This is a genomic window from Phyllobacterium ifriqiyense, from assembly GCF_030817885.1.
Lineage (GTDB): Bacteria > Pseudomonadota > Alphaproteobacteria > Rhizobiales > Rhizobiaceae > Phyllobacterium > Phyllobacterium ifriqiyense.
Genome location: NZ_JAUSZT010000002.1, coordinates 660,001 through 775,343 on the forward strand (window position 1 = coordinate 660,001; position 115,343 = coordinate 775,343).

85 protein-coding genes, 2 tRNA genes, 2 rRNA genes, 10 pseudogenes and 1 riboswitch (2 of these 100 only partly in view) are annotated in these 115,343 nt (G+C 52.9%); of the genes and pseudogenes, 62 read left to right on the forward strand and 37 right to left on the reverse strand.

The genetic code is table 11. The features are described 5' to 3' along the window. From QFZ34_RS04745 to QFZ34_RS04770, 6 genes and pseudogenes are all read left to right on the forward strand, one after another. A tRNA-Ala gene (locus QFZ34_RS04745) sits at positions 1-20 on the forward strand (it extends 56 nt beyond the left edge of the window). 392 nt (positions 21-412) lie between these two features. Beyond that, positions 413-3,231: ribosomal RNA gene (locus QFZ34_RS04750) — 23S ribosomal RNA — on the forward strand. Between the two features lie 206 nt (positions 3,232-3,437). Beyond that, positions 3,438-3,552 (forward strand): 5S ribosomal RNA (rrf, locus tag QFZ34_RS04755). 390 nt (positions 3,553-3,942) lie between these two features. After that, positions 3,943-4,019 (forward strand) — tRNA-Met (locus tag QFZ34_RS04760). Between the two features lie 186 nt (positions 4,020-4,205). Then, positions 4,206-5,196: pseudogene (locus tag QFZ34_RS04765) on the forward strand (TAXI family TRAP transporter solute-binding subunit). 79 nt (positions 5,197-5,275) lie between these two features. Further along, on the forward strand, positions 5,276-7,345 hold the full coding sequence (locus QFZ34_RS04770) for a TRAP transporter permease (protein ID WP_307277598.1): 2,070 nt from the start codon (positions 5,276-5,278) through the stop codon (positions 7,343-7,345). Between the two features lie 36 nt (positions 7,346-7,381). On the opposite strand, the gene QFZ34_RS04775 is transcribed toward QFZ34_RS04770, so the two are convergent. The 6 genes and pseudogenes from QFZ34_RS04775 to mctS form a co-directional block, all read right to left on the reverse strand. Continuing rightward, positions 7,382-8,311, reverse strand: a complete 930-nt coding sequence (locus QFZ34_RS04775; RefSeq protein WP_307277601.1) for a bile acid:sodium symporter family protein — start codon at positions 8,309-8,311, stop codon at positions 7,382-7,384. 154 nt (positions 8,312-8,465) lie between these two features. Further along, the gene (locus tag QFZ34_RS04780; protein ID WP_307277603.1) at positions 8,466-9,581 is read right to left on the reverse strand and encodes a TRAP transporter substrate-binding protein; all 1,116 of its coding nucleotides are present in this window, start codon (positions 9,579-9,581) and stop codon (positions 8,466-8,468) included. A gap of 52 nt (positions 9,582-9,633) precedes the next feature. Further along, the gene (locus QFZ34_RS04785) at positions 9,634-11,223 is read right to left on the reverse strand and encodes a TRAP transporter large permease (RefSeq protein ID WP_307277607.1); all 1,590 of its coding nucleotides are present in this window, start codon (positions 11,221-11,223) and stop codon (positions 9,634-9,636) included. 13 nt (positions 11,224-11,236) lie between these two features. Continuing rightward, a complete protein-coding gene (locus QFZ34_RS04790) occupies positions 11,237-11,785 on the reverse strand; it encodes a TRAP transporter small permease subunit (protein WP_307277609.1) in 549 nt (182 codons plus the stop codon). A gap of 114 nt (positions 11,786-11,899) precedes the next feature. Next, a complete protein-coding gene (mctR, locus tag QFZ34_RS04795) occupies positions 11,900-12,556 on the reverse strand; it encodes a two-component system response regulator MctR (RefSeq protein WP_307277614.1) in 657 nt (218 codons plus the stop codon). Next, positions 12,553-13,945 (reverse strand): annotated as a pseudogene (gene mctS / locus QFZ34_RS04800) (two-component system sensor histidine kinase MctS). The gene mctR and the pseudogene mctS overlap by 4 nt, the downstream one beginning before the upstream one ends. Before the next feature lie 356 nt (positions 13,946-14,301). Here mctS and QFZ34_RS04805 point away from each other — a divergent pair. From QFZ34_RS04805 to QFZ34_RS04840, 8 genes are all read left to right on the forward strand, one after another. After that, positions 14,302-15,297: a substrate-binding domain-containing protein gene (locus QFZ34_RS04805; protein WP_307277617.1), complete on the forward strand. Its 996-nt coding sequence runs from the start codon at positions 14,302-14,304 to the stop codon at positions 15,295-15,297. Positions 15,298-15,371: 74 nt separating this feature from the next. Next, entirely contained in the window at positions 15,372-16,394 is a 1,023-nt protein-coding gene (locus QFZ34_RS04810; RefSeq protein ID WP_307277620.1) for a galactitol-1-phosphate 5-dehydrogenase, read from the forward strand. Between the two features lie 25 nt (positions 16,395-16,419). After that, positions 16,420-17,940: an FGGY-family carbohydrate kinase gene (locus QFZ34_RS04815; protein ID WP_307277624.1), complete on the forward strand. Its 1,521-nt coding sequence runs from the start codon at positions 16,420-16,422 to the stop codon at positions 17,938-17,940. Further along, the gene (locus tag QFZ34_RS04820) at positions 17,937-18,932 is read left to right on the forward strand and encodes a sugar-binding transcriptional regulator (RefSeq protein ID WP_115054074.1); all 996 of its coding nucleotides are present in this window, start codon (positions 17,937-17,939) and stop codon (positions 18,930-18,932) included. Before QFZ34_RS04815 ends, QFZ34_RS04820 begins: the two co-directional genes overlap by 4 nt. After that, positions 18,922-20,412 carry a sugar ABC transporter ATP-binding protein gene (locus tag QFZ34_RS04825; protein ID WP_307277628.1) on the forward strand — a complete coding sequence of 497 codons (1,491 nt, stop codon included), beginning with the start codon at positions 18,922-18,924 and terminating at the stop codon, positions 20,410-20,412. Before QFZ34_RS04820 ends, QFZ34_RS04825 begins: the two co-directional genes overlap by 11 nt. After that, positions 20,405-21,412 carry an ABC transporter permease gene (locus tag QFZ34_RS04830; protein ID WP_115054072.1) on the forward strand — a complete coding sequence of 336 codons (1,008 nt, stop codon included), beginning with the start codon at positions 20,405-20,407 and terminating at the stop codon, positions 21,410-21,412. Before QFZ34_RS04825 ends, QFZ34_RS04830 begins: the two co-directional genes overlap by 8 nt. Next, the gene (deoC, locus tag QFZ34_RS04835) at positions 21,409-22,413 is read left to right on the forward strand and encodes a deoxyribose-phosphate aldolase (RefSeq protein WP_370878687.1); all 1,005 of its coding nucleotides are present in this window, start codon (positions 21,409-21,411) and stop codon (positions 22,411-22,413) included. Before QFZ34_RS04830 ends, deoC begins: the two co-directional genes overlap by 4 nt. Positions 22,414-22,423: 10 nt before the next feature. After that, entirely contained in the window at positions 22,424-24,820 is a 2,397-nt protein-coding gene (locus QFZ34_RS04840; RefSeq protein WP_307277631.1) for an aldehyde dehydrogenase family protein, read from the forward strand. A gap of 102 nt (positions 24,821-24,922) precedes the next feature. On the opposite strand, the gene QFZ34_RS04845 is transcribed toward QFZ34_RS04840, so the two are convergent. From QFZ34_RS04845 to QFZ34_RS04855, 3 genes are read right to left on the reverse strand one after another with little or no spacing between them, the layout of a single operon-like run. After that, the gene (locus tag QFZ34_RS04845) at positions 24,923-25,729 is read right to left on the reverse strand and encodes an ABC transporter permease (RefSeq protein ID WP_307277633.1); all 807 of its coding nucleotides are present in this window, start codon (positions 25,727-25,729) and stop codon (positions 24,923-24,925) included. After that, positions 25,729-26,124: an ATP-binding protein DrrA1-3 family domain-containing protein gene (locus tag QFZ34_RS04850; RefSeq protein ID WP_307277636.1), complete on the reverse strand. Its 396-nt coding sequence runs from the start codon at positions 26,122-26,124 to the stop codon at positions 25,729-25,731. The genes QFZ34_RS04845 and QFZ34_RS04850 overlap by 1 nt, the downstream gene beginning before the upstream one ends. Then, positions 26,121-26,723, reverse strand: a complete 603-nt coding sequence (locus QFZ34_RS04855; protein ID WP_307277638.1) for an ABC transporter ATP-binding protein — start codon at positions 26,721-26,723, stop codon at positions 26,121-26,123. Before QFZ34_RS04855 ends, QFZ34_RS04850 begins: the two co-directional genes overlap by 4 nt. Positions 26,724-26,941: 218 nt before the next feature. Between QFZ34_RS04855 and QFZ34_RS04860 the strand changes: the two genes are divergently transcribed. From QFZ34_RS04860 to QFZ34_RS04875, 4 genes are read left to right on the forward strand one after another with little or no spacing between them, the layout of a single operon-like run. Then, entirely contained in the window at positions 26,942-27,862 is a 921-nt protein-coding gene (locus QFZ34_RS04860) for a metal ABC transporter substrate-binding protein (protein ID WP_307277641.1), read from the forward strand. Next, complete coding sequence (locus QFZ34_RS04865) at positions 27,859-28,758, forward strand: manganese/iron ABC transporter ATP-binding protein (protein WP_307277644.1); 900 nt, start codon at positions 27,859-27,861, stop codon at positions 28,756-28,758. The genes QFZ34_RS04860 and QFZ34_RS04865 overlap by 4 nt, the downstream gene beginning before the upstream one ends. After that, positions 28,759-29,616 carry a metal ABC transporter permease gene (locus QFZ34_RS04870; RefSeq protein ID WP_115054066.1) on the forward strand — a complete coding sequence of 286 codons (858 nt, stop codon included), beginning with the start codon at positions 28,759-28,761 and terminating at the stop codon, positions 29,614-29,616. It begins immediately after the preceding gene. Further along, complete coding sequence (locus QFZ34_RS04875; protein WP_307277647.1) at positions 29,613-30,455, forward strand: metal ABC transporter permease; 843 nt, start codon at positions 29,613-29,615, stop codon at positions 30,453-30,455. The genes QFZ34_RS04870 and QFZ34_RS04875 overlap by 4 nt, the downstream gene beginning before the upstream one ends. Position 30,456: 1 nt before the next feature. On the opposite strand, the pseudogene QFZ34_RS04880 reads toward QFZ34_RS04875, so the two are convergent. Together QFZ34_RS04880 and QFZ34_RS04885 are read right to left on the reverse strand one after the other, a co-directional pair. Further along, positions 30,457-31,363, reverse strand: a pseudogene (locus QFZ34_RS04880) (NAD(P)/FAD-dependent oxidoreductase). Next, positions 31,353-31,808 carry an Rrf2 family transcriptional regulator gene (locus tag QFZ34_RS04885; RefSeq protein WP_307277650.1) on the reverse strand — a complete coding sequence of 152 codons (456 nt, stop codon included), beginning with the start codon at positions 31,806-31,808 and terminating at the stop codon, positions 31,353-31,355. The pseudogene QFZ34_RS04880 and the gene QFZ34_RS04885 overlap by 11 nt, the downstream one beginning before the upstream one ends. Before the next feature lie 168 nt (positions 31,809-31,976). Between QFZ34_RS04885 and QFZ34_RS04890 the strand changes: the two genes are divergently transcribed. From QFZ34_RS04890 to gcvP, 4 genes are all read left to right on the forward strand, one after another. Continuing rightward, complete coding sequence (locus QFZ34_RS04890; protein ID WP_115054062.1) at positions 31,977-33,023, forward strand: adenylate/guanylate cyclase domain-containing protein; 1,047 nt, start codon at positions 31,977-31,979, stop codon at positions 33,021-33,023. 96 nt (positions 33,024-33,119) lie between these two features. Further along, positions 33,120-33,217: riboswitch (glycine riboswitch) on the forward strand. Between the two features lie 161 nt (positions 33,218-33,378). After that, positions 33,379-34,485, forward strand: coding sequence for a glycine cleavage system aminomethyltransferase GcvT (gene gcvT, locus QFZ34_RS04895; RefSeq protein WP_307277654.1), 1,107 nt, complete (start codon positions 33,379-33,381; stop codon positions 34,483-34,485). 5 nt (positions 34,486-34,490) lie between these two features. Next, positions 34,491-34,859, forward strand: coding sequence for a glycine cleavage system protein GcvH (gene gcvH / locus QFZ34_RS04900; protein ID WP_115054060.1), 369 nt, complete (start codon positions 34,491-34,493; stop codon positions 34,857-34,859). Between the two features lie 5 nt (positions 34,860-34,864). Continuing rightward, entirely contained in the window at positions 34,865-37,663 is a 2,799-nt protein-coding gene (gcvP, locus tag QFZ34_RS04905) for an aminomethyl-transferring glycine dehydrogenase (RefSeq protein ID WP_307277659.1), read from the forward strand. A 38-nt stretch (positions 37,664-37,701) separates the two neighbouring features. Here the strand turns inward: gcvP and QFZ34_RS04910 are convergent, their stop codons facing one another. From QFZ34_RS04910 to QFZ34_RS04925, 4 genes are all read right to left on the reverse strand, one after another. Then, positions 37,702-38,760: a GSU2403 family nucleotidyltransferase fold protein gene (locus QFZ34_RS04910; protein ID WP_307277661.1), complete on the reverse strand. Its 1,059-nt coding sequence runs from the start codon at positions 38,758-38,760 to the stop codon at positions 37,702-37,704. Between the two features lie 490 nt (positions 38,761-39,250). After that, the gene (locus tag QFZ34_RS04915; protein WP_307277664.1) at positions 39,251-40,474 is read right to left on the reverse strand and encodes an adenylate/guanylate cyclase domain-containing protein; all 1,224 of its coding nucleotides are present in this window, start codon (positions 40,472-40,474) and stop codon (positions 39,251-39,253) included. Positions 40,475-40,640: 166 nt separating this feature from the next. Then, the gene (locus QFZ34_RS04920; protein WP_307277667.1) at positions 40,641-41,861 is read right to left on the reverse strand and encodes a glycosyltransferase family 4 protein; all 1,221 of its coding nucleotides are present in this window, start codon (positions 41,859-41,861) and stop codon (positions 40,641-40,643) included. A gap of 42 nt (positions 41,862-41,903) precedes the next feature. Then, the gene (locus tag QFZ34_RS04925; protein WP_115054108.1) at positions 41,904-42,473 is read right to left on the reverse strand and encodes a MarR family transcriptional regulator; all 570 of its coding nucleotides are present in this window, start codon (positions 42,471-42,473) and stop codon (positions 41,904-41,906) included. Positions 42,474-42,729: 256 nt separating this feature from the next. Here QFZ34_RS04925 and QFZ34_RS04930 point away from each other — a divergent pair, with 256 nt between their 5' ends. The 16 genes and pseudogenes from QFZ34_RS04930 (at position 42,730) to QFZ34_RS05005 (ending at position 66,522) form a co-directional block, all read left to right on the forward strand. Next, a complete protein-coding gene (locus QFZ34_RS04930) occupies positions 42,730-44,439 on the forward strand; it encodes a type I secretion system permease/ATPase (protein ID WP_307278953.1) in 1,710 nt (569 codons plus the stop codon). Further along, a complete protein-coding gene (locus QFZ34_RS04935) occupies positions 44,436-45,854 on the forward strand; it encodes an HlyD family type I secretion periplasmic adaptor subunit (RefSeq protein ID WP_307277670.1) in 1,419 nt (472 codons plus the stop codon). Before QFZ34_RS04930 ends, QFZ34_RS04935 begins: the two co-directional genes overlap by 4 nt. 294 nt (positions 45,855-46,148) lie before the next feature. Further along, entirely contained in the window at positions 46,149-46,808 is a 660-nt protein-coding gene (locus QFZ34_RS04940) for a calcium-binding protein (protein WP_307277672.1), read from the forward strand. Between the two features lie 79 nt (positions 46,809-46,887). Beyond that, positions 46,888-49,146 (forward strand): glycosyltransferase family 2 protein, encoded by a 2,259-nt coding sequence (locus QFZ34_RS04945; protein WP_307277676.1) that lies wholly within the window; start codon positions 46,888-46,890, stop codon positions 49,144-49,146. After that, the gene (locus tag QFZ34_RS04950; protein ID WP_115054043.1) at positions 49,143-49,988 is read left to right on the forward strand and encodes a class I SAM-dependent methyltransferase; all 846 of its coding nucleotides are present in this window, start codon (positions 49,143-49,145) and stop codon (positions 49,986-49,988) included. Before QFZ34_RS04945 ends, QFZ34_RS04950 begins: the two co-directional genes overlap by 4 nt. Further along, on the forward strand, positions 49,985-51,238 hold the full coding sequence (locus QFZ34_RS04955; RefSeq protein ID WP_307277681.1) for a glycosyltransferase family 4 protein: 1,254 nt from the start codon (positions 49,985-49,987) through the stop codon (positions 51,236-51,238). Before QFZ34_RS04950 ends, QFZ34_RS04955 begins: the two co-directional genes overlap by 4 nt. A gap of 10 nt (positions 51,239-51,248) precedes the next feature. Next, complete coding sequence (locus tag QFZ34_RS04960; protein WP_307277685.1) at positions 51,249-52,022, forward strand: hypothetical protein; 774 nt, start codon at positions 51,249-51,251, stop codon at positions 52,020-52,022. An 11-nt stretch (positions 52,023-52,033) separates the two neighbouring features. Continuing rightward, the gene (locus QFZ34_RS04965; protein WP_307277688.1) at positions 52,034-54,280 is read left to right on the forward strand and encodes a hypothetical protein; all 2,247 of its coding nucleotides are present in this window, start codon (positions 52,034-52,036) and stop codon (positions 54,278-54,280) included. After that, positions 54,277-55,605, forward strand: a complete 1,329-nt coding sequence (locus QFZ34_RS04970) for a glycosyltransferase family 4 protein (protein ID WP_307277691.1) — start codon at positions 54,277-54,279, stop codon at positions 55,603-55,605. The genes QFZ34_RS04965 and QFZ34_RS04970 overlap by 4 nt, the downstream gene beginning before the upstream one ends. A 31-nt stretch (positions 55,606-55,636) precedes the next feature. Continuing rightward, positions 55,637-56,825, forward strand: a pseudogene (locus tag QFZ34_RS04975) (polysaccharide pyruvyl transferase family protein). A 69-nt stretch (positions 56,826-56,894) separates the two neighbouring features. After that, on the forward strand, positions 56,895-57,908 hold the full coding sequence (galE, locus tag QFZ34_RS04980) for a UDP-glucose 4-epimerase GalE (protein ID WP_307277694.1): 1,014 nt from the start codon (positions 56,895-56,897) through the stop codon (positions 57,906-57,908). Between the two features lie 276 nt (positions 57,909-58,184). Next, complete coding sequence (locus tag QFZ34_RS04985; protein WP_307277697.1) at positions 58,185-59,711, forward strand: DUF6212 domain-containing protein; 1,527 nt, start codon at positions 58,185-58,187, stop codon at positions 59,709-59,711. A 40-nt stretch (positions 59,712-59,751) separates the two neighbouring features. Then, complete coding sequence (locus QFZ34_RS04990) at positions 59,752-62,583, forward strand: glycosyltransferase (RefSeq protein WP_307277699.1); 2,832 nt, start codon at positions 59,752-59,754, stop codon at positions 62,581-62,583. Between the two features lie 2 nt (positions 62,584-62,585). Continuing rightward, positions 62,586-63,932 (forward strand): polysaccharide pyruvyl transferase family protein, encoded by a 1,347-nt coding sequence (locus QFZ34_RS04995; RefSeq protein ID WP_115054035.1) that lies wholly within the window; start codon positions 62,586-62,588, stop codon positions 63,930-63,932. Then, positions 63,929-64,768 (forward strand): glycoside hydrolase family 16 protein, encoded by an 840-nt coding sequence (locus tag QFZ34_RS05000; RefSeq protein WP_307277701.1) that lies wholly within the window; start codon positions 63,929-63,931, stop codon positions 64,766-64,768. The genes QFZ34_RS04995 and QFZ34_RS05000 overlap by 4 nt, the downstream gene beginning before the upstream one ends. Continuing rightward, the gene (locus tag QFZ34_RS05005; protein WP_307277704.1) at positions 64,765-66,522 is read left to right on the forward strand and encodes a tetratricopeptide repeat protein; all 1,758 of its coding nucleotides are present in this window, start codon (positions 64,765-64,767) and stop codon (positions 66,520-66,522) included. Before QFZ34_RS05000 ends, QFZ34_RS05005 begins: the two co-directional genes overlap by 4 nt. A 378-nt stretch (positions 66,523-66,900) precedes the next feature. Here QFZ34_RS05005 and QFZ34_RS05010 read toward each other — a convergent pair whose 3' ends face one another. From QFZ34_RS05010 to QFZ34_RS05020, 3 genes are all read right to left on the reverse strand, one after another. Continuing rightward, the gene (locus tag QFZ34_RS05010) at positions 66,901-67,305 is read right to left on the reverse strand and encodes a type II toxin-antitoxin system VapC family toxin (RefSeq protein ID WP_307278956.1); all 405 of its coding nucleotides are present in this window, start codon (positions 67,303-67,305) and stop codon (positions 66,901-66,903) included. Then, complete coding sequence (locus QFZ34_RS05015) at positions 67,305-67,535, reverse strand: AbrB/MazE/SpoVT family DNA-binding domain-containing protein (RefSeq protein WP_307277706.1); 231 nt, start codon at positions 67,533-67,535, stop codon at positions 67,305-67,307. Before QFZ34_RS05015 ends, QFZ34_RS05010 begins: the two co-directional genes overlap by 1 nt. 276 nt (positions 67,536-67,811) lie before the next feature. Continuing rightward, positions 67,812-68,159, reverse strand: coding sequence for a winged helix-turn-helix transcriptional regulator (locus QFZ34_RS05020; protein WP_307277709.1), 348 nt, complete (start codon positions 68,157-68,159; stop codon positions 67,812-67,814). 66 nt (positions 68,160-68,225) lie between these two features. Between QFZ34_RS05020 and QFZ34_RS05025 the strand changes: the two genes are divergently transcribed. From QFZ34_RS05025 to QFZ34_RS05035, 3 genes and pseudogenes are all read left to right on the forward strand, one after another. Beyond that, positions 68,226-68,852 (forward strand): DUF2867 domain-containing protein, encoded by a 627-nt coding sequence (locus QFZ34_RS05025; protein ID WP_307277713.1) that lies wholly within the window; start codon positions 68,226-68,228, stop codon positions 68,850-68,852. A gap of 473 nt (positions 68,853-69,325) precedes the next feature. Further along, positions 69,326-69,605: pseudogene (locus QFZ34_RS05030) on the forward strand (helix-turn-helix transcriptional regulator). A gap of 420 nt (positions 69,606-70,025) precedes the next feature. Beyond that, on the forward strand, positions 70,026-70,280 hold the full coding sequence (locus QFZ34_RS05035; protein WP_307277719.1) for a hypothetical protein: 255 nt from the start codon (positions 70,026-70,028) through the stop codon (positions 70,278-70,280). On the opposite strand, the gene QFZ34_RS05040 is transcribed toward QFZ34_RS05035, so the two are convergent. Next, positions 70,281-70,451: a hypothetical protein gene (locus QFZ34_RS05040; protein WP_307277722.1), complete on the reverse strand. Its 171-nt coding sequence runs from the start codon at positions 70,449-70,451 to the stop codon at positions 70,281-70,283. An 815-nt stretch (positions 70,452-71,266) separates the two neighbouring features. Next, the gene (locus QFZ34_RS05045; RefSeq protein WP_307278959.1) at positions 71,267-72,076 is read right to left on the reverse strand and encodes a cyclase family protein; all 810 of its coding nucleotides are present in this window, start codon (positions 72,074-72,076) and stop codon (positions 71,267-71,269) included. A 382-nt stretch (positions 72,077-72,458) separates the two neighbouring features. Between QFZ34_RS05045 and QFZ34_RS05050 the strand changes: the two genes are divergently transcribed. Both QFZ34_RS05050 and QFZ34_RS05055 read left to right on the forward strand, forming a co-directional pair. Continuing rightward, positions 72,459-72,659: a type II toxin-antitoxin system VapB family antitoxin gene (locus QFZ34_RS05050; RefSeq protein ID WP_106667672.1), complete on the forward strand. Its 201-nt coding sequence runs from the start codon at positions 72,459-72,461 to the stop codon at positions 72,657-72,659. Continuing rightward, complete coding sequence (locus QFZ34_RS05055; RefSeq protein ID WP_307277733.1) at positions 72,656-73,024, forward strand: type II toxin-antitoxin system VapC family toxin; 369 nt, start codon at positions 72,656-72,658, stop codon at positions 73,022-73,024. The genes QFZ34_RS05050 and QFZ34_RS05055 overlap by 4 nt, the downstream gene beginning before the upstream one ends. Before the next feature lie 335 nt (positions 73,025-73,359). On the opposite strand, the gene QFZ34_RS05060 is transcribed toward QFZ34_RS05055, so the two are convergent. Beyond that, entirely contained in the window at positions 73,360-74,253 is an 894-nt protein-coding gene (locus QFZ34_RS05060) for an SDR family oxidoreductase (RefSeq protein ID WP_307277736.1), read from the reverse strand. Here QFZ34_RS05060 and QFZ34_RS05065 point away from each other — a divergent pair. After that, positions 74,252-74,425, forward strand: a complete 174-nt coding sequence (locus QFZ34_RS05065; RefSeq protein ID WP_307277739.1) for a hypothetical protein — start codon at positions 74,252-74,254, stop codon at positions 74,423-74,425. The two genes, QFZ34_RS05060 and QFZ34_RS05065, sit on opposite strands and share 2 nt — an antisense overlap. A 281-nt stretch (positions 74,426-74,706) precedes the next feature. Here QFZ34_RS05065 and QFZ34_RS05070 read toward each other — a convergent pair whose 3' ends face one another. Beyond that, complete coding sequence (locus QFZ34_RS05070; RefSeq protein WP_307277741.1) at positions 74,707-75,249, reverse strand: DUF4142 domain-containing protein; 543 nt, start codon at positions 75,247-75,249, stop codon at positions 74,707-74,709. A 1,117-nt stretch (positions 75,250-76,366) separates the two neighbouring features. Here QFZ34_RS05070 and QFZ34_RS05075 point away from each other — a divergent pair. After that, positions 76,367-76,648 carry a hypothetical protein gene (locus QFZ34_RS05075; protein WP_307277743.1) on the forward strand — a complete coding sequence of 94 codons (282 nt, stop codon included), beginning with the start codon at positions 76,367-76,369 and terminating at the stop codon, positions 76,646-76,648. Between the two features lie 19 nt (positions 76,649-76,667). Here the strand turns inward: QFZ34_RS05075 and QFZ34_RS05080 are convergent, their stop codons facing one another. Beyond that, on the reverse strand, positions 76,668-77,909 hold the full coding sequence (locus QFZ34_RS05080) for a DUF763 domain-containing protein (RefSeq protein ID WP_307277745.1): 1,242 nt from the start codon (positions 77,907-77,909) through the stop codon (positions 76,668-76,670). A gap of 429 nt (positions 77,910-78,338) precedes the next feature. On the opposite strand from QFZ34_RS05080, the gene QFZ34_RS05085 reads away from it, so the two are divergent. The 3 genes from QFZ34_RS05085 (at position 78,339) to QFZ34_RS05095 (ending at position 83,053) form a co-directional block, all read left to right on the forward strand. Continuing rightward, positions 78,339-78,743 carry a host attachment family protein gene (locus QFZ34_RS05085; protein WP_307277748.1) on the forward strand — a complete coding sequence of 135 codons (405 nt, stop codon included), beginning with the start codon at positions 78,339-78,341 and terminating at the stop codon, positions 78,741-78,743. Between the two features lie 90 nt (positions 78,744-78,833). Then, the gene (locus QFZ34_RS05090; RefSeq protein WP_307278962.1) at positions 78,834-79,802 is read left to right on the forward strand and encodes a ketopantoate reductase family protein; all 969 of its coding nucleotides are present in this window, start codon (positions 78,834-78,836) and stop codon (positions 79,800-79,802) included. A 1,037-nt stretch (positions 79,803-80,839) separates the two neighbouring features. Next, positions 80,840-83,053 carry an adenylate/guanylate cyclase domain-containing protein gene (locus QFZ34_RS05095; protein WP_307277751.1) on the forward strand — a complete coding sequence of 738 codons (2,214 nt, stop codon included), beginning with the start codon at positions 80,840-80,842 and terminating at the stop codon, positions 83,051-83,053. Between the two features lie 21 nt (positions 83,054-83,074). Here QFZ34_RS05095 and QFZ34_RS05100 read toward each other — a convergent pair whose 3' ends face one another. The 3 genes and pseudogenes from QFZ34_RS05100 to QFZ34_RS05110 all read right to left on the reverse strand — a co-directional run. Further along, positions 83,075-83,599 carry a YHS domain-containing (seleno)protein gene (locus QFZ34_RS05100; RefSeq protein ID WP_307277754.1) on the reverse strand — a complete coding sequence of 175 codons (525 nt, stop codon included), beginning with the start codon at positions 83,597-83,599 and terminating at the stop codon, positions 83,075-83,077. 40 nt (positions 83,600-83,639) lie between these two features. After that, a complete protein-coding gene (locus tag QFZ34_RS05105) occupies positions 83,640-84,206 on the reverse strand; it encodes an ankyrin repeat domain-containing protein (RefSeq protein ID WP_307278965.1) in 567 nt (188 codons plus the stop codon). 240 nt (positions 84,207-84,446) lie between these two features. After that, positions 84,447-84,660, reverse strand: a pseudogene (locus QFZ34_RS05110) (hypothetical protein); the annotation flags it as partial. 740 nt (positions 84,661-85,400) lie between these two features. Here QFZ34_RS05110 and efeU point away from each other — a divergent pair. The 13 genes and pseudogenes from efeU to repC all read left to right on the forward strand — a co-directional run bounded on the left by efeU (position 85,401) and on the right by repC (position 100,607). Continuing rightward, positions 85,401-86,237, forward strand: a complete 837-nt coding sequence (gene efeU, locus QFZ34_RS05115; protein WP_307277757.1) for an iron uptake transporter permease EfeU — start codon at positions 85,401-85,403, stop codon at positions 86,235-86,237. Between the two features lie 16 nt (positions 86,238-86,253). Continuing rightward, positions 86,254-87,435: an iron uptake system protein EfeO gene (efeO, locus tag QFZ34_RS05120; protein ID WP_307277759.1), complete on the forward strand. Its 1,182-nt coding sequence runs from the start codon at positions 86,254-86,256 to the stop codon at positions 87,433-87,435. A 6-nt stretch (positions 87,436-87,441) separates the two neighbouring features. After that, positions 87,442-88,737 (forward strand): iron uptake transporter deferrochelatase/peroxidase subunit, encoded by a 1,296-nt coding sequence (gene efeB, locus QFZ34_RS05125; protein WP_307277761.1) that lies wholly within the window; start codon positions 87,442-87,444, stop codon positions 88,735-88,737. A 10-nt stretch (positions 88,738-88,747) separates the two neighbouring features. Beyond that, positions 88,748-89,575, forward strand: coding sequence for an iron uptake system protein EfeO (gene efeO, locus QFZ34_RS05130; protein WP_307277764.1), 828 nt, complete (start codon positions 88,748-88,750; stop codon positions 89,573-89,575). Between the two features lie 177 nt (positions 89,576-89,752). After that, positions 89,753-90,325, forward strand: coding sequence for a GbsR/MarR family transcriptional regulator (locus QFZ34_RS05135; RefSeq protein ID WP_115054105.1), 573 nt, complete (start codon positions 89,753-89,755; stop codon positions 90,323-90,325). 2 nt (positions 90,326-90,327) lie between these two features. After that, entirely contained in the window at positions 90,328-92,088 is a 1,761-nt protein-coding gene (cydD, locus tag QFZ34_RS05140) for a thiol reductant ABC exporter subunit CydD (protein ID WP_307277767.1), read from the forward strand. Beyond that, positions 92,085-93,773: an amino acid ABC transporter ATP-binding/permease protein gene (locus tag QFZ34_RS05145; RefSeq protein WP_307277770.1), complete on the forward strand. Its 1,689-nt coding sequence runs from the start codon at positions 92,085-92,087 to the stop codon at positions 93,771-93,773. The genes cydD and QFZ34_RS05145 overlap by 4 nt, the downstream gene beginning before the upstream one ends. A 69-nt stretch (positions 93,774-93,842) precedes the next feature. Further along, the gene (locus tag QFZ34_RS05150; protein WP_307277774.1) at positions 93,843-95,420 is read left to right on the forward strand and encodes a cytochrome ubiquinol oxidase subunit I; all 1,578 of its coding nucleotides are present in this window, start codon (positions 93,843-93,845) and stop codon (positions 95,418-95,420) included. Between the two features lie 6 nt (positions 95,421-95,426). Beyond that, positions 95,427-96,582, forward strand: a pseudogene (cydB, locus tag QFZ34_RS05155) (cytochrome d ubiquinol oxidase subunit II). Between the two features lie 14 nt (positions 96,583-96,596). Next, a pseudogene (gene cydX, locus QFZ34_RS05160) lies at positions 96,597-96,695 on the forward strand (cytochrome bd-I oxidase subunit CydX); the annotation flags it as partial. 233 nt (positions 96,696-96,928) lie between these two features. After that, the gene (gene repA, locus QFZ34_RS05165; protein ID WP_307277778.1) at positions 96,929-98,131 is read left to right on the forward strand and encodes a plasmid partitioning protein RepA; all 1,203 of its coding nucleotides are present in this window, start codon (positions 96,929-96,931) and stop codon (positions 98,129-98,131) included. Positions 98,132-98,200: 69 nt separating this feature from the next. After that, positions 98,201-99,163 (forward strand): plasmid partitioning protein RepB, encoded by a 963-nt coding sequence (gene repB / locus QFZ34_RS05170; protein ID WP_307277780.1) that lies wholly within the window; start codon positions 98,201-98,203, stop codon positions 99,161-99,163. 153 nt (positions 99,164-99,316) lie between these two features. Then, a pseudogene (gene repC, locus QFZ34_RS05175) lies at positions 99,317-100,607 on the forward strand (plasmid replication protein RepC). A 271-nt stretch (positions 100,608-100,878) separates the two neighbouring features. Here the strand turns inward: repC and tdh are convergent. The 4 genes and pseudogenes from tdh to QFZ34_RS05195 all read right to left on the reverse strand — a co-directional run bounded on the left by tdh (position 100,879) and on the right by QFZ34_RS05195 (position 106,318). Continuing rightward, complete coding sequence (tdh, locus tag QFZ34_RS05180; protein ID WP_307277783.1) at positions 100,879-101,913, reverse strand: L-threonine 3-dehydrogenase; 1,035 nt, start codon at positions 101,911-101,913, stop codon at positions 100,879-100,881. Between the two features lie 2 nt (positions 101,914-101,915). After that, positions 101,916-103,112: a glycine C-acetyltransferase gene (locus QFZ34_RS05185; RefSeq protein WP_307277785.1), complete on the reverse strand. Its 1,197-nt coding sequence runs from the start codon at positions 103,110-103,112 to the stop codon at positions 101,916-101,918. Positions 103,113-103,281: 169 nt separating this feature from the next. Then, positions 103,282-105,099 (reverse strand): ABC transporter ATP-binding protein, encoded by a 1,818-nt coding sequence (locus tag QFZ34_RS05190; RefSeq protein WP_307277787.1) that lies wholly within the window; start codon positions 105,097-105,099, stop codon positions 103,282-103,284. A 24-nt stretch (positions 105,100-105,123) separates the two neighbouring features. Further along, positions 105,124-106,318: pseudogene (locus QFZ34_RS05195) on the reverse strand (aminotransferase class V-fold PLP-dependent enzyme). Positions 106,319-106,432: 114 nt separating this feature from the next. Between QFZ34_RS05195 and QFZ34_RS05200 the strand changes: the two are divergent. Beyond that, positions 106,433-107,236, forward strand: a complete 804-nt coding sequence (locus tag QFZ34_RS05200) for an IclR family transcriptional regulator (protein WP_115054019.1) — start codon at positions 106,433-106,435, stop codon at positions 107,234-107,236. Positions 107,237-107,239: 3 nt separating this feature from the next. Here QFZ34_RS05200 and QFZ34_RS05205 read toward each other — a convergent pair whose 3' ends face one another. The 7 genes from QFZ34_RS05205 to QFZ34_RS05235 all read right to left on the reverse strand — a co-directional run. Next, the gene (locus QFZ34_RS05205) at positions 107,240-107,737 is read right to left on the reverse strand and encodes a RidA family protein (protein ID WP_307277791.1); all 498 of its coding nucleotides are present in this window, start codon (positions 107,735-107,737) and stop codon (positions 107,240-107,242) included. Between the two features lie 9 nt (positions 107,738-107,746). Next, the gene (locus tag QFZ34_RS05210; RefSeq protein WP_307277792.1) at positions 107,747-108,976 is read right to left on the reverse strand and encodes an amidohydrolase/deacetylase family metallohydrolase; all 1,230 of its coding nucleotides are present in this window, start codon (positions 108,974-108,976) and stop codon (positions 107,747-107,749) included. 2 nt (positions 108,977-108,978) lie between these two features. Next, positions 108,979-109,848: an ABC transporter permease gene (locus QFZ34_RS05215; protein WP_307277794.1), complete on the reverse strand. Its 870-nt coding sequence runs from the start codon at positions 109,846-109,848 to the stop codon at positions 108,979-108,981. Then, the gene (locus QFZ34_RS05220) at positions 109,848-110,789 is read right to left on the reverse strand and encodes an ABC transporter permease (RefSeq protein WP_307277798.1); all 942 of its coding nucleotides are present in this window, start codon (positions 110,787-110,789) and stop codon (positions 109,848-109,850) included. The genes QFZ34_RS05215 and QFZ34_RS05220 overlap by 1 nt, the downstream gene beginning before the upstream one ends. A gap of 81 nt (positions 110,790-110,870) precedes the next feature. Further along, positions 110,871-112,400: an ABC transporter substrate-binding protein gene (locus QFZ34_RS05225; RefSeq protein ID WP_307277801.1), complete on the reverse strand. Its 1,530-nt coding sequence runs from the start codon at positions 112,398-112,400 to the stop codon at positions 110,871-110,873. A 142-nt stretch (positions 112,401-112,542) separates the two neighbouring features. Beyond that, on the reverse strand, positions 112,543-113,835 hold the full coding sequence (gene rhaI / locus QFZ34_RS05230; RefSeq protein ID WP_307277803.1) for an L-rhamnose catabolism isomerase: 1,293 nt from the start codon (positions 113,833-113,835) through the stop codon (positions 112,543-112,545). Between the two features lie 18 nt (positions 113,836-113,853). Then, a protein-coding gene (locus QFZ34_RS05235) for a bifunctional rhamnulose-1-phosphate aldolase/short-chain dehydrogenase (protein ID WP_307277805.1) crosses the window boundary here: on the reverse strand, positions 113,854-115,343 show its 3' portion. 607 nt of this gene lie beyond the right edge of the window; 1,490 of the gene's 2,097 nt are visible here — the last part of the coding sequence; its start codon lies beyond the right edge, outside the window — the gene reads right to left on this strand; the stop codon is at positions 113,854-113,856.

Genomic DNA, 115,343 nt, shown 5'->3' on the forward strand with positions numbered 1-115,343 from the left:
GATCCCGTCCGCCTCCACCAAAGGTTTTGGAGATGGACGATGCGAAGGCAAGTATCATGTGAGGGAAGAAACAAGTTTGCAGCTTGTCGGGTTTAGGCCTGCAGGTTGCCTGTTCTGTATGACATTGTGAAGAGAAGATAAGTTCGGATTATTCCGGATGTTCAAGGATTTGCGCCTTTGTGTGCTGATCTGCCGGCCTTATGGCCATGAACGCCGGGTAATGTCGTCAGGGGTGCTCATCAAAAGCCTCTGACTTATGATTGGCCGCTTAACCGCAGAGCCATCGAATTTATCTCAAGAAGCTGGTCTTTTTTGTCAAATCGATTGTTGCTGGGTGTTTTAGCAGCCTGTTGGTATCCCCCACAGGTGCAAGATGCTCGTTAAGGCAAGGATGGATATTGGCAATGAGAATGATCAAGTGTCTTAAGGGCATTTGGTGGATGCCTTGGCATGCACAGGCGATGAAGGACGTGATACGCTGCGATAAGCGTCGGGGAGGTGCGAATACCCTTTGATCCGACGATTTCCGAATGGGGAAACCCACCTTAGATATCTAGAAAATTTGAGTTGTTGGACGAATGTTCGAAGAACAATTCATTTTTCTAGATATCATAATAAGGTATCTAACTTTCGAATACATAGGGGTTAGAAGCGAACCCGGGGAACTGAAACATCTAAGTACCCGGAGGAAAGGACATCAAACGAGACTCCGTAAGTAGTGGCGAGCGAACGCGGACCAGGCCAGTGGCTTTTGTGAGACAAGTGGAACACCTTGGAAAGGGTGGCTAGAATGGGTGATAGCCCCGTACACGTAATGCGAACAGAAGTCCTTGAGTAGGGCGGGACACGTGAAATCCTGTCTGAACATGGGGAGACCACTCTCCAAGCCTAAGTACTCGTGCATGACCGATAGCGAACCAGTACCGTGAGGGAAAGGTGAAAAGCACCCCGACAAGGGGAGTGAAAGAGATCCTGAAACCGAATGCCTACAAACAGTTGGAGCCCAAGATTTGTTCTGGGTGACAGCGTACCTTTTGTATAATGGGTCAGCGACTTAGTCTGACGAGCAAGCTTAAACCGGTAGGTGTAGGCGCAGCGAAAGCGAGTCTGAACAGGGCGTTCAGTTCGTTGGATTAGACCCGAAACCAAGTGATCTAGCCATGAGCAGGTTGAAGGTAAGGTAACACTTACTGGAGGACCGAACCCGCATCTGTTGCAATAGATTGGGATGACTTGTGGCTAGGGGTGAAAGGCCAATCAAACTTGGAGATAGCTGGTTCTCCGCGAAATCTATTTAGGTAGAGCGTCGATCGAATACCTTCGGGGGTAGAGCACTGGATGGGCTAGGGGATCTCACCGATTTACCAAACCTAACCAAACTCCGAATACCGAAGAGTACTAATCGGCAGACACACGGCGGGTGCTAACGTCCGTCGTGAAGAGGGCAACAACCCTGACCACCATCTAAGGTCCCTAAGTTATGGCTAAGTGGGAAAGGATGTGAGGATCCCAAAACAACCAGGATGTTGGCTTAGAAGCAGCCATCATTTAAAGAAAGCGTAACAGCTCACTGGTCTAAATAAGGGTCTTTGCGCCGAAAATGTACCGGGGCTAAAGCCATACACCGAAGCTGTGGATTTGCATGTAAATGCAAGTGGTAGCGGAGCGTTCTGTAAGCCGTTGAAGAGGGACCCGTGAGGGCCTTTGGAGGTATCAGAAGTGAGAATGCTGACATGAGTAACGATAAAGGGAGTGAGAGACTCCCTCGCCGAAAGTCCAAGGGTTCCTGCTTAAAGTTAATCTGAGCAGGGTTAGCCGGCCCCTAAGGCGAGGCCGAAAGGCGTAGTCGATGGGAACCACGTTAATATTCGTGGGCCTGCGGGTAGTGACGGATCGCGTATGTTGTTCCTCCTTATTGGATTGGAGGGGCTTCGGGGCGGTTCCAGGAAATAGCTCCCGCGTATAGACCGTACCCTAAACCGACACTGGTGGACTGGTAGAGAATACCAAGGCGCTTGAGAGAACTGCGTTGAAGGAACTCGGCAAATTGCACGCGTAACTTCGGAAGAAGCGTGACCCTTTTTTACGCAAGTAGAGGAGGGTGGCACAGACCAGGGGGTAGCGACTGTTTACCAAAAACACAGGGCTCTGCGAAGTCGCAAGACGACGTATAGGGTCTGACGCCTGCCCGGTGCTGGAAGGTTAAGAGGAGAGGTGCAAGCTTTGAATTGAAGCCCCAGTAAACGGCGGCCGTAACTATAACGGTCCTAAGGTAGCGAAATTCCTTGTCGGGTAAGTTCCGACCTGCACGAATGGCGTAACGACTTCCCCGCTGTCTCCAACGCAGACTCAGTGAAATTGAATTCCCCGTGAAGATGCGGGGTTCCTGCGGTTAGACGGAAAGACCCCGTGCACCTTTACTATAGCTTTACACTGGCATTCGTGTCGGCATGTGTAGGATAGGTGGTAGACTTTGAAGCGGGGGCGCCAGCCTTCGTGGAGTCATCCTTGAAATACCACCCTTACCTATATGGATGTCTAACCGCGGTCCGTTATCCGGATCCGGGACAGTGTATGGTGGGTAGTTTGACTGGGGCGGTCGCCTCCTAAAGAGTAACGGAGGCGCGCGATGGTGGGCTCAGACCGGTCGGAAATCGGTCGTCGAGTGCAATGGCATAAGCCCGCCTGACTGCGAGACTGACAAGTCGAGCAGAGACGAAAGTCGGTCATAGTGATCCGGTGGTCCCGCGTGGAAGGGCCATCGCTCAACGGATAAAAGGTACGCCGGGGATAACAGGCTGATGACCCCCAAGAGTCCATATCGACGGGGTTGTTTGGCACCTCGATGTCGACTCATCGCATCCTGGGGCTGGAGCAGGTCCCAAGGGTATGGCTGTTCGCCATTTAAAGCGGTACGTGAGTTGGGTTCAGAACGTCGTGAGACAGTTCGGTCCCTATCTGCCGTGGGTGTAGGAATATTGACAGGATCTGTCCCTAGTACGAGAGGACCGGGATGGACGTATCTCTGGTGGACCTGTTGTGGCGCCAGCCGCATAGCAGGGTAGCTATATACGGACGGGATAACCGCTGAAGGCATCTAAGCGGGAAACCCACCTGAAAACGAGTATTCCCTATCAGAGCCGTGGAAGACCACCACGTTGATAGGCCGGGTGTGGAAGTGCGGCAACGCATGAAGCTTACCGGTACTAATAGCTCGATTGGCTTGATCATTCTCATTACTTATATCCATCTGACAAAGTCAGATGAAATAGATTGTCTCACGCGCCCTATCGCACCTTTGGTGCGGGCGCTGCGACAGCGCGCCGGGCAACCGGCGACGGCCAAGTCGGCCTTGTGGGCAAATGCCCGCAAGATCGATCATCGCCAACAATCAAGACAAACAATTCCAGCTTCTTCATTTTGTTGCGCTTTGCTGACCTGGTGGTTACAGCGGGGTGGCTGCACCCGATCCCATTCCGAACTCGGCCGTGAAACGCCCCTGCGCCAATGGTACTTCGTCTCAAGACGCGGGAGAGTAGGTCGCTGCCAGGTCTGCTAAACGCAACAAAATGCTGCTCAAATCACACAACAATACATAACAGACCAATCAGGCCGCGCCAGAATACGTTCAGGACGCGGCCTTTTTGCTTTTGGCAAACATTCCGGGTAATCTGGACAATGCCAAAAGCACAATGGCAATGGCAGCAATGCCCTCCTGCCACAAAAGGGTGGAGCAGCACCCCGTCCGAAAGCCGAAAAAGCACCTTCGCTTTTGAGGCCGGACAAACGGAGAAGTCCGGGCTGCAAACGGCGTCAGCGCCGGTCTTGGTAACGCGGGGTGGAGCAGCGCCCCGTCCGAAAGCCGAAAAAGCACCTTCGCTTTTGAGGCCGGACAAACGGAGAAGTCCGGGCTGCAAACGGCGTCAGCGCCGGTCTTGGTAACGCGGGGTGGAGCAGCCCGGTAGCTCGTCAGGCTCATAACCTGAAGGTCACAGGTTCAAATCCTGTCCCCGCAACCAATAACTCAACATCCCCCAAAGCACAGCCCAACAAGCCAAGTAGCAAGCAACCAGCAGTAATCCAGCTCTATAAGCTGCCAAGTTGCGACACATCACCAGTAACCCCAAAAGACTTGCATAAGAGAACAGTTGACATTTTAATTCTGGATTACGATCCTTGTGGTTCACAACCATAAAGGGAACCCCATGAAATTTCTCAAGAACGTCCAGTCGTTGGCGGTAGGGGCCATTGTCGGTTCACTATGTTTTGCCACTGCGATCGCTGTTGCACAGACACCAGCCTTCTTTCGCATAGGCACTGGCGGGACAGCCGGTACATATTATCCGATTGGGGGTCTGATAGCGAACGCCATATCCGGCGCTGGCGACAAGGGCGTACCGGGATTGGTTGCCACTGCCGTTTCATCCAATGGCTCCGTCGCAAATATCAATGCAATTCAAGGCGGAGCTTTGGAATCAGGCTTTACCCAGTCCGAGTGTTGCCTATTGGGCGCATAGCGGCACGGGCCTTTATGAAGGCAAGAACAAAGTAGATGATCTGAGATTGATCGCAACGCTCTATCCTGAAACAATCCATTTAGTGGCCAGAAAGGATGCAGATATAAAGTCTGTTGCCGATCTGAAGGGTAAGCGCGTTTCATTGGACGAGCCAGGATCCGGAACAATTGTGGACGCACGTATTGTGCTTGCTGCATATGGCATTACCGAGAAGGACATTAAAGCCGAACACCTGAAGCCCGGTCCAGCAGGAGATCGTTTGCGCGATGGTGCATTGGATGCCTATTTCTTCGTGGGCGGTCATCCCACGGGAGCTATATCCGAACTGGCAACCTCGAGCGGTATCTCGCTTGTACCGATCAACGGCCCCGAGGCTGACAAGCTGTTGTCGGAAAACAGCTTCTTTGCGAAAGATACGGTACCGGCCGGTGCCTATAAGGACGTTGCCGAAACAGAGACGATCTCAGTTGCTGCCCAATGGGTAACGAGCGCAAAACAACCAGAGGAACTTGTCTATAATATTACCAAGGTAATGTGGAATGACGCTACCCGCGCATCACTTGATGCAGGACATGCAAAGGGAAAGCTGATAACCCTGAAAAATGCAACGACCGGACTTGGAATACCTCTTCACCCAGGTGCCGAACGCTTTTACAAGGAAGCAGGCGTTCTGAAATAGAACGGACACTTCAGTTGCTGCGCATGCGGCTTTAAGCCGTATGCCATGACCTGCCACAGAAAATGCGACGGAGCACGGGATGCCCATTCCTTCGGCTGAGAGACCACCTTTATCTCCAATGGAGCTGGACGAGGCCAAAGCACGGGAACTTGAAGAACAGTTCGATTCTGAGATTCGGTTTCGGCCGCTTGCTCCAATCGCGGCGCGGCTCGTCGGTGGGCTTTTGGTGGCACTGTCGCTCTTCCACTATTATACGGCTGGTTTTGGCCTTCTTTCTGAAATGGTGCACAGGGGCATCCATCTGTCCTTTGTGCTGGGTCTGGTTTTTCTGGTTTTTCCCTTCTCCCGCAAAGGTTACGACAAACCAGTTAGCGCTTCACTGTGGCGCCCGCTCGGTATTTCTGTACTAGACTGGCTTCTTGCTATCGGCGCGGTAGTCGCGGTTGCGCATGTTCCTTTGATACCGCTCGATGATCTAGCATTTAGAGTAGGCAACCCAACCAAGACAGACGTAGTCCTCGGAGCCCTGCTTATTGTGGTACTCCTTGAAGCAACGCGCCGCTCCGTCGGATGGCCGCTGCCAATCATCGCGCTTCTGTTCATGGCGTATGCGCTATATGGGCCCTCAATGCCTGGCATTTTGATACATCCGGGTGCAACCGTTTCCCAGCTTGTCGATCACCTATATCTGACGACGCAAGGTATTTACGGTATCGCCCTCGGTGTCGTCGCCACCTATGTCTTTCACTTCGTGCTTTTTGGCGTATTCGCTACACGAATTGGTCTCGGGCAACTTTTTCTGGATTGCGCGGCGTGGGTTGCCGGCCGCTATGCAGGTGGGCCAGCGAAGGTTTCGATTTTTGGCTCGGCGCTTTTCGGCATGATCTCCGGTTCCTCCGTCGCCAATACCGTAACGGTTGGTTCGTTGACGATACCCGCAATGATCCGTCTCGGATACAAGCGGCACTTCGCAGCCGCCGTAGAATCGGCCTCCTCAACAGGTGGGCAAATTACGCCACCCATAATGGGTGCGGCGGCTTTTCTGATGATCGAATTTTTGGATTTACCCTATACAACGATCATTCTCGCCGCGATTGTGCCTGCATTTATGCACTTTTTCGGGGTTCTCGTTCAGGTACATTTCGAGGCAAAGCGTACGGGTCTCCGCGGTATGCGGGCCGACGAAATGCCCGACTTAAAAGAAGCCTTCAAGAGGGATTGGCCGACGGTCATTCCACTCATCGTCCTGATAGGAATACTTCTGGTAGGATATACGCCCTATTTGGCAGCTTTCTGGGGCATAACGCTGTGTATTCTCGTTGGTCTTTTTAACCCGCGCAAAAGAATGTCGGTGAGCGAGGTTCTGGAAAGCCTTCGCGATGGAGCAAAATATGCACTGGCAGTTGGGGCCGCCGCTGCCACGGTCGGTATAGTCGTTGGTGTCGTAACCTTAACCGGCGTCGGGTTCAAAATATCGTTCATCGTCACATCAACAGCTGCAGAAATGGCAAGCTGGTTCGGTACCGTGTTGCCAACGATGATGTTCGCCCCCCAGTCCCTAACGCTGCTCTTCACGCTCGTCATGACCGGCATTGTTTGCATCCTTATGGGATGCGGAATTCCGACCACTGCCAATTATATTATCATGGCGACCATTGCGGCCCCAGCACTCGGAATACTTGGCGTTGAGCCGATAGTGGCTCACTTTTTCGTCTTCTATTACGGAGTTCTGGCCGACATTACACCGCCAGTCGCGCTGGCGGCCTACGCTGCAGCTGGCATGGCGGGCGCAGATCCGTTCAAAACAGGAAACACCGCGTTCCGGCTAAGCATGGGTAAGGTGTTGGTACCCTTTGTTTTCGTCTTCTCACCCTCGCTGCTGTTGGTTACGGCCAATTTTACCTGGAGCGCTTTTTTCACGGCCTTCCTTGGCTGTATGCTCGGAATAACCTGTCTCGGCGCTGCACTGTCCGGCTTTATGCTGGTCCGGACAAAATTATGGGAGCAAGTATTGCTTATCCTTGCGGCAATCCTGCTCGTAGTACCGGAGCTCTACTCCTCCCTTATCGGGGCCTTGCTGATCGCGCCCGTGCTCGTAAGGCAAATAAGAGATCTCAAACGATCGCCTCCCATGCCAGTTTCTGTTTAGCATACGCGCTCACGCGTATGCAGGACTGGCTACAATTCATGCTTCTTCTTTGCCTGCAAAGTAATTGGCGAGCAGCGCTCCGGAAATATTGTGCCATACGCTGAAGATGGCACTGGGAACTGCGGCAACCGGAGAAAAATAGCTGCTGGCGAGTGCGGCGCCCAGGCCGCTGTTCTGCATGCCAACCTCAATGGCAATTGCCTTGCGTTTCGACAAGGAAAGCCCGCTGGCTTGGGCCGCAAAAAAACCGAGCAGGTAACCCAGTCCATTATGAAGGACAACGACTGCAAAAATCATGAGGCCAGATTGGAGGATGGCGCCCTTGCTTGCACCAACCACCGCTGCAACGATCAATACAATGCCCACCACGCTAACGAGAGGCAATACCGGCACCGCCGATTTGACAATCGATGGAAGAAGTCTTTGCATCAGGAAGCCCAACGCCAATGGCAACAGGATAACCTTGAGAATGCTGATAAACATGGCCGTGGCGTCAACGGGTAGATATTGACTGGCAAAAAGCCAAACGAGAAATGGCGTGACAAGGGGTGCGGTCAATGTTGTGACGCTTGTGCAGGCAACGCTCAGTGCAACGTCGCCCTTGCTCAAATAGGTCATAACATTGCTTGACGTGCCGCCAGGACAACATCCTACCAAAATGACGCCGGCTGCAATTTCAGGGGACATGGGAATAATTCTAGTCAACAAAACAGCCAGCAAGGGCATTATGATGAACTGGGACATCACGCCGATAAGAACTTCAAAAGGACGTTTTCCTACTTCCTTGAAATCGTCCAATGAAAGGGTAAGACCCATGCCAAACATGATGATGCCGAGCAGGGTTACGATATAAGGCGTCAGCTGTTTAAATGTATCGGGAAACAGAAAGCCGAGAACAGCAAATATTATGACCCATAGCGCAAAGGTCTTGCCAATGAATGCCGAAAAATTTGCAAGAATCTTCAAGGTTGCCTCCCGTGATCTGAGCGAAGGCGTTTAGACGTGGAACGCGTTAAGTTCAATACATCGAGATCACAATTTACAATATTCAAAGGATGAAAGCAGATCCTGACCCAAGCGGGGTGGCGACCGGCACCGAGTGCCGGGTCGCCTTGATTATTTATTTACCTGATGCCTGAGCCGTATAAACATAGCTATCATAACTATATTCGGCCACGCGGAACCATTCAAAAGATTCATCACGGAATTTCTTCCACGCAGGATATATTTTAGCCCATGCAGGATTACTGGCGTTGTATTCTTCATACAACTCGAAGGTCGCCTTGTAGGCAGCATCCATCACATCGCGTGGAAGAGGGCGAAGTTGGACGCCCTTGCCCACTAGCGAGCGAATGGCCGTTGTGTTCTTTACATCATACAGCGCCTGCATGTTGATGTTAGCTGCTTTGCAAGCAGTGTCTAGCGCCACTTTATATGGTTCAGGCAGTGCCTCATATTGGCCCTTGTTGATGTAAAAATGGATAGTCAGTCCGCCTTCCCAGTAAGCTGGATAATAATAATAGGGTGCGATTTGATAAAAGCCCAGGCGCTCGTCGTCGTATGGGCCGACCCACTCGGCGGCATCGATCGTGCCACGCTCCAGAGCAGGATAGATATCGCCTCCCGGGAGCTGCTGAGGCACGACGCCCAGCCTTGACATCACTTCCCCGGCCACGCCTGCAATGCGCATTTTGATGCCCTTAAGATCGGCAACGCTGTTGATCTCCTTGCGGAACCAGCCTCCCATCTGGGCGCCGGTACCGCCGCCGGGTTTCCCGACAACGCCGTAATCCGCGAGGAATTCATCGTAAAGTTCATTGCCACCACCATGATAGAGCCACGCGTTTTGTTGTCTTGCGTTCAAGCCGAAAGGAATTGTCGAACCGATAGCAAATGCTGGATTCTTGCCTGTAAAATAATATCCACATGTATGCGCGATCTCGACCGTGCCTCCCTTGACGGCATCAAGTGCCTGTGCGCCAGGGACCAGTTCGCCGGCTTGGAAAACTTGAATTTGGAATCTACCTTCCGTGATCTTGGACAGCGCCTCTGCCATAACAACAGCGCCGCCATAAATAGTATCGAGATTGTTTGGAAATCCTGAGGTCAGGCGCCAACGCAACGTGGGCAATTCCTGTGCGATTGCTGGAGCGGCAAGAGTGGCCGCGGCCGCCGTGGCAGCGCCGCCAATTGCTGTTTTAGTCAAAAAGCTTCTGCGATCTATTTTATGTGTCATGATGTTCCTCCTGGATTTTGCAGATGTTTTTCACAAACGCGCTGCCAATTAATTACTGGGGAGCGTTGGCTGGTGGTTTGACGGGTTGACCAAAACTTGGCGTGGGCGAACCAAAGGCAGGGGGCGATGGGGCTTGTGGCGAGGGCGCTTGGCCACCGAAAGACGGGGCAGGTGCGCCAAATGGTTGAGGCGGCGTTCCAAATGGATTTGTAGAACCGGCACCGGGCATAGGAACATTCAATTGGATACTCGCCGGATCAACCGCTAGCGCATTGGACTTGTAGTGGGTTACAAGCTGTGGAAACACCATGACGAGTCCGACCATCGTCAACTGAATACCGAGGAAGGGCAGTGCTCCCCAGTAAATCTGTCCTGACGTGACGGGCTGAATTGTGGCTCCCGTAACCCTGTCCTTATAGGCGCGCGACGGTGCCACCGATCGCAGATAAAACAGCGAGAAACCGAACGGCGGATGCATGAACGAGGTCTGCATGTTGATCGCCAGCATGACGCCGAACCATATGAGGTCGATGCCCAACGCATCAGCGACCGGTGCCAATAGCGGGATGATGATGAACGCCAATTCGAAGTAGTCAAGAAAGAACGCCAGGAAGAAAACTAAAAGGTTAGCGATGATTAGAAAGCCAATGACGCCGCCGGGCACGGACGTCATCAGGTGTTCAACCCAGATATGGCCGTTCACACCATAGAAAGTAAGCGAAAACACACGCGCGCCAAGCAAAATGAAAATAACGAAAGAAGAAAGCTTGGCTGTTGCATAGAGCGCAGACGTTATCATCGGCATGTCTAACCTTCGATTGAGGCCAGCGAGTGCCAAAGAACCCACTGCTCCCATGGCTCCGCCTTCGGTCGGGGTTGCCAGACCGATAAATATGGTCCCCAGGACCAGAAAAATCAGCACCAGCGGAGGCACCAGAGACGTTATTACCTTTTGAAGTAGCTTCCACCCGCGCAAGGTTCGTGCCTCGGCAGGCAATGCGGGCACTCGTGTCGGATGAATGAATGACATGACAATGATGTAGGCCGAATAGGCGGCGACAAGCATCAATCCGGGGACCAATGCACCCTTATACATGTCCCCTACGGAGCGGCCAAGCTGGTCGGCAAGAATGATCAACACAAGGCTTGGGGGAATGATTTGAGCCAATGTTCCCGACGCTGCAATAGTGCCTGCCGCTACGCGGCGATCATATCCATAACGGAGCATGATTGGCAGCGATATAAGCCCCATGGAAATAACAGAAGCTGCTACCACGCCTGTGGTTGCTGCGAGAATTGCTCCAACGAAAATGACTGCAAATGCAAGGCCGCCACGGACCGGGCCAAAGAGTTGGCCGATAGTGTCCAGCAATTCTTCGGCCATACCGCTTCGCTCCAGTACCAGTCCCATGAAGGTAAAGAAGGGAATTGCCAGCAAAGTCTCGTTGGACATCTGACCAAATATACGGTCGGGAATAGCGCCGAAAAGATTGATGGGTAGAAGACCCATCTCAATTCCGACAAAGCCAAAGAGAAAGCCGACAAAGGCGAGCGCAAAAGCCACCGGATAGCCCAGCAACAATACGACAATCAGTGACAGGAACATGATTGGCGCGAGATTTTCCGCGATGATGGCAAACATGATTGTTCCCGGATTAGAGTATAGCAGCGTCAGCGTCGGCAATTGCCACGGCGTCAGGAATGTGACCCCTGAGGATCGCGATGCGTTTTATCAGCTCGGAAAGCCCCTGAAGAGCAAGAAGGCCGAAGCCCGCGGGTATCAACGCCCATACCGGCCACAAAAGCAGGCCGCCAGTATTGTTTGAGACTTCGCCGCTGGCTAGTTTTGAAAGAACCACAGGCCAGGAGAGGTAAATCGTGATGAGGCAGAAGGGAAAGAGAAAGAAAAGCGTTCCAAAAACCTCAATCCAGAGTTGCGATCTTCGTTTTATCTGACCGTAGATCAGATCGACCTTCACATGTTCATTGTTAAGCAGAGTGTAGCCGGCAGCAAGTAAAAAGACCGCGGAAAATAAATACCACTGCGCCTCTAGCCACGCATTTGAGCTGACATTGAAGAGTTTACGGGTTGTTGCGTTGATCGCACTGATGAGAACTGCGGCGAGAACAAGCCATGATACCGCCTTGCCGACAAAGGTGTTGATCGCATCAATGGCACGCGACACGGACAATAATACTGACATTGGCATCCTCCCGTGACCGAGCGCTTCCCTAGCGTGTTCCGGCCTGGCGAACTCGTATGTCGCGATGTCAGTTGGGACAAGCCATCTAAATAAACAAATGGACTTGTCTACCCACTAATGGGTATCCGGACCCGACTGGCTGACGAGTCCATTCTCAATGGCGTAGCGGGTCAGACCTGCCGTGGAGGTAATATTCAATTTTTTCTTGATGTTCTTGCGATGCGTTTCAACCGTTGTTGCTGAAATCCCCAGAGCAAGTGCGATATCGCGATTGCTGTTGCCTGCTGCTATCAACAGCAGTACGTCATGTTCCCGTGTTGTTAAAGGCAGCGCGTTTTCGGCAGTTCTGCGCTCAAGCAGTACATCCGCAACGCCAGATGAAAAATAGGTTTTTCCAGTCGCCACAGCTTCGATGGCCGAGACTATTTCGTCAGTGGAAACGTCTTTCAAAATATAGCCAGAAGCTCCGTGCATGACCGAAGTGGAGATATATTCGCGGCTGTCATGCATGGAGAGCATCAGAATGCGGGTATCCGGCAATTGTTCTTTGAACAATTCAATAGCTTCGATACCGTTTATTTGTGGCATGTTGATATCCATCAAGACCACGGCCGGTAGGGTCGATTGCGCGATTTCCAAGCCTTCTCGTGCAAGCCGCGCAACACCCACAACAGCGATATGCGGATAGGTCTCCAGCAATGCGCGCAGACCGTCCAAGACAAGGGGATGGTTGTCAACCAATAGTACTTTGATTGGGTGGGTCTTGTTCATGCAGCATTTGCCGCAGGCTTGGATTTCAGCATGGCGGATCTTGGCAGCATAGCAGTAAGAGTGGTTCCCTCGACATCTGATTTCACCAGGAGCAAACCGCCAAAGTGGGCCATTCGCTCTTGCATGTTGCGCAAACCGAGTCCGCCAAGACGCGGAGACTTGTCTTTGCCGGGGGGCTGACTGAAGCCGTTTCCATTATCGGAAACGACCATTTGTATACGGCCAGCGTTCGTGGAAACAATGATGTCAACGCGCGTTGCGGCAGCGTGACGCTCGACATTGTTCAAAGCCTCCTGTGCCACACGATAAAGTGCCGTGCTCGCCTCCGCTTTAAGCATGTTTTTATAATCGATCGACGAAAAATTCGCCTCGATGCCAGTCCGTTCAGTGAAATTGTGCACCAGTGCCTGGAGGGCAGGTGCCAGGCCAAGATCGTCAAGAAACACGAGGGCGCAAATCATGCGAAAGCCTTCGAACTTCTTTGATAGCGCCATTAAGTGCTTCGGCTCCGCGGTTGATTGCTGTTGCCGCATCAAGGCTTTGACTGTTAACCTTCCTGCTTGCCAGATCAATCGCATACCGTACGCCGACAAGATTTTGCGAAATACCATCATGTAGCTCCCGGGCAAGTCTGGAGCGCTCTTCTTCCTGGGCGTTGATGACACGTTGGGTCAACTGCTTGAGCTTGCTGTCAGCCAGCCGCCGTTCTCGAAGGTTCAAGAGCATGCAAGTGGCAAAAACAATAAGCACTGCTGGCAAGGCGATAAGGGCAACGGTCCAAAACGTATTGCCGATACTGCTGCGAAGATCAGCTTTGGCCGCGGCAGTTTGGGTAAAGACATCATCCAAATAAACCCCTGTGCCAACCATCCACTTCCATTTATCAAGGCCAACGGCGAATGAAAGCTTGTCGGCCATGATTCCGGCAGAAGGTTTCTCCCATTTATACTGGTGCAATCCACCCCCCTGCTTTGCCTTCTCGATCAGATTGGCAATCACCTGATCACCATCGGGGTCTAGCAACCTGAGCCAATTATGGCCGGGACGGAATGCTTGGCGCGGATGAACAACGTTGTTCCCGTCATAATCATAGACAAAGAAATAACCGTCCTTGCCGTAGTCCAAACCCGTGAGGATAGCCCGGACCTGCTCCTTGGCATTCTCGTCATCCGGGCCAGCCGACTGATAAATGTTCTGAATTGCTGAAAGAGCGAGATTGGTAAGATTGAGTAGTTCGGTTTTTTTTGCATCAAGCATATTGCGCTCAAATGTATCGATACTGCTTTGCACTAGGTTCGTTGATTGCAAGGTTAGCAGCGTCGTTACTGATAATATGGCCAGAACCAGCGGAACAATTGCCAGTGCGACGATCTGATGCCTTAAGTTCAAGGTAAGTATCTCCTTGCCGAAAAATGAAAGACAGTGATGTCTTCGTAACTCACAACAACTGTAACATATTTTCGCAATTGGTAAGTCTTTGACAATCAATAGAAGTTGCTACGTCCGCTGATCATCGCGGTCATTGGTTTCGGGCGCCCAAAGCCCGTGTCTACTTGCCGGTCTCGCAGCGAGCACGTCGGCTTGCTTCATTAGACCGCCCCCCGGGAGCTGCGCATTGTGCGGAAGCACATTCCACTGTCGATGTAACGTGGTTGACATGCGGATGGGCTTCTGGTTATTTGCTATTACAAATGTGAATTATTTTCACTTTTGTTGTTTTTAGAAGAGTTCTGGGGAGGAATACCATGCTCAACCGTCGTCGTTTCGTTACGAAAAGCGCTGCTTCTGTTTTTACGCTTACTCTTGCATTTGGTTTGGGAATGCCCGTGCTCTCGGCCCACGCTGAGGGTTTGAAGATTGGATTTAGCCAGGTAACTCTGCAATCTCCGTTTTATGTCCAATTGAAAACCGGTGCGGAGGCCGCGGCTAAGGCGGGCGGAGATACATTGATATTTCTTGATGCAAACGGTGATGTCAGCAAGCAGAACAATGATATCCAGGATCTGATTACACAGGGCGTCAATGCGCTCATCATCAATCCGGTCAACCCGGATGCGGTCGTTCCATCACTCGAAGCAGCTGTGGCTGCTGGTATCCCGGTGATCACGGTGGATCGTAGCGTTAACGGTACTGGTGTAACTGCTCATGTGGGTCGCGATAACAAGAAAATGGGCCAATTGGTCGGTGAAGCTGTCGTAGCCAGATTGAAAGCGGACGGAGTTGAAAAGGCCAAGATTATTGAAATTCAAGGGGATGCGGGCGGCGCTGTCATGATGGATCGCCGAGATGGCTTTCATGCGGCCCTGGAGGGTACTGGCCACACCATCGTCGAGGGGCCTTATGCTGAATATATTCGCGCCAATGCGGTAACGGCTATGCAGGATCTGTTGCAGGCAAACCCTGATGTTAAAGTTGTCTATGCCCATAATGACGATATGGCGCTTGGAGCTTTGCAGGTACTCAAGGAGAATAACCGGAATGATGTTCTCGTTGCGGGTGTTGACGGCTTGTCTGAAGCGCTGAGCATCATTGCCGATGGTGGCAACTATATCGGTTCAGCTCTCAACGATCCGAAATATCTCGGGGACGTTACGATTCAGGTCGCGCGGGAGGCATCTGCCAAGAAGGAAGTGGCGAAATTCGTCGATGCAGGTTCGACACTTGTCACCTCCAAAAATGTTGCTGATTTCCCGCGTCAGGGACTTTTTGCCGAATATCGCCCGAGCGTTCTCGGTCAGTAATAGCCTCTCCCAAGGCCTGCGGGGCAGGGCACATCCTGCCCCGCGATCTCTTTATCAATTCCAAGGATTACCAGATGCGTGCTGCAGTACTTTATGCCCCAGGCGATATTCGTCTTGAAAATGTCCCGGTTCCACAATTGCTTTCCGGCCATGTGAAAATACGGGTTGCAGCTGTTGGTGTTTGCGGCTCTGACATGCCGCGTATGCTGATCAAGGGCGCACACAAGATGCCGCTCATTTGCGGTCATGAGTTTTCCGGTCATATCACCGAAATTGGCGAGGGCGTTGAAGGTTTCGAAATTGGCGAACTTGTGGCCATTCCACCGATGCTGCCATGCTATAAATGTGACCAATGTCAGCAGGGACAGTTTTCGCGTTGCCGGGACTATGATTATTTCGGTTCACGCCGTGATGGGGCCTATGCGGAATATGTCTGTGTTCCGGTATCCAATTTGTTGAAGACGCCAAAAAATATAGATCCGCGAGCGGTGGCAATGACCGACCCTGCTTCAATTGCGCTCCACGCGATCTGGAAAGCAGGCGGAATGACGATGGGTCAGCGTGGCGGTGTCATCGGTTGCGGTCCCATTGGTCTGTTCGCTATCCAATGGATGCGGCTGATGGGAGCCAGCGAAGTTGTAGCAATCGATGTTTCCGAAGAGAAACTGGCGATGGCGCGGCGTGCAGGTGCCAAGCATACGTTTCTTGCCGGTGCTGAGATTCCAGCTGATTTGCTCTGCGATACAATTGTCGAAGCTGCAGGGCATCCTTCGTCAGTCAATATGGCGGTGAAGTTGGCAGCGCCAAGCGGGCATGTTGTTTTCATTGGGATACCGGTTGCGGAAGTGGCTTTGGAAAACAAGACGTTCCAACATTTTCTCCGCCAAGAGATATCGCTGCACGGTTCATGGAATTCCTTTGGCTCCCCATATCCTGGTCGCCAGTGGACCGTTACATTGGACAAACTCGGCTCTGGCGAACTCGAATGGGAGTTTATGATCACCCACGACCTTGATCTCGCTGAATTGCCAGGCATGTTTGAAAAATTCCGGACCGACAAATCCATGTTCTTCTCGAAAGTGATGTTCCACCCATAATGGTGTGGAAAGGGAGGATACAAGAGTGACATTGGTTCTGAACTTTGATCTCGGCACGGGAGGTGTCAGGGCTGGAGTTTACGATGTAGAGGGCAGAGTAATGCTCTCTTTGTCGGAAGCTAGTTATGATACAACCTATCCGCGTGCTGGCTGGGCAGAGCAGCAGGCTGAGGACTGGTGGGCTGCGGTGCTGACAGCTGGGCGTGAGGCAATCGCTCGATGCGGCTCGAACGAAATTGCAGCTGTATGCGTTGCCACAACGGCTTCTTCGGTTGTGGTTTGTGACAAGGAAAGCAGGCCGCTTTATCCGGCAATTCTATGGATGGATTGCCGTGCCAGCGAAGAAGCCCGAGCCACTGAAACAGTAAAACATCCGGTTATGGATTATAGCGGCGGTGGCGACGCTGCCGAATGGCTGGTGCCCAAGGCGATGTGGCTTTCTGCCAATGAGCCTGCGATTTTTGAGAAAGCGGACGTCATCTGCGAAGCGCTGGATTTTATCAATTTCCGGCTCTGTGGGGAGTGGTCCGGCTCGCGCATGAATGCCGCCTGCAAGTGGAACTATGATTCCAAAAACGGCAGTTTCGTTCCGGAAATTTATGATGCGCTTGGCATTTCCCGATTGCAGCAAAAACTACCGCAGCGGATTATTCCAGTAGGCGATGTTATCGGAAATTTGCAACCAGGCATTGCGGATGCCTTGGGTATTTCCGGACAAGCAATCGTTGTGCAGGGCGGTATCGACGCCCATATAGGAATGCTCGGTGCCGGTACAGTTGCCGCTGGCGGAATGCTAATCATTGGCGGAACATCAGTTGTTCATTTGACCCATTTGAATGAACAAAGTGACGTAAGCGGTTTCTGGGGTCCTTATCCAAATGCGTTGGTGGATGGGCTTTGGCTGGTAGAAGCCGGGCAGGTGTCGGCCGGTTCGATCCTTAACTGGTTCAGCCAGAAGCTATTCGGCCTTGATGAGCAAGGACATACCGATCTGATCAAGAAGGCCTCCAATGCATCTGGGGGCGGTTCGGGTTTGTTGACTCTGGACTACTGGATGGGAAACCGTACGCCATACCGCGACGCTGATCTACGCGGTGCCGTACTTGGACTGTCCCTTGGACACGACCGGGCAGACCTATACGCTTCGGCCGTCGATTCCATCGCATTAGGCTCAGCCAATGTCGTTGCTGTCCTTGAACAGCGCGGTGTCAACGTCGAGCGGATTGTCGTTGCCGGCGGCATTTGTAAAAATCCACTATGGTTGCAAGCAACAGTGGATGCTCTGCAGCGTTCGGTACATGTTGCGTATGACGATAATCTTTCGCTTGTCGGTACAGCCGTCTGTTCTGCCCATGCTCTCGGTCTGTTTCCGGATTTGATCACTGCGTCTGAAGCCTGTGCTGCTCCGACCAAAGAAATGCTTCCGGATGCGCAACGGTCAAAACGCTATCGCGAGACGATGGAACTTTATAGAAATGCAACGGAATCATTGACGCCGGTGCTCCACGCCTTGAGTGCACGGCAAAGGGCAGGAGCCGAACGATGAACGATGCACGTCAAAACCCGTCCGTACGATTGCCCTCCGATGAGCAGCGTGAACATCTCATGGTTCGCGTAGCAAAGCTTTATTATGATCTCGACAAAACCCAGAGCGAGATCGCCAAGGAACTTGGTCTGACCCGCTGGCAGATCGCCCGCCTCATGACTGAGGCGAAGGAATTGGGTGTTGTCCGTATTGAGATAACGCCGCGTGCTTACCGGAAGACGGAACTCGAGGTGAGGTTGCAGCAGGAGTTTGGTCTTCGCGATGCAATTGTCGTTCCTTCGGGCGGTTCAACCGATTCAGCTCTGCTTATGGAGAGTGTTGCCCAGGCTGCCGCACGGTATTTGGCAGGACTTAATCCAAAGGCAGAACTGATCGGCGTTTCATGGGGTCGCACAATGTCGGCCGTGGCGCGCTTTCTGCCCAATAATTGGAATCCTGGTGTGCATGTCGTGCTGGTTAATGGCGCGACCAATTTGCGCTCGACGGTAACACACACCAGTGCCGTGGCAGAAGAGTTCGCCAAGGCTGGCAATGGCACGGCAACGCTTTTGCCTGTTCCTGCTATCGTTGGAAAGAAAAGTACGCGGGAGGTTCTTGAAGAAGATCCAATTATTGAGCGCGTGCTGAAGCTTGCCATGCAGGCTGATATTGTCTGCTTTGGCATGGGCGGAATTACCCATGAATCAGTGCTGCTAAGTTCCGGCTATCTGGATGAAGCAGATATAGACCGGCTTAAAGATGCCGGCGCTGTGGGTGATATTCTCGGACGCTTCGTCGATAAGGATGGCAAAATCGTTGATACAGCGATTGATGACCGTACCGTTGGCATGCGCCTTGAACTGCTGAAAAACAAGCAGTGGTCAATTGGTGTGGTCGCGGGAGAGGAAAAATTCAAGATCGCAACCTCGGTGTTAAAAGCCGGCTACGTATCAGTCATTGTTACCGATGAGGCCACCGCCCGTTATGCATTGGGGATAAGCGATGATACGTGACGTTCTGACGGTTAAAAACGTTTCAAAGACATTTCTGCCGAACATTATTGCACTGGAATCGGCATCGCTTGAAGTCCGTGCAGGTGAGGTCCACTGTCTGCTCGGGGCAAATGGTGCCGGGAAGTCGACGCTGCTCAAAATCATAGCGGGAGCTTTTCGGCCAACAGGCGGACAGCTTGCGCTGGAAGGTAATCCTGTAGAATTGCGCAGTCCGGCAGAAGCATCGCGACTTGGCATTTCCATGATCTATCAGGAGTTGGATCTTGTCCCGCAACTAACTGTCGAACAAAATCTATTTCTCGGTCATGCGCCGGGCAAGTTTGGTCTGATTGATCACAAGGCAAGGCGCAAGCGCGCCCACGAAGCTTTGCGGCGGGTTGGTGCAAATTTCGCCGCCGATGCGCGTGTTGAAACTCTATCTGTTGCCAACCAGCAGCTGACCGCGATCGCCCGCTCGCTCACCATGGATGCGAAAATCATTATCATGGATGAGCCTTCGGCATCGCTCAATGAGACTGAGCTGAAGAGCATATTCGAAGTTATCCGCGATTTGGTGAAGCATGGCGTCGCAATTGTTTATGTCAGTCACCGGCTTGGTGAATTGCGTGAGATCGGTGATCGGGTTACGGTTTTGCGCGGCGGCAAGACTATCGGAACGTACGATATTGCTGACACCACCGATGAGCAACTTGTTACCGCCATCATAGGCAAGGAGCGTTCGCTGATTGAACGTAAGGTCCGCAAGCCGGTTACAGGCAAGGTAGCGTTGAAAGTCAACAGGCTGCGTGGTGCAGAGGGTCTCAATATTTCTGGACTTGATGTGCGCTGGGGTGAAGTTGTCGGCCTTACCGGACTTAACGGATCAGGCCGCACGTCGTTTCTGAAAGCTTTGTTTGGAGCGCACCATTTCGAAGGTGAGATATTGCTGGAAGACAAGAACTTCCATCCACGTCATCCGGCAGACTCTATTCGATGTGGTTTGGGCCTCGTACCGGAGAACCGCAAGACCGAGGGTTTGATACTACACGCGCCCATCTACAAAAACGCGACGTTACCTTCCATGCGCCAGAGCTGGTTGACGCGCCATTCGCTCCAAAAACAGAAGGCAACACCGGTCCTTCAAAGTCTTTCCACCAAGTATGGCAAGCCGGAACAGGCTGTGGTGCAGCTTTCCGGTGGCAATCAGCAGAAAATTGTCCTGGCGAAGTGGATCATCAATGGCGCCCGTGTACTTCTGCTGGATGAGCCAAGCCGTGGTCTAGATATTGGGGCGAAAGCCGATCTCTATAATCTGGTGGATAAATTGGCAGAAGATGGCGCAGCGGTAATTGTTGCCAGCAGCGAACTCGAAGAACTCTATGCTGCCTGCGATGCAATCTGGGTCTTCCATGAGGGCCGCAATATTGGACGATATGATCCGTCCATCACCGACCGCGATACAATTCTGCGGGCTACAATATTGGGTGAACACCATGTCTAAAACAGCAATATCCGCCGCTCAGCTGCCTTCGCCGGGGTTGGGTAAACGGGCCATTGATCTCGGTATCGAGTATAATTTCATTGTCATCTTTTTGGCGGTGGTAGCGATCGCGACAACCTTGTCAGATAATTTTCTGACTTTCGCAAACATAGCCAACCTCTTCCAACAGGCAGCCGTGGTAGGCGTCGTTGCCATTGGGATGACCTTTGTCATTCTCACAGGGAATATTGATTTGTCTGTGGGCAGCATTGTAGCACTGTGCGGTATGCTGGTGGCAGTACTCATGTCCAACGGTTTCGATCCATTCATCGCAGTTGCAATAACGGTTTTGGCGGGAACAGCCTGTGGCGCAGCCATGGGTGCGACGAGCGCTCTGGCACAAGTGCCGAGCTTCATTGTAACTTTGGCCGGCCTCGTCTCTTTCCGGGGCATTACCTATCTTCTGACCGATGGCGTGCCAGTCAGCGGGCTGCCGCAAGGTTTTGCCGCCATCGGCTCAACGATGGTGCCAATCTTTCCCGGCTTTGCCATTTCGTCCATGGGGCTGATCTTTATAGGCCTTTGCATTGTGGCAGGGCTTGTGCTGCGCCTTACAGTCTTTGGTGAGTACGTGTTTGCGACAGGCGGCAATCCGGAAGCTGCCCGTCTTTCCGGTCTGCCCACCCGTTTGATTGTCACGGCCGTCTTTGCTGTTTCCGGCTTCATGGCGGCTCTCGGTGGAATTCTTTTGACATCGCGTTTGCGCATCGGTCAGCCAACAGCAGCGCAAGGCCTGGAGCTTGACGCCATCGCAGCAGTTGTCCTTGGCGGTACAAGCCTTTTTGGCGGTCGCGGTGGTGTTCTCGGCACATTCTTTGCCGTAATGTTGCTTCAAGTTCTTAGAAACATATTCAATCTTCTGGGATTGGGCTCCTTCTATCAGATGACCGTCACCGGACTCATCATAGTTGCAGCTATTTTGCTCAATCGCTTCATAGATCACAGGAAGGGTCGTGGATGAACACGCAAGACTTATCGGTTGCCAAGGGCACGCACTTAGCCGTGCAGAAAGCTCATGCGCGCAACACCGGCACTGAACTGAAACCTGAGTGGTTTGAGGATATTGCTGTCAACCGTTCTGCCACGGAACGCCGTGCTGCCACTCTGACGACACGCCGGACCGTAAAGAAGGAATATCAGGCTGCTTGGCTGGTAAAAGCGATCACATGTATTGACCTCACCACACTGGCAGGTGACGACACGGCAGGGCGTGTTCAGCGGCTTTGCGCGAAGGCAAAACGTCCGGTTCGCATAGACATACTTGAAGCGCTTGGCCTTGGCGATGCCAATATTACGACGGGCGCGGTGTGCGTTTATCCTACTATGGTTGGGCACGCTGTTAAGGCTTTGCGCGGAACGAACATTCCTGTTGCATCGGTTGCGACCGGCTTTCCCGCTGGCTTGACGCCACTGCCGCAGCGACTTGCCGAAATCAAATATGCGGTAGGCGAGGGTGCCAAGGAAATTGATATTGTTATCAATCGCGAGCAGGTTCTTACGCAGAATTGGGAAGCGCTCTACGACGAGATCGTGCAGATGCGCGAGGCCTCTGGCGATGCGCATTTGAAAGCAATTCTCGCAACTGGCGACCTCAATACGCTACGCAATGTTTATCGTGCTTCCATGGTTGCAATGCAGGCTGGTGCCGATTTCATTAAGACATCCACAGGCAAGGAAGATGTCAATGCAACTTTGCCTGTCAGTTTGATCATGTTGCGTGCCTTGCGTGATTTTGGCGAATATTCGGGCCAGATCGTTGGATTCAAGCCTGCCGGCGGTATGAAGACTGCCAAGGACGCCATGAATTGGCTGATCCTGATGAAGGAGGAATTGGGCCTGCCCTGGCTGCAGCCGGATCTTTTCCGCCTTGGCGCCAGCTCGATGCTTGGAGATATCGAACGGCAACTCGAACATTATGTGACGGGCCGCTACGCCGCGTCGTCGCGCCATGCACTCGCTTAAGGAATCAAACATGGGACAGATCAAGGATATTCTTCGCACCATGGAATATGGCCCGGCACCGGAAAGTAATACTGACGTTCAAGCCTGGCTCGATGCCAATAACCAAGGTTTCGGACATTTCATCAATGGTAAGTTCACCAGCATTGAAGGTCGCGATCTGATTGCCGTCATGAACCCTGCAAACGGTTCTCCGTTGGGAAAAGTGGTGCACGGCACGACCGCTGATGTGGATGCGGCGGTAAAGGCTGCTCGCGCAGCATTCGGAAAATGGTCGGTATTGCCCGGGCATGAGCGGGCCAAATATCTTTACGCCATTGCACGGCATATACAAAAGCGTGAGCGCTTTTTCTCCGTGTTGGAAACAATGGATAATGGCAAGCCTATCCGGGAGACGCGGGATATTGATATTCCGCTTGTCGCCCGTCATTTCTATCATCATGCCGGTTGGGCAGAAATGGTCGAGACAGAATTCGAAGGATATTCTCCGGTCGGCGTTTGCGGTCAGGTCATTCCATGGAACTTTCCCTTGCTTATGCTGGCATGGAAGGTCGCTCCGGCACTTGCTGCCGGTAACACCGTTGTCCTTAAACCTGCCGAACTGACGCCGTTAACGGCAATCGCTTTCGCGGAGATCTGCCATGAGGTGGGTCTGCCTGCGGGTGTGGTGAATATTGTTCATGGCGATGGCACAACTGGTGCTGCTATTTGCGGCCATAAGGATGTGGACAAGGTAGCATTTACCGGCTCCACCGAGGTCGGCCGGATCATCCGCGAGCAGATTGCCGGATCGGAAAAAAAGCTCTCCTTGGAACTCGGTGGCAAGTCGCCCTTCATTGTTTTTGAAGATGCGGATATTGACGGCGCCATTGAAGGGGTTGTTGATGCAATCTGGTTCAATCAAGGTGAGGTGTGCTGCGCTGGATCCCGTATTCTTGTGCAGGAAGGTATTGCCGAGCGCTTTTACAACAAGCTGCGCAAACGCATGGAAACGCTGCGTGTTGGAGATCCACTCGACAAGACAATGGATATCGGTGCTTTGGTTTCGCCAGGTCAGTTGAAACGCGTGACGTCGCTTGTTGAAAAGGGCAAGACAGAAGGGGGCACACTTTGGCAAGCGCCCGGGAAACTCCCGGCCAAAGGTAATTTCTTTGCTCCAGCTTTCTTTACGGATGTGGATCCGGCATCGACTGTCTGCGAAGTCGAAATATTTGGTCCTGTCGCGACGACGACTACTTTCCGTACACCCGACGAGGCAATTGCCTTGGCGAACAATACAAAATACGGGCTTGCCGCTTCAATCTGGTCAGAGAATATCAACCTGGCCCTTGATATGGCTGCACGGGTGAAAGCTGGTGTTGTCTGGATCAACTCAACCAATCTTCTCGATGCCGGCGCAGGCTTTGGCGGCTATCGCGAATCCGGCTTTGGTAGGGAAGGTGGTCGCGAAGGTCTTTATGAATATCTCACCGCTGATTGGGAAAAGCGCTTGCCGCTAGCAAAGGCGGAACAGCCTTTGAAACTATCGGCGGCCCCGGACGGAGATGCAAAGGTTGCTCAGGGTGGATCCATTGACCGTACGGCCAAGAACTATGTCGGCGGCAAACAAGCTCGGCCGGACGGAGGCTACTCCTATTCCGTCCTTGGCAAAGGCGGTCAGATCGTCGGCCATGCCGGCATCGGCAATCGGAAAGACATTCGTAATGCGGTAGAAGCGGCAACCAAAGCTGGAGGCTGGGGAAGTGCAACTGCACACAATCGCGCTCAGGTGCTTTATTATCTTGGCGAAAACCTTGATGCCCGCCGTGCGGAATTCGAAGCACTTTTGGTTGAAAGCACCGGCGTGTCGGCCAAGGCGGCGGCAGAAGAGTTTGATACGGCGCTGCGACGCATCTTCTATTATGCTGCACAGGCCGACAAGTATGATGGTGCTGTCCACGCGACCAAGTCACGCCATGTGACGCTGGCTATGAACGAGCCCTTTGGCATTGTCGGTATAGTTTGTCCGGATGAAAACCCACTTCTGTCCTTTGTTTCGCTGGTGCTTCCGGCCGTTTCGATGGGCAATCGTGTGGTGGTCGTGCCGTCTGCTCGGCATCCGCTGCTTGCAACCAATCTGTATCAGGTGCTCGACACATCCGACGTGCCCGGCGGAGTGATTAATATCATCACGGGTGAACGCGATGTTCTTGCCAAAACTTTGGCCGAACATGATGAAGTTGATGCGATCTGGTATATCGGCTCCAAGGAAGGCAGCGCCATGGTGGAGCGAGCGTCATGTGGAAATTTGAAGACCACATGGGTCAGCAATGGCCGTCAGCGCGACTGGCTGGGCGGCAAGGCGCAAGGCAAGGAATATTTGCGCCGGGCTGTACAAGTCAAAAATATATGGGTTCCTTACGGCGAGTAAGAAACTTACATAGGCGGACAGTACTGTCGGTAGTGATAGGATAGGGAGCCGAATGTTCACATTCGGCTCCCTATTTCAATCACTCGGATTGTTTTGGCCTGTTTATTTACGGCGATAGAGCCAAAGCGTGAGCGGCGCGAGTGTGATGGTCAATAGAACAGGCGCGATCAATGCTGCGCCAATTTGAACCATTGTCGCATTGCCAGCCATAAGACCGCGCATAGCTGTCGTCATCAACGATACAGGATTGACCTCGACAAATGCCCTAAGCAGACTGGGCATTGTTGCTGGATCAACAATGATGTTCGATGCGAAAACCAACGGCATGATGCCGGTGAACGCCATTGTCATGACCGTATTGGGCGTACGCATGACCAATCCCAGCACCAGAAATATCCAGCCAAAGCCAAAACCTATAACAATAAGCAACAGCAAAGCCTCGACGATACCTATAATCCCAGCTTCCGGCCGATAGCCAAGAATAATCCCTATTATCAGAATAAGCAGGGACGCGATGAGATGGCGCAGGATATCGCCGACCATCAGACCGGCGAAAGGCGAGAGAGACCAGATTGGCAATGAACGAAACCTGTCAAACAGACCCTTGCCAAGATCTGTACTCAGACCCATTCCCGAGTACATTGAATTGAACACCACGGTCTGTACAAGGATGCCTGGCAAAAAATACTGCAAATAGGCTGATGTTGACCCTGAGAGCGCGCCGCCAAAGACGAAGGTGAAGAGCAGGGTGAACATGATCGGCGTCATCACCAGATCAAAAAGCTGTTCAGGGACATGTTTAAATTTCAATACTGCCCGCCAGCCAAACACAAGCGCATTGGAAAATGCTGAAGGTTGAGGAGGGCGGGCAGCATGGATAAGTGCAACTGTTGCCTTATTATCGTCCATCACGCTTCTCCGTCAGTAATCTGAGGCTCGGTAATCTGGCCAGTCAAAGCGAAAAACACTTCGTCTAGGCTTGGCGCACCCATAGAGAAATCAGCAAGTTCGATGTCGGCTTTTATTAAAGCGGCCAGAGCACGATTGGCATTTTGAGGCGTATCAATCATCAATGATAAGGCCGCACCTTCCGAGCTTCGCTGGGGCTTGTTACCTGTTATTTCTTCAAGCACCTGCTCCGCTTCGTCAATGCGTGAATGCTCAACCAATGTCAGGTGCAGAAAGCCGGAGCCAGTTGCAGCTTTCAATTCGCGGCTGGTGCCCTCGGCGATCTTTTTGCCATGATTGATGACAGCGATGCGAGCGGCGAGCTGGTCAGCTTCCTCAAGATACTGCGTGGTCAAAGTATCGTAACGCCCGCCTCGGAAAGAGAGCGGATCATACGCCAAACACTCTTGCGTGCCATCGGGTCGAGACCGGTTGTTGGTTCATCGAGAAAAAGAACCCCGGGAGTAACAACAAGCGACGCGGCGATGTCCAGCCTTCGGCGCATACCTCCAGAATAATCCTTTACCTGCTTGGTAGCCGCATCCATCAGGTCGAAAGCTGTTAGCAAATCATCGGCACGTTTCTTGGCGTTGCGTCCGCGGAAACCCCATAGTCTTGCCAGCAAGATCAGATTCTCACGTCCCGTCAGATCTTCGTCAAGCGAGGCAAATTGACCGGTCATGGCAATCGATCCGCGCACCTCGTGAGGCGAGTCCTTCAAATCAAAACCCAGCACCTTTGCCGATCCCGCATCTGCCGGCAGCAACGTCGCCAGCATGCGTAACAAGGTGGTCTTGCCAGCACCATTTGGTCCGAGGATGCCAAAGATCATGCCGCGCGGCACGGTAAGATCAATACCGTCCACGGCGCGGACATTGCCAAAATTTTTGGTTAGCCCATGCGCTTCGATTGCTAAAGATGAAACGCCATTGTTCGGCGCAGCGGTGTCGGCCATCGTCACAGTCCTTAAATTGGCGAAATGTCAGGTAGGGATCAGCGGCGGCAAGAGCGAACAGATATCAATGCCAGCATTTTCTGTCAAAGTTGCACGAGCTGCTCACAATTCATTCCTGACAGATACTGCCAGGTCTTTTTGCAAATCATTCGCACTTGCAATAATTGATGATCCTCGCTAAGGATGCAGTTGCAACTCAATTGCAATAAGGAGAGGCTATGCTGGATGGAGTGAGGCGGTCCGTGTTGACCGGAATAACGGGCGCGGTCTTCGGAATGATTTTGACGATCATCCCCGCAGCGGCACAGGACAAATTCAAGGCGGTGACCACATTTACGGTTATTGCCGACATTGCGCGCAATGTTGCTGGTGATGCGGCGATTGTTGAATCTATTACCAAGCCAGGCGCGGAGATTCATAATTATCAGCCAACGCCGGGCGATATCCAGAAAGCGCAGGGTGCCCAACTTATTTTATGGAATGGCCTCAATCTCGAGCTCTGGTTTGAAAAGTTCTTTGCCAATTTAAAAGACGTTCCAGGCGTCGTTGTTTCGCAGGGTGTGGTGCCGATGGGCATTGCTGAAGGGCCCTATACGGGTAAACCAAATCCGCATGCCTGGATGTCCCCGACAGCGGCGCTGATTTACGTTGATAATATCCGCGACGCTTTTGTAAAATATGATCCGGCTAATGCTGAAACCTATGAGGCAAACGCCGAGACCTACAAGGGACAAATCAAGGCAGCGATTGATCCGATTAAGGACGAGCTTGCAGCCATTCCAGCGGAAAAGCGCTGGTTGGTGTCCAGCGAGGGCGCGTTCTCCTATCTGGCTCGCGATTTTGATCTGAAAGAAGTTTATCTCTGGCCTATCAATGCAGATCAGCAAGGCACGCCTCAACAAGTACGCAAGGTGATTGATGCGGTCCGGGCGAACAAGATCGGCGTGGTCTTCTCGGAAAGCACGATCTCGGCTAATCCTGCCAAGCAGGTCGCACGGGAAACCGGCGCAAGTTATGGCGGCGTTCTTTATGTGGACTCGCTTACCGACGCGAGTGGTGAAGTCCCAACCTACATAGATCTTTTACGCGTCACATCCAGCCGGGTTGCGGAAGGCCTTGCCAAAGGTATCACGCAATGAACGCCCAATCGTTTCAATCGGCTCAAAGATATTCACCCGCGTCGTCTGACGCGGGTGGGGGCATTTCGGTAAAGGGCGCTACGGTAATCTATCGCAACGGTCATACGGCGTTGCGCGATGCGACGTTTGAAATCCCTACAGGCACTATCACTGCGCTAGTGGGAGTTAATGGTTCCGGCAAGTCAACGCTTTTCAAGGCAATCATGGGTTTTATAAAGGCTTCCGAAGGAACGATTTCAGTTCTTCGCCAGTCAGTAAATGAAGCCTTGAAAAAGAACCTTGTTGCCTACGTTCCTCAAAGCGAGGATATAGACTGGAATTTTCCGGTCTTGGTGGAAGATGTTGTCATGATGGGCCGTTATGGCCACATGGGCATGATGCGTATCGCCAAGGCTGCAGATCGGCAGGCAGTATCGGATGCCCTCGCGCGCGTGGGAATGACCGATTTTCGCAAACGCCAAATTGGCGAGCTTTCGGGTGGCCAAAAGAAACGGGTATTTCTTGCCCGCGCATTAGCACAAGATGGACGGGTCATTTTGCTGGATGAGCCATTCACCGGCGTGGATGTGAAAACGGAAGAGGCGATTATCATATTGCTGCGAGCCCTGCGCGACGAGGGGCGGGTAATTTTGGTTTCAACGCATAATCTTGGTAGCGTACCGGAGTTCTGTGACCGCACTGTTCTACTCAATCGCACCGTACTTGCTTATGGTCCGACAGCCGAGACATTCACACAGAAAAATCTGGAACGGACATTCGGCGGAGTGCTGCGTCATTTCAAGCTTGATGCACCGCACGCAGGTGAAGGACGTCCTGTCGGCGTGATTACCGATGATGAGCGGCCCTTCGTGCTCTACGACAATACCGTAAATCCCAAAAGCAATGGACCACGTTAGATGACATTGCTGCTCGAACCGTTCTCTTATCAATATATGATCAATGCCATGTGGGTTTCGGCGTTGGTGGGCGGTGTCTGTGCCTTCCTGTCGGCCTATCTCATGCTGAAAGGTTGGTCTCTTATCGGGGATGCGCTTTCGCATTCCATCGTTCCGGGTGTGGCTGGTGCCTATATGCTTGGGCTGCCTTTCTCAATTGGTGCATTCTTTTCGGGCGGACTGGCCGCCGCTGCGATGTTGTTTCTCAACCAACGTACGAAGCTCAAGGAAGATGCTATCATCGGTTTGATCTTCTCATCCTTTTTCGGTCTCGGCCTGTTCATGGTGTCACTCTCTCCGACGTCCGTGAATATCCAGACAATTGTTCTGGGCAATATCCTGGCGATTACACCGGAAGACACGCTCCAACTTGCCATTATCGGATTCGTTTCGCTGGCTATTCTGCTGGTAAAATGGAAAGACCTCATGGTTGTTTTTTTCGATGAGAGTCATGCACGTTCTATCGGTCTCAATCCAACGGCGCTCAAAATCATGTTCTTTACGCTTTTATCGGCGTCGACCGTGGCAGCTTTACAGACAGTCGGCGCATTTCTGGTTATTTGCATGGTCGTGACGCCCGGCGCCACCGCTTATCTTTTAACGGATCGATTTCCGCGGCTGCTCGTCATCGCTGTTGTCATCGGTGCAATGACAAGCTTTGCCGGTGCCTATATTAGCTATTTTCTCGACGGGGCTACCGGCGGAATCATTGTCCTGTTGCAGACGCTTATTTTTCTGGTCGCTTTTATCTTCGCGCCCAAACATGGACTGATCGCAGCCCGGCGCCGCGCTGCAGAAATGCAGGAGGTCGCATTATGAGCGTCTTTGAAACCCTGCTTTTGCCCTTTCAGTTCGAATTCATGATCAATGCGTTGATCATCTCAGTACTCGTAGCAATTCCGACAGCTTTGCTCTCCTGTTTCATGGTGCTAAAGGGCTGGTCGCTGATGGGCGACGCCATTTCGCACGCTGTTTTTCCAGGAGTAGTCATCGCTTATATTGTTGGTTTGCCCTATGCGGTTGGAGCCTTTGTGGCAGGCATGTTCTGCGCAATTGCCACCGGGTTTTTGAAGGAAAACAGCCGTATCAAGCAGGACACAGTTATGGGCGTCGTTTTTTCCGGCATGTTCGGCCTTGGTCTCGTGCTATATGTGAAAATCCAGTCAGACGTTCACCTCGACCATATATTGTTTGGTGACATGCTCGGTATCAGCTGGAGCGATATCGCCCAGACGGCGATCATCGCAACGATCACAGCCGGAACTATCGTGTTTAAATGGCGCGATTTCTTGCTTCACGCATTTGATACGGTGCAAGCCCGCGCAGTTGGATTACGTGTGGGATTGCTGCACTATGGGCTGCTGTGCCTGATTTCCCTGACGATTGTGGGCGCTCTAAAAGCTGTTGGCATCATATTAGCAATTGCCATGTTGATCGCGCCGGGAGCAATTGCTTTTTTGCTTACCCGGACATTCAGTAAAATGCTTCTCTTCTCCGTCGTCGTTGCGGTATTGGCCTCTTTCTTCGGTACTTATTTTGCTTTCTTCATTGACAGCGCGCCGGCGCCGACCATCGTTCTGTTGATGACGGGAACTTTCATCGGTGCGCTGGTACTGGTGTCCTATCGGCAAGCTCGAACCGAGACGCAGCCGATGTAAATCAGTGCATTGGGCTGGGAAATATTAGCGATTGATGTGCTGAAAACCCCCGCCCTAGCGCCGTCGCCCACGGCAAAGGAGACCGAACCGGCCATAAGGGCTGTATCGCCACAGGCATAGACACCAGGAACCGACGTTAGTTTGCTTGCGTCCGTTTGAATGAATGTTCCGAGCGGTCCATCTTCCAGCGCGCACTTCAATTGTTGCGGGAGTGGACCAGTGACAACGGTGCGCGAAAGAGTAAACAATCCGGTAAGCGATAGGGCACGACCATCAGAAAACTCTACAATCGGCTGTGCCTCTTCGCCCGATATGGCGGCAATCGTCCCATAATCGAGCGTCACATTACGCGCAGCCAGAGCCGCCAATTGGTCGTCACTAGGCTCAAACATGTTGTTGACAAAAAGCTTGGTATTGCCCCAGTCGGCAAGCATTAAAGCTTGATGGGCAGACAAGGAACTTGTCGCCAACACGCCGATATCGCCGCCACCTGCTTCATAACCGTGGCAATAGGGACAATGAAAAACGCTCTTGCCCCACCGTTCGCGAAGACCGGGTATTATTGGCAATATGTCCGTGACACCTGTTGCCAGAATAAGACGCCGGCCCTTGTAATCTGCTCCGGATGAGGTGCTGACAGTGAAGGCATCGAGGATACCTTCGGCATTTTCCGCACGGGCATCAACCCAGGTGACATTCGGATAAGCCAATAGCTGCTCGCGCCCAACATGCGCAATCTGTACAGCCGAACTGCCGTCTTGTGTCAGGAATCCGTGAGAGGTTTCAGCAAATCGGTTGCGGCGCTCGCCTGCGTCCACAACAAGTACATTGCGACGTGAACGGGCGACTTGCAACGCTGCTGCAAGACCGGAATAACTTCCCCCAACAACAATAACGTCATAGGTCATGGGATTTTCTCTCCTTTCTGATCGCATCAAAACGCCGGTGAAAATCGGCGGCGAGATCGGCGAGTGTTATCGTGCCGAGCCGTTCAATGATAAGGGCTTCGGCTTCTTGAAATGCAGTGTCGAGCGCATGATTGACCGACTGTTCCACAAGGCAATCGGGTGCGTCGGCTCTATTGCTCAAAGCAAAAAAGTCAGGGGAGCCAAGCGCGTTGTAAATGTCGCGAAGAGTTAAAGTATTGAGGTCGCGTGCGATAATCCAGCCACCACCATGGCCCTTCTCGGATCGCACAAATCCGGCATCTCGCAATCCCGCCATTGTCCGGCGGACGACAACGGCATTTGTATGCATATGTTTGGCCAATTCCTCCGATGTCATGGGTTTGGCGCGCTCTGCCATGTGGAGAATGACGTGGAGGACGGCGGAAAGGCGGCTGTTTCTTTTCATGTAACAGAATATGATACGTGACATAGCGCACGTCAAGATTGCGTGAAATAAATTCGTCAACTCATCTTGGACAGTGAGCAAAAGCGTCTACATAAGGTCAAACGGTTATCCGGAGATGTGCATGTTGATCAATCCGCCCAACTTACTTCTGCTGCGGAGCGAGCAGACATGAACAGATACTCCGGAGGATTTTGGATATTCATTCTGTGCGTCGTTTCCATAAGCGGCGCACTTTTTAGCTGGGCCTTTTACGGAGAACCATCAATTGTAGGTTCCGTTTTTGCGCTTTTTACTTGCGTACCCATTATCGCACTCGAGCGTGGGGCATTGTTTCCTCGACTCTATGCAAGAATTGCCGCGCTTTCGACCCCGCTTTATCTGATTGCCATGCTCATCGTTACATACATTTTGATGTATGTAGGCTCCGCATTATGTCGGCTCCTGTTGGGATTTATAGGTTACCAAACTTACGAATCCTGGCGTGAAATCGCAATTTTGCCCGCTAGCGCCATGTTCGCCGCGCTGGGTGTTTCGCTCGTCGTCAGTTTCGTTGCGCGGGTACGCGAATTGTTGGGGCGTGACGTCTTTTCAAGTCTTCTTATCGGGCGTTACCGCAAGCCCATCGAAGAGGAGCGGGTATTCCTGTTTATCGATCTGGTTGGGTCGACTTCCTTTGCCCAGGAATTTGGTGATCTGCGGGCCCAGCAGTTCCTTGGAGCGTTGTTCGCAGCCTTTGCCGAGCCAGTACGCAGATATAGGGGGACCATTGACGATTATATTGGCGATGCCGCCATTATTACTTGGCCAATGGCGAGAGGCACCAAGAATGGCAATAGCGTAAAATGCGTCTTCGCTATTCTCGATTCCATTGAGGCAGACCGGGAAAAGTGGCTGAAAAATTTTGGACGTGTTCCACAACTTCGCGCAGCCCTTCACGGTGGTCCCATCATTACTGCGGAAATAGGGGTCGATCATCACAAGATTACCTATTTTGGTGACACGGTGAACACCACTGCGCGGCTGGAAACGCTTTGTCGGACACTTGATGCACCAGTATTGATTTCCGGAGATCTCGCAAAGCGAGTGGAGTTCGAAGGCGATATTCAGCCGGAATTTCTTGGAATGCATGCCGTGAAGGGTAGGGGGCAGACGCTCGGAGTCATGGCGTTGAAGCGTGCGGCAAATATCCCCACTTCGACAAATTTTGTTCATTAAGCGCCAAATTTGCCATTTGTGCGGATGACAGGGTCGTTGCGCTAGGCTATGGTCCGGGCTTGTCGAGGGCCTTGGGATTGAAGAATCATAAGGCCCTGTCAGTTTGCGGGAGAGTGTTCTGTGCAGTGATGTGCAGAGCCACCGAAGGGGAAATCGCCCGAAATCTCTCAGGTATCAAGAACCGCAAACGGGTAAGGCAACTCTGGAAAGTCGGGGGAAACCTCGCGCCGAAGGTGTAAGTTCAGCTGGGACCAAGGTCCCGTAACGGCTGTGCGAGTCTCTCAGGCTTCCGACAGAGGGGCAAAGAAACATTCCGTCGTTGTGGCGGAGGTCTTTGCGCGACTCTGGAGAAGTAATGGGCAACGAAGAAGAACAACTAAAATCACTACCACTTGATGATCTGCATAAAGCTGCCGGTGCGCGCTTTGGTGGATTTGCCGGATGGTCAATGCCTATCACCTATCCGCTGGGGGTGATGAAGGAACATCTTCATGCGCGCGAAAACGCCGGGCTTTTTGACATTTCCCATATGCAATTGTTCGATGTTTCGGGTCCAGGCGCAACAGCGCTTTTGTCACGTGCATGCCCGCTGGATGCAGGGGCATTGCAATCGGGACAATCCAAATACACGTTTTTTCTCGACGAGCAGGCAGGCATACTCGACGATCTTATCGTAACCCGTTTGGGTGCCGCTCATTACATGGTGGTGGCCAATGCCGGCAATGCGGCGGCCGACGAGGCGCACCTGCGCGGTGTCGCAAAAGATTTTGACTGCAAGATCGATGCGCTAGACCGTGTTTTTCTGGCCATTCAAGGCCCGCAAGCAGCTGATGTTCTGCATAAAGCAGGGATTGCGGGGACCGAGCTAGCTTTCATGCATGGCTTTGAGCCGAAGCCGGGCTGGTTCATGAGTCGCTCAGGCTATACGGGTGAAGATGGTTTCGAAATTGCATTGCCTGCGACCGATGCCGGTGAGCTTGCAGAGACGCTCTTCAAGGATGAGAGAGTGGCTTGGGTCGGACTTGCGGCCCGTGACAGCCTTCGGTTGGAAGCCGGTCTTTGTCTACATGGTCACGATATTACCCCTGACTTTAACCCGGTAGATGCAGGCCTTACTTGGGCAATTGGAAAAGCTGTCCGTGAGAAGGCCGGGTTTATCGGCGCCAAAGCTCTGCTCGAAAAGATTGCCTCGGGTAGCGCGCGAAAGCGGGTTGGCTTGAAACCCGATGGTCGCCAACCGGTTCGCTCTGAGACTGTCCTCATTGATGCGGACGGAAAACATGTCGGCATTGTCACTTCGGGCGGGTTCGGTCCCTCCGCTGGTCATCCGGTGGCGATGGGATACGTCAATAAGGACATTCTTGCCGCAACGGTGCCGATTTTTGCTGAAGTGCGCGGAAATCGCATTCCGGTCCACATTCATCCACTTCCCTTCACGCCACATCGCTACCACAAAGGATAATACAAATGGCAACCACTTACTTTACCGAAGATCATGAATGGGTACGCGTTGATGGCGATATCGCAACGGTCGGTATTACGGATCATGCACAGGATCAGCTCGGCGATCTCGTTTTTGTTCAGTTGCCCGATATCGGCACCAGCCTTTCCAAAGGTGATGCAGCTGTTGTTGTTGAATCTGTCAAGGCTGCCTCCGATGTATACGCGCCGCTGGATGGTGAAGTCACAGAAGTGAACGAAGCGACCGCAAGTGATCCGGCCCTGATCAATTCTGCCGCTACCGGCGATGGCTGGCTTTGGAAGATGAAGCTTTCCAACACTGAACAATTGACAGGCTTGCTTGATGAAGCCGGTTACAAAGCGATTATTGGTTGAACATCATGAACAAGAGCATATTCCCATTTGCCGACAGGCATATCGGCCCTAGTACGCAAGGCTCGCGCGCCATGTTGGCTGCGCTTGGTATTCCTTCACTCGATACGTTGATTTCACAGGCTGTTCCAAAGTCTATCCGGCTCGAAAAACCCCTTGATATTCCCGAGGCGGTTAATGAAGCCGAAGCACTCGCCGAACTGGCCGCCAAGATGGGCCACAACAAGACCTTCAAAAGTTATATTGGCCAAGGATATCACGGTACTCATGTTCCGGCAGTGATCCAACGCAACCTCTTTGAGAATCCGGCGTGGTATACGGCCTACACGCCATATCAGTCTGAAATCAGCCAAGGCCGTCTTGAGCTCCTGTTTCACTTCCAGACGCTGGTGGCCGAGCTGACAGGACTGCCCGTCGCTTCCGCGTCGCTCCTTGACGAGGCAACCGCTGTTGCGGAAGCCGTAGGGATTGCCTATCGCCATCACCGCGAAAAGCGTACGCGAATTGTCCTTGCCGGAGATGTCCATCCGCAAATCCTGGACGTGGTCAGAACTCGTGCTGAACCCCTGGGCATGACGGTCAATGGCGGCGAGATCGATAATACTGCAGCCGCTGTCATCGTATCTTGGCCGGATACTTACGGAGTCTACAGGGATCACTCTGCTGTTATCAAGGCTGCGAAGGCCGCAGGCGTACTTGTTATTGCAGTTGCCGATCCGCTTGCTCTGACGGTCACTGCATCACCTGCGTCGCTGGGTGCCGACATTGCTGCGGGTTCCATGCAGCGCTTTGGCGTTCCCGTAGGTTATGGTGGCCCCCATGCCGCCTACCTCGCGGTGACTGAAAATCTAACCCGGCTTATTCCAGGCCGGCTGGTCGGCCAATCGGTCGATAGCAAAGGCAGGGCGGGATACCGTCTCGCATTGCAGACACGCGAGCAGCATATTCGCCGCGACAAGGCTACGTCGAATATCTGTACAGCGCAGGCACTGCTTGCGAACATGGCGGTATCCTATGCCATCTGGCATGGTCCGCAGGGGCTTCAGGCTATTGCCAGCCAAGTTCACGCAAAGGCTGCAAGATTGGCGGCTGCACTTGAGGCTGTGGGCCTTGAATTAAGTGGGTCACAATTCTTCGATACGGTCACGGTCAGCGTTCCGGGTAGAGCAGATGCTATTGCGGCCAGCGCCGAAAAAGGCGAACGACTGCTCCGCCATATTGATGCGGACAGACTAGGTATCACTGTAGATGAGACAACGACGGACGAGGATCTGGTAGCGCTTGCCGGTTTGTTCGGTGCCAAGGTGCTGAATGATCCCGGCTCAAAGTTGCCAAGCTCGCGGCCTGCCGAGGGTTTCATGACCCAGGCTGTCTTCCATCAACAGCGTTCGGAAACCGAAATGATGCGCTTCCTTCGTCGGCTTGCCGATAAGGATCTGGCGCTTGACCGTGCGATGATTCCGCTCGGTTCCTGCACGATGAAGCTGAACGCTGCAGCAGAAATGCTTCCCGTAAGCTGGCAAAGCGTTGCTAATGTGCATCCTTTCGCACCGGAAGATCATGCGCTGGGCTATAAGTCGCTGACCGATGATCTTGAAGCTTGGCTCTCAGAGATCACAGGCTTTGATGCCGTGTCACTGCAACCAAATGCCGGTAGCCAAGGCGAGTATGCCGGTCTTCTTGCAATCCGTCGCTATCATTTAGATCGCGGCGATGATCATCGCGATATTTGCCTCATCCCTGAATCAGCCCATGGCACCAATCCTGCCAGTGCGCATATGGCGGGGATGCGGGTGGTCGTTGTTGCTTGCGAAGAGGCAGGCGACATCGATCTCGATGATCTGAAAGCAAAGGCTGAACTACACAGCGCCAATCTTGCCGCATTGATGATTACCTACCCGTCAACACATGGCGTATTTGAGGAGGGGGTCAAAGATATTTGCGCTGTCGTTCATGAACATGGCGGTCAGGTCTATTTTGATGGTGCCAATTTGAACGCGCTCGTTGGGCTTGCACGTCCCGGTGATATTGGCGCGGATGTCTGCCACATGAACCTGCACAAGACCTTCTGCATTCCTCATGGTGGCGGGGGGCCCGGTGTCGGCCCGATTGGTGTTAAGAAGCATCTGGCTCCATTCCTGCCTGGACATGTGATGAATGGCACCGGCAATGCGGTTTCCGCCGCACCATTCGGCAGCGCATCAATTCTGCCAATCACATGGATGTATATCCGTATGATGGGTGGAGCAGGCTTGAAGCGCGCAACCGAAATGGCGATTCTCAATGCCAATTACATTGCTGAACGATTGAAGGATTATTACCCTGTGCTGTTCAAGGGCCGTAATGATCGCGTGGCACATGAGTGTATTCTTGATACTCGGGTACTTAAGGAAAGTGCCGGAATTGGTGTTGAAGACATAGCCAAGCGTCTGATTGATTATGGGTTCCACGCCCCCACAATGTCCTGGCCAATTGCTGGAACGCTGATGGTTGAACCTACGGAATCAGAATCGAAGCGCGAGATTGATCGTTTCTGCGATGCGATGATCGCAATCGCGGGTGAGGCTGCAAAAGTTGCGAGCGGAGAGTGGCCGAGAGATGACAATCCACTTGTCAACGCTCCGCATCCGTCGGGCGATGTTCTGGCTGATGACTGGTCGCACCCCTATAGCCGCAAGGTAGCAAGTCTGCCCGGCGGAGAATCGGAGGATCTGCTGAAATATTGGCCACCGGTTTCCCGGATCGACAATGTTGCAGGCGATCGCAATCTGGTTTGTTCTTGCCCGCCCATGACGGCATATAATTAAAAGAAAAAGAGCGCTGGCATGTCCGGCGCTCTTTTTTGCTACCAGTCAGGTGTCAGGCTTGGAGGTGCATTTTTAACTGCAGCCGAGTCGAACTCCGAGGCAAGCTGGCGTAGGGCAAATGGTAAAGCCTGTAGGTCGCTCGATTGGAAGGAGAGGTGGGCAAGGTATTTATTGATAAGCTCGGCAACGACACGTGCCTGCTGCTCATCCCGCAAACGTTTGGCTGCATCTCGATCCGAACGACGTGAAAGCCACAATTTGTGGAGTGCGAAGGCTCTAGGGTCGGGACAGGAGAAACTGACTGGATATCCTCGTTCGTCTATCACTGTCTCGGATGCTTTGGGACTGTTAACCAGCCAAGAAAGCCCCTCAATCTCTATCGCCTGCAAATCTTCGGCATCGGCGCTGAAGCGGTTTTTCTCGTTGGAGGAGAGAATATCTTTTGGCATAGGCTTGATAAGGTCAACCAGAAACCCATCACGGTTTGCCGCCCGGTATCCATTTTTGGCAAGAGGGCGAAAAGAGTGATCAATTTTCTGCAATAGGCCGATCAAGCCTTTGTTAGAGAAATCCTTAACGATGAGCCTTAAACTGAAACGCGAATCCATCAACAAGTCGACGTCCTGTGTGGACAATAGCCCGCCGCTGATATGAACAGCAGCCATGCGTTCATAGATGAACAGGGCGTTGGTGCCAACAACGTCGACTGCTGTTCCGATAAGGCCAAGTTTGTCGAGCGCCCGAATGATACGGGCTGTCAATAGCGGGACGCGCCCAAGGGACATAGCCCGGTTAACGGGCGCAAGCTGGTCAAGACGCTGTGCCAACCGCGACATACGATCCTTCGAGTCGTCGCGACCCGAATGAAACTGGTTATGTATCAGTTCTGTTGCGGCTGATTTCGGACCCAAAGATTTCCAGATGCCATTGGTCTTCTTGTAAAGATAAGTCTTGTCATTGGTGCTTTTCTTCCATGACATAGACCCAGAAAACCGCTGTTCATAGTCTTTCGCGCTGGTTCGATAAACATCATAAACCTGCGCTGTATCAACCTGTTGGCGAATTTGTTCTGATGATAACGTTTTGAATTTAATCATGTTATCCCTAGAATGTTCGATGAACTTTAGAATAGGGATAATAGCATATTATGCAAGTTTAAAACTATGAAAATAAACGAATTATCCCTTTAATGATGTTTTCTTGGTGCGCAAGGGATAATGGTAGTTCCATAACTATTATTACGTGATTTTATGCTTTTAGCTGGGCACATTCTATTTTCAAATGCGACACGTACAAAACCCTCTTTGTTTTCAGGAGGATGACTGGATGGCAAAACTCAAAGGCAAACGTCAGCACCAGGCATCGTTCCGGTGTTGGGCTTCAGTCTCATGAATGAAAAGGGATTGGTCCGTTGTGGAATCAGACTAAAGTCTGATCGAAACGACGCAAAGGACTGAACCCCTACAAAAATGATAACCGGTGGGCAAAAGCAGGAATCCCAGTTTGACAGTCGACGCGGCGCAATAATGGCGTCAGATTTACGAAGTTGCCAAATCAAATGCGGAGGCGCATAGGTTGTGAAAATGACTACAGGCGTCCAGACCTGGCTCGATCAAGGGTAAAGAGCTCCTGGGCACGTCCCACTCCCCGCAACGCATAACGCCCGACGGAGACGAGTTGGTCTCGCAATTCGCTTGGCAAAGCTTCGGCAAAACTATCGGAAATCAATATGTCCTGGTCAACCGAGCGACACATTGATGCGATGCGACTGACTTCGTTTACCGCGGGACCGACAACTGTAAAGTCGAGGCGCGTATCACTCCCAATATTACCGTAGAATACCTCTCCGATGTGAAGGCCAAGATAGACATCGGTTGCTGGAGCACCATCCGCGTGGCGAACTTGATTAAGCGTGACAAGGCGTTTGCGTAGCAAATATTCAGCTTCTAGCGCTGCTGCACAATCCTGAGCAGAGTTGCCGTTGGTAAAGATCGCAAGAATACCGTCTCCCATAAGCTTGAGTACGTCGCCGCCCGTTTCGTGTATCGAGGATATGACTGCTTCCGCATAATCATTCAGCATGGGAATGATTGCATCGGGCGATGCTGTATCTGAAATGCGTGTATAGCCTCTCAGATCCGAATACCACAGGACCGCTTCAATACGCTCCGCGGCACCTCGATTGATGCGTCCGGCAAGGACACGCTTAGCGGCATCATGACCTAGATAGACATCGGCCAAGGTCTGGACGATACGGGTCAGCGAGGCGCACTTTATGGCCAATCCCAGTCCTCGCACCATTCGACGGATCGCCACCAGATCCTCTGCACGGAAACCCTGTGGGTCATCGGTAGACCAGGAGGAATAAAAGCAATCCATTTCGCCGATAGTGCCTTCAGAAGAGAAGCGATTTATGAGCGCGAGATAATCAGTGCAGCCTTCGCCTTTGAGCGTGAGCAAATGCGGGAATCCCAAGTCTTTTTCCCGTCCCAGCTGCACGCGCATTTCATCGTCGCCCGCATTCAACATGCTGTAAAAGGTTGATGTCTGCCAGTTGCTTGCGCTTTCACCCTCCTGCGAAGAACCATATTCAATGATGGCGCGCTCGACCTGCCCTTCCCTGCGCCATAGAAAAACTCGGCCTTCGTAGATGGGGTGCAGCGTGTCGACAAATGCATTTGCTCGCTCAAGCCGGATTCCAGCATCAAGACAGCGCTGGCAAAACCCATTCATAAGTTCTGTTTCGCTGGCGCCGGAGAGCCCTTGCATGTCCAGCCAGGTTTCAATTTCTGCGATCTTGGCTTCGTTCATTGCCATACCTGCCTACGAGATGCGCGATGGTTAGCACTGTTACGCGATTTTGACAAAGACAGACCTGCTTTTGAACTGATTTATGGGCAGCTACATGCGGAGGCCAGCACAGGTGAGGTTCAGGGCGGAAAAGCCGCGGGTATCAGGGATAGCAATTGTCAAATACTCAACCTGCCTTGGCAATTGACCCAATCAAAGCTTTTTGACGTGTCAGACAATCCGTAAGTTGGAAGCGATGTTCGACTGTTCTGCGGGCAGCGATACGCAATGGCATATAATCGTCTGGCTTGTGCAAAACACGTAAAAGGGTGTCGGCCAAAGCGTCGGTATCATAAAACGGCACAAGTAAGCCATTTTTCCCCGATCGAATGATCTCCTGCACCGGAGGAGTGTCCGAGCCAATGATCAGAGCGCCACAGGCCATGGCCTCCACCACGGACCAGGAGAGAACGAACGGGTAGGTTAAATAGATATGCGCTGTGGAAATTTGATACAGCTGACGAAGAAGATCATGTGAGATTGGACCAGTAAACAAGACTCGGTCAGCCGGGACATTGTGCTGCGCCAGCATAACCTCTTTCCATGTACCTCCACCTGACGGCGGCTTGCCATAGCTTACGCCATCGCCGCCCACAAAGATAAAAAGAGCGTCGGAATTCTTGGCCAGAACCTTCGATGCCGCTTCAAGTGCTTGCGGGAAGCCGCGATAAGGTTCCAGATCGCGGGCGACGAATGTGATGATCGGCGGATCCCCTGCCCGCAAAACGCGCCCGTCGGGAAGACGCAGCGAGGCGTTGCGGTCTGGACGAAAGCGTTGAGTGTCAACGCCTTCGTGGCAGACCGCGATGCGGTTTTGTGCAGACGCGGGATAGAGGCTCTTTTGCCATTGTGTAGGGCTAATGCCGCCATCCAGGGCTTCGAGCGAGATGAGCTGGGCGATATTGCGCAGACGCAAGCGCTTGCGTGTATCCGCGTCGGGTAAGTCGTCGGGTGCAAACCCGACATCAGCACCCTCTGCCCTGTAGAAAAATTCGCAATATCCTATCGCAGGTACCTGTGGCAGCACGTCTTTTACAAACATCATGCTGCCCCAGCCTATGTGACCGACAACAATGTCTGGTCGCTGGTCATGACGTATCATGGCCTCAAATGTTTCAGCAACCCGGTGCCCGATCCGAACATGGTGATCCGGTATACCCAGATGTTTTGCCATCTGAGTATCCGATCGAGGGCCGGGTTCTGCCCTGTGTCTGACTACGCGGACCGATGGGAGGCGTCGGTCTACAGTTTCACAAACGAGGCTGACATCATGCCCACTGGAAGCAAGATTTTCAGCCAGAGCAGAAAATTGACCAAAGCCACGTCTGTGCACGAATGCCACATGCATGATTTCAGTCCTTTCCGAGCGTCACGACATACTACTTGATTGTTAAATGCCGTAACGTGCAGCATTACCCCAAACCAGTTCAAGCCGATGCAATGTTTGAAATGCGATCTCAAGATTACGCAGGTCACCATCATCCCGCGCAAGCACCCGATTATAGGCGCCGCCAGCGTCGCGCAAATTGGCGCAAAGCTGTTCGCCCTTCTCCGTCAGACGAATCCTCGCAGACCGCTTGTCGCGCTGCGATGCTACCCTGTCGATATATCCACCATCGGCCAGCTGCTTCAGGTAGTAGGAAATGTTGGAGCCGACGTAATGGCCGCGATCCAGCAATTCTCCAACCGAAAGTTCAACGTCGCCAATGGCAAGAAGAACCATCGCCTGAGCAGGCCCAACATCTTCGACGCCGAGCTTTGTCATCTCCGTCCGGAGCAGACTTGCGAACCTCCGATTGACCCTTTCGATCATTCTCGCCAGTTCAAAATGCGTTACAACTACTGTATGAACTGGATGTCTATGTCCCTGTTTTTCTGCGGTAATTTCGGGGAAATTGGCGGCATCATAGCCGTCAATAGATGTTTCGACTTCCACTTCTTCGTGCAGAAGTTTTTGTATCATCTCGGTCTCCATGATCAAGTTTACTTCAAAATTTGAAGTAAGTTACAAGTATGTTTTCGGTTCTCCTTCGAATATTTCCCCACCGTAAGAACTTTTTTCTGTCACATTCTGCGCAGTATTACTTTACTAGTCTATGGCCTTGGACCAAGGTCGTTGGAGCTAAACCGTGGCTGTGTCATTTCCAAGGCAGAAGTGTATGGTAGATACTCGTCAAATCAATGAGAATGGCAAGAGCAATGTTGGAAAAAAAGCGATGACACCTACGGTGCCCACGCCCCAAACCCTTATTTTCAAAGCCCGCCGGGTATTTTTGGCGGGGCTGCTTTATGCTGTATTGCTCAGTGCATGCATCAACATTTTGCAGCTGACAGTACCGCTTTATATGCTGCAGGTTCATGACCGTGTTTTGAACAGCCGCAGCACAGATACGTTGCTGATGCTAACGATTCTTGCGATTGGCGCATTGGTCGTTTTCGGCATTCTGGAGTTCATCCGCGCTCTATCGTTTCAGGCGATGGGCAGCGCATTGGTTCGCCGGCTTAACCTGCCGGTGTTGACTGCTGCAGTACAGGCCTCGGTTGATCAGGGTCTTCCAAAAGCAACACAATCCTTGCGTGATTTGACCGAGCTGCGTTCGTTTCTGACATCGTCGGCGGTAAGTGCTCCGCTCGATGCAGCTTGGTCTCCTATTTTTCTTGGAGTCCTGTTTTTGCTGCATCCCGTCTTTGGCATTATTGGTATTGTGGCGGTCATCATTCTGATCTGCTGCGGTGTCGTGACAGATTTGATGACACGCAATCTGGTGAAAGACGCCAATCAGGCGAATATCGAGGCAATCTCCAAGATCGGTGCAACATTGCGCCATGCTGAAGCGATTGAAGCCATGGGTATGCTACCTGCTTTGGCCCGTCGCTGGCGTGGCCTGCAGATGAATGCTCTGGATCTGCTTGACCTTGGCGGCAGCCGCAGCCGTGCCATGACATCCATCACACGCACATTACGGTTCATGATCCAGGTGGTAACGCTCGGCGCCGGCACATTGCTGGCCATGGAGCAAGAAATTTCGCCTGGCGCGATGATCGCCACGAGTATCATTGTCGGACGGCTTCTCATGCCCTTTGATCAGGTTGTTGAGACCTGGCGGCAATGGGTGAACGCAATTGGAAACTGGCAGCGGATTCAATCCTTGCTGGCCCAAAATCTCGCAGTGCGGCAAACAATGCCGACGCCTAGGCCCCATGGTGATCTTATCGTGGACAGGCTGGTCTATGCCGCGCCTGGTGTCGAAATGCCAATCATCAAGGGAATCTCATTTGCCCTTTCACCCGGAGAGGTCCTCGGCATTGTCGGTCCTTCAGCTGCTGGCAAGTCGACGCTTGCCCGGTTGATGATCGGCATCGTGAAGCCCACGTCAGGAGGCGTCTTCCTCGATGGCAACAATGTATATCTGTGGGAGCGCGGTTCATTCGGCGAAATTGCCGGCTACTTGCCGCAGTCTGTGGCGCTGCTTGAAGGAACGATCAAGGATAACATTGCACGCATGGGCGACAGTGACCCTCACCGTGTTCTGGAGGCCGCGAGGCTTGCCGATGTTCATGAGATGATCGGCAGGCTGCCGCTCGGCTATGATACGCCGGTGGGCGACGGGCGTTTAACGCTGTCTGGTGGTCAACGCCAGCGGATTGGCCTCGCTCGCTGCCTTTACAACCGCCCCCGCCTGATAGTGCTGGATGAACCCAATGCCAATCTTGATGCCGTGGGCGAGAGAGCATTGATGCGGGCTATAGAACAGGCGCGCGATGATGGTGCGATCGTGATCATGATAGCTCATAGACCCACAATCATGCAGGTGGCGGACAAGCTTCTCGTCCTTGAAGATGGCCGCATCACCCAGTTCGGGCCGCGCACGGATGTTGTCGCTTCGATAACACCGACCGGTCCCAAGAGAGCGACTGCATCATGACCGACAAAATCAATCTGCCCAAACGGGTTTCCCAATTGCTTGCTCCGCGCGCCGCATTGACGGGCGACAATCTGCCTACGAAATTCGGCACGGTTCGCCCTGAATGGGTCGCCGACCTTGAGCAGGAAGATGCAAAAAGCCCGTTACGCAGGCTGATCATTGCCGGAGTTGCAACGATAGCCATAGCATTTGGTGGTTTTTTCGGCTGGGCCTACTCGGCTGAACTTGGCAGCGCTGCTGTTGCGCTTGGAACGGTAATCGTTGATTCAAAGCGCAAGACCATCAGTCATTTTGAAGGTGGTATCCTTGATCGCTTGTTGGTCCAGGAAGGCGACGTCGTCAAAGTTGGGCAGCCGCTGGTAAGGTTGGACAACACAAAGGCACGCTCGGAGTTGCAATCGCTACAAAGCCGCCGCGTCGGATTGATCGCAAAGCTTGCTCGCCTGCGGGCGGAGCAGGCGGGTGCTACTGAAATCGAGTTTCCAGAAGATTTTGGTGCAGCTGATGATGTCACGGCACAAAATGCCATGAAAGCCGAGCAGATATTTTTCCAAAAGCGCTCTTCCCAAAAGACAAGTCGCATCGATGTTCAGCAAAAAACCATTGAACAATATACCGAGCAGGCTAAGGCATCAGAGGCACAGATCGTAGCCACGGATCGGCAAATTGCCCTTATCACGGAACAGCGCGATGCAATCGCCAGCCTGGTTAAAAAGGGTTTTGCCCAAAAATCCAAACTTACCGAGATTGATACCCGGCTAAGCGAACTTGCCGGCCAACGTGGTGAATATGCCGGCGACAAGGCCAAAGCAGAACAGGCAAAGGCAGGCGCTGAATTTTCGCTGACCGGCATTGAAAGCGATATGCAGTCAGAGATTGCAGGTGAAATTACCACCAGCCAGACTGACCTTGCTGACACCGAAGAGCGAATTGTTGCTGCCAAAGATGTCATGCGCCGGGTGGAAATACGTTCGCCGCAGGCGGGGATCGTCGACAATATTCGTCTGCGTACACCTGGCGGTGTTGTTGCAGCCGGCGAAGCAATTCTTGATATTGTTCCGGAAAATGAGCCGATGGTCGTCGAAATGAAGATCAGTCCGCGAGATATTGATGGCGTTGCTGTGAATTCTGCAGTTCAGGTCAAATTGACGGCGTTTAATCAACGCTCCCTTTCGCCGCTCGACGGCAAGGTCACCTATGTTGCCGCTGACCAGCTTATCGATGAAAAAAGCGAAACTGCCTACTTTGTGGCACGAGCGGAAATTTCTCCACAGTCGCTGACAGCCAATCCGTCCATCAAGCTCTATCCAGGCATGCCTGCCGAAGTCCTGATCGTGCACAAGGCCCGCCGAGCTATCGATTACATCGCTGGTCCAATCACCGATAGTTTCAACAGAGCCTTCAGGGAAGATTAGCCGGAAAGTGCTGGTAAATCTGATGTTTTTACCGGTACTTCAAAATTAAAAATAATTTACACCTAATAAGGATGCATAACGAAAGTATATTGAGTATAAAGCGCAATTATAAGTCTAATATATATGTCGCAATACATTCATGTAATAAATTGTTACTATAGATTGCCACATTTATATTCATAACATATGTTGCATTTCGATTTGGTGCAGCGCACAATCGTCAAAGCACTCGATCGCCGGGGGATTTTTTCCGGCAATGCGTAAACTCAATGCAGGACAACAAAGGAGAAGCAGATGGCCACTTTAGAAGGCGGCGCCTACGACGACGTTTTGTTTGGCTCCCGTTTTGACGACTTCATTCACGCCCGTGGCGGTGATGACGTTGTTTTTGGTGGGAACGGAAGTGACTCAATATTCGGCGATGATGGGGATGATCTCCTATTCGGCGGCAATGGGAATGACTCCCTTTTCGGCGGTGCAGGCAACGACATCCTGTTCGGCGATAATGGCAATGACGTCTTGACCGGCAATGAAGGCAACGATGTTCTGTTTGGCGGTCGTGGAGACGATGTTCTTCTCGGCGGTGCAGGCAATGACATTCTGTTCGGCGGGCAAGGTGATGACATCCTTTCTGGCGGTGCTGGAAACGATATCCTTTCTGGCGGTGCTGGCGATGATACACTCATCGGCGGTGCAGGCAGCGATACGTTTGTCTTCAATGGCGGCGGCGGCAACGACGTCGTGCTCGATTTCACTCCGGGTCAGGATCATCTCCAGATTTCGAGTGGCATTAATGGAACGGATATCCACTCGGCTGACGATGTGGCTTCCCATGTTACCCAGGTTGGTGGTGACGTAGTTGTCGATCTCGGCAACGGCGACTCTGTCACACTGGTTGGTGTGAATGCAGACGATGTACTCGCAAACCCAGGCGATTTCTTCGTCGTTCATTAATATTGATTTTATGGCGTGCCCTGTCTCCCACAGGGCACGCTTTTTTCTCGCGTTGCGCAGTGAGTGAAAGGGCAATTTGTTGCACCTAGACCATTCAACGGAAACTGAAGATTACCCAGAGGACCTTTCGATCTCGCGCCTTTGCGCCGATGTAGCTGTCGTAATATGGGATATTCCAGCTTCCTCCAAAACGCTGACAAAATGCACTATTGAAGCGTCAAATCCTCTGGTGCCGCTCGTCAGCCTCAGCATGCCGCTCGAAACGGGCGGTCAGCGCATGTTCTGGGCAATGCGGACGAAAGCTGATCCCGTTTCGCTTAAGCTTACAAATGGCAATCCAACCTCAGACCGGCAAGTAATGCTCTATCCAGCTTCCGAGCTTGGTGCTTTTGATATAGAGCGTGCGTTGAGCAATATCGGCTCGGGCGGACAGGTCAAATTTCTCAACAATCTGCTCGGCACGTGGCGAAGTGCCTTTCGCCTTTCGCAGAACGCAATTTTCGCGGGCGTCGTTCGCGAGGTTACGGTGGCACTTACCCCCGAGCCGCGGGAAGTGCGCAGTTGTGGTCAACCTGTGGATGGCCTCCACTTGCTGGAAACCGGTCTCAACCCGGACCTTGGGGTCATTACAGCCATATATGGTATCAGCGGCAATTCAGTCATTTCACTTCCGGTGAAGCTGGTTATTGGTCCTGCGGTCAAAAAGGGCCTGCAACAATGCCACCTGCTTGTGGAATCCGCCCGCGCCCTTCCCCAGTCGTTTCGACTGGTTATTTCAGGCAAGAATGGCGTTGCCGTGCGCAAGCTCTCCGACATTGCCAGCGCCTCGGATTTCCAGAAATGGTGGGGAAAAAAACAGGGAGATGCAAGTTTGCGCGCCTTTCTGGTACGCCATCTTGCAAAGGTGCCTGGTGCCGGCATCGCGACCGCAATCGACATGCAGATAAGGGCTCCGCTCCCTGCCCGTCAAATCGGTAAATCTGCTACTCAGCCTTCCGGCGAAATTGATCTGGCGCTGGCACTGGATGGCGGCTTATTGGTTGGAGGCTGGACGAACGATCCGTCCGGAATGCTCGCCGGTATCGAATACGTAACCGAAGATGGAACAGCCCTTCCACTGAAGCCAAACTTCTACAGTTTTCCAGGCAAAACTGGAAAAGGTGAGGACGGATCACGGTCTGACGTGACAGGTTTTGCTGCCTGGCTTCCGCAGGTCAACAATCTTGGGCCGCTGTTGCAGCCCCGGTTCCAAATGCGGCTGATTTCGGGTGCAACCTCTGCACTTGTGCCACAGATGCAGCCCTTTGAGGCTGGTGCTCAGCGCAACTGTATATTACGCGCTGTCCCGCCACAGCATGCCAAGGCGCAGGTTTTTGAAAGAATTCTGGCGCCAGCCCTGCGGGAGGTCGAGCAAAAGATAGGAAAAATGGTCAAGATCGCCGACGTGAAGGATTACGGTATTATGCCGGAATCACCGTTGGTTTCCCTTGTTATTCCTTTGTACCGGAATCTCGATTTTCTGCGTTTCCAACTTTCCGCTATGGCAACAGATCCTTGGCTTGTTGAGAACGCCGAAATCATTTTCGTGCTCGATTCCCCTGAAATTCAGGACGATACCGAGCACATGCTGGGTGGACTGCACATTCTTCACGATCTGCCCATGAAGCTTGCAACGATGAACCGCAATGGCGGTTATGCGCGGGCATGCAACGCCGGCGCCAGCCTCGCCAATGGCACGATACTGGTGATGTTGAATTCGGATGTCGTTCCCTGCAAGGCGGGGTGGCTGGATGAACTTATCAATCCGCTATTCAAACAGAAAAAACTTGGCGCTGTCGGACCCAAATTGCTGTTTGAAGACGGTTCTTTGCAACATGCAGGCCTTTATTTCGCCCGGGATCAGCGCGGAGTATGGCTCAATCACCATTTTTACAAAGGAATGCCGGGGGACTATGCGCCAGCTCGGGTCGCCCGCTTTGTGCCAGGTGTAACAGGCGCGTGCCTCGTTACGCGAAAGGATATTTACGACCTCGTTGGAGGTTTTACGGAAGACTATGTGATCGGCGATTACGAGGACAGCGACCTTTGCCTTAAAATCCGCCAGATAGGATTCCAGATTGCCTATGAGCCGAACGTCGCACTTTACCACTTCGAGCGCCGGTCAATACGCCGGAGTTCTGATTATATGCGGGGCTTGGCCAGCCAGTACAATTCATGGCTGCATACGCAGCGCTGGAACCGCGACATTTCAGAATTGATGACGAGTTATCTCGACGAGACTGACGAGGATACGGTCACACCTTTTGTTAGTAACAAGTCGGAAAGGAGCGCCGCTTGACCGAGGTCATCGCACTCAAACAATCACCAGCCGATCATGTCCGGGTCTATGATAATGATTACGTTGAATGGCTGATGGAGACCGTGCTTAAGAACCGGTTTCTCCCCTCCCCCGAGCTTGAGAGCATATTTGTTGGGGACGGTAGTTATCAGGCCGTTGGCGCTGAATTTCTCGGCCATTTCATTCGAAAGGGCGGACTGGAAAAAACAGACCGCATATTGGATATCGGATGTGGCATCGGACGCATGGCGGTGCCGCTCACGCAGTATCTCGACTACGAAAAAGGCACTTATTGCGGTATTGATCCCGTGGCTGGCGGTATAGAATGGTGCAATCAAAAACTTAGCCCCATCTATTCAAACTTCGAATTTCGCCACGTGGATATTGCGCATAACCTGTACAATCCAAAAGGCGCGATCGACGGCCTTGAGCTTGTCCTTCCTTACGATGGAAATCAGTTCGATTTCATCATCATGACCTCGATCGTCACCCACCTGCCGGATGAAGAAGTCAGCGCTTATTTGCGCGAAATCGAGCGCCTTCTTGCTCCTGGTGGCCGTCTCTTCATGACCGCATTTGTCGTCGACAAGGTGGCACAGGAAAATGTTTCCAAGAAACGTGACGCCCGGCTTGGGTTTCAACGCTATGACAATGGACCGTGCTGGTTCGTACCGGAACTGCCGCCGCTTGCAGCTGTGGGTTTCGATGATGGCTTTCTGGACCGAGCGATTACTGGCGCCGGTTTGAACACTGTCCTTAAATCATTCGGTCATTGGCGCGGTGTTTCGTCGGATCATTATCAGGATCTGTTTGTTGCAGAAAAAGACGGGATCCGCCGATGAAGGTTCTCGTTGCTGCCCACAATCATCCCTCCCTCCATCCTGGCGGGACCGAGATTTTTGCGCACGATCTGTTTCGGGCGTATCAAAGGGCTGGCTGCGACGCGCTTTTCCTAGGTGCGACCAATCATATTCATCGTGAAGCTCGTCCCGGAACCAGTTTTCAGAGCATCGGCACCACTGGTGACGAGATCCTTCTGTGGTCCGGTCATTTCGACCGATTCTTCATGAGCCAGGTCGATCTTTATGGAATTGTGCCGGATATTGTGGAACTGCTTCGCGATTTCCGGCCAGATGTCGTTCATCTGCATCACCTACTGCTGCTGGGTGCCGAATTTCCGCACATCGTCAGGCGGACACTTCCCGATTGCCGTATCGTCATGACGCTGCATGATTATTATCCAATCTGCCATCATGATGGTCTGATGGTTCGGACCACAAACAAAGAACTTTGCTACGGCGCAAGTCCTGACCGTTGCCACAGCTGCTTTAAAGAGATCGCGCTCGACAAGTTTGTTTTACGGGAGCGGCATTTGAAATCGCTGCTAAGCACAGTGGACAGCTTTGTTTCACCAAGCGCGTTTCTGAAGCAGCGTTATGTTGATTGGGGTTTGTCAGAACATCTTATTAGCGTGATACCGAATGGACAGCCCGAACGTGCGCCGGTCAAACCATCAGAGACAGCCCGCCCCAAGCCGGTCTTTGGTTATTTCGGCAACCTTAATCCGTGGAAAGGCACCACGGTTTTGCTTGAAGCAGCAAAGCAGCTGATTTCCGAAGGATTGGACTTTGAGTTGCGGGTCCATGGCGCGGCGCCATTCCAAAGCGAGACCTTTATTGCCGACATAGACCGGTTGTTCGCCGAGACGTACCCTTTCGTCCAGCGACGTGGAGCCTATCGGCGCGAGGATATTGGCAAGCTCATTGCCACTGTTGATTGTGCAATCATGCCTTCGATCTGGTGGGAAAATGCGCCTTTGGTCATCCAGGAAGCCCAGGGCCTCAATTGCCCGGTGATTACCAGTAATATCGGAGGCATGGCCGAGGCAATCGAGGACGAAGCAAACGGTCTGACCGTCACTCCCAACGATCCTATGGCACTGGCTTCAGCTATCCGGCGTATCGCGGAAGACGGCGACCTGCGTCAGCAGCTTTCCAGTCGCGCACGCCATCCCGACACCATTGCCACATCGGCAGCGAAGTATCTCGACTTGATCGGGACATTGCGCTCGGATCGTGTGGCAGCCGCCTGAAAGGAAGATCATGTCTATAGCGACACAAGTCCCAGCGCAGGCTTTACCACAGCCTCCTGCTGCACCCGTGCAAGATAATGCGCGACCACTGAAGACAGAACCGATGAAGGGCCGGGTCGACGCCGTCGACGATGGACGTCTTTACGGCTGGGCCTTCGATCCATCTGCACCCACCGCGCGGGTGACCATCCGGGTATTGCTGGATGGGAAACCAATCGCCGAAGCAACAGCTGATCAGGATCGCCCAGATTTGAAGCGAAGCGGCATCGGTGATGGCGCGCATGCCTTCAATGTCATGTTGCCGCAATTTGCCGCGATAAGGGCGGCCGAACTGGTTGTGGTTGCTATCAGTGCCTCAGGGATCGAACAGGCTTTGCGTGTCCCCAAACCCGCCGAACAGGCAGCAGAGGCACTTATCGCTGCGCCAATGACGCGGATATTGGACAAGCTCGACATGCTGATGGCAGCGCAACGTCAGCTGCAGGTTAACCAGAGGTCCCTGCAACGTGCTGCGCCTGTGCTTGATGGCAATAGCGGTAGCTCGTCTGTCGAAGGCCTGGATATTGGCGGTTCAATTGAAGCGATGCGGGGCGACGTAAATAATCGTCTGACCGAGCTCGATGTACATTTGATGCGTCTTGACGGTGTGGTCGGAGGCTTGGAAAAGCGTATTGAATCGCTGCAGAAGCGGTCCAATGGTGATGTGAAGCCGCTGTTCCTTCTGCTTTTTGTTCTTGTCGGTTTTGCCGCGGGAGCCCTTGTTTCCTTGACGATACTCCACTGAACTCGGGAGTAATGCACTTGCGCGATGACAGGAACATATTACCGATAACCAACGCTGCCAAACCAGCGGGAAACCATTCCATTGTCATGGAAGGCGAAATGGTTGTTGGTTGCCCTGTTGACGATACGCTGGTGCTCGTTATGGGCATAGGGAATTTCAACCTGGAGCACGTGGCGGTGTTCCTCAATGGCGACCCTGCCCTAAGCCTCAAGGCGACCTTGGTGTGCTGGCCATTGAAAAATGCCTCGCCAGCAGGAACCCATGGTTTTGTAGCAGTTCTTCCTACAGGCATACTGCGTCGGGCTTCGCTCAAAACCATCATGTTCCAGCATAAGGCAAAGGTAACGCGCTATACTTTCGCCAATAGAGGCGCATCGGTTGGCGATCTGATTGCCATGATCGCAGATCTGGCAGGGGCAAATCTCCCGTCCGTCATTGACGGGCTTGTGGAGGCCCTGATCTCCGGCCCCATAGGCCGAAAGAAGCTCGCGGCGATTACCGTCTTGCTACAGGCGGGCGCGCGGTCGGATGGATGTGTCGAGCTTATCGGTGGCAGTGATGAGGGTGAAATCTTTGTACAAGGCTGGGCTCAAGACCTCACGCCATCAGTGACGCGGCTTTTCATCAGCGGACGCGCTTCGTCTCTGGCAGAATGTGTGATATCGGTGTTTGCCCGCCCGGATCTGAACGACCAAGCTTCGGGCTTTGCCGGACTGTTGCTTGCCAATGAAACTGTCGAAGCAAGTGATATCGAACGCCTGCTCTTTCGCGGACGGCGCGGATGGCGTTTCACCGAAGTCTATGATCGCCGTCTGATTGTCGGTTCGCGGGAAACGCCAAGTCATGTGCGTGCAATTTTGCCGCGCGTTAGAGGTTCTACAGAAATATTGCTTCGAATGCGTTCGGCTGCCAACCGCTTTGACGGAACTGAGACCGTTTCCGGTTTGCCGCTTCCGGTGCGCGCTGGCATTGATAATGTCCTGCGTGTCGACGGCAGTGGCCTCCTGGTTTCTGGCTGGTTGCTTGATCCCGACGGTCATGTCGAAAGCGTAAAATTGCGTCGTCATCGCGGCGAGTGCCAGCTTGATGGCAACTGGACCCGTATCGACAGGCCAGATGTCACCGCCGAATTCGACAATCGGGCACCTTTCAATGCTGGTCTTGATCCAAATCGGCATGCTCACGGATTTGTTGCCTTTGCGCCGGAACTGTCAGGAGACAGCACCGCCCCGTTTTATCTCGAGCTTTGCCTCAGCGATCAGCGGCGCGCCTTTCTGCCTTTGACACCGATCCGGGTCACATCACGAGAAGCTGTTGTCAGACAGATCCGTGCGATTGACCCAAATGCATGGGCACTTCGCCACGTAGTCGACCACCAGCTTGTACCACTTTTGCGCAATGTGAGCCGTCCTGCACCGGAAATCTTCGGTGTCGCGGATGTCGGAGCATTTGATGATATTGAGGGTCCGGCGCTAATCATTGGTATCGATGAGAGAGTTGAAGAAGTTGGACCGCTTATAGCTTTGCTTGCGCTTGATCCCGAAACCCGGGGTTTGCCTGTCGTGATTGCCGGGGCAACTGACGTTATAGACCGTATTGGTGTGCGGGTGCGCAGACTGGCGCAGTTCTACAAGCTAAGTGTCCGGCTGGTTTCGGCAAGCGGCTCGGAGGATCTCTATGATGCACTTGAAGTTGGTGCGCGGGCAGTGTCCTGTGAAACAGTTGTGTTTCTTGCCGCCTCATTGCTCCCCCGGAACAAGGGCTGGTTCAATAAATTGCTGACGGCTTATGAGATGCGCAAGAATTGCGTCCTCTCCCCCACCCTCGCATATGAAGATGATTCCATACGCTGGGCCGGAACATGGGTGGCTGGTGCGCATTCGGATCGCGCCTTGATCAGCCGTTACGCAGGCTATCCCATTGATGCGGTAACCGGCATGGCCACGACGGAAGTGGCAACGGCGACATTTGAATGTTGCATCATGCCTCGAGAGGCGCTTTTTTCAGTTGACGGCTTTACACGCGGCTATATGGGAACGCATGAGAAAGGCCTGGATCTCGGACTCAAGTTGAAGCAGTCAGGTCTTAAATCCTACTGGCTGCCATCGGCACAAATGCTCGGCTCTGACGATATTATAGTTTCCGAAAAGGCTTCCACGGTTGCACTGATAGAGCGGATCGACAGACAGATTTTTGATGCCCGATGGGCCAGGAGTTTCGGGAAAGAAAACACCGTGAAAATGGAGACGCCGGTATGACCGAACAACTCCGCGTTCTAGTAATTTCTCACGCGCATCCGAGCATTTCGCTGGGTGGTGGTGAAATTGCATCGTATAATCTGCACAAGGGCCTGAATGCCCTGCCCCGGGTTCAATCCGTATATCTCGCCCGCGCGGGACACCCGATACCCCGTCACGGAACGACGGCACTTATGAGCTTGCGACGCTCCAGCGATGAAATTCTGTTTCATTCGGACGAGTACGATCATTTTTATCTGTCGAACAATAATACAGACGAAATTCATCGTGATCTTCTACGTTTTGTCGGCGATCTCAATCCGCATGTGGTGCATTTCCACCATGTATTGGGCCTTGGTTTGGAAACTCTTTATGCTATTCGCGAGGCGCTTCCCAAGGCGATAATATTGATGACCTTTCACGAGTACCTTTCTATCTGCAACAATGACGGGCAAATGGTTAAAGTCGGTACGTCAAAACTTTGTCATGAAGCGTCCCCCATCGACTGTCATGCCTGCTTTCCTGATGTTCCGCCCGCTCGATTTTTGAAGCGTGAGAAGTTTGTGCGTGGGATGCTCGAACTGGCAGATGCCTTCGTTTCGCCGAGCGGTTTTCTGGCCGAAAAATATGCAGAATGGGGCCTGGATCCGAACAAATTGCACGTCATCGAAAATGGCGTGTCGATCGATAGCGTTACGCCGCCGCGGGAACTCTCCGGACCGAAGCCACGCCGGAACCGCTTCGCTTATTTCGGCCAGATCACACCATTTAAAGGCATTGATGTGCTTATCGATGCGGTCTCGCGAGTGCCAGAGGAAGTCTGGGGCGAAGATACAAGGCTGATGATATTTGGCGGAAATCTTGAAAAGCAGCCCGCAGAATTTCGAACGCGCATGGAAAAGCTCATTGCAGATGCAGGATCTCGTGTGCGATTTCACGGAGCTTACCAGAATAACGAGATGCCTCGGCTGATGCAGTCAGTCGATTGGGTGTTGATGCCCTCCATCTGGTGGGAGAATTCTCCGATCGTTATCCAGGAAGCCTTGCATCATCGTCGGCCTATTATCTGCTCAAATATTGGCGGGATGGCTGAAAAGGTCCGGGATGGGCAAGATGGATTACATTTCCGCGTGCGGAGTGCCGAAGATCTTGCTGACCGATTCACCGAGGTTTTGAGCGACCCGCTCATTTGGGATCACCTGCATCACTCAATTCGACAGCCGACTAACTATGTCGATTGTGCGGAAGAGCACGTTGCCCTTTATGCAAAATTGCTCCGATCCGTTCATCAAGGTTCAACCAAGACAATGGCAGCGAACGAAGTCGTTCTTTCACAAGCAAGCTGATTGCTTTCAAAGTTACAAAAAGGAATACCCTATGGCACGTGTACTCGTAATGAGCCCATCAGGCGAAGTTTACGACCACGATAATGTTCGCTGGTACCAGCACAGTGATATTCAAAAATATATCGACCATTATCACAATATCGGCGATGCCTTTGTCTTTGACTCATCACTCAAGCTGATGAACTTCGAAAAGCTGCGGGAATTGCCGCTCGGTGAGCCAAATTTTGATCAAATCGATCGGCTGAAAGAAGAATATGACTACGTGATTCTGCGTGGATCGAACTACATTCATCAGCATATGGGCTGGCCACATGCGATTGCGGTTTTGAAGCGCCTTGGACTGCCTGTAATCGCCTGGGGCATTGGAGCACAGGCTCCTGTTGAAGGACAGATACAACTGCCTGAAGATCTCAAGACGCTCCTGAAGATCATGGCAGATTCAACGGCATCCATTGGCGTGCGAGGGGCCTATTCTGCGCAGGTGCTCAAAGATATCGGCATTGACAACGTTCGGATCGTTGGCTGTCCCACTGCATTTCGGCGCAATGATCCCACGTTGAAGGTTACTTTGCCCCTGCTTGAAGATGTTCGCCATGTTGGCCTGACCGTGCGCCGGGAGGTCTCGCCAGCCTATGCCCGTAATATTGAGCGATATCTGACATTTCATCGCGATTTGATCAAAGATACCGCAAGCAAATTCGACGTTACGCTGATGGCGCAGGGCGAGATTGAAGAAAAGAAGCTTGTATTTGGAACTGATGAACAGAAGGAAGATGCAATTGCGGCCCTGAAGGCCAATCGATGGGCTTCCGACTGGTATCTCGACGACACAATCGAAAAGCTTTACCGCGAGCGGCTGTTCTATTCGGACGTTGTGGCCGACTATGAGAAAATTGGTGCAGACAAAAGATCTCGTATTGGGCTACCGGCTGCACGGCAATCTTATGGCTTTGGCCAATGGGGTGCCATCAATCTATTTTACCTATGACAGCCGCACAGTTGAGTTCGCTGAAACCTACCAGATACCCCGCTTCGATGTCTTCAGCGGAGATAGGTTTCGCCTTGAAGATTATTGGGATCAGTCATTGTTCGATAAATACAATGACGCCTGGTATCGAACATATGGCGAAATGCGCAGATTTCTTGATGAAAACCATGTCGACCACAAGATGGTGGACACAAAAGAGAACCTGCCGGATTCCGTCCGGCGTGTAGCTTAGACAAAATTCACTAATCGGCAAAAGCCAGAATCTTCAACAAAGCTAGAAGTAACCTCCCAGGAGTTATCAATGACCGTTCTTGTTACAGGTGGCGCAGGCTATATAGGCAGTCACATGGTTCTTGCCCTGAAAGATGCGGGAAGGGATGTTGTTGTCCTCGACGACCTTAGTTGTGGGTTCGAGTGGCTGGTACCAGAAGGCGTTGCCTTTATTCGGGGCGATGTCGGTGATCAGGCCCTGGTTGCTGACACGATCCGCAGGCACAGCATCACGGCAATCTTGCATTTTGCCGGCTCCATTGTCGTGCCCGATTCCGTTAGTGACCCGCTATCTTATTACCGTAACAATACGGTACAGTCGCGAGCATTGATGGAAACCGCCATCGCGGAAGGCATCCGGCATTTCATTTTTTCGTCGACCGCCGCCGTTTACGGCGAACCCGAGCGGACACCGATCACCGAGGATATGCCGCACCAGCCGATTTCTCCCTATGGAACATCCAAGCTTATGACCGAATGGATGTTACGTGATGCCGCTGCCGCTCATAAGGATTTCCGGTTTGTTGCATTGCGCTATTTTAATGTGGCTGGCGCTGATCCGAAGCTGCGTTCTGGCCAATCATTTCCTCGTGCAACCCATCTAATCAAGATCGCCAGCCAGGCCGCCACCGGTGACCGGTCCCATATCGAAGTCTATGGCACGGATTATCCGACCGCCGATGGAACCTGTATCCGCGATTACATCCATGTCAGCGATCTGGCGGAAGCTCACCTGTGCGCCCTCAATTATCTTGAGGCAGGCGGTGCGAGCACAACAGCAAATTGTGGTTATGGATACGGCTACTCGGTTCTGGAAATTATTGATGCTGTTAAGCGTGTATCCGGGGTGGATTTCGCCGTAAAAATGGCTCCCCGCCGTGCAGGGGATCCGGCAATATTGGTGGCCGCAAATGACCGTGTCCGTAACGACTTCGGTTTTGTGCCAAAGCGTGCAGATCTTGATACAATTGTAGGTGATGCGCTTGCCTGGGAACGTCAGCTGCAGGCAATGCGGCTTGTAGAGCAGGAGCGCCTGGCCGTCTAAGCATATCAACCTGAAGGTCGAACCCGGCAGTCGATCGCCGGGTTCGGCAAGCTATTATCCGGAAAATAATACTTCAAATATTGAAGTAAAGTCCTATTATAATATAGTCAAGTTGTGTCCATAATAATACCAGTTTGGTTTTAGAATAATGCCAAACAGTTGAAATAATTTTATTGTTGCACTGCAATAGAAATATGTGACAATCTTCATGAAGTTGCCATTTTATATGTATAGGAATTCAAATTCCAACACATCAATCGATCAAGGGTCCAGAATATGACGGTTCAGACTTCGTACAAGCTTTCGCCGGCTACGAAATCTTCGAAAAACATTGATCTGTTAAAAGAACCGATCCTATTACGCTTGGGCATCGAACATGATGATTTGCCGAATGAGCTTTCCAATGCGGTAAAGATACTCGGATTCGAAGGCGTCAAGGATGAGGCCGCCATTTTCTCCGATGCAACTGGGGGCAAAACAGAAGCCTTTGAGGCGCCTTTGTGCATCCTGGCTGTTCTTTTAAATCCAGCACACAGAGGGCGCGAGAAGCGATTGCTCGATTGGCTAAAGGGCCGAGGTATTATTGAGGAACCGGTGATCCTTGAGTGGCGAACGGGCAAGGAAATGGAGACGGCCGGTGTCCTTATCAGGAAACTGTCGGGAATGCTGGTTTCTGATGCACGGCGAATGGTCAAATCAAACCGGGAGCTGTTGGCGTTAAGGACTTTGAACGATAACCTTCAAAATCGTTTTGCCACTGTCGAAAGCTTTATTGATCGCAAGGGGATGCAACCCTTCGAACTTGCTTTCTCCAACGAGCCTGTAACCAGCTCATCTCGTTCAAACGTATTGGCAGATGCTTCCTTTGATGGCGTATCACAGGTGCTTCCCGTCGCAAGCGCGGGCGTTAGTGCCATTGCCATACATTTCGATCGCCTGTCACATCGCGATGACGCTACGTTGAATGCGCAACTCGTGACTATGGAAGACATGGCTATCGTCGAGAGCTGGGTCATTCCGCTGGGCAAGCTCAAGCATGGTTGGAATTACCTTGGTCTTTCCAGAACTCTTGCGGGATTGCGGCGCACGCTGAACTTGCGGGTGCAGTTGGACGGCGCTGATGATGAACTGCCCCTCTTGTCGCTCGGCGGGCTTCAGCCGCTGGAGATGTTTCAGGTGCGCGATGCCGCCAATGATGTGCCGCTGCTAAAGAACAGTTTGGCTATCCAGGTCTGGTGCGGAATGCCGGGTGTTGTTCTGCCCAGTTGGGCCAATTATTTGCCGGCTCAGTCGGAAAAGGTTCGCGAAGGCGGATTCAGGGAGATGCCGCTTGCGTCTGGTATCCTTGATCTTGCCACATTGGCAAACACCGATGAAATCTCTTTCGAGTTTGCCGCCATCCTTCCTTTGCCGGAAGAGAAAGCGGTGGGTTGTCACCCTCCGTCAACAGGCATGACAATCGGCCAGATTCCCGCCGCGTGCCCTCCTAAAATATTGAGGATTTCTTCGGATGTCGTCGTCGACAACGAAGAGTCGCAGGATGTCGAATTTGCGATTGTCGTAGCCGCGAGCCTCGAGAATGCGCGGCCGCTATTTGCCGAACAACGGACGGTGGACCCGGGAGAAGGGTTCTCTGGATGGGTGAGTATTGCGCCGGGAGAAAATAATCGGATCAGCGCTTTCATCAATGATCAGATTGGTGTTTGGCAGAATATCTATTTCGCAACGCGGATGACGACACCGGGTGACAACAGTTTCGCGTGGGCCAAATTCCGCAATGTCAGTCTTATGGTCAACGGGTAGTTTCATGCTGGACCAGATAAACCGTTTACGGGAGCAAGTCGTGGATCAGTTGCCTTCGGGTGAAGAGCCGGAACCACGTTTTTCGCCTAAGGTCGCCGTCATCATTCCCGCTTATAAACATTCGGTATTGTTGGCAGAAGCCATTGAATCGGCGCTGGCACAACAGGCACCGTTTGAGATTGCTGTACTGGTTATCGATGATGGCTGCCCCTTTCCCGAGACTGGCGAAATCGGGCGAACCTATGCCATGGCGCATTCAAATGTCTTTTATCTGCGCAAGGCAAACGGCGGATTAAGTTCAGCGCGCAATTACGGGATTGAATTTGCGCTACGCAATTTCGATGGCATCGAGGCTGTTTACTTTCTTGACGCTGACAATCGGATTACGAGCACTGCCCTTCGCGACATTCTGGCTTTCATGCAGGCCGATGACAAGGTTGATTGGGTATACCCCAACATCGACAAGTTCGGGATTGAATGGAATGGGAACTATACGACCCAATATTCACGCCTGTTGCATTTGACCTTCGATAATATTTGCGAGGCTGGAAGTCTGGTCTCAAGGCGCATGCTTGATGCAGGCATTCGCTTTGATGAAAGCATGACATCCGGGTTTGAAGACTGGGATTTCTGGCTACAGGCAATCGGGCGCGGATTTCTTGGTGCCAACTATCCGTTTTTCGGGTTTGAATATCGCCAGCGTGCCGAGAGCATGCTTCGCGATTCCAATCGCACCCGAGAGGGCATTCTCACCTATATCCGCCAGAAGCATAAGAAACTCTTCGCCACGGAAACATTGTTGACCTGGGAGCATCAGGAGGCACCCCGATATGCTGCAATCGGCATGGGGGCTTATGCAGTCGATATGTTTACCGACCCGACGGTGGACCATGCCAAATGCAGCCTCGAAGATTTTGTAACCCGCTTTTGGGCAGCAAAGACGGAACCGGAAACATTCGGAGTTCCGCCGTTCATGCTTTGGATGACCGCCGCCCATCGCGAAGCTCTAACCCGCCTTGGCCTCATTCATAATCTGCTATGGTTGAGTGAACGCATCGCTGAGAAGCATCATTTCGTGGCGATACGCTTCGAACGGAATAATGCCAGGATGGGAATAGATATCCGCACCATTAATGATGGTGAGCCTCTTGCCGACAAGCCCTTCGGCTGGATGTGCACATTCGATATTTTCTCCACCTGTGCAGATGACACCTCCGATGATTGGATACGCTCGCTGCACAAGGCTGTTCCATCGCCCAATGTCGTGGAAATTGTTGTGAGTGGACCATTTACAGCACGCGAAATGCAAAGCACGGCTTTATCGTCAACAAATGCACTTTTAGCCACGCTTGGAGCATTGCGTGACTCAGGATATCGCTCAAAGACCAGGAATCGTTGGCTTTGGCGATCCGTTTATTTTCCCAACCGGAGCCGCTATTTCGAGCTGTTGCGCCATGCGGTGGGCGCAAGGCCAGTCATGCCACGATTGCCGCAGGCTTCGAACCCGCTGCGCGTCGGTTTCCTATTGCCAATCGCCAGTTTTGGCGGCGTGGAAAAGGTAGCCTATGCGGTTGCCAACGCTTTGAAGAATGCCGGATGTGAAGTACATCTCTTCCTGTTTGGAAAAGCGATCTACAATCGCGTCCCGGAAAATGACGGCGTGTTCAAATCGGTCAACTTTTTGTCCGACGATTATCCACTGTGGGGTGGGCCAAACAAATTTGCGGGCCATGACCTGATGATGGGGCATGACGAAGCTGCCAAGGCCGAGCAGATCATGGGTTTTCTTGCCGGTCTTGATGTCGTCATCAACAATCAGGTGGCACCCGTAAACGCCTTGCTGGGCGATCTGCGCCGCCGCGGTGTCAAGGTTCTGAACTATGTCCATGTGCTGGATAAATCCAGAATGGGACGTGATGCCGGTCATCCTTATCTCACACTGGCATTTGAGCATGTCTATGACGCGATTCTTACCTGCTCGAACGATATGGTCGAATGGTTGCATGGCATGGGTGTGCCAATAGCAAAGCTCACGCATATACAAAATGCAGCAAGCTATGCATTGGCCGCCAAAGAGCGAGACACCATACTGTCGGCACGGCGGGTAAAGTCCCAAAGGGACAAGCTCAACGTCCTGTTTCTTGGCCGGTTAGATGCACAAAAAGGAATTGAGCGCCTATTTGCATCAGTTCGGCATTTGCGTGAACGCGGAGAGCCCGTTGACTGGAAGATTATTGGCAGCGACGTGATGGATGCCGGTGCGGGCGGATCGTGGAAGGACCGGTTTGCCGAAATTGGCGTGCAGGTTGAGCCACCGGTGTATTCAAGCCGTCATCTCAACAAGGCCTTCGCATGGGCGGACGTTGTTGTATTGCCATCGCGCTGGGAGGGCGCTCCACTGACAATTATTGAAGCCCAGCGGCTTGGCTGCGTGCCGATTGCGACAGCCGTCGGTGCTGTTGATGAACTTATCGATCACGCTGTGGATGGGCTGCTTATCCGGTCTGAAGATGACACAGTAATTATCCGCGAACTCACAGAAGCTATTTCCGCCTTGGCGGCCGACCGTGATGCCTTGCAGCGTCTTTCGGAAGCGGCAGCCATTCGCGGCGGCGCCCTCGCCTGGGAGGAAAGTGTTTCACCGCTGGTCAAGCAGTTGAAGGCATGGTTCCCCGACCGGTTACCGCAGAGCGTTGAACAGGCTCCGAAAGTTCTGGAGCAGACCGTTGTACCAATCTCGACCAGTCGGATTCACCGCGTGGACGCGGAAGCAATCGACGAAGATCAAGAAGATCGTAATGAAATTACCGAAATCAGGCCGTTGCAAATCGCTGCTGCCGGGTCAGCCAATATGAATAATTTGAGGAACTAGCGATGAAGAAACTTTTCGTTCTGAATGGTGGTGCTGCGGTCAAGCCCGGCAACAAGGCAGCCTATCTAAAGTTTGAAGATCCGCTTGCGGCCTTCAACAAGGGCGGCATCAACACAGGCGACGTTCTCGTCTATGACGCTACGCTCAAGGCGCTAGCCTATGATGAAATCAGGAACGTGCAGTTTTCCCATGCGGGAAATGAAAAGCTATGGCCTCAGGATGACAGCTATGAAGCCACTGTTGTGCGTGGATCGAACTATTTGACCGAGACCGTTGATCTTGGTCACGTTGTACCTTTGCTGAAGAAGCTCAAAGGTCCGGTCGTTGCTATCGGCGTTGGTGCGCAGGCTGGCAAATACAAGAAGCTCAATGTTCCAAAGGGCACGGTTGAAGCCTGGAAGATCATCGCTGACAAGTGCGAAACAATCGGCGTTCGCGGCTTCTACAGTGCCGAGATATTCAACGATCTTGGTATCAAGAACGTGCGCGTTATTGGCTGCCCCAGTTTTTACCGTTCGTTGCGTCCTTCAATTGCGATCAAGTCGATTGATCCGGAGAAGGCACGTATTGGCCTGACCCTGAACAAATATCTGTCTGCTGATTATGCAAGTAATGCGACGAAGACCAATCGCATGCAGCGGGCTTTGATTGATGCCGTTGCCAAACGCCCATCCAGCAAGCTCTATTCACAGGGTGAGCGGGAAGAGACGCTGGCGATCTTCTCTTCGGGCAAAGAAAAGCAGGATAACGTCAAGGCCATCCTGACCAAATTCGGTTTGCTGGGCCATCCTGAAGCTGAGGAAATGCTCAACAACCGCATGAGCGCGTTCTTCGATATCGACGAGTGGGCAGCAGACGCGGCTGCCAATGTCGATGTCATGGTCGGCTTCCGTCTGCACGGCAATGTTATTGCCCTGCATCAGGGCATACCGGCAATCTTCTTTACCTATGACTCACGCATCCGCGAATTGTCCTCACTCTTTGCTATTCCTTCAATAGAGATCGAGGATTACCTTCCGATCAACCTCGAGAAACTGCTTGAAAAGGCTGATTTCACCAAAGTTCAACATATCTACCGCCAGAACTTTGCCGAGTATCATCGCTTCCTGACGGAGAACAAGCTCAACCACGTACTGCCGAAGCCAGTGGCAGCGCCAGCTGACAAGCCCCAGTCTGTACCTAATCTGGTACAGGTGCCGCATAACATTCATGAAGCGGTTTCATGGTTCCGCAGCGAAATCGATTTCATGACCGGTGAGGTTGAAGTGCTTCGCAACCGTGCATGGAATCTTGAAACCAGCTTGCGCAGTCTTAAGGAAACACCGGCAGCAAAGGTGGCTGCTGAATGAATGAAGGCCGTGCACAACTCAGCCGACGCTCCTTTCTGACCCTTGCAGGGTTTGGTGTTGCATCGGCTGGTTTGCTTGCACGACCCGCTCTTGCCCGTGCGCTTTGCCCCACTCTGCCGTCTGCTCTGCAGCGCGCCTCCGGGGATTGGCAATTATCATTCACCGATGATTTTACCGACAATGCGGGTTTTGATCAGCGGTGGATTAAGGTTACCGACAGTGGCGGCGAAACAAAATCTGTCCGGCGGCCGGAAAATGTCACAATCTCCGGTGCCGGGCTTTCGCTCAATCTGGGACGAAATCGCGACAACCGGGGCGGCAATCGACCCTTCGTTGGTGGCTATGTGCGGACCAAAGATTTTCGTCAGCGCTATGGCTATTTTGAATGCGAGATGAAAATTGCCAATGAAGCGGGCGTCAATAATGCATTCTGGCTGACCTCAGTGCCGGATAGCGAGGGGGATAAACGTTTCGAACTCGATGTAGTTGAAGCCAAATTCCCCAATCTCGTGCATGTGACAGCTCGCCAATGGCTGCCAGTGAAAAAGGTGCTCTCAAAGAGTTACCGCCCGCGGCTCAAGCTTGCAAACGAGTTTCACCGTTATGGCATGCTGTGGAGCGAAGACAGCTTCAAATTCTATTTCGATGAAAAGAAAATCTTCGAAGCCGTCAATGATTTTGCGCATACGCCAGCGCAGTTACTGTTCAGCAATGCAGTGGCATCTTTCGCAGGGAAAGACGATGGCGATGTCGATGGGGCTGCGACCTCGATTAGGAATATTCGTGTCTTTCAAAATACCGAATGGCAGGAATTGCAAGTCAGGAGATGTTCATGACCGATGATTTTACCTCAACGTCGCGCGCCGACAAAAGCAAGAAATATCTGTTGGGCAAGGATGGCTGGATATTTCTCGATCACGATTCCAATCGCGTTATCGACCAGATCACCGGGCGGCATATTCTTGACCACAAAGGCATCGAAGCTTGGCGTAAATTGATCCTTGAGCGTGACGCCTATGTTTCATCGCTTGGCGCACAACATTTGGTTTTCGTCGCGCCAAACAAGGAGCTCGTCTACTCCGAGCAATTACCGGACTGGGTGGAGATTGCCGATACCAGACCGCTGCACCAGATCATGACGGCGCTTGGACCGCGCCGTGCATCAAAGATAGTCTATCCGCTTGAAGCAATACGTGCAGGCAAGTCCAAAGGACTTACCTATCCCAAAACAGACACGCATTGGAGCGGTTTTGGGGCCTATATCGGCTATCAAGAGTTCTGTCGGGGACTGTCGCAAAACGGCATTGAACCCCTGCAGATCGAACCATCGCGCATTTCCTTCGAAGAAGTTCCCTATGTTGGCGATCTCGGCATAAAGTTCGAGCCGGCAGTGTCGGCGCCTACTCTGTCTGCCAGAATAGATAACGCGGCCGGGAAGCTGTCTTTTGACAACCGGATTCCAAATCGTGGCCGTATCCGCGTTTTCACCAATAAGGACACGACATTGCCGCGTTGCGTCATGTTTGGGGATTCCTTTGGTGGCAATCTCCTGCCATTTCTGAAGGAGAGTTTCAGTACGCTGGTCTATATTTATGGCAAATCGTTCGACCGGGAACTGATTGAGGCCTACAAGCCCGATGTTGTACTGTCTGAATTTGTCGAGCGTTTTCTGATCGATCCTCCGGTCGATACGCCACATTTCAGCTATGCATCCGTCGTCCGCTCGAAAATGAAACTCCTGTCACGGGATGATCTTGCGGAGGCCACCAAGCAAACCTTGCAGGTGCCGCTGGAAGTCTTCCCAGTGCGGCCGATCTATGAGGCATTGATTTCAACTCATAGCGGCAAATCGGTCAGCGCTGCACTGATCGAGCAGCTGAAGAAGCACCATCCGGACAATCCGGAAGCTCATCATCTGATTTCGGCGGAATTGTCCCGCTTGGGTGAGCGGTTGGATGATGCCAAAGTCTATGCCGAACGTGCCGTTGCCGCCGAACCATGGAATGCCCGTGCTCGGCATCAGCTGGCTCTTACGTTGATGCGGCTTGAGCAGCCTGAAAAAGCCGAAGAGCAGCTTCGAAAAGCAATTGAATTGGATAGCAATGTTGACTGGTGGAACTACCAGCTTGCCCAAGTGCTGTTTCGGCAGCAAAAGCATGCTGAATCTGTCGAGATCATGAGAGATTATCTGTCCAGGCGCCCTGATTCTGCAGATGCCTGGCAATTGCTTGGCCGGTGTCATGAGGCACTTGATAATATCGAAGAAGCTGCCGAAGCTTTTGTACGCGCGTCGGATGCCAAACCTGAATGGACTTGGCCCTTGCTCAAGCTCGCCAATTTGCGCGTTCACACCAAAACCAATCCTGAGCAGGGTCTGGTTGCTACGGACCGATTGCTTGAAACGCTTTTCCATGCCCGGCAAAGAGCAGAAATTTATATGCTGCGGTCGCAATTGCACGAGGTCAATGGCGATAGAGTCAAAGCCACTGAAGCTGCAATGCGAGGTACTGAGTTAGCGCCTGATTGGGATTGGGCTGTCAAAACTCTGGATCGGCTGAGCACGCAGAAGGTCGCTGCCCGCTCGTCATAATCGTCCATTTTGTCAAAAACGCGGGTGTGGTGATCCCTTGCTATGCCCGCTCTTGTGTTCGCAGAGGCGCGGGCTAAACAGGTTGAAAGAACCACACTCGCTAAGACCGTCAGAAGACTTGTTGCCTCAATATTACGGGATGGTGGATGGTCGATACGGTGTTATGGCCAAGCGCCGGCTGTTTGATGGACGGCCGATCGGCTGATGTCTTTGATCACTGGCATTGTTGACGCTAACCGTACCTCATCTTGCTTGACATTGCCGCTCAACGTGAAGCGACGCCCGGGCGCACTCTAGGGGGACTAGCAAATCGAGCAGCCTCATCGTCGAACACCTGCTCGATCGAAAAAAATCGCTGACCTGGTCTCGGTTAGCGATTTAGGCGTCTGGCGTAATGAGCGTCACAGTTGGAAAATAAGTTCGGTATCGACCGATATCGCGGGTTAAAAGAGTAAATCCACTGACAGCGGCTTGAGCGCCGATGAAGAAGTCTGGAAGAACACCGGTTCGCGAGCCACCAGATTTGCGATAACGTGTAAATACCTTTCCAGCCAGATACAGGGCAGATCGGGGTATTGGCTGAATGTCGAGGCCCGCGGCATTCACGAATGCGTCAAGTTCCTCAATTCTTTTATAACGCACTGCTAGCTCGGCATAGACAACATCATTAATTAAGAGCGGGCCGCGAAACGAAGCGGTTTCCAGTTGTGCAATCGACCAATCCGCCCAATTCGGATCGTCTGTAACAAGGTCGAGCAGCACGTTTGTATCGATAAGCGTCATCATTCTCCGCGTGTAAGAGCCATGATCGCGTCCGTATTCAATCCCTCACCGGCATGACCGCGCAGATTGTTAAACCGACTCTTCGGTTGATGTCTGTCAGCGCGAGTGATCACAACGCTTCCGTCGCTCGCCCTATGAAATTCGACTTTGCTGCCAGGTACGATTCCAAGGAAATCACGCACTGGCTTGGGGATGGTGACTTGGCCCTTTGTCGTCACGGTCGTTGTCATTTCTGCCTCGGTAATGATTATTTTACAAAAGGTATTACCTTTAAGGCATGGTTTCAAGCATTCTCTTGGCTCCTTGGCGCGCACTGACGTCATCGGCTCAAGCCTTACGTGTCAGGAACGGATCAGCGAATCTGCTTTCCGAGCCCAGGTGCCATCGATGACCCATGCCGTGTTCATTTCAAGATGCAGCCAGGCGAGGGAAAGCTCGAAGATATTTTGTTTTCCGACCCGGCTGATCTTTAGGGCGCTGGTCCCGCGTTTGGACGGCATTGCAGTTCATTCTTTACTGCACGTGGCCCCAAGTCTGGCACCCCAGGCGATGGCCCACTCGTCGAGCGGCATGATAAGGCGGACCAACGCTTTCCCATCTTCTGTCAAATCATACCCGCCAGTATGATGGACTACGATGGCAGCGGCTCGCAATTCCTTGAGGCGTGTATTTAGGAGGCTGGGATTCGTTTCGGCGACAGCCTGAAGCTCCCGAAACGTTAGGGCTTGTTCTGCATGAGCAAGCTCCCATAACACGCGCAAACTCATGCGCCGCCCCAGTAGGTCGAGCAATGCCATAGTTGGATGACCGGTTTTCGAGCCGCGCACGGGTTGTCCAGGCTGAGGAAATTTCATGCTATACTTTTCATAGCGACCCATGTACTCATTTGCTAAGAAAATAATAGCAGAAGGATATCCGAAATGATACCTCGCATCGGCCCGGCCAAAATGACCACACGGAAAGACGCGGTGGATCAGGCAGCTGGTTTTCCTTCATCGCTCGCGGCTGATGATACCTTGCGGAAACCCGGGCATAGAATCAAAGCCCGTGCGGTGCGTATGCCGTCCGATAGTGTATTGGCGCCGTTTTATGTGGGCGCAGACCTTATTGATGCTTACGCGATTCAGTTACCTATACAGGCTGACGACAATATCGAAGTGCTGGCTCGTGCTGGGTTCGAGCGGCAGGCGTGGTGGATTCGCGCGTTGACGCGGGTACGCGATGTGGTGATGGCGACAGTCGGCGTCAAAACGTCTCGTGCGGTCGGTGTTGCCGCGGCGGCGCAAGGCCCGGTGATCGGCTTCTTTCCACTGCTATCGAAAAGTGCGGAGGAGCTGGTGATGGGTGCGGATGACCGGCATCTCGACTTCCGGCTCGCGATCCTGTTGCGCGCAGCAGGTGCGGCGGGCGACCGGGAGCTCGTCGTGGTGACCGTGGTGCATTGTCATAACTGGCTGGGACGGACCTACTTGGCGGTAATAGCGCCGTTTCACCGCGTGATCGCGCCGGCGAGTCTGGAACAGGCGGCAAGGTCGATAACAGGGTAGTTTGGATCCCAGGAACGCGGAGAATGGGCCGCCGCCCGATGACGGAGGGCTGACTTGTGGTTATTGTTTTGCTTGGAAGAGGTTTCCCATCCGGAGAACGAGCCGCGATCCCCGTCCAGCACCCTTTCCCTGACTTCGCCATAATGGAAACCGTGTTTGGCACATAACAGACAGCCAGGAAAAAGATCATATGTGAAGTCGGTCGAGATGATGTGACTGCGCTGGCGGGGCCATAATTTTCGCCGGTGATGGCACTGACCTGATCTTCGCCGGGAAGATCATAGACCCAGCTATATTTGAACAGGGCATTGAGGCAGTCAATGCGCCGGGGCTGCAGGCATAACAAAAGTCGACTTCGCCCCAAACACGGTGGCATGATGTGCAAAATTCTGGACGCGAAAAGGCTTCGTGTCCACTCGAACGAATAAAGCGATTTTAACAGGGCTCCGTCAAAGTCGCACCAAACGCTCGCCCTGCTCGGCAAACTGATCCGCGTCGGCCGTGCTGAGCGCGGCCCTGACCGCACACGAACTGGCCGACCGCCGGTATCAGCCGGACGACATTGTCCAGCATCGAAAAAGGTACGCCCGGTTCTGAAATCAGTATCGTTTCGAGGTGCCTGACTCGTTGGCGTACGCCTGTTCGACTATGACGAGCGCAACCTCCAGATGCACGAGGCCACCTCGATGAGAAGCTGACCGTGCTGCCCAAGAGTGTCGCCACAGTGTGAAGCAGGTCGATGATGACCTCTAAGCCAAATGCCACTGAAGCTTTTGTCTGAACGTGGCTGCCGGGGTCGACGGAACTGGTAGTGGCGGGCCGCCTCGACCAGGATGGTACAAGCGCATCAATTGCCCTCTGCACCTCAGGCGATTCCACCCGGCCTGGATGGCCTCTTGGTGGATTTCATACATTTCCTTTGACAAAACCATATCAGGAAACGTCCCCCATCGCCTCCCGGCTTGCCCTGTTTGTCATCTTCGTAGTCACATCCAGGGATGCGTGACTCATGGCACTCATTCCTGCGAAACGACCCGGTGCGGCAAGTGAATCAGTTCCCGCGCACAAAAGGATCCATTCCTCGAGGGTGTGTCATAGTGCCGATTGCAAAAAAGCGATCTGAGGCTGATAAAATCTTCCAAGTATTGCGGGCTGGAGTTGGGGGACTTTGCTGTGGAACGCTTCATACGTCGCGACGATGCGCAATACAGTGCTGAAGATTGGAGTTGTATGGAATTGGCATTGCGAATGGCGTGCCAAGCTCTTTCCAGAGATCCAAAAAACGGAGAGCATTCAGGCCGTGCCGCTCGGATGGTCCTCACCCTGTGGGAACAAGGACTGCGTGACGCGGAAGAGATTGCATTGCGTGTCGTCAACCGTGAATTGGAGCTGATCGAGCTCGCCCGGGCAGAGTATCAAAGGAAATGATCAGCTCTGCTCTTCTTCCGCCTCTTCAAGCCTTCGCAACAATTCTGCAAATCGCCCGTTTGTGTCGATAGGAGGGTTAGCCGATTTGGCTGCCAAACGCAGATCCCGCGTCTGGGCATTTTCCTTCAAATAATCGGAATGTGATTGCTTTTTGCGTTGATCATCATTCATGGGTAGCTCGCTCGTTAGGCAACGAACAAGCGAACCGGAGGATGGTTCCAAAATTACAAGATTACATCGCGATTACTTTCCACCGCCTCTCCGCTTTCCAGCCTTCGCCATTCATGCTCCGCAACACCTTTTGGCACTCCATTCGATCGAATTCTATCTGAACGCGCTTCTGTTGTGCAAGGAATTGATCACGAGATGCTCCGCGGTTTCCAGCACGATCACGGCGAGCTGGCGCGCATGGCGATCAAACGGGGGCTTGTCCTTCGAAAGCGTACGGCCGCTCACGCTCTCCTAGAGCAACGAGTTTTCGTTGTCCGGTATGGGCTGACGCTGATCAACATCCTCTGCCAACAAGGGCTGCAAAGCCATTGGTCTTCTGCAACGCCCCGCTGAACCAAGTCGCCAGGGCTTGTGATCCGTAACGACACCCGGTTCAAAGCAACTGGATAACATCCACCATTGAGAATCGATCGACGTGCCGTCCATGTCCAGGAGAACGGAAAGATCAGAAGTCGGGATCTGGATTGAGTTTCCTATCCGCTTTTCTAAGTGTAGGCCCGATGTTCGTTAGGGTGCAGGTACCATGCGATCTGCATTTACGATCCGACGGCTTTGACAAACCAGTCTGCCTCAACGACCTGGACAACTTCGATCCATCCCGGATCTGACATCTCTTGTTGCGGTTGGCAGTATCATGTGTTTGGAGAGTGCCGGCCGTCGCGGCCAGGATAGAGGCTTGGAAGCCCCCTAACAGCAGGTCCGTGCCCAGCCTGCCCCGGCGGCATTCTCGTCTATCGGGACGGGACCAGTTGCGATTAAACAAGTGCCAGAATACGAGCCGGGCCACCTGTCCCGCCTCGGTGCGTTGGTGCGCCGACGACGATTGTCGCTCCTTTGACCGGCAACGCTTCAAGGTTGTTCAGGCCTTCGATGCCGTAGCGGCCTGCTGGAAGCCACGAATTATGCACCGCAAAATCGGCAGAGTTGCCCGGATCCAATGAGAGCGTGTCGACGCCGATTGCGACGGTGTCGATCTCGAGCAGCAAATCCGTTGCCGACTTGCTGAAGCCGGGGAAGGCAAATTTCCCAGCGTCGTCATTACGGAATGCGGGACTTTTTACCTTTGTCGCCCAGCCAGAGCGCAAGGCCACGACAGCACCTGCGGGAATCTCGCCATTTGTGCTGATCCAGCGTTCTATATCCGCCGTCTCAACGGTCGAATTGGCATCCTCTTTGGCACGATCTGTGATGTCGATGACAACCAGCGGCGCGACCAGCTTTTGTGGTTCCAGCTGATCAACGCTGGCGCCATCGGCGCTGAAGTGAAAAGGCGCGTCGATATGAGTTCCAGTGTGCTCAAAAACCGTCAGTTTATGGAGTTGATATCCGTCTTTGGCGATATCGGCGGCCCATTCAAACTCTATTCCGGGCTTGCCATCAAATGTTGGAAACGTTGAATCATACACATGAGTGAGATCGACAACTTTGCCAGCTGTCTGAGCAAGCACCGGTGTTGCCAGGTTTCCCGCGCCCATTGCCATTCCCGCCAGAGCCGCACCCTTGAATAGCATGCGACGCGACAGCATGTTCTTCTTCACGTCCTCTATCACGCAGTGATTGCACATCCGCTCTTCCCCTCGTTTCAAAACTCTGTTCATGAGGGTATCTCAAAACTGTGATGAAGCAAGATTGGACGATTTTTAAGGTTGCAGCTCCAGTAGAAAGACATGCTACCTTTTCACCGGTCAGACGGCGTTCGCTTCTGCCGCTATGGCCGGGAAGACGGGTAGATGGTGCATATCCGTTATCTGGCTCTCCCGCCAATTCCAGATAATAAGCGTACCGGACCTCCGCTCATTCGAGGTGATCGCAGATAGTCACAGCACTCGAGCTTCGACCCTCCGGTGAGAAATTTTTTAAGCCAGCACTGCGTAGAAATGCTGCAGTCGGCATAGATTTTATCACCAAGTGGTGCTATTTTCCGCGCTTCAACTACGGAGCTACATCATGCGATCAACTATTAACCTCGATGACACGCTCATGGAGAAAGCTAGGTTCTTGACCGGTACAAATGAAACTGCGGCCCTAGTGCGCCAGGCGTTGGAAACGCTTGTCCGTGTAGAGTCCGGAAAGCGCCTCATCGCGTTGGGAGGAACTATGCCCGATGCCGAGGCAGCTCCGCGCCGCCGGAGCGCAGCGGCCAAGTGATACTCGCTGACACCTCGATCTGGATTGATCATTTTCGTCATGTTGATGCAGAGCTTTGCAGGATTATTGAAGACGACCTCCTACTTTGCCACCCAGCCGTGATCGGTGAGCTGGCGCTTGGCAGCCTTAGGGATCGCGGCAGCGTGATCGCTTTTCTGGCGGCTCAGCGCGCGGTGGTCGTCGCCACGCACGACGAAGTTATGACAATGATCGATCACCACAGTCTTATCAGCATCGGCATTGCCTACACCGATGCTCACTTGCTGGCATCCGTCCTTCTTGACCAGCGAGCGACCTTATGGACCAGAGACAAGCGCCTGAGAATAGCCGCCGAAAAGGCAGGCGCTTCATGCACCTACCCGTAAATCGTCCAAACTAAAATTGCCAAGCCAAAGCCCTTATTTCCAGGCCCCGGTATGAGACATCACCCGGTGTGATTGGAATGACCCAGCTGTGCAGGAAGCGGTCAGTCCGCATTCACGACCAAAACTTCGATAGCGGCCATTTATCCACCAATCAGAGACAGGCAATTTCTGCCAAATTGCGTAAGAGCGCTCATTAGCCAGCTATCGAAGGCCGAAACAGGGATGCCAAACGAGGCCGCCGCTTCTCTAACTGGCCAACTTGTTAGGAGATCCTTCGTCAGTGATCGTCGTCCGACTCCGGTCTCATAACCACTTCGATAAGCAGGTCTTGTTGGTCAGGCCACTCCCTTGCCGCCTGTCACGCCATAGACTTCGCCATTGATAAAGCTGGCTTCCTGCGAGGCAAGCAAGACAAAAACTGGTGCCAGTTCGACCGGCTGCCCGGGACGACCGAAGTCACTATCCTTGCCAAAATTCTTCACTTTCTCATCCGGTTGTCCGCCACTTGGCTGCAGCGCCGTCCAGACCGGGCCGGGTGCTACAACGTTGGCGCGAATGCCACGTTCAATCAATTGCTTGGCGAGCGCTTTGGTATAGGCAACGATGCCGGCTTTCGTCGTGGCGTAATCGAGCAGGATCGGCGATGGCTGATAAGCCTGGATCGAAGCGGTTGTTATCACCGACGACCCAACCGGCATATGAGGAACGGCAGCCTGGGCGATCCAGTGCAGCGCATAGAGATTGGTCTTCATCGTCTTGTCAAAATCGTCGGTCGACAACTCCTCAATTTTCTCTCGATATTGCTGCCGGCCAGCATTAACGAGGAGAATGTCGAGACCACCGAGCTCAGAAACAGCCCTCTCGACCAATGCTCGGCACCACGATTCTTCCTTGATATCGCCCGGCAGACCGATTGCCTTGCGTCCTTCTTCTTCAACAAGCCGGATCACCTCTTCGGCATCCGCTTCCTCATCTGGAAGATAGGCGATGGCAACGTCGGCGCCCTCGCGCGCGAAGGCGATGGCCGCAGCGCGGCCGATCCCGGAATCACCACCGGTAATGAGCGCTTTCCGTCCCGTCAGCTTTCCCGATCCGCGATAGCTTTGCTCACCGTGATCCGGTGTGGGATTCATCTTACGTGCGAGGCCAGGCGCGGGCTGCGGCTGGTCGGGAAATGGCGGTGTCGGATAGAGACCGCGAGGATCGTTCAGAGAAGACTTTTTGCTCATGATAACACCCAATGTTTTTACGGAATTGCTGGTAGTGACTGTTGGCGAACGTCCGTTTCACCGCTTTGTTCCAGTGACGCTGCTCCTCCAAGCACCGATCTTCGTCTTCCACGGCTTCTTCGCAATTCCTTCTGAACGCGTTATTTTTCTTTTCCGAGGGGTGTTCGATTGATACGAACTCGTTGCCCTGGCCCGACACTGTCGTGATGGGTGTACCGGGACACGGCACCAGAGACTTCTCAGCCGCGTTACGGCCCTCCTTGCGGTTAAACTGCGGTAAGAAACGCCAGGCGCGATGAGTTGCAGTCGGGCCGTCCGCAGCGCCGCCTGCTCAATCGGCAGCGCCCTGGCGACTTGACGTTGCTGGTCTGAAATACAGTACTGCTGGATTATTCCATAGGCCAATGACGTTCCACAAAGATGCCTTCCGCTCCGCCGAAAACTGAAGGCATATCAGTTCATTGTCTTCACGTCGGTCAAATGTTCCGTAAGCGTAGGCAAGGTTTGAGTAGCGAATTTTTTCAGCTCACCAGCCTCTCCGTTTGCCGCGTAGACGGAGAAGAGAGAAACGGCGGTTTCGTGCGCCTTCAACTGCTCGGCTTTGTACATCTTGTCGAAGCTTGATTTGTCGGCGGCTTCAAGTGCATCCAGCTTTGCTTGATGTTCTGCATCCAATTTCGTCGGAACTTCGACCTTGTCTGCTTTGGCAGCCGGCATCATTTTTTCGCCTGCTTTGGAATGATCCGATATCATATGTTCAGCGAATTTCTTGACAGCAGCATTGCCGGATTGTTTCAGAGCCAGTTCGCTGGATTGAATCTCAAACATATTCGAGACTGTCGCCATCTTGGCGAATTCAGCAGGCTTTGTGATCTCCGCCGCAAATCCCGAAGTAGTGAGTAAGAGATTTGCAGCAGCAGTTAAGATGAGTAGATGCTTCATTGTTTCCTCCAGTGTGTGAGAAGAGGAAACTGTCGCCGCCAACGAACGTTCCATTGTAAACCGGCTCATTTCTGCGCCCGCCAAGCAAGTGGAGCAACGCATGATCTGCCAAGAGCTTCGATGTTGATAACGCTTTACGAAGGCGAATTGAACCAAAAAGGGCTCGCGCGCGGCAAACTGCGACAGATTCTAAAAAGAGAGCCATACATGGACCCGTCCTGGATCAATCACGTTTTTCGTTCAGCTGCGATGTTGAGGACTGCCGGCACCCGGCCTTATTCACACGGTGGGAATGAAAGCAAACACGACGTTTCTGGTTGAACGTGCCGACTACCTGCTGCGCTTTGTCCGCAGCAGTGTTCAACAGTCAGACTGCGATGGCCAGCACGCTTCGAAAATCCTGTGCTACACTGCTTTGTGCAGTCCTAGCGGAACCCAAAGAATCCGAGAATTGCAAGGATGATCACGATAGCACCGACCCACCATATTATACTGTTCATAACGTTCTCCTAGTCGAAAGTAACATTGTTGCAACGCGCTTCTTCCCGGTGAGTTCCAGCGCGCGTTGTCGAATCGACGAAGCATCGAACCTGGCCGCCCCCGATTCTGGCAAATGTAAAGGAACCTCATGCGATTGTTTATCCAACGTTCCGCTTGAATGCAGATGTTCTTGCTTTCCTTGCCTGTGAGCCAAAAGCGCTCTCGGGCCAATCCACGCCAAGGCTTAGCCGGCCCTTCGAAACCATTTCGCGATCGGCGCCCGATGGGCGAGGCGGCAGACCTGCCATAGTTCGTAACGATGCGGGCTTCCGGAACGCCTTCTCGATTTCCTTTCGCGACCGATAAAATCGGTCTTGGGACCGGGAAGTGGCCCTCGCCTCGAACCATCGCCGACGCTGTTCCGCGTCGGGCTCGATCCCGATTAAGGTGAGTAGTGCCAAAGGGCATGTGTGCAAAGTGTAGGAACATGGTACGAAATTTAGCACCTGAAAAGATGCGGACGTCCGGGGCGCAACAACCCTCCCTCATGCGCTGGGTCAATCGGAGGGTACAAATCCCGGTTAGCGCATGCTGTGAAGCAGTGCTATCAGGTTTCCTTGTGAAGCATTCAGGATAAAATAACATGGCGATTTCGGGCGTGCTGCAACTTGCAGCGTCAACATGAGTATTCTTGCTTGCTGCCATCGGAGCAAAACACTGGGCGATATCGCCCACACTTTTGAAGATGGTGCTTACGCTCATTTTATACACCATCGGCAACCTGATCATGCTGCGGCTGGTACGTGACTTTGGCATGGCGTCGGCATTTACTCTATCGGCGCTCCTGCAACTCGTAGCCGTTAATGCGATCGCCATATTCTACTTCAGTGAAAAACTGCCGGCAGCTCAGCTCGCCGGGATATTGCTGGCAATCATTGCCGTCGGGCTTATCACGCTCTCACCGTCAAAATAGGTGGATTCAGGAATAACGATCAGCCTTGCGGTTTCTCCCAACCGAAAACACTGCGGCCGCCCCACTGCGTTGATTGCTCGAATTCCCCGGCAACAATTTCCTTCAGATCAGGTCCGGTCACATACCGTTCCAACTGCCTGGACTGGTTGTCCAGCCGCGCAAGTGCATCCAGTTCTTCGCGCTGACCCAGCTTGCCATTTTTGACAGCGGATTTCAGAACGTTGATGGTTTCATCGTAAACCTTGAGGGGCACGGGAAATGGATGGCGGTCCTTACCGCCATGGGCAAGCGAAAATCGCGCAGGATCGGAAAAACGGCAAGGGGCGCCGTGCATCACCTCGGCAACCATTGCAAGCGCCTTGACCGTACGAGGTCCGACTCCGGGAACGAGAAGCAGATTCTCGAAATCAGCCGGAGCCGCCTCGACTGCCGCAGCGATATTGCCGTAAAGGCGACGCATGATGATGTCACCCTCCCGAACATCATGGTGCTCCGGCATGACAAGATGCGGCAGGAGCATTTGGTCTGAAAGGGTCGGCTTGGCCGCAGGAGTCCCCTCGAGAGTTGCCACCTCCTCGACAATCCGGCCAGGGTTCAATGTCTTCAAAACCTCGATTTGCTGTACCCGCGAGTCCGATGCGCGACGATCAGCAAGGTTGATAATATTTCCGACTTGCTGACCTTCGATTGCGGCATGAGGAGCATCGACAAAGCTGGTCAGCCCTTCAGACAGCCAGTGATAACGTCTTGCCTGCCGACTATTCCCATTCATTCCCTGCTGGACAACCACCCACTTTCCATCATCAGCAACAATGAAACCGTGGAGATAAAGATCAAATCCGTCCTGCAAGGCGGCACTGTCGACTTTTGCGACCAGTCTGCTTGCCTGTCCCAGAGCACTTCCGTCAATTCCTACACGCTCTCCAATCGCATTCAGCTCCGAAGGCGTTTTTCGCGAGTGAGAGCCGCGCCCGCCGCAAACATGAATTCCCAATTCATGCGACATTGGGGTAAGGCCACGTTTCAACGCGCCGATCACACTGGTTGTGATACCTGAGGAGTGCCAGTCCATGCCCATCACTGCACCAAAGGACTGAAACCAGAATGGGTGAGAAAGCCGACGTAAAAGTTCATCCCGGCCGTAATGGTGAATGATCGCTTCGCACATAAGTGCTCCGAGCTTCGTCATCCGATCGCCCAGCCAGCGGGGAACCCGTCCTCCGTGCAGCGGTAAATCCGCACTGCCAGCTCGTCTTGCCATCGGTTGTTTTTACCCTTCGTTCAAATGTTCGGCCTACTAAATATTCCAGGACGGAATGTGGTGACACTGGTCCCAAAACACAACTCCGTAGCGGTTGCCTGGATATGAAGCGCCAAAGTCAGCTTGGATTAGTGCCGAAGGCTGGCTGATGGGTTCTGTCCGGGAGGGATATCTTGTCACTCGGCGGATGGAGCCTGCACCCAACTGACAACGAGTCCTGACGAAAGAAGGAGTAACTCATGATCCACAAGCTTAGTAGTTCGCTATAGCATTAATCGAGCTAATGCCTCTCCAAGGAGATTGATCTGTCAGTCCTTACTGCATCGAATATTCCGCTAGGGCGTTACCCTATAGAGGCTAGGCAATTGTGCCAAGGTTTCTAGTTTGCCCTCTTCCAAATTAACGGGGCATAACGTGGAGAATTAAAGCATGCAGATTCCAAAAGGGGCAACTGTTGCAGTTGCGGATGGCGAAAAATTCAACCTTTTTCAGAACATAAGTGATAACACCGAACCGACTCTGAAAGCACTTCCTGACACCGATGTTGATACCGAGAGCAACAACGCAAGCGGAGGACGCAAAAGCAGTTCGGCGAATCCTGACCAAGGTCAGGCTGACGAGGATAATTTCGTGGGAGGAATTGCCGACGTCTTAAACCGACGGGTGCTCAACGGTAAGATTACCGGCTTAGTCGTGATCGCGGCTCCCAAGGCGCTGGGAGAGTTGCGAAAGCACTATCATAAGGAATTGGAAGCAATCTTAGTTGGCGAGATTGCAAAAGATCTGACCGGACATTCGATCCAAGATATCGAGAAATCTATCGCGGCAGCTTAACCGATTTCTGAAACCACTGGAGCTCCTGCTCCAGTGGTTTCGTCCAATATTGAGAGCAGCGCCGGCTTTCGCTAAACCGAGGGATTAATGATGCGAATTATCGTCTTTGGACTGGGAGCAATCGGTGGAGTTGTGGCCGCAAAGCTTGGCCTGGCTGGACATTCGGTTGTTGCAATCGCCAGAGGGACACAACTTCAAGCTGTAAGACGATCCGGCCTTACACTGCTGTCACCGCAGGGGACCGAAACAACGACCTTCCCCGTCTATGCAGATCCAAAGGAAGTTATATTTAATAATGACGACATGATATTGCTGGCAATGAAAGGACAGGATACCGCACAAGCGCTGTTTCAGCTCAAGGCTGCCGGTGTGGTCGAGCAGCCGATATTCTGTTTTCAGAACGGCGTAGCCAATGAACGAACTGCGTTGCGGTTTTTCAGGAATGTCTATGGCGTTACTGTCATGCTTCCGGCTGATTTCGAGAGGCCAGGTGAAGTAGCAGCCTATTGCATTCCCAAAATCGGAATCTTCGATATCGGCCGCTACCCGGCGGGCGTCGATGCAGCAGTAGAGCATTTATGTGAGGTTCTGAATTCATGCGGGTTCGTGGCAAATGCAAGAAGTGATGTGATGAACAGCAAGTATCGCAAACTGCTCGCCAACCTGGAAAATATCATCGAAACTGCTTTCAGCGATAAACAGCAACAAGCCGACTTGTATCGAAAAGTCCGCGCCGAAGCAGAAGGCGTTCTGACTGCCGCGGGTATTGACTGGGACAAGTCGGAAGCGGAGGCTCGCAACCAAATGATCATGACGGCCATTCCGGGAAGAGATCGGATAGGGTCGTCCACCCTGCAAAGTGTAGTAAGAGGTACGGGTTCTCTGGAAACAAGCTATCTCAACGGCGAAATCGTACTTCTCGGGCGTCTTCATAACATAGAAACTCCATATAACTCTGCTCTCTGCCACCTCTCTGAAAAGCTTGCTGATGGTCGACTAGCGCCAAAATCGTCAGAAATTACAAGTCTGCTCCAAAATCGTACAGCTAGGCAAGGCTGATGCTCATCGAGCCAAAACGTGTTTTTTGTTCCGCTAAGATCTGACACCAGGCTTGGCATCAGATCTGTGCTGCGGGTCGCCCCTCGCCGTAGTTGCGGTCAGAATGGAAGATTGATGGCACAAGGCCATAGCGATCAGGACGTCGGATGAACGACGCTACCAAAGCGCCGTCCTGGAAGTTCTCCACAATCTCACAGGGAAAGCCACTTCAGCGTCCCCGTTGATGTCTGGTCGTGCGTGCAGCGCGTTAATAGTTTAGTTGCCCGATGAGCGGCGTTAAACCCGTGCGATGCCAGTGCCATAGCCATGCCTGTCTGCATTGTCGAAAAGACTGTCCATGAAGGCTCTGAAGGATGGTGCCAGCCAGCCGCAGAACCACCGCTTAATGGAGGAATGGGACACCAACGATCGGGCGACCTATATGGTTGCGAATTTAATGAAGAGAAGTTTTTTATACCCTCCAACGAGGCCGATGCCCGATTGGAAATCGTTGCAGCCAAACCTCAACATGAAAGACCGCTTGTTATCAAGGGGACCTCCGTTAAACGCCGCCTGCCGCCCCTGTAGCAAAGTCATGATTTCCATCACACTGCTCCAATGACCGCTTGCGATGGCCAGTAGAGTATGACTCCTTCGGAGAGAGTGATCGAATGTCGAACATCAGCGGCTTACGAAATAGTAGCCACCGGCTCCCGCAGGTCGAAACGGATAACATCCCTGGCGCTGAGGCGGAACGGATAATCGGAATGCTCCGACTGGCGTCCAGCCACATAGCTAGCGTCCCAAGTCGAGAAATCCTCCATGCAAATCCGCGCGGCAATACGCTGGACAAATTCTCACCGATTTGCTGCCAGTAGATTGTTCCGAGAGCATTTAAGGCGCAATTGTTGTGCCACGAGCAGCGTTGCACTCCATGCCTGGACGTTTCAGTGTCTCTTCTAGTCAATTGGATGGCAAATATGCCTTGCACCGTGACAGAGATAGAAGCGATGCTGTAGTATCCGGGTGAAACTAACACGCACCGTGCGGGAGCGGCAATGAAGCGCCGTCTTGCAGCCATATTAATCGCAGACGTCGTTGGCTACAGCCGGTTGAGCCAGATTGACGAAGAAGGCACGCGCGCACGTTTCCAACTCGACATGACAGATATATTCGATCCATCCATCGCTCACCATCGGGGCAGATTGGTGAAGACCTTAGGTGACGGCCTCTTGATTGAGTTTCAAAGCGTGGTTGATGCTTTGCGTTGCGCAGTGGATATCCAGAAGAAGAAGGCCGAACGCAACTCCGGTGCGTTGCCGGAGCAACAGTTGGTGTTCCGCATTGGCATCAATCTTGGGGACATCATTGTTGAAGGCGAGGATATACAGGGCGATGGTGTAAACCTTGCGGACAGGATTCAGGGTTTGGCAGAGCCCGGCGGCATTGCGATCTCCGGTTCTGCTTATGACCAGGTGAAATCAAAACTCGCATTGGGTTACATTTCCTTAGGCGAGCGGATGGTGAAGAACATCGCCGATCCCATTCGAGTCTATCGTGTTGTCGCCGATCCGGCAGCCAGCATCAATGCCAAACCAGTTCAGCCACCGCGCCGTTGGCCGCCCCGCAAAGCCCTTGGCTTGATCGTGTTCGTTTTATTAGCCGGTGCAGGAGTTTGGTGGCAGATAGGCGCAACTTTCCTGCCGGCATCGCCTGGGCGCTTTGCCTATCCTCTGCCAGAAAAGCCGTCGGTAGCAGTGCTACCCTTTATTAATGTGAGTGGTGCGACGGAACATGACCATCTTGCAGCCGGTCTAACCGATGATCTCATTACCGAACTTTCCAAAGTATCCGGCCTTTTTGTAATTGCCCGCCATTCCGTTTTTGCAGTACGAAACAAGGATTCATCGATTCAGGACGTTGCAGCAGAACTGGGCGTGCATTATGTGCTCGAAGGAACGTTGCAACGAGCCGATACGCGCCTGCGGATCAACGTGAAATTGATAGACGCGCTAACGGGATTATCCCTCTGGGCGGAGCGGTATGACCGGCAATATATGGATTTGTTTGCGGTCCAAGATGACGTAATTGGCAAGATTATCTCAGCGCTTGAGGTCAAGCTCAGCAAGAATGAACGCGAGCAGCTGGCACGTATCCCCACGGATAATCTGGAGGCTTATGATTATTTCTTGAGAGCTGAGCAGGAGGGTTTTTTCTACGGCGACGTTCAGTCCTTTCGTCGAACCTTGGCATACTACCAAAAGGCAATTGATCTTGATCCAGACTTCGCCAGTGCTCATGCGGGTATTGCCCGCGTCGCCGTTGATGTATGGCGTAACGACTATAATTACTTATGGTCAGGAGCTGTTGCGCGCAAAGTAGCCTATGACGCGGCAGGACAAGCCTTGAAGATTGATCCCAACAATGCGCGTGCTCAAACGGTCCTCGCCCTGCTGCAACTGGTAGACGGCCGCGCCGTGGAAGCGAAGGATTCCGCTTACAGAGCAGTCGCGGCCCAACCGAACGACGCGGAGATCGTTGCAAATCTTGCTTTGATCCTGGCGTATTTTGGCGATTCAAAGCAGGCGATCATTGAGATGGACAAGGCATTGCGGCTAGATCCAACACCGCCACCAAACTTGCAGCTGCTGGCTGGCATAGTCTTCTACACCACACGGGAAAATGCACGCGCGATACCACTGATTGAAGCAGCACGATCCGCCCTTCCAAATGTCGAGCCCGCTCGGGAATATCTGGCAGCGGCATATGCATATGCAAACGAAAAACAGCAAGCTGAGCAAGAAGCAAAGCAATTGCTGGCAATCTTTCCCGATAGCAATTTGACCTACTACACCTATTTATATGATTATTGGCGTGACAGCGATCTACGCTACCACCTGGCAGGCCTCAGGGCAGCTGGCATTCCGCAATGGCCTTTCGATTTTCAAGGGAATCCTGCCGATCAAATCCGTGGCTCAGAACTGCGCGAGCTGATGAACAACAAAACCTGGACCGGAAAGCACAGGAACGGGACTGAATTTATACAATATTTTGACAAGAGTGGAGGCACTGCCTATCGCAGCGCCAATACGAGCATTACGGGCACCGTGGAAATCCGGGATGATCGCCTCTGCGAACAATTTACGGGGTATTTTCTAGATCGCATGGTTTGCGGCTATGTCTACCGCAACACCTCAAAAGAGTGGGAACTAGACAAGCCATTTATCCATGTCACCCCGCGAGCGGTAATGTCGTTCTCGGTTACACCCTGACTGACGGGCGGTCGGTCGTGATTAGTTTGGCGGTGTCTCACGCCAGTTCTTCCCGGTTTTTTCCGAAGCCAGCATGTGTTCAACCTCGGACCAGTGCTTTTTCGAGTCAGCAAGTTTGGCTGGTATTTTTTCAAACCCGTCAGCCGCTCCCGGATCGTAACTGAGATAAAGTTTGCCTTCGATGATGCGCCAAGCTTTGGGGTCAATGTTTGTGGTAACGGTTCCAAATGACACACCATCAGCGCAATACCCCCCATATTGAGGGGCATATTTGGTTGGCTCGGCGATAAAAAGATCGCGATTTTCCGCACTGGTGAATTGCCAGTTGGCTCCAAGCCATCGATAGGAATATTCCGGCGTTCCCTGCATTGCCTTGTTTTGAGTGAAGTATGCGACGGGATCGTATCCCTTGATCGCCACATCACCGAAATAGCCAGTATTGATAGGCTCATCTGCGTCAACCGCCGAGGACAATGAAACCAGTGCGCACGCCGCTCCTAGGATCACCGCGGCCCAGACGCCACCTTTGTGTTTGTTACCAATCATAATGAATCCTCCTTTACCGGGCGGCACCTGTCGTGAAAGATCATTTTCGCTTCAGGCACTCGTTATAAAGCGGTTCTCCGACGATGTCGGCCGCCTGGCATACCGCTCCAGCTTTAAGCAGCAAGTCTGCCGCTTCCCAATGCGACCGCCAACCGGCTTGGGTAACCGGCGTATAGCCGTTGCGTTCCTTCGCCTCGATATCGGCCTTGTTGGCCAGCAGGAACGCTACAACCTCCGCGTGTCCTTCTTCAGCCGCGGCGTGCAATGGTGACATATGGTAGAAATTCTTATCGTCATTCACCGGAGCTTTTTTCGACACAAGCAATTTTACGACGTCAAGGTTTCCTGCATATGCCGCAGCATGCAATGCCGTCAGCCCTCCCTTGTTGCGACTTTCAACACTGACACCCTTATCAAGAAGAAACGCAACAATATCTGCGTGTCCTGCGAGCGATGCGATCAGCAGCGCCGGTTCACCCGAGCTATCAAAATCGGTTGGGTTCGTTCCTTGGTCCAGAAGCTGCCTTGCAAGCTTCAAATCCCCGTTCTTGGCCGCGTCGTGCAATGGGCCAGCGACGGTGGACGAAGTACCCATGAGAACCAGCATTATGGGCAAGAAAACATTCACCGCACAATCTCACTTTCGCTGCGGTTCTTCGTTCAAGAGCAAAATACATTATCACAGCGGCATTTCCCCCACAATCAGAGCAATCTAAGATATCTGATTAATGATCCAACTACTTTTGTTTACCTGGACACCATGCCCATCGCCGCCCCCCCGAAACAGAGGTGGTCGCTGTCGCCGGTTGAACCCGTAGGCGGCGGGTCCGACCGGCAAAGACGTGGCTCACATGGGAGGAAGCACGCCATTTTTGCCGACGACCACCTGATGGGCGACCGGGCCGGTCGCAGCCATTTCGGCCGCAATGAAGACGACGGCACCGGGAACAAGATCGTCCTTGGTTGCCTCAGCAATGGTCACGGCAGCCGTCCGGAATGGCGATCTTCTTTTCCTGGCCATGATAGGTCACGGTAACGGTCCGACCATCGACGCCTTTGACGGGGAAATTGCTAACAATGTACTCGGCGCGGAACTCTTCCTTTGCCCCGGCGATTGGCACCTGTTCGCTGACAATGCGCTCGCGGGCTATGAGGGCGAGGCAGCGGCGCTGTCCGGCGCTCGCTTTCTCGAATTCCTGGGTCGCGTCTGAACATGACGATATCATCGGCATTCGGACGGTGCCCTAAGCCTGTTTTGCTCTACTTCAGGTCGCTCCAGAGCCGAGGCTTGTCGAAGCATGAAGACACCGCCCATCGATCTCTTGAAAGCGGCCTCGAGCTCTCTTTACCGAAAGCCGATCGATCGTCCCGCGCAGCGATCTGCAAGGCTTCGTCCACAGTATGTGCTTGGTCGCGATATGGTCGAATCCTTTCGGCGATCTCCTCGAAATTTTTCCTATCCTGAGACTGCCTGGCAGGGCGCTCATACCAGCGCGCGATAATCTCATCAAATTCGTCAAACGACAATTCGCGGCGCCGTTTCTTGATGGCGTACGGCGACTTCGTAGCTCCCGACCATCCCCCTGCTTGCGTCCAGGTCAGGGCGAGGACACGGAATAGTCATTGATGGAATTCTGATAAAATCAGTCAACATATGGAAAAGATTGATGAATTTTGATCCAACAATATATTAGAATTCTTCTAATATATTGTTATTGCTTCGTTTTTCGCGGCGGTCTATGACTCCGACGGCTTTGCTTGTCATCTGGATGAGACAGGCATGAGGCGCTGAGGTTATTTAATGCTCGTTCCATTTCTGATAATGCTACGCGAAGGTATCGAGGCGGCTTTGATCGTCGGGATTGTTGCAAGTTATCTACAAACCGGACGTGGCGCCTGGATGCCTGCGGTATGGGTTGGTATATTTCTCGCGATTGCACTCTCGCTTTTTGTCGGCGCGGGTCTTCAGCTGGTAAGCGCCGAGTTCCCCCAAAAGGCACAAGAGTTCTTTGAGGCGATTGTCGGCGTTATTGCAGCTGTCGTATTGCTGTCCATGGTATTTTGGATGCGCAAGGCCGCGCGGTCGATCAAGTCCGAGCTTCACGCGTCCATCGACAATGCGCTCGCGCATTCATCAGGCCAGACCACCGCCTTGATTGCCATGGTATTCTTTGCTGTGGCCCGTGAAGGCCTGGAATCGGTATTTTTCCTGCTCGCAATATTCCAGCAGAGCACAAGTAATGATGCTTCGCTTGGCGCATTGTTAGGCATTCTCGTCTCGATTGTCATCGGTTACGGAATATATGCTGGCGGTATCCGCCTCAATCTTCGCCGGTTCTTCTACTGGACCGGAATTTTCATCATTATCGTCGCTGCGGGCATCCTATCAGGGTCACTGCGTCATTTCCATGAGGCCGGGGTCTGGAACAGTTTTCAGACGGTTCTTTTCGATTTCAGCGGTGTTTTGCCGGTTGCCAGTCCGCTTGGCACTTTGCTGTCAGGCATATTCGGTTATCAGGATGCTCCGACACTTGGCGAAGCGATTGTCTATATAGGTTTTCTGTTAATCAGCCTTTTCTTCTTCCTGCGCCCTGCAAGTGCTCCCGCGCCTTCAGCATCGCCAAAATTTTCCCGTTGATTGAAAGAACCAGCGAATGACGCGCAATACCGGCCCTTCCGCTCCCTCCTCGAAACTGATGAAACTGGCCGTTGCCGGTGCTGCAATTCTGGCGGTCGCGGGAGCTGGCGCTTTCTATTTTGCGTCAAAGAACATGAAGTCAGGGGCGTCTGACAATGCAGTCGTCGTCACGATTAAAGATGGTGCTTGTGACCCTAACGCCATCACCGTTCCTGCTGGCCGTTCCACGTTCAAGATAATCAATAATTCCGACCGTGCGCTTGAGTGGGAGATCCTTGATGGCGTTATGGTTCTGGAAGAGCGCGAGAATATCCTTCCAGGCTTTACGCAAACGATGCAGGCAAAGCTGAAGGCCGGGGATTATGAAATCACCTGCGGGCTTCTCAGCAGTCCGCGCGGGACATTGCACGTCACGCCATCAGCAGAATCCGAGGCAGAAGCAGCGCGCCCTCCCCTCGTCTCTTTTGTTGGTGCACTTGCCGAGTTTCAGGTGTTTTTGATGTCCCAGACAAACAATCTGGTAAAGGCGACAACCGCATTGGACGCTGCAATTCAATCGGGTGATCTCGATCAGGCGCGCGTGCTTTATCAAAAAGCGCGGATTCCTTACAAGCAGATAGAGCCCATGGCCGATCTGTTTGCCGATTTGCATAACGCCATTGACCCCATTGCCGATTATCTGGAAAAGCGCGAAAAGGATCCGGCATTTACCGGCTTTCACCGGATCGAATATGCTCTTTACGCTTCCAATAGCCTTGATGGGCTGGCACCGGTTTCAGCCAAATTACTGGCTGATGTCACGGCGCTAAAAGACCGGGTGCGTGGTTTGCGCATTCCACCGGAGCAAATAGCCAAGGGTGCCGCCCGTCTTATGGGCTCAATCGCCGATACGAAAATAGCCAATGGCGAGGACCATTACTCCCAAACCGATCTGGTCGATTTTGAAGGCAATCTGGCGGGAACTTCGCGCATGATGGCGCTTTTGAAGCCGGTTGCAATTCAGGCAGCGCCGGCAGTCGTGACTGATATTGAAACCCGGCTCGCCGAGGCCAACACGACATTGGCCGCCTTGCGCGGCGCTGATGGCTACCCGTCCTATGACAAAGTTACAAAAGAAAGTCGGGACTTGCTGGCGCAGAAGATCAGGGCTCTGGCCGATGCTATCGGCAAACTGAATATTGCAGTTGGTTTGGAGTAATTTGAGATGGGCAAGGATATTGATAAATTTACGACAACGCGCCGCAGCGTGCTATTTGGCGCGGGTACCGCCGTGGTTGCAGGATTAACAGCTGCCAGCGCCGCACAAAAGCAGGGTGAACAGGTTACCGACGCTCCTGTCAGCGACAAGACGCAGGAACGTCAATCGTTTTACGGCGTCCATCAAGCCGGTATTGTCACCCCGCGGCCCGCAGCAGGAATGATTGCATCTTTTCACGTTCTCGCCAAAACGCCTGAAGAAGTTGAACGGCTGTTCAGAACACTATCACAGCGCATCGACTTTCTGATGAAAGGCGGCAGGCCGCCAGAGTTTGACGACAAACTGCCGCCGTCGGATTCAGGTATTCTGGGCCCGGTTATCCCGCCGGATAATTTGACGATCACCGTGTCCTTGGGCTCTTCGTTCTTTGATCAGCGTGATTGGCTCATAAACCATAAGCCAAAGCAGCTCTCGCGCATGAAAGCGTCGCGCAACGATGCTCTCGACGCTGATTTATGTCACGGCGATCTGAGCTTGCAGATATGCGCAAATACACCGGACACAAACATTCACGCCCTGCGGGATATTTTGAAGAATTTGCCGGATCTGATGGTCCTGCGGTGGAAGCAGGAGGGCTCGGTTCCGGTTCTTCCGCCAAAAGCCGATGGCACTCACGAAACGGCGCGAAATTTTCTGGGATTCCGCGATGGAACCGCAAATCCCGATGGCAATGATGCTGCGCTCATGGACCAACTCGTATGGGTGCGCCAAAGCGACGAGCCTTCATGGGCCCAGGCGGGTACTTATCAGGTGGTGCGGATCATACGCAATTTCGTTGAGCGCTGGGACAGGACGCCGCTGGCCGAGCAGGAAGCAATTATCGGACGAAAAAAAGCCAATGGAGCGCCCTTCGGTGGCACCGCGGAATTTGACGTTCCGGACTACTCAAATGATCCGGAAGGCAAAGTCACCGCGCTGGATGCCCATATCAGATTGGCCAATAAACGCACAAAAACATCTGACGAGAATCGCATTTTGCGCCGCCCGTTCAACTATTCAAACGGCGTGAGCAAATCAGGCCAGCTTGAACAGGGCCTGCTTTTCATCTGCTACCAGGCCGACCTTGAGAAGGGCTTCATCACCGTTCAGCGACAGCTCGATGGTGAGCCACTCGAAGAATATATCAAACCGATTGGTGGCGGTTTCTTTTTTACACTGCCCGGCCCAGCGAACGAGGACGACTTCGTAGGCCGGACACTTCTTGAAGCATCGGGCCATCAGATGACCCGCATCAAATCCTAAGGAACTCACGATGAAGTTGAAGATAACTCTCTCTGCAAGCCTCTTTGCGATCACAGCTGCATTCCTGCCGCGCGTAGCGTCAGCCGAAGTTGCTCCACTCGATCTGGTTGGCCCAATTGCCGACTACAAGATCTATGTATCAGAAAATTTGGAAAAGCTGGTCGCGGATACCAAGGCATTTACCGATGCGGTAAAGGCTGGAGATGTTGACAAGGCCAAGTCGCTCTTTGCTCCGACGCGTATGAGCTATGAAGCAATCGAACCAATCGCAGAACTTTTCAGCGATCTTGACGGGTCAATCGATTCTCGCGCAGACGACCATGAGAAAGCGGAAAAGGATCCCGAATTCACGGGCTTCCACCGTATCGAATACGGTCTGTTTTCCGAAAACAGCACAAAGGATCTGGCTCCTTTTGCCGAGAAGCTGATGGCAGATGTGACAGAGCTCAACAAGCGCATTACTGAGCTGACGCTGCCACCCGAAAAGGTCGTGGGTGGCGCTGCAGCCCTTATGGAAGAAGTTGCAGCCACCAAGATTTCCGGCGAAGAAGATCGTTACAGCCACACTGACCTTTGGGATTTCAAGGCGAATTTCGATGGTTCGCGCAAGATCTTCGATCTCGTGCGGCCTTTGATCGAGAAAAGCGATGGTGAGTTCATCACCAAGGTTTCAGGCAATTTCGACAAGGTTGATGTCACGCTTGCAAAGTACAAAAAAGGTGATGGTTATGAGCTTTATGACAAGCTGACTGACGATGACCGTGCCGTGCTGGCAGCGGCAGTTAACACGCTTGCAGAAGACCTTTCCACATTGCGTGGCAAGCTTGGTCTAAACTAAGTCATCACATCGTCAATTTGAAGCCCGGCCAGATCAAGTGATCTGGCCGGGCTTTTTTTGTTTTAACGGGCAGAGGAGCACAATCGTCGCACCTTGGCGAGTGGCGTTGAAGAAGGAGTTTTCATGTAGTATCGTTATTTCAGTAATTACTGAAATAACTGATGAGACGAAAACATGATGAACCTGCCGCCCCTTGTCCAATCTTTTGTGCTTCATTTTGGGGAAATGGGCAGTCGGTGGGGTATCAACCGGACCGTGGGTCAAATCTACGCCCTGCTTTACGTCTCGCCCGAGCCGCTGAATGCCGAGCAAATCGTTGAATCCCTGGGTATTTCCCGCTCCAATGTTTCTATGAGCCTGCGTGAACTGCAAGCCTGGAATTTGGTGTTGCTCAAGCATCTTCCAGATGACAGGCGCGATTTTTTCACGACGCCCGATGATGTCTGGCAGATTTTGAGGACGCTTGCCGAAGAGCGAAAGAAGCGTGAAGTTGACCCGACATTGTCGGTTTTGCGTGAAATCCTCATGCAGAAACCCGCAAGCGATGCTGAGCGCCACGCACAAGTGCGCATGGGAGAAATGCATAGCCTGATCGAGCAGCTGACAACCTGGTATGAAGACGTCAAGCAACTTGAAACGGATCGCCTCGCAACACTGCTCACGCTTGGCGCAAAGGTCACAAAGCTTCTGGAAGCCAAGGACAAGATCGTTTCTCTTGGCCGATCAAAACGTACCAACGACAAGGGCTGAGTATGAGCTCTTTGCACCCATCCACCATAGCGCTTTCCAGAGAAGGGTTGGCAGACACTGATGCGTCAGTGCGCCCCAATCCCGTTGATGGCGAGGCTCGGATCTGTGTAAAGAAGAATTCCGAGAATGAACGCGGTGCTGCCATTATGCAGGTACTGGCATCGCTGCTTTGGCTACCGCAGGCCGCCCTGCTGGCTAAAGGTGCAACGATCATCATCGCCGGCAGCATGGCGGAAATTCACTGGATCGTCACAGCTATAATCATTGTAGGCGTATTACGAGCACTGCTGGATGCTTTCGGCGCAAGACTGACCTTCCGCAAGGCACGGGAAACATTGTCGGAAAAAAGAAGGCAAGCAATCCTGGCATTGTCCCAGCGCTCTCCCCTCGACATCGAGAAGCCAGCATCTGGCCTCGCAGCCAGCGTCATCGCCGAACAGGCGGACGCCATTTTGCCCTATCTTGCCCGTTTCCGCCCTGCAAGGATGAAGGCCACAATCATACCCTTGGTTATCCTGATCTGCATCTTTCCACTGTCCTGGGTTGCAGGGCTGGTTTTGTTGATGGCGGCGCCATTAATCCCGATTTTCATGGCTCTGATCGGATGGCGTGCAAAGGCGGCAAGCGAGCGGCATCTGGCCGAAATGGGCGATCTGAACGCATTCCTGTTAGACCGATTGCGTGGTCTTGCGACGATACGCTCGCTCGGTGCAGTTGATTTCACAGCTCAAAGACTGCGTGCCAATGCCGATGAGCTTAGAACGCGAACGATGGCAGTTCTGCGCATCGCATTCCTGTCCTCGGCCGTTCTTGAGCTTTTTGCGGCACTGGGTGTTGCCATGGTCGCCGTCTATGTTGGGTTTCATTTTCTTGGACAGCTTGAATTCGGCGCCTGGGGCCACCGCCTTGGTCTTGGCGAAGGCCTGTTTATACTCTTGCTGGCACCAGCCTTTTTTGAACCGCTGCGTGAATTGTCAGCAGTCTGGCACGACCGAGCCGCTGGAGAGGCCGCAATCGATGCACTGGACAGCCTCTCAGTGACGGGTTTGCCCATTACGGATAATTCCAGACAGTTGCAGGTGGCGAGATGGTCAGGAGCGCCTGTGGAGCTAACGGTAGAAAACCTGTCATTTAGCCATGCAGGATCGCATTCTCCGCTATTTGATGGCCTCAATCTTGAAGTGCGCCCTGGCGAGCATATCGCACTACTGGGTCCAAGTGGCGCGGGCAAATCTACCCTGCTGGCATTGATTGCAGGATTAGCACCTGTCACGGCAGGAACAATCAGGATCGGTGATACGGTGCTTGATGCAAACACCAGTGGGATCTTGCGCGCGCGCATAGGCTGGATGGGGCAAACGCCGCATATTTTCGCAGGTACAATCTCCGACAATCTATGCTTGCACCGCCGCGGCTTGACCAAAGATGATATTGACGATGCATTGCGTGTCTCTTCCTTGCACAAAGTCGCCAATGCGCAACGCCACAATTATCTTGGCGAGGGTGGCTCAGGCTTGTCCGGGGGCGAGATCCGGCGGCTTGCTCTGGCCCGCATGGCCATTGACCGCGACGCTGGTCTAATCCTTGCGGATGAGCCGACAGCACATCTCGACAAAGCAACAGCAGATGAAATCGCAGATCGTTTACTAGCGGTTGCTGCCGGAAAAACCTTGATCGTCGCGACACATGACCCGGTGCTGGCCGCGCGCATGGGCAGGACAATCATCATTGGAAATAAGACCTGCCGGGAGGAACATCCATGACTCTCTGGCGTGTGTTTAAACCTGTTATCGGTCTCTTTTTTGCCGAACGACGCGTAATGCTCCTGGCTGGCGCTCTGCTTGCGGCGGGTACTGTCTTTGCAGGCATTGCTTTGCTGGGCGTGTCTGGCTGGTTCATTACAGCGACGGCAATTGCTGGTACCTCGGTAGCAACGGCCCTCGTTTTTGACGTGTTCGCTCCTGCGGCGGCCATAAGGTTTCTGTCGCTTGCCAGAACTGCTGCCCGCTACGGCGAGCGGTTAACAACGCACGAGGCAACGTTGGGTGTGCTTGCAGCGTTGCGTGAACGGCTCTTCAGGAACACCGCCCAACCTGGCGCAGCAAACAGATTGGCACTTCAACCTTCCCGACTATTGTTTCGGCTGACAGCCGATATTGATGCGCTGGATTCCCTGTATCTGCGGATATTGGTTCCGATGGCAGTAGCGCTCTGCACGGCTTTGGCTGTTGCCGTCGTATTTGGCGTGATGCATCCATTGCTTGGTCTGGCGGTGGCGGCTTGGCTCCTTGCAACAGGATTGGGAATTCCTGTTCTTGCAGCGCGCGGGAGTATCGTGCCAGCGCGTCGCCGCGCTTACAGGCTTGAAGCGCTTCGGTCGCGCACGATTGACGTGGTGGCGGGCCAAACCGAACTGGTTATGGCAGGGCAATTATCAGCTTTTAAAAACTCGGCTCTTACTGCAGACACGCAGCTAGCTCTGTCTGATGGCACTCTGAACCTTATCGAAACCAAGGTAGCCGCAGGTTTCGGCATTGCCTCAGCCGTTTTGCTCGGTGCTGTCTTGTACGGCGTTGCTTATCTAGCGAGCCTGGGAACTATCAGTGGCCCTGTGGCGGTGATGGGGATTCTGGTTGCTCTTGCAGCGCTGGAGCCTTTTGCCGCTTTAAGACGTGGCGCCATTGAGCTCGGCAGAACGGTCCTTGCCGCACGAAGGCTTGGACCGGATTTGGTTACCCCAGCTAACCCTCTCCCCTTGCAGGTTCCTGCGGAAAATTTGGCGGTCGAACTGCGTGAGGCCTGTGTAACCTACCCAGGGTCTGCCCTGCCCTCTTTGCAGAATGTGTCGCTGACACTTGAGCGCGGTGATCGTGTGGCCATCATTGGTGCAAGCGGTTCGGGTAAAACGACATTGCTCGCATTGCTGGCAGGTGAAATCGAAGCTGTGACCGGGATTGCAAGGGGCATTGCCTCAGCATCGCTGATCCAAAGGACGGAGCTTTTTCAAGATAGCCTGCGCGATAATCTGCTTTTGGCGGCTCCCGGCGCAACCGACCAGCATCTGCTGGACGTTTTATCGGTTGCCGGATTAGCCGAGTTGATTGCGACGCTGCCCGAGGGACTGAACACGAAGCTCGGCGAAGGCGGAATTGGCCTTTCTGGGGGACAAGGCCGACGCTTTGCATTGGCCCGGCTTTTGTTAAGTAGCGCGCCTGTCTGGCTGCTGGACGAGCCTTCGGAAGGGATCGACGGCGAAACCGCGCGCGATGTCCTGCAACGGCTGTCCGGTCAAATGAAGAAAAAGACAGTTGTCATCGCAACACATATCAGGCGGGAGGCCATGCTGGCCGATCGACTGCTGGTTCTTGTACATGGGCGTCTTAAAGCCGCGTGTCGCAAGGGCGAACCTGAATACCAGTCAATCCTCAACCGTCTGAGGCCTGATTAGACGCTTATTTCTATTGGCTCGTATGAGACGAGCCAATCAACAGGGGGTCGGATAACCCGACGCAAAGCAATGGAACTCGACATAGTAGCGCTCTCGCGCCTGCAATTCGCGATCACAGCTCTTTATCACTTTCTGTTCGTACCGCTAACGCTGGGGCTTTCTGTGCTGCTGGCAATCATGGAGACGGTTTATGTGATGACCGGCCGCGTGATTTGGCGACAGATGACCAAATTTTGGGGAACCTTGTTTGGAATTAACTTCGCTATCGGCGTGGCGACGGGCATCGTTATGGAATTCCAGTTCGGGATGAATTGGAGCTACTACAGCCATTATGTAGGCGATATTTTTGGTGCGCCACTGGCGATTGAAGGTCTAATGGCGTTCTTTCTGGAGGCGACCTTCGTTGGTCTTTTCTTCTTCGGTTGGGACAAGCTGTCCAAGGTGGGCCATCTGGCTGCTACCTGGGCCGTTGCCGCAGGATCCAACTTCTCCGCACTATGGATATTGATCGCCAATGGCTGGATGCAAAATCCGGTAGGCTCGGCATTCAACCCGCAGACAATGCGCATGGAAGTCACTGATTTCTTTGAAGTTTTATTCAACCCCGTTGCTCAGGCCAAGTTTGTGCATACGGTTTCCGCAGGCTACGTCACAGCCTCAATCTTCGTGCTGGGCGTATCCGCGTGGTATATCCTGAAGGGGCGGCATGTCGAGCTTGCCAAGCGCTCAATGACAATCGCCGCGTCATTTGGATTGGCCTCTGCTCTCTCAGTTGTCGTTCTTGGGGACGAAAGCGGATATCTTTCAACAGAGCACCAAAAAATGAAGCTGGCTTCAATCGAGGCCATGTGGAAAACAGAGCCCGCCCCGGCCGCCTTTACGGCATTCGGTTTTCCGGACCAGGAAGCGCGTGAGACACATTATGCAGTCCACATTCCATGGGTAATGGGCCTGATTGGTACGCGATCGCTGACGACGGTCATTCCCGGCATAGAAGAGCTTGTGCAACACGCGGAGGTCAGAATCCGGAAAGGCATGATCGCCTATGATGCACTTCAGAAGATTCGTGAGGTAGGCAGCACCACGACAGTTGGCGCGGATGTCCGCGAGGCTTTCGAAACAAACGGCGCCGATCTTGGTTATGCGCTGCTGCTAAAGCGTTATGTCGACGATCCAAGGCAGGCTTCTGACGAGCAGATCGCGAAAGCCGCCTGGGATACTGTTCCACATGTACCCACGCTGTTCTGGTCATTCCGTATAATGGTCGGGCTTGGCATGTTCTTCATTCTGCTGACTTTCACCTTTTTCATACTTTCTGTTCGCAGAAAGATTGATGCCTATCCTTTCCTTTTGCGTATTGCGGTTTTTTCGATTCCGCTGCCCTGGGTCGCAGCGGAGCTTGGATGGATCGTTGCAGAGTTTGGACGGCAGCCATGGATTATCGAGGGTGTACTACCCACCGCTGCTGCGGTTTCCAACCTCGGTGCCAAGTCTTTGCTTATCACGATTGCAGGCTTTGTCGTCATCTACACGACGCTTTTCATCATCGAGATGGGCTTGATGTTGAAAGCTATCAAGGGTGGACCTGAGCCAGACCATGAGCCGGAAGCCGCCCTCATTTCCACACATATTGTACCAGCGGAGTAGACGATCATGATCCTGCATCAACTTCTTGACTATGAAACGCTGCGTCTCATCTGGTGGGTACTGCTTGGAACTCTCCTCATCGGGTTTGCCGTCACTGATGGTTTTGACCTGGGGATTGGAACGCTCCTCCCCTTCATTGCGAAAAACGATATGGAGCGGCGGGTTGTCATCAATACGATTGGCCCTATCTGGGAAGGCAATCAGGTATGGCTGATCGTGGGCGGCGGCGTCATATTCGCCGCATGGCCTCCGCTCTACGCCGTCTCTTTTTCCGGCTTTTATCTTGCTATGTTCGTTATACTTGCAGCACTCATCATCAGGCCGGTGGCGTTCAAATATCGCTCCAAGAGGGAGAGCTTGCTCTGGCGCTCCGCATGGGACTGGGCTCTTTTCGTGGGTGGTTTTGTGCCGGCGCTGATCTTTGGCGTTGCTGTAGGAAACGTCATTCAGGGTGTGCCGTTCCGGTTCAACAATGAATTGCGAATATTCTATGAGGGATCATTCTTCGGCCTGCTTAACCCCTTTGCACTTTTATGCGGCGTCCTTTCTGTAGCGATGCTCGTCATGCATGGCAGTGGCGTGGCTGATGATCAAAACATCCGGACCTGTTGCAGACAGGGCGAGGCGCTGCGGAATGGTTGCGGCACCCTTGACGGTGGCGATTTTCGCTCTTGCAGGATTATTTCTCTGGTTGGGCATTGACGGGTACAGGGTAACAAGCCTTCTCGACAAGGCCGCTCCTTCCAACCCCCTGATGAAGACGATTGTAATCGAGCAAGGCGCCTGGTTCGCCAATTACAGCGCCCAGCCTTTGCTTTTGGCAGTCCCTGTTTTGGCTGTTCTTGGGGCAATCGCCGCATTTTTTGGCCTGAAGGCGAGGCGTGAAGGCACCACGATACTGTCGAGCGGCCTGTCTGTGGCATCGATCATAGCAACGGTCGGCGTTTCAATGTTTCCGATCATCCTGCCATCATCGCTCGATCCCGTATCGAGCCTCACAGTCTGGGATGCTTCATCAAGCCACCTGACACTGTTTATTATGCTGGTTGTATCGGCAATCTTCATTCCTTTGATCGTTGCCTATACAAGCTGGGTCTACAAGGTTCTTTGGGGCAAGGTGGATGAAGCAACGATTGGCGACAAAAGCGGACATGCTTATTAATCAGGAGAACTGTCATGTGGTATTTTGCCTGGCTTTTGGGATTGCCATTTGCGGCAGCCTTCGCCGTATTGAATGCAATGTGGTACGAGCTTGTCGATGACGACAAATCCCGCGTCAACATTGAGAATTCAGACGCACACTCATCTGGTTTGAGAGAGAAAGACCGATATTTACTGTAGTAAATTGTCGGCCCTTTTGTTGCCGGCGGCGTCTGTTCGCCGTTGGCGAGGGCAAAGACAGCATCTGCCACCAGGCTAATCTTCTTGCTGTCATGTGCGAATCGGAGCCTAATGGCGGTTAGCGGGACAATTGTTCTCAAAAAGCGCTATTAGAGGTTTCGGTTTCGATGAATATCGCAGTGCCTCTGCCCAAGTTCGAGTTCGATGAAAAGATACTTGATCAGGGTGCAGAGATCTCACGCCGGTTGAACCAGCTCCGGATGGAAAAATTTCCACCGGATGCCAGAAGGACTTTGCGCCAATTTTCGATGGCGGAAGTAGCGCATTATCTGGGCGTGACACAGAACAATCTCAAGCGCCTTCATCTTGAGGGCAAAGGCCCTGTGCCTGCTCAGCTATCGTCCGGGCGTCGTTTCTACACCGCCGATCAAATGCTCGACTTACGCCATTATCTTGACCGCAATGGACGGACCGGGTTTAAAAAATACGTTCCGCATCGCAGAGCCGGTGACAAGCTGCAGGTCATCGCCGTGGTCAACTTCAAGGGTGGATCGGGCAAGACAACGACAGCTGCCCATCTGTCCCAGTATCTGGCGTTGACCGGGCATCGCGTGCTTGCAGTAGATCTCGATCCTCAGGCTTCTCTCTCTGCCCTGCACGGCTTCCAGCCGGAGCTGGATCGCAACTTGTCGCTCTATGAGGCCATTCGTTACGACGAAGAGCGCAAACCCCTATCCCACATTATTCTGCCCACAAATTTCCCTGGACTCGATATCATCCCGGCAAATCTTGAATTGCAGGAATATGAGTATGATACGCCGCTGGCCATGCAGGATAGATCCTCGCGTGAAGGACGCCAGTTTTTTACCCGCATTGCTACGGCCCTGGAGGAGGTTGACGCCCGCTATGACGTCGTCATCATCGATTGCCCGCCGCAGCTTGGCTATCTGACGCTGACTGCGATGTCTGCTGCAACGTCCGTTTTGATAACGGTTCATCCTCAAATGTTGGACCTGATGTCAATGTCGCAGTTTCTCCTGATGCTCGGCGGCATTTTGAAGACCGTCAAGCAAGCCGGGGCAAAGGTCGAACTGGACTGGTTCCGTTATCTGATCACACGCTATGAGCCGTCAGATATACCCCAGGCACAAATGGTCGGCTTCATGCAGTCTATGCTTGCGGAAGAAATCCTTGCCTGTCCCATGTTGAAATCGACAGCAGTTTCAGATGCAGGTCTGACGAAGCAAACCTTGTACGAAGTCGAGAAAACCAGTTTCACCCGGTCAACCTATGAGCGGGCAATTGAATCGCTGGACGCAGTCAATTCCGAAATTGCCGCCTTGGTCCATCGTGCGTGGGGACGTAAATAATGCAGAAATTTACTGCGGTAAAAACCGACGTCTTAGGTACAGACGGACAGCTGTTTGCGGGGCAGGCAGATGGCTCGTAAAGACATTTTCCGTAGCGTTATGAACGTCACGCCAGCCAGCGACGATCGCAATGATGCCGTCTCCTATGCCGCCAGCGGCGCATCGCGCTCTATAAAAAGCTCTTTTGAAGAACTGGCAAAAGGCAGTGTCGTCAATCTTGATCCGGATGTTCTCGATGGATCATTCGTAACTGACCGGATCAATGACGATGACGACGCGCTTCAGGATCTTGTGGCAGCGATAGGAGAAAGAGGACAAGACACGCCAATTCTGGTGCGTCCGCATCCAACGGTTTCCGGACGTTATCAAATTGTCTTTGGCCATCGCCGGACCAAAGCTGCGCGTGTGCTTGGACGGCCTGTTCGTGCCATCGTCAAGCCGCTTGCAGATCAAGACCATGTCATCGCCCAAGGACAGGAAAACGCTGTGCGTTCAAATCTGTCCTTTATTGAACGCACATTGTTTGCCAAACGGCTTGCTGATCTGGGCTACGACCAGACAGTTGTGAAATCAGCACTTGCGCTCGATGCAACGACTTTCTCAAAAATGCTGACCGTATCAGGCTCGGTTCCAGAAAATATGATCCTGGCGATCGGTGCAGCCAAGGCGACGGGCAGGGACCGCTGGTGGCAACTCTCTAAGTTTTTGCAAATGCCAGGAAGCATTGAGAAAGCTTACACGGTTCTTTCCGGTGCCGAAGCAAAGTCCGCCGATGGCGATACGCGCTTCAACATGGTTTTCAATGCACTCAGCAAAGCCACGGGGCCTGTGAAGAAAAAAACATCGACTGCGCAAACCTGGCAATCGACTGACAAATCCATCAAGGTTGATATGACGAACAGCGGGCGGGCATTCACCCTGGCACTAAAAGCCAAGAATGCCTCACGCTTCGGTGCATATCTTGCCGATAACCTCGAAGAGCTCTACCGGGCCTTCAAGGAATCGGAAACTGTAGCAAAAACAGGAGATTAACCCGCAAAAGAAAAAAGCTCCCGAACGTTGCCGTCGCGGAAGCCCTTCTCATGTCTAGCAACTAGAGAATCGCATTTCCTCGAATCACTGTCAAGACTTTTTGGCGCCGTTTAAGCGAGTGGATTTCTTTTGCCTTGAAGAAGGTAAAAGACAATGCAGACCGGACATGCAGTAACGACGCCCTTCGGGCGGCGATCGCTGTCGCTTGGCATGTTGGCCACGCAAGCCTTGGCTCAGGACGTTGATTGCGAAGCATCAATCGATAAATGGAAGCTGTTTCGCAACCTGTGTGAAGCGCGGCAAAGCCTTGGCCTATCAGATCGGGCGCTGATTGTGCTCAACGCCTTGCTGACATTCTATCCGCAAACCGAATTGAAAGAAGAGCACGGCTTGGTGGTTTTCCCGTCAAATGCGCAGCTCTCACTTCGCGCCCATGGGATGGCACCCGCAACACTGCGCCGGCACCTGAGCGCTCTGGTTGAGGCCCAACTTATATTCCGCAAAGACAGCCCAAATGGCAAACGCTACCTGCGTAAAACCCGGGCTGGCGAGAACGGAGAGGCATTTGGCTTCTCATTGGCACCATTGTTGGTGCGTTCAACCGAGTTGGAAGCACTTGCCAACCAGGCAAAGACGGAGAGATGGCAGTTAAAGCTTTTGAAAGAACGTATAACCTTATTACGCCGCAACATCGTCAAGCTCGTAGAACTCGGCATGGAAGAACTGCCGCACCTTGACTGGAACAGCCATTATGGACGGTTCAGGATGGTTATAGAAGGCATTTCCAGGCGGTCGACTGCACCGGATCTGGAGCCGGCGATTGACGGACTGGAATGGCATTGAAACCGAAATACTCAGCCTGTTGGAAAACAAGGTAAATTCTCGAAAAACAAGCGGCAATGAATCTCATTTTGAGCGTCACAAACATAATTCAAATACACAACCTAAACTTGAATTTGAACCTGGCCCAGAAAATAGACCAGAGGAGAAATCCGAACCAGATTGGAGGAGCGCCGAGATAAACGCAGGGGAGAATCTGCCGGCAATAGCTGCCGCATCTGAACGCGTGGACGCGCAAATTGCGGCCCAGGACGTGAGGCCGATTCCACTCGGCCTGGTTCGGCAAGCCTGCCCGGAGATAGAAGCCTACGCCACAAACGGAATTACAACATGGTCCGATTTAATGGGGGCTGCTGTCGTGGTACGGTCGATGTTGGGCGTCAGTCCGTCGGCCTATGAAGAAGCTTGCGATATTTTGGGTCAGGAAAATGCAGCGGTTGTCGTGGCTTGTATTTTGGAGCGCGCTGCGCAAATCACTTCGGCCGGAGGATATCTGAGATCCCTTACGGGCAGAGCTTTCAAAGGAGAATTCTCGGTTTGGCCGATGCTGTTGGCTCAATTGAGAGCTCATGGCACTCACTTGAATTTGGTGCCAGATCGATAGCCGGGAATTGCCAAGTGCATATATGCCAGAAAAGGAACGATAGCGTGTCGGAAATGGCGGGGACAAATCGCCGGATCGAATAAAATGCTCATTGCGTCAAAACGGAAGGATCTTCGCAGCTTGCGCCCGATTTTATCGCGTCCTGCAAACTTTCAACGATGGCAAAATGCAGTGTTTTGCGTGACAAATTCAAACAGGCATGACGCAGGGCAGCGCTCAGCTTGACATGCTCTTGCGTGGCCTAAAAAGCCTGTTCTCAGCTGAGAACGTATTACCAGCTGAGAACGACTTTGCCGGAACTGCCCGAGCGCATGGCATCAAATCCGGTTTGAAAATCATCAATCGGGAGCCGGTGTGTGATGATCGGAGTAAGATCCAGTCCACCTTGCACAAAGGCAATCATCTTGTACCAGGTTTCGAACATCTCACGTCCATAGATGCCTTTAAGATTGAGCATCTTGAAGATTACTTTGTTCCAGTCGATCTCAAATCCGGTGGGAGCAATGCCAAGAATGGCGATCTTTCCGCCATTGTTCATCTTGTCAATCATGTCCCGGAATGCCACCGCTGCACCAGACATTTCAAGGCCAACATCAAAGCCTTCAGTCATTCCGATTTCTTGCATCACATCGGCGAGATTTTGTTTGGATGCATCGACAACATAGTCAATTCCCAACTTGGTGGCGAGCGCCAGCCGCGAAGGATTGATATCTGTAATGACGACTTTGCGGGCGCCAGAGCGTTTTGCGATGAGCGCTCCCATAATGCCGATGGGGCCAGCGCCGGTGACAAGTACGTCTTCGCCAACAAGATCGAAACTTAAAGCGGTGTGAACCGCGTTGCCGAATGGATCAAAAATGGCAGCGATTTCGTCAGGCACGTCATCAGGTATTGGAACAACATTGTACTCGGGAATGCAGACATATTCACCAAATGAGCCGGGGCGATGAACACCGACGCCTAGCGTATTGCGACACAGGTGACCACGACCGGCACGGCAGTTGCGGCAGACGCCACAGACGATGTGACCTTCGCCTGATACCCGTTGCCCTACTTTGTACTTGGTTACGGCAGAACCGACATCAGCGATTTCGCCGCAAAACTCGTGACCGACAACCATAGGTACGGGAATTGTCGCTTGCGCCCATTGATCCCAATTATAAATGTGAACGTCTGTGCCGCAAATGGCGGATTTCTTGACTTTGATAAGAACGTCATTCGGTCCCGGTTCAGGTACCGGCACACGCTCCATCCAAATCCCCGGCTGCGCCTTGGCCTTCACCAGTGCTTTCATCATGTTTGACATGTTCATTTTGCTCCAATGACGCCGAGCTCGCGCCCAACTTCTGCAAAGACTTCGATAACGCGCGCTACATCTTCACTGGTATGGGCCGCCGACATCTGGGTGCGGATACGCGCTTGACCCTTTGGCACAACAGGAAATGCAAAGCCGACGACATATACGCCCTTCTCCAGCATTCGGGCTGCCATTTCCTGAGCCAACGTTGCTTCGCCGAGCATGACCGGTATGATCGCGTGGTCAGCGCCAGCCAGCTTGAAACCGAGTTTGCTCATGTCGCGACGGAAATGTGCGGCATTCTCAGTGAGCCGGTTACGGAGTTCAGAGCCCTGTTCGATAAGATCGAATACCTTGAGCGATGCAGCGGCGATAACCGGCGCGAGCGTATTGGAAAAAAGATAGGGGCGCGAGCGCTGGCGTAGCCAGTCTATTACTTCGGCTTTGCCGGATGTGTAACCGCCCGAAGCGCCGCCAAGCGCCTTGCCGAGCGTGCCGGTGATAATATCAACCCTGCCCTCGACTCCACAATATTCTGCGGAGCCACGGCCATTCTTGCCGACAAAACCGACCGCATGGCTGTCGTCGACCATGACCATTGCACCGTACTTTTCGGCAAGATCGCAAACGCCTTGCAGATTGGCAATGATCCCGTCCATGGAGAATACGCCATCTGTCGCAATCATCTTGAAGCGGCTTCCCTCTGCCTTCTTCAGTTCTTCTTCCAGCGCGACCATATCATTATTGGCATAGCGGAAGCGCTTGGCCTTCGACAAACGCACCCCGTCGATAATTGAGGCATGGTTGAGCGCATCGGAAATGATCGCATCTTCTTCACCGAGCAGGGTTTCAAACAGGCCGCCATTTGCGTCGAAACAGCTGGAATAAAGAATGGTGTCCTCAAGACCAAGAAATCTCGAGATGCGGGCTTCAAGCTGTTTGTGTTCTTCTTGCGTGCCGCAGATAAACCTGACCGAAGCCATGCCGTAGCCATAGCGGTCAAGAGCGGCTTTCCCCGCTTCAGCAAGTTCGTCATTATCGGCAAGACCGAGGTAATTATTCGCGCAAAAATTGAGGACCTTGGCGCCGGACGCGATCTCTATCTGCCCTGCTTGCTTGGACGTGATGACGCGCTCGGATTTGTAGAGCCCTGACGTCTTCAGTCCCTCGATTTCGTTGACTAGGTGATCGATAAATGGATTGGCCATGACGGATCCTGCTCTGGGCTGGTGTTGTCAGTTCATCTCACGATCAGACAAATGTCTCAAGCCCTCGCATGAAACCTGCGGAAAACCGCACGATAAGGAACGGTTACTCGGTCATTCTGGCAATATTTCTCATAAAACGCTCTCGGCTCCGGCAATTTGCTGAATTGTTCTAGGCAACTTGAACAATGTGCCCGGTGGAAACTTCCTTATATTGTCTCGCCGGCGTGACGAAATCGGGTGTGCGTACAGGGCTTTTAATTTCGTCATTGGAAACCGGCCGCTTTATACCGCGCCGGGAAGGATCTGGCACGGGTACAGCCGATATCAGCTTCTTCGTGTAGGGGTGCTGGGGATTTTCGAAGATCGCCGAACGTGGTCCGATTTCAACGATCTCCCCAAGGTACATAACAGCAATGCGATGGCTGACGCGCTCGACGACAGCTATATCGTGTGAGATGAAAAGATAGGCAAGATTGAGACTGGATTGCAGGTCGAGCAGGAGATTAATCACCTGCGCTTTGATGGAAACATCCAGTGCAGAAACGGATTCATCTGCCACAATAATCCGGGGATCGAGGGCCAGGGCGCGCGCAATGCACACGCGCTGGCGCTGACCGCCGGAGAATTCATGCGGGTAGCGTGCCGCCATATCGGCATTCAGGCCAACCCGCTCCAACAGATCCGCAACCCTGTCGCGGGCCTGTGCGCGCGTTCCAAGTTTATGCTCGAGATAGGGTTCAGCGATCGCTGCGCCGACAGTCATACGCGGATTGAGACTTGCGAACGGGTCCTGAAAGATCATCTGCATGGTGCGTCGCATATCGCGAAGCTGTTTTGGTTCCATCATCAAGACGTCTTTGCCGTTAAGAAGGACCTCGCCCGATTGCGGCTGCACGAGCCGCATGATGGAACGACCCGTTGTCGACTTGCCACAGCCAGATTCGCCGACCAAGGACAGTGTCTCGCCAGGTTGCAGGCTGAAGGACAGGTTTTCCACTGCATGAACCCTGCCCTCCAATTGGCCGAACATGCCGGAATGAATGTTGAAGCGCGTCGTGAGATTGCGGACTTCAAGTAATGGCGGCTTTTCGGTCTGGACCGTGTCCGCGGCCTCGACAGGCGTATCTGACGTGCCGGTATTTCGGTCTACAACTGGAAACCGCAATGGCCGCTCGCGGCCCTGCATAGAGCCAAGGATAGGCACCGCCGACAGCAATGAGCGGGTATAGGGGTGCCGGGGCCGGGCAAAAATGTCTTCAGTGGGACCCGTTTCAACCGCTTCGCCATTGTACATAACCACCGTGCGGTCCGCAATTTCGGCAACAACACCCATATCATGGGTGATGAAGAGGACCGAAGCGCCCTCCTCATCCTGCAGAAGCTTTATCAGGTCCAGAATCTGGCCTTGAATCGTAACGTCGAGCGCCGTGGTCGGTTCGTCGGCAATGAGCAGTTTCGGTTTGCTGGCAAGCGCCATGGCGATCATCACGCGTTGACGCATGCCACCGGAAAAACGATGCGGATACTCGTTGAACCGCGATTTTGCTGCCGGGATACGGACTTTTTCCAACAGTCGGATCGTCTCGACCCGTGCATCGGCCCGAGACATATCGTGATGGCAAAGCAGGGCCTCGCTGATCTGCTGGCCGATGGTGAACAGCGGGTTGAGACTGGTCATCGGCTCCTGGAAGATCATTGCGACATCGTTGCCCCGGACCGAGCGCATCTGGCTTTCAGGCAAGCTAAGTATGTCCTTACCATCAAGCAATATCCTGCCTTCGATGCGACTTTTGTCTTTCTGCAGAAGCCGCATAATCGACAAGGAGGTGACGCTTTTACCGGAACCGGATTCACCAACAATGGCAACTGTTTCGCCGGGGGCGACATCGAATGAAACATTGCGCACCACGGGCCGCCATTTGCCGTCAGCCAGAAATGACGTTGTCAGGTTCGAAACTGACAAGACAGGGGAAACGGATTTATCCATGGATTGGTCCTTTCAGATGTGCGATCAATCGGGCCAGCGCATCAAGGCATCAATGCGCGCCTGATATCGCTCCTCATAAGGCGAGGAGATAATCTGGTTGGAAGCGCGGGCCTTGGCCAACTCCTCCTCAAGACGGCTTGCGACGATTGTCTCTTCACCAGGATGCAGATTGCATGGGTCCAGATAAAAATAGCCATGTTCCGCCTCATGATCACGCACGATGACCGGGCGTGATCCTGCTGCCAGTGCATCGGCAAAATCCCAGGCAGTTATATGGGCTTCGTGTGGATTGATGGTTACTCGGAGCCGATCAAGGGGGTTGTGCGTCGGATCCGCTTCGATCTCGGCAGTGACACCCGGTTTGCCGGTCAGTGTCTGCTTCCATAGGTGGAGATAGCCCGGTTTCCCGCTCACGAGTACCGATATGGTCACGCTTTTCCCATGCTTCCAGTGCCGCAATCGTACCAAGAATACTCTCCTTGCCGATCTTCATGCCGCGTCCAATGCCGCGATTTTGCAGGAAGGCATCGCGTACAAGCTGCTTCTTTCCGGCAACAATACCGCCTGTTGGACCGCCAAGGAACTTGTGCGACGAATAGAGTGCGATGTCTGCGCCCTGTTCAAGGAATATCTTGAAATCATATTCCGAGGCCGCATCAACAATAACTGGAACACCGCGAGCATGGCAAACTTCGGCAAATTGCTTCAGGGCAATCAGACCATACTGGACTGTATGGTGGGACACGACAAAAACGGCAGCAGCGGTGCGCTCGTTGATCGCGCCATCCAGGTGATAAGGGTAGCACGAGGTTGCCTGACCAATCAGGACCGCCTTGGCACCAGCTAAACGAATGCCCTGATCGACGGGCGCACCATAGCTGACAACGTGACCGGTTTGAATAATCACTTCGTCCTTGAGGCCAGTGGCATCCGGCAACCGTTCAATGGCGGCCAGATCATTGCCCGTCATGGCTGCCGCTACCGCAAGCGTAATTCCTGCAGAGCATGAGGCCGTTACAAAGCCCGCTTCTCCGCCGGTCAGACGGGCAATAACGGGGCTGGCAAGCTTGTGCAGATCGTTGATTTCCACAAACTGTGGAAGTATGGCGGTCATTGCTGCGACCGCTTCAGGCACAACAATCGATGCGCCCAATGCCGTCATTGTTCCCGAAACATTGATTACCGGTCGCAACCCTCGCGATGCGCGAATGTCAGTCATAGTATTCTCCTTGCATTCCATTTTCTTGGCATATATGCCGCTATAATGTAATAAGAGTGGTGTAACCCAAACCAACCAGCAGGAGCTGCGAACGTGACCGCCAAAATATCAGACATGGACACATCCGGCGGTTACGAGAAGGCAGAGTCGACCGGAAAACGCTCGCGCGTCAGCGGTATGGACCGCGCGTTGCAGGTGCTTGACTATCTTTACGAGACGGGCTCTCCAGCAGGCATTTATGCTATCGCCAAAGCTATCGGCGCTCCGCTTTCGACCGTCTATGTGATAATCGACGATTTGGTTGAAAAGAATATGCTTTCGCGCAACAGCGACAGCACGGTCTGGCTGGGGGCTCGCCTTTATCATTATGGCCTTGCCTATGCGCGGTCTTTGGATTTCCTGAATGTGGCAAATCATGAAATGCATAATCTGAGCCGCATATCCGGCGAGACTGTTCAGGTATGCGGACGCGATGGCGACCATATGATGGTGCTTGCCATGGCAGATGGTCCTGGTCATTTCCAGGTGACATCCCGCGTCGGCACGCGTGTTCCGCTGAATTGGACCGCTTCGGGGCGTCTGCTTGTCGGGCACCTTCCGGAAAAAGAACGGCTGGATCTTTTCGAGCACTGTGCAAAATCTTCTCCCACCGGACGTGCAGTCATTGATCCCTCGGCCCTGTCGGCGGCGGCCGGAGAAGCTTTGAAGGCTCGCATTTCCATTCAGGCGGGTGAATCCGACTATGCAGTGGCCTGCGTTGCTTCGCCGATCTGCGATGATAAAGGTGTATGCATCGCGACTATTTCCATAGTCCTTGCAGAACAGAAAATTGCGGACAACCCGGACCGCTACGCCAGTGAGGTCAAAGCCTCTGCGGACCGTATCGAAACCATTATGGGTTGGCGTAGTCATTCCTGATTCCTAATCCTTCAAGGCGATGATCGCCTCGATCTCGACTGTGATATTGCCTGGAAGTGACCCGAAGCCGACCGCAGAGCGGGCGTGATTGCCTGCTTCGCCAAAAACACTGATCAGCAAGTCCGAGCAGCCATTGATAACAAGGGGATGGTCGGCAAAGTCCGAAACGGCATTGACCATTCCAAGCAGTTTCACGACGCGCTTGACCCTGTTCAGATCCCCGAGTGCTGATTGCATGACGGCCAGGAGATTGATGGCCGTCAGTCGTGCATGTTGGTATGCATCTTCAACGCTGACATTGCCGCCGACTTTTCCCGTATGCATGAAACCGTCGGCCTCACGCGGTCCTTGCCCTGACAGATAGAGCAGATTGCCTTCCTGAATGTGGGTGACAAAATTTGCTATCGGGTTTGGCGCCGGGGGCAACGTAATTCCAAGCGCCCTTAACCGCTCATAGGGCAAGGTTTCGCTCTGTAGTGCTGTAGGGGTACTGTGACTCAAGACGAAATCCTAACGGTACGAATAGGGCGCAATGGCGCCGGAGGTCTCCGGCACGACTGGCTGATAACGGCTGGCCGCAATCGTCTCGGTGCCCAGAACAACCATACGGGGTTCGAATAATTTGCTGAGGTTGGCCTCATAGCCCATGGAGTCGATGACCTTGAGGTCTGAATCGGCAAGATCAAAGATCGTAAAATCTGCGCGCTTGCCAACAGACAAGAGATTGTCCGTCGGCAGACCTATGGCAGAGGCCGGCGAGAGCGTGACCGCCTCGACCACCTTATCAAAAGGCATGCCCACACTCAGCAATTTGGACATGGTTGTGCCAAGGTCCCATACCGAAAAGTTCAGGCTGCGCAAGTGAATGTCGGTTGATATGGAAAAAGGCAAAAGTCCGCGCTGAATGGCAACTTCCGCGACGCGGAACGAGAATGAGGCACCGCCATGGCCGATATCGAGACGAATGCCCTCGCCTGCGCAACGTTCAGCTAACTCAAACAAATCATCGTCTTCAATAATGCTGCTGCCAACCTTGCCGTTGAAGCAATGGGTGATGATATCGCCGGGCCCCAGGATCTCCAGAACCTCCTCATATAGAGCTGGAGGCTCGCCGACATGAACCATCATGGGAATTTTAAGGATCTTGGCGATTTTCTTGCCAAGTTTTACCGGAGTAACGCCCCACGATCCGGTGATGACATGGCTTGCGCGCACTTTCAGACCCACGATGTGATCGCGGTTTTCATTGACGCATGCAACGGTCCGGTCAATATCAATGGAGCGAATATCGCTCAGCTCGCTGACGCGGTTACAGGCTACGAGGCCTATTGAGCCCAGATTGAGAAATGCCTTGATCCGTTCCTTTGCCGGATCGATGATATATTCGCGGAAGCCATGAAAGTTGGCTTCGCCTGCTGAGCCTGCATCCACAATCGTCGTAACGCCACGTTCAACGCCGCATACTTGCGGCCGAACGGAGATATCGGTGCCGCCATGCCAAATATGGGCATGCAGATCGACCCAGCCTGGAGAAATCCACGATCCTTTGGCGTCGACCCGTTGCACGTCGCCGGTAACGTTCAGCGAAGAACCAAACTGCGCAATATTTCCATCAGCGTCGATCAAGATATCGATTTTCGTTGCGGGGGTATTCGGGCCGAATGCTACCGGATTTACGTTGGTCAGAAGCAAGCGCCCTTCCCTTTGAGATGAAGCAGCGGTTGCAAAAGTGGCAGGCATGATCACAGATCCTTTCTGAGACGGGGGTCTAACAGGTCGCGAAAGCCATCGCCGACCATTTGCAGGGAGAGAACGGCAAGCACGATCGCAATACCGGGAAACAAAGTCATCCAGTCTGCGGTGCCGATATATTGGCGTCCTGACGCGATCATCGTTCCCCAGGTGGGTACTTCGGGGCTGACGCCAAGACCAAGGAATGACAAGCCGGCTTCTGCCAGCATCGCATTGGCAAAGAGGAAGGTTCCCTGAACAAGGATCGGAGACAGAAGATTTCGCAATATATGCCGCGTCATGATGTGCCATTTGGAAATACCGAGCGATGTTGCAGCTTCCACATAGGGCAATTCACGGATGACAAGTGTCGACGCCCGCACAACACGTGCCAATCGTGGTGCATAAACAATACTCAGCGCCACAATCACGGTTGTCAGTGATGGCCCGAGCGCGGCAACAAGCGCAATTGCGAGCAGAATATCGGGAAACGCCATCATGGCGTCGATAAGCCGGGTGATCGGCGCATCGAGCCTTTGGAAGAAGCCAGCCAGAATACCCAACGTCACGCCTATCACTGAGGCAAGGACAACCACTGCGAAGCCTACGAGCAGTGATAGCCGTGCGGAAAAAATTGTGCGGGAGAAGACATCACGCCCAAACTCGTCGGTGCCAAAGAACCAACTGGCGTCCGGTGGTTTTAGCCGGTTAACGATTGAGAGCTTGTTAGGCGCATAGGGCGTTATCAAAGGCGCAAAGATCGCCAGCGTTACGAAAACTGCAAGGACAATCAGGCCAAAAAGTACGGTCTTTCGCTTGATCAGCACATGGAAGAATTTGGAGCGCTCGCTTTGCGGCGCGGTCGAGACAATATCGGTCATCAGTAACGCACCCTTGGATCAACGACGAGGTAGAGCATGTCGATTGCGAAATTAATGAGCACGTAGAGTGCCGCGATAATAAGCAACGCACCCTGGATGACGGGATAGTCGCGGCGCAAAACCGCCGATACAACCAGGCTGCCGACCCCGGGAAGACCAAAAACCGTCTCTGTAACAACCGCGCCGGAAATCAGCACGGCAGCGGTCAGGCCAATGACAGTGAGGATGGGGATCAACGCATTTTTGAAGGCATGCTTTAGCACCACGCGGCGCTCATCGACGCCCTTGGCGCGCGCTGTGCGGATATAATCATCGCCAAGTACATCGAGCATGGAGGCTCGTGTAAAACGCATGATCAATGCGGACGAGACGATGCCCAATGCAAAGGCCGGCAGCACCAGATATTCAAGCCGCTCTGTCAGCGATGTGCCAGGCCCCCCATAGCCGGAAACAGGAAACAGGCCGAAGCGCACAGCAAAAATCTGCATTAATATGAGGCCAAGCCAAAAGCTTGGGATGCTTGCCGCAAGCATGGCAAGGGCTGTTGCAGCCTGATCAAACACCGAGCCACGGCGATAGGCAGCGTAAATTCCAATCGGTATTGCAATGATACTTGCGATCAGTAGCGAGAATATGGTCAGGAAGAAGGTGGGTTCTGCACGTTGTACAAGCGCTTCAAGTACTGGCTGATTAAGGAAAATCGACTGACCGAGATCTCCCTTCAGCAAATTGCCGATGAAGTAGAAGTACTGCAACAAGATCGATTGATCGAGCCCAAGCTGTTGCCGCAAGGCAGCGATATCAGCGGCCGTGGCCTCCGGCCCGAGCATGACAGCCGCCGGATCGCCGGGTGTGACACGCACGATGACAAATACAATCGTCACCACCAGAAACATGACGATGATCATACCGATAAAGCGTTGGATGATATAGCGAAGCATCAGGCGTCCTGTCAGAAGGAACAAAATCCGGTTTGGCAGCGGAAGGACGTTCGTTCCGCTGCCATTGAAGTCTTACAGGTCCTACTGTTTGAGCGAGACGTTCCAGAAATAGGGCCACGGCGCTGGTGTGAAGCCTTCCAGCTTCGGTGATTTTGCTGAGAGCGCGTTGAAATCACCGATCTTGATGATCGGTACTTCGGCATAGATCACCTTCTGCACCTCTGCCCAAAGAGCCACACGTTTTGCCGGGTCCACTTCGGAATTGAATGCATCCACTGCGACTTTACGCGCAGGCGTATCCCAATTGCCTGGTGCGCTTGTTGACATAGCACCAATGAGCGCGGGTTCTGGCAAGAACGGACTATGGCTGATGTAAATATCCCAGAGCTTCGGGTCAGCTCGCCGCTGTGTCAGTGTCGCCCAATCGACAACCTGCATATCCACTGTAAAGCCCGCAGCTTTCAGATATTCGGCGGCAACTTGCGCCATTTTATAATGGAACTCATACTGACGACTGGTAAGAATGCGGATCGGTTCACCGTTATATCCGGCCTTTTTCATCAGTTCCGCAGCTTTTTCCGGATCAGCAACATTATAGGCGCCTTCCGTTCCTGCATCTGTTTTCCAGCTGTAGCCATCAGGGTAAAGTGAAGCATCCAGAGAATAGAAATCGGTACTTCCAAAGGCCGCGGCCAACATGTCTTCCATGCTCAGTGAGTCACGGATAGCCAGGCGGATATCCTGATTTTTGGTGATGCCTGCGCTTGTATTCATGACAAAAACTGGCCAGCCAAAAGGTTTCAGCAGCACGGCTTCAGTCGTTTTTTGATCTTTCAATCGGGCATAGGCTTCAACCGGAAGACTGTCGACATAATCGAACTGGCCAGCGACGGCACCTTCGACGCGCGTATTGGCATCTGGAACGGGTACGAAACGAATTTCGTCGAGATATTGATGACGCGCGCCGCCATAGCCGGTTTCTTCGCCTTCAGGGGACTTGTAGTCATCAAAGCGTGACAGCTGGATATATTGATCGGCCTTACGCTCTTTAAGCTTGTAAGGTCCGGTGCCAACAGGTTCGGTCATCGGGCTTTGCTGTTTTTCGCTCGGGAGGATGATCGCGGCTGCATTGTTGAATGCTAGTAGCGAGAGAAGCGGCGCATGAGGCGCATTGAGTGTTATTTTGACAGTGGCTGGATCAACAACGTCAATTGATGTGATCAAGGAGGCGACCTGTTTTCCGCGGGACGCGATTTGGGTCCACCGCTTTAAAGAGGCTACGACATCGGTGGCATCCATGTCTGTTCCATCATGGAACTTAACCCCGGTGCGCAGCTTAATTGTGTAGACTTTGCCGTCTGGCGATACTTCGGGCAGGCTTGCCGCCAGCAATGGCGTGGCGTTCCAGTTTTTGTCAAACGTATAGAGCGTTTCGAAGATGTGCTGCGAAACAATGCCGACCAGATCGGCCGTTGATGCCATTGCATCCAGCGTTGGCGGTTCGCCGATCGTGGCGACGTTGATCACGCCGCCTTTTGTTTGGGCAAAAGCAGATGGGCTCAGTGCAATCAATGCGGAACCGAGAAGCAGTGCTAGCTTTAATGGTTTCATGGTCATTCCCCTATTATTCTATTATTATGGATTAGAATTCTTTATAATAGAATAAGAACAAATGTTGGGGATGCTGTCAATTCAAAAAATAAGGGCAGCGCTTTAGGGCGCTGCCCTTATTTTTTCTAATAGATGATACGGATTAGATGATGCCGCCACCGCCGGCCAGGCTGGCAGGGCGTTCCTTGCCGATTTTCAGCCGGTACTGGCTTTTGCGATAGGTAGCGATAGGATCAATCGCACCACCTGCCCGCAGTCTTGCTTCAGCAAGAATGGGCTCAACGTCAGTCCGGTAAGCCCGCTTCAGCGAGTCCGAAGCCATCAGCGCGTCGTTATCGTCCTGGAAGGCGCCGAGCGCTTTGCGATCTACCAGCAAAGCCTGCGCATAAGCGCGGCGAATTTCATTGGCGCTTGAGATCAGGCTTTCGATAGGATCGGTGACATTGTGCGATTGGTCGATCATGTGCGCGGGGTGGAAATCTGGCACACCACGATCCTCGGCATCAACAAGTTCATTGAAGACAAGGAACAACCGGTAGGGATCGATTGATCCCGCATCAAGATCGTCATCCCCATATTTGGAATCGTTGAAATGGAAACCACCGAGCTTTTTGAATTGGATAAGCCGGGAAACTATCATCTCAATATTGGTGTTGGCGGCATGGTGACCGAGATCGACGAGACAGAATGCTTTCGGCCCCAAAGTTTGCGCAATGAGGTAATTTGTACCCCAATCCTGCACGACCGTTGAATAGAAGGCAGGCTCATACATTTTGTGTTCGGAGAAGATGCGCCAGTCATCGGGCAGAGCTTTGTATATCTCCGCCATTGATCCGAGATACCGCTCAAATGATTTGGCAAAATTGCTTTGACCTGGAAAATTGGAACCGTCGCCAACCCACACCGTAAGCGCTTTCGAGCCAATCGCAACGCCAATGTCGATACATTCGATATTGTGATCAATGGCTTGACTGCGCGTAGCCTGATCTACGTGGCTAAGTGAACCATACTTATAGGAATGCTTCTGATCGGCGGCATCCGAGAACGTGTTGGAGTTCATTGCGTCGAAACCCAGACCGAGCGCATCCGCGTGGGCTTTCAATTGCTTTGGATCGGCCTTGTCCCACGGGATATGCAGCGACACATTTGGCGTAGCCCGGGTCAACTGCTGTATCACCGCGCAATCATCAAGCTTATCGAAAATACCCCGTGGTTCGCCATGTCCTGGAAAGAGCGCAAAGCGCGTGCCGCCGGTGCCGACTCCCCAGGAGGGTACGGCAACGAAAAACGCCGCCACTTTGTTGGTAATCGTTTCGATGTCGACGCCGTGCCGGTCAAGACGTGCGCCCAGCGCATCATAGTCGCTCTTTTGGGCAGTTCGTACTTTGTCGTTTTCACTCGCGATCAGATCGCCTGAAATCTGCAGTTCAGCCATAATATCCTCCCCGGACAGCTAACGTGTAAAGCTTTGCGCATTACCCGCGTCGACATTGATGATGTTGCCTGTCGATTTGGCCGACGCGTCGGAAGCCAGGAAGTAGATAGCTTCGGCAATATCCTCCGGGAACACGTTCAGCTTCAACATTGAGCGTTTGCGATAATGCTCCTCCAGTTCATCAACCTGCAAATTCGACGAAGCTGCACGTTGCTCGCGCCATTCCCCGTTCCAGATTTTTGAACCTCGCAGAACTGCGTCAGGATTAACGGTATTGACACGAATTCCGGCATCCGCTCCCTCCAGCGCCAGGCAACGTGCAAGATGAATCTCGGCAGCTTTGGCTGCACAATAGGCGCTGGCATTCGGCGATGCGGCAAGACCATTCTTGGAAGCGACAAACACAACATTGCCGCCGATCTTCTGCCGGCGGAACAGACGGAAAGCTTCGCGTGACACGAGAAAATAGCCGGTTGCCAAAATGTCGATATTGCGGGTCCACATGGAGAGTTCAGTGGTTTCAATAGGCGCAGACGACGCGATGCCAGCATTGGAGACGAGAATGTCAATTCCGCCAAATTCAACTGACGCTTCGGCAAAACCGGCAATGACGCCAGCTTCATCGGTAACGTTCAGCTGCACACTGCGCACAGCATCAGCTGTGTAACGGTTGGCGAGGTCCTCACTGGTCGCTTTTAAGGCTTCAGCATCTATATCAGCCAGCACAACGCAAGCGCCCTCCCCGAGCAACCGCTCAGCGGTTGCTCGCCCGATGCCACCGGCCCCACCGGTGACAAAAGCGACACGGCCAGCCAATGATTTCGGCTTCGGCATACGTTGAAGTTTGGCTTCCTCAAGCAGCCAATATTCAATGTCAAAGGCTTCCTGTTCAGGCAGCCCCTGATATTCCGACACAGATGATGCGCCGCGCATCACATTGATCGCGTTAACATAAAACTCTCCCGCGATACGCGCGGTGGCCTTGTCTTTGGCAAATGAAAGCATGCCAACACCGGGAATGAGGAAAATGACCGGATTTGGATCACGCATCGCAGGTGAGTTGCCATGCTTGCAGTCATTATAGTATCGGGCATAGTCGGCTCGATATGCTTCCAGCGCACTATCCAGGGTGGCGACAATGGCATCCGCATCGGGTTGTGCCGGGTCAAAATCGAGCACAAGCGGCCGGATCTTTGTGCGCAGGAAATGATCGGGGCAACTTGTGCCTAGCGCGGCTAGTGGTTGCAGATCGTGCGAATTGACAAATTCCAGCACGGCGGGCTGATCGTCAAAATGCCCAAGCTTGCGTTCGGCAATACCGATTTTCCCGCGAATTTCAGGCATCAGCTTTGCTGCGATGGCACGGCGTTCTGATGCGCTCAGGCTTTTCGTTGCCGCACCTCCGAAGACATCCTTGCCAGATGTCTGTTGGTCGAACCAACTGATTGCCTTGTTGATGATTTCCAGCGTCAATTCATAGCAATCCTTGGCATCATCTGCCCAGGTGA

Excerpts from the sequence above, each read along its gene's own strand:
- QFZ34_RS04770 (WP_307277598.1), top strand. The coding sequence starts at position 5,276 with ATGCCCATTCCTTCGGCTGAGAGACCACCTTTATCTCCAATGGAGCTG.
- QFZ34_RS05070 (WP_307277741.1), bottom strand. The coding sequence starts at position 75,249 with ATGGAACGTTCGTTGGCGGCGACAGTTTCCTCTTCTCACACACTGGAG.
- QFZ34_RS05015 (WP_307277706.1), bottom strand. The coding sequence starts at position 67,535 with ATGACAACGACCGTGACGACAAAGGGCCAAGTCACCATCCCCAAGCCA.
- repA (WP_307277778.1), top strand. The coding sequence starts at position 96,929 with ATGAATATCGCAGTGCCTCTGCCCAAGTTCGAGTTCGATGAAAAGATA.
- QFZ34_RS05045 (WP_307278959.1), bottom strand. The coding sequence starts at position 72,076 with ATGTGCAATCACTGCGTGATAGAGGACGTGAAGAAGAACATGCTGTCG.
- QFZ34_RS04915 (WP_307277664.1), bottom strand. The coding sequence starts at position 40,474 with ATGAACGAAGCCAAGATCGCAGAAATTGAAACCTGGCTGGACATGCAA.
- QFZ34_RS05215 (WP_307277794.1), bottom strand. The coding sequence starts at position 109,848 with ATGACCGATATTGTCTCGACCGCGCCGCAAAGCGAGCGCTCCAAATTC.
- gcvP (WP_307277659.1), top strand. The coding sequence starts at position 34,865 with ATGAACAAGAGCATATTCCCATTTGCCGACAGGCATATCGGCCCTAGT.
- QFZ34_RS04960 (WP_307277685.1), top strand. The coding sequence starts at position 51,249 with ATGTCTATAGCGACACAAGTCCCAGCGCAGGCTTTACCACAGCCTCCT.
- QFZ34_RS04830 (WP_115054072.1), top strand. The coding sequence starts at position 20,405 with ATGTCTAAAACAGCAATATCCGCCGCTCAGCTGCCTTCGCCGGGGTTG.
- cydD (WP_307277767.1), top strand. The coding sequence starts at position 90,328 with ATGAGCTCTTTGCACCCATCCACCATAGCGCTTTCCAGAGAAGGGTTG.
- QFZ34_RS04970 (WP_307277691.1), top strand. The coding sequence starts at position 54,277 with ATGACCGAACAACTCCGCGTTCTAGTAATTTCTCACGCGCATCCGAGC.
- QFZ34_RS05005 (WP_307277704.1), top strand. The coding sequence starts at position 64,765 with ATGACCGATGATTTTACCTCAACGTCGCGCGCCGACAAAAGCAAGAAA.
- gcvH (WP_115054060.1), top strand. The coding sequence starts at position 34,491 with ATGGCAACCACTTACTTTACCGAAGATCATGAATGGGTACGCGTTGAT.
- QFZ34_RS04985 (WP_307277697.1), top strand. The coding sequence starts at position 58,185 with ATGACGGTTCAGACTTCGTACAAGCTTTCGCCGGCTACGAAATCTTCG.
- mctR (WP_307277614.1), bottom strand. The coding sequence starts at position 12,556 with ATGAACAAGACCCACCCAATCAAAGTACTATTGGTTGACAACCATCCC.
- gcvT (WP_307277654.1), top strand. The coding sequence starts at position 33,379 with ATGGGCAACGAAGAAGAACAACTAAAATCACTACCACTTGATGATCTG.
- QFZ34_RS04930 (WP_307278953.1), top strand. The coding sequence starts at position 42,730 with ATGACACCTACGGTGCCCACGCCCCAAACCCTTATTTTCAAAGCCCGC.
- QFZ34_RS05185 (WP_307277785.1), bottom strand. The coding sequence starts at position 103,112 with ATGGCCAATCCATTTATCGATCACCTAGTCAACGAAATCGAGGGACTG.
- QFZ34_RS04875 (WP_307277647.1), top strand. The coding sequence starts at position 29,613 with ATGAGCGTCTTTGAAACCCTGCTTTTGCCCTTTCAGTTCGAATTCATG.
- QFZ34_RS04885 (WP_307277650.1), bottom strand. The coding sequence starts at position 31,808 with ATGAAAAGAAACAGCCGCCTTTCCGCCGTCCTCCACGTCATTCTCCAC.
- efeO (WP_307277764.1), top strand. The coding sequence starts at position 88,748 with ATGAAGTTGAAGATAACTCTCTCTGCAAGCCTCTTTGCGATCACAGCT.
- QFZ34_RS04780 (WP_307277603.1), bottom strand. The coding sequence starts at position 9,581 with ATGACACATAAAATAGATCGCAGAAGCTTTTTGACTAAAACAGCAATT.
- QFZ34_RS05085 (WP_307277748.1), top strand. The coding sequence starts at position 78,339 with ATGCAGATTCCAAAAGGGGCAACTGTTGCAGTTGCGGATGGCGAAAAA.
- QFZ34_RS04810 (WP_307277620.1), top strand. The coding sequence starts at position 15,372 with ATGCGTGCTGCAGTACTTTATGCCCCAGGCGATATTCGTCTTGAAAAT.
- QFZ34_RS05040 (WP_307277722.1), bottom strand. The coding sequence starts at position 70,451 with ATGAATGATGATCAACGCAAAAAGCAATCACATTCCGATTATTTGAAG.
- efeO (WP_307277759.1), top strand. The coding sequence starts at position 86,254 with ATGACGCGCAATACCGGCCCTTCCGCTCCCTCCTCGAAACTGATGAAA.
- QFZ34_RS05020 (WP_307277709.1), bottom strand. The coding sequence starts at position 68,159 with ATGAAATTTCCTCAGCCTGGACAACCCGTGCGCGGCTCGAAAACCGGT.
- tdh (WP_307277783.1), bottom strand. The coding sequence starts at position 101,913 with ATGTCAAACATGATGAAAGCACTGGTGAAGGCCAAGGCGCAGCCGGGG.
- QFZ34_RS04840 (WP_307277631.1), top strand. The coding sequence starts at position 22,424 with ATGGGACAGATCAAGGATATTCTTCGCACCATGGAATATGGCCCGGCA.
- QFZ34_RS05135 (WP_115054105.1), top strand. The coding sequence starts at position 89,753 with ATGAACCTGCCGCCCCTTGTCCAATCTTTTGTGCTTCATTTTGGGGAA.
- QFZ34_RS05010 (WP_307278956.1), bottom strand. The coding sequence starts at position 67,305 with ATGACGCTTATCGATACAAACGTGCTGCTCGACCTTGTTACAGACGAT.
- QFZ34_RS04910 (WP_307277661.1), bottom strand. The coding sequence starts at position 38,760 with ATGATTAAATTCAAAACGTTATCATCAGAACAAATTCGCCAACAGGTT.
- QFZ34_RS05050 (WP_106667672.1), top strand. The coding sequence starts at position 72,459 with ATGCGATCAACTATTAACCTCGATGACACGCTCATGGAGAAAGCTAGG.
- QFZ34_RS04845 (WP_307277633.1), bottom strand. The coding sequence starts at position 25,729 with ATGGACGATAATAAGGCAACAGTTGCACTTATCCATGCTGCCCGCCCT.
- QFZ34_RS05095 (WP_307277751.1), top strand. The coding sequence starts at position 80,840 with ATGAAGCGCCGTCTTGCAGCCATATTAATCGCAGACGTCGTTGGCTAC.
- QFZ34_RS05100 (WP_307277754.1), bottom strand. The coding sequence starts at position 83,599 with ATGATTGGTAACAAACACAAAGGTGGCGTCTGGGCCGCGGTGATCCTA.
- QFZ34_RS04825 (WP_307277628.1), top strand. The coding sequence starts at position 18,922 with ATGATACGTGACGTTCTGACGGTTAAAAACGTTTCAAAGACATTTCTG.
- QFZ34_RS05025 (WP_307277713.1), top strand. The coding sequence starts at position 68,226 with ATGATACCTCGCATCGGCCCGGCCAAAATGACCACACGGAAAGACGCG.
- QFZ34_RS04785 (WP_307277607.1), bottom strand. The coding sequence starts at position 11,223 with ATGTTTGCCATCATCGCGGAAAATCTCGCGCCAATCATGTTCCTGTCA.
- QFZ34_RS04855 (WP_307277638.1), bottom strand. The coding sequence starts at position 26,723 with ATGGCCGACACCGCTGCGCCGAACAATGGCGTTTCATCTTTAGCAATC.
- QFZ34_RS05060 (WP_307277736.1), bottom strand. The coding sequence starts at position 74,253 with ATGAGCAAAAAGTCTTCTCTGAACGATCCTCGCGGTCTCTATCCGACA.
- QFZ34_RS05225 (WP_307277801.1), bottom strand. The coding sequence starts at position 112,400 with ATGAAACCATTAAAGCTAGCACTGCTTCTCGGTTCCGCATTGATTGCA.
- QFZ34_RS04965 (WP_307277688.1), top strand. The coding sequence starts at position 52,034 with ATGCACTTGCGCGATGACAGGAACATATTACCGATAACCAACGCTGCC.
- galE (WP_307277694.1), top strand. The coding sequence starts at position 56,895 with ATGACCGTTCTTGTTACAGGTGGCGCAGGCTATATAGGCAGTCACATG.
- QFZ34_RS04935 (WP_307277670.1), top strand. The coding sequence starts at position 44,436 with ATGACCGACAAAATCAATCTGCCCAAACGGGTTTCCCAATTGCTTGCT.
- QFZ34_RS04995 (WP_115054035.1), top strand. The coding sequence starts at position 62,586 with ATGAAGAAACTTTTCGTTCTGAATGGTGGTGCTGCGGTCAAGCCCGGC.
- efeU (WP_307277757.1), top strand. The coding sequence starts at position 85,401 with ATGCTCGTTCCATTTCTGATAATGCTACGCGAAGGTATCGAGGCGGCT.
- QFZ34_RS05220 (WP_307277798.1), bottom strand. The coding sequence starts at position 110,789 with ATGCTTCGCTATATCATCCAACGCTTTATCGGTATGATCATCGTCATG.
- QFZ34_RS04865 (WP_307277644.1), top strand. The coding sequence starts at position 27,859 with ATGAACGCCCAATCGTTTCAATCGGCTCAAAGATATTCACCCGCGTCG.
- QFZ34_RS05200 (WP_115054019.1), top strand. The coding sequence starts at position 106,433 with ATGGACACATCCGGCGGTTACGAGAAGGCAGAGTCGACCGGAAAACGC.
- QFZ34_RS04860 (WP_307277641.1), top strand. The coding sequence starts at position 26,942 with ATGCTGGATGGAGTGAGGCGGTCCGTGTTGACCGGAATAACGGGCGCG.
- QFZ34_RS04920 (WP_307277667.1), bottom strand. The coding sequence starts at position 41,861 with ATGCATGTGGCATTCGTGCACAGACGTGGCTTTGGTCAATTTTCTGCT.
- QFZ34_RS05065 (WP_307277739.1), top strand. The coding sequence starts at position 74,252 with ATGATAACACCCAATGTTTTTACGGAATTGCTGGTAGTGACTGTTGGC.
- QFZ34_RS05080 (WP_307277745.1), bottom strand. The coding sequence starts at position 77,909 with ATGGCAAGACGAGCTGGCAGTGCGGATTTACCGCTGCACGGAGGACGG.
- repB (WP_307277780.1), top strand. The coding sequence starts at position 98,201 with ATGGCTCGTAAAGACATTTTCCGTAGCGTTATGAACGTCACGCCAGCC.
- QFZ34_RS04820 (WP_115054074.1), top strand. The coding sequence starts at position 17,937 with ATGAACGATGCACGTCAAAACCCGTCCGTACGATTGCCCTCCGATGAG.
- QFZ34_RS05150 (WP_307277774.1), top strand. The coding sequence starts at position 93,843 with ATGGAACTCGACATAGTAGCGCTCTCGCGCCTGCAATTCGCGATCACA.
- QFZ34_RS05000 (WP_307277701.1), top strand. The coding sequence starts at position 63,929 with ATGAATGAAGGCCGTGCACAACTCAGCCGACGCTCCTTTCTGACCCTT.
- QFZ34_RS05190 (WP_307277787.1), bottom strand. The coding sequence starts at position 105,099 with ATGGATAAATCCGTTTCCCCTGTCTTGTCAGTTTCGAACCTGACAACG.
- deoC (WP_370878687.1), top strand. The coding sequence starts at position 21,409 with ATGAACACGCAAGACTTATCGGTTGCCAAGGGCACGCACTTAGCCGTG.
- QFZ34_RS05090 (WP_307278962.1), top strand. The coding sequence starts at position 78,834 with ATGCGAATTATCGTCTTTGGACTGGGAGCAATCGGTGGAGTTGTGGCC.
- QFZ34_RS04890 (WP_115054062.1), top strand. The coding sequence starts at position 31,977 with ATGAACAGATACTCCGGAGGATTTTGGATATTCATTCTGTGCGTCGTT.
- QFZ34_RS04940 (WP_307277672.1), top strand. The coding sequence starts at position 46,149 with ATGGCCACTTTAGAAGGCGGCGCCTACGACGACGTTTTGTTTGGCTCC.
- QFZ34_RS04790 (WP_307277609.1), bottom strand. The coding sequence starts at position 11,785 with ATGTCAGTATTATTGTCCGTGTCGCGTGCCATTGATGCGATCAACACC.
- QFZ34_RS05145 (WP_307277770.1), top strand. The coding sequence starts at position 92,085 with ATGACTCTCTGGCGTGTGTTTAAACCTGTTATCGGTCTCTTTTTTGCC.
- QFZ34_RS04955 (WP_307277681.1), top strand. The coding sequence starts at position 49,985 with ATGAAGGTTCTCGTTGCTGCCCACAATCATCCCTCCCTCCATCCTGGC.
- QFZ34_RS04870 (WP_115054066.1), top strand. The coding sequence starts at position 28,759 with ATGACATTGCTGCTCGAACCGTTCTCTTATCAATATATGATCAATGCC.
- QFZ34_RS04805 (WP_307277617.1), top strand. The coding sequence starts at position 14,302 with ATGCTCAACCGTCGTCGTTTCGTTACGAAAAGCGCTGCTTCTGTTTTT.
- QFZ34_RS05210 (WP_307277792.1), bottom strand. The coding sequence starts at position 108,976 with ATGCCTGCCACTTTTGCAACCGCTGCTTCATCTCAAAGGGAAGGGCGC.
- efeB (WP_307277761.1), top strand. The coding sequence starts at position 87,442 with ATGGGCAAGGATATTGATAAATTTACGACAACGCGCCGCAGCGTGCTA.
- rhaI (WP_307277803.1), bottom strand. The coding sequence starts at position 113,835 with ATGGCTGAACTGCAGATTTCAGGCGATCTGATCGCGAGTGAAAACGAC.
- QFZ34_RS05105 (WP_307278965.1), bottom strand. The coding sequence starts at position 84,206 with ATGCTGGTTCTCATGGGTACTTCGTCCACCGTCGCTGGCCCATTGCAC.